Source organism: Sporosarcina sp. Y1004 (assembly GCF_057669665.1).
Map to the genome: position 1 here is coordinate 1 of NZ_JBYHFQ010000017.1, position 83,334 is coordinate 83,334.

Below are 83,334 nucleotides of genomic sequence, written 5' to 3' on the forward strand. Positions count from 1 at the left end.
CGCTGTATCTCATTGATGTTTTGCTGTTCAGTTTTCAAGGTTCATATTAACGAAGATAACGAGTTTCACTCTTCGTTACTCATATCCGTCCTCCAAAAGCGACTTCTCTAATATAACATTTCGTATTTGTGGAGTCAAGTGTTTTTTGAACTTCTTTTAAAACTTCTTTTCAAAAGTTCTTTTCACTTTATCTCCCAAGCGACGTTAACTAGAATAACATGTTCAGCAATCATCTGTCAACTAGAAAAAAGGGGCGAATGTAATTCGCCCCTTTTTCCTGTATCCAGTCAGATTACTTTGTAATCCCTATGATAGATTAATTCATTTTTAGAATCGCTCTGAACCACATGAATGAAGCCTTTATCAATCAAAAATTCGATGAATACCTCTAAATCAACTGAATACATTTTGGTTTCTTCGTGCTCGTGAAGCTGCTGTATTGTCCATATCTCTTGAGCCGCCATTACATCATTAATATGACGGGCTCCATCTGCTGTACGATTATGGATAAAGAACTCACTTGCAAGAAACAATAGTTCCAATCGTTTTTCTAAGGGTTCCTCACTCATGATAAGTTCTTCATATAGTTTATATATTGCCGGATCGATTCTTTTTACTTGGGACCACACTGTTACTTCCGGAAACAATCCATTCTCAATAACAGCTAGCCTTGCGAGGTGATGAAGTGATTTGACTACATGATGGTACGCGTCCATGAAGTTTCCTTCTTCAAAAAACGTCTTACCTTCCATATAACCTCTAACTAACTTTGAAAACTCCAACCCCATTTTCATATTACGGCCCGAATAAGGATATTCCTGTAATTCAATTCTCATTTTTTCTACGAATTCATTTCGATCAAAATAGACTTTTCCATAAAACAACCAGTCTACAACTTTCCTTTTTGTTCCTTGGACTACCCATTTCCGCAATTGCTTTTCACTAATTATATGCATAGCGGCTTTCTCATTTCCATTAGTGTAGTGTTTCGTAAAAATAGGGATTTCATCGTCAGCGGTTATGATGAGGAGAATCACATCGAATGTATCTGTAATCGGATCCCCTTTCCCTCTTTTCTCTACTAGAATGACGCCAAGCGTCTCTTGAAAACTTGCCCGCTCTTGATAAATTGGCCTTAATACCTGTTCCACTGCTACACCTCCCTGCCATTTCATTTCGACGAGAAGGTGCTTATATCCTTTAATCAAGTAGGATTGATACCGCGAAAAACGAAATATATGCTATAGTAATTGAGGATATATTGAGGAGGTATGATTGATGAAACCTTATAAAAATAAGATAAATCGAATTAGATCCTTTGCTCTTGCTCTAATTTTTGCGGGAGTCGTTATTATGTACATCGGAATTTTCTTCAGAAAATACGAGATTGTCATGCTCATCTTCATGTTTCTTGGTGTTCTTGCTATTCTTGCCAGCACAGTTGTTTACGCGTGGATTGGAACACTTTCTACAAGGGCCGTCCAAATTACTTGTCCAAGTTGCGGAAAACAAACAAAAATGCTCGGACGCGTCGACATGTGTGGACACTGTCGTGAGCCCTTGACGCTTGACCCTTCATTAGAAGGTAAAGAGTTCGACGAAACATATAACCGACCAAAGAGTAAAGCAGCCAAAGAAGAGCCTAAAAATTAAAAGACGTCCGATGCCCCTTCATATAGAAGGAGTATCGGACGTTTTTAATTGACCTTTACAACGCTTGAAGCACAAGTCGGGCATGTACCATATACTTCTAGTCGATGGGAATTCACTTTGAATCCCGTTACATGAGAAGCTAAATGTTCCACTTCTTCTAGCCCGGGGTGATGAAAATCAACGATCGTTCCACATTCGTCACAGATTATATGATAGTGATCGTGAGTCACAAAATCAAAACGGCTCGAAGCATCTCCATACGAAAGTTCCTTAATGAGTCCGGCATTCCGGAATACACGAAGATTATTATATACTGTTGCGACACTCATATTAGGAAAATTGTTTTCAAGCGCTTTATATATATCGTCAGCCGTTGGATGTGACTCAGAAGAGATAAGATACTCTAAAATCGCATGCCGTTGAGGAGTAATTCTAACTCCACTACTTTTCAATGTGTCCAGCGCGTCTTTCAATCTCACTTCAGACATCGCTCTGCACCTCTATTCATAAAGATTCTTACTTTATAATTATTATCATTAGTGTACTTAAAATAGAGTACATATGTCAACTAAAGTGCTGTAAAGACCATTTCCTTTTGTCTATATCTATTACGCCTCGGCGTAATTGATTATCAGTAACCAAGCTTTAAATCAATTAAATTCGCTAAATCTCTTTCATTACGCAACCATTTTTCTAAATTTTCTTCAAATATGACCAGTGCTCTTTCAACATACTTGCCAGATAAACTTGATACATGCGGTGATACCGTGCAATTCGGGAGTTCCCATAGTTCATTTTCAACAGAGAGCGGTTCCGTTTCAAATACATCGAGCACAGCATGTCTGATTTCATCATTTTTCAATGCAGCTATCAGATCTGCTTCAGCGAAAAGGTCACCACGACCGAAATTCATGAAGACGGCATTGTTCTTCATTGCCTTGAAATGTTCTGCATTGAGCATCCCTCTTGTGTCGGGCGTGCTAGGTAAAACAGATATGACAAAGTCTACTTCTCCTAATTTATCCATCAATGCTTCATAAGTAATCGTTTCATCCATAGATTCGCTTTTCTTGCCTGATCGGTTACAGCCAATTGTCCGAACCCCAAACGCCTGAAGTAAACGCCCAACTTCAGAACCAATTGCGCCAGGTCCTAGAATTAGCGCGGTTGAACCTTTTAACTCAATTGAACGGACTTTCCGACTCCACTCTTTAGACCGTTGTTGTTCCAGGATAAGCGGTAGTGACCGTTGTAGTGCTAAAATATGAGCAAGAACTGATTCAGCCATTGGCGTCTTATGAATACCCTTAGCGTTAGACATTATGATATTTCGTTCAGCCACTTCAGCAACCGGTATTTTTTCTATGCCTGCGGATGCAACCATAATCCATTCCAACGACTTTGCCCTTTCCAACAAATCACTATCTACGTCAACGCCATATGTCACAATCGCAGTTGCCGTCTGGACTTCTTGATCTGCCGGCTTCTTATTAAAATGCATTGTCACTTGTGGAAATTTTGCAAGAAGCGCTTCTTCCTGGTGTTTCTTAATATCAAATGTGAAGAGTACATCCATTATTAATCACCCCTTCAAGAGTTTATTAGTTGTTCTAGAGTCGCAAGTGCTTCGTCTATATGTCCTTCAACTTTCACTTTACGCCACTCCTTAACGACTGTACCTGTTGGGTCAATCAAAAATGTTGAGCGTTCAATACCCATATATTCTTTACCGAACATTTTTTTCAATTTCCAGACGCCATATTTTTCAGCAACAGAATGCTCTCCATCGACAAGTAATGAAAATGGCAAGCCATGTTTTCCGATGAATTTCCCATGTGAAGCTTCATTATCCGGGCTAACCCCTAGTACAACAGCATTTAGCTTACTAAAATCTTCATATGCATCTCGGAAATTACATGCTTGCGTAGTGCAACCAGGTGTTGAATCTTTTGGATAAAAGTAGAGTACTACATACTTTTCACCAGCATAGTCTTTTAATGAAATCATTTCCCCGTTCTCATTCGGCAATGTAAATTCAGGTGCATGCATTCCTTCAAGTGTTGTCATTTTCCATTCCTCCAATGTATTCTTTCCTTAATCCTACAAGACACGCCCTTCAGTTTCAATTTCTTTGGCTATCTGAGACAATTTGTTTAGAATAGAGAGAGTAAAGAAATGAACGGAGGAATTTATAGTGATAAGAACGAATTCAGAGATTATTTATAATGAAGCATGTGAACATATTGTTGGAGGCGTAAATAGTCCGTCGCGCGGATACCATGCAGTCGGTGGTGGTGCACCTACAGTTATGGAGCGTGCAGAAGGTGCTTATTTTTGGGATGTTGACGGAAACAAGTACATCGATTACCTAGCGGCTTACGGACCAATCATTACGGGGCATGCCCATCCGCATATCACTGAGGCAATTGTCAAAGCAGCGCAGACGGGTCTACTTTACGGAACACCTACTCGTCATGAAGTGAAATTCGCAAAAATGTTGAAAGAAGCAATGCCTGGCATGGATAAGGTTCGGTTTGTAAACTCTGGTACAGAAGCAGTTATGACGACAATTCGTGTGTCCCGCGCATATACTGGCCGGACCAAAATCATGAAATTCGCAGGCTGTTATCATGGTCATTCGGATTTAGTCCTAGTTGCAGCAGGCTCTGGACCAGCAACCCTTGGAACGCCTGATTCTGCAGGTGTCCCGGAGTCTATCGCTAAAGAAGTAATCACCATTCCATTCAATGATCCCGAAGCTTATAAAGAAGCAATGGAAACATGGGGCGACCAAATTGCATGTATTCTCGTCGAACCGATTGTCGGCAACTTTGGAATTGTTGAACCAAAAGAAGGATTTCTACAAATTGTCCATGATATCGCAGCTGAACATGGAGCACTTATCGTTTATGATGAAGTAATCACTGCTTTCCGTTTCCATTACGGTGGCGCTCAAGATATGCTTGGATTAACACCTGACCTTACTGCATTCGGCAAAATCATTGGCGGCGGTCTACCCATTGGTGCTTACGGCGGCAAAAAGGCTATTATGGAACAAGTAGCGCCTCTTGGGCCTGCATATCAAGCGGGAACAATGGCTGGTAATCCGGCTTCCATGTTAGCAGGAATAGCTCTTCTCGAAGTTTTACAAACCCCTGGAATTTATGATGAAATGGACCGATTGGGTGCTATTCTCGAAGAGGGTATTTTGAAGTCTGCAAAGGAACACGGAATTACATTGACAACTAACCGCTTAAAAGGGGCACTCACGTTGTTCTTCACCGATGTAAAAGTAGAAAACTACGAACAGGCTGAAGCAACAGACGGAAAAGTGTTCGCGAAATTCTTTAAACTTATGTTAAAAAACGGCATCAATTTAGCCCCTTCGAAATACGAAGCGTGGTTTTTGACAACAGCTCATACTGAACAAGATATTATGGATACACTTGTTGCGGTTGATAAATCATTCAAAGAACTTGCAACACTCACAAACGGTTGACCTAGCGGAAAATAGCTTTAACTTCATTTTGATGAAGTCTCCCACTTCTATTAGAGTTAGAAATTTGTATAATAGACCTCCAACTTGGAGCGGGTAGAATTCTAGCTAAATGAAGTTACTGTCTCCAACGGATGCCACAGACTTTTTAGAGGAATGTATCGAGCAAGTTCGATAAAAGTCTGGGCGCAAATATGCCAAGGCGTATTTGATTAGAAAGGATAATCCTTATGATACTTGGTGCCCGCATATTTAAAACGGGCATTGCGATTGTGTTCGCATTGTTCCTAGCGGAAGCTTTGCAATTGCCACATCCATTATTTGCAGGAATCGCAGCCATCTTCGCCATTCAGCCATCGATTTACAGATCTTACTTAACGATTATCGAGCAAATCCAAGGTAATATAATTGGTGCGGTCATTGCGATTTCATTGGTTCTATTATTGGGTAACCAGCTTGTTACGATAGGTCTTGCAGCAGTTATTATTATAATAATCATGAATAAATTCGGTCTTGAGAAATCCATTTCATTGGCCCTCGTAGTGATGATTTCTATAATGGAAATTAAAGATGACGAATTCCTATCATTCGCCTTTCTCAGGTTCGTGACAATGATTCTAGGTATTCTAGCTGCTTTCGTTGTGAACTTGTTGTTCATGCCTCCTAAATATGAAACAAAATTATTTGAATCTATCCATCTGGCTCAAGACGAAATTATTCGTTGGACTCGCCTGGCTGGAAGGCAGGCTTCCGAACATATAGCAACAAAAAAGTCACTGAATAAATTGAAGGAACGTCTCACACAAGTCGACCAACTTTATACTTTATTCAAAGAAGAACGTAGCTACTTTAAAAAGAACACAAGGAACAAATCACGAAAGCTCGTCGTGTACAGACAAATGATCGCCACTTCAAGGAGCAGTTACGAGGTTCTAAAAAAACTACATCAGCATGAAAATGAGCTGATTGAATTACCGGAACATTTCCGAATGATGGTGCAGGAGCGGCTTGATGCACTGCTCACATACCACGAACACCTCCATCTGAAATTCGTTGGAAAACTGAAGTCTGATGCGGTAGGCACTAGTCCAAATGAAGAATACATTCAGCGTTACGAAGTAATGGAGATATTTGCAAAAGAGATTGCCCTCACAAAAGAAGAAGAAGAGTTTTCGGCTTATCATCTACTTCATATCTTATCGTCCATCTTTAATTACGAAGAACAACTTGAACACTTTGACAAATTGATTGTTTTATTCCAAAAGTATCACCACAATAAAGTAAATAAGAAAATAACAGAAGAAATCTACTAAAAAAGTCCCACAATCCGATAAATTAATCGGTTTGCGGGACTTTTTTCAACGCCTCAACTCTTCATTTTCGGATCCAGTGCATCACGTAAACCGTCACCCATTAAGTTGAAGCCAAGTACTGTCAGCATAATTGCAATTCCAGGGAAGATCATCGTCCAAGGTGCTGAATGAAGGAAACTTTTAGAATCAGCTAACATCTTTCCCCATTCAGGATCCGGAGCTTGTGCACCCAGACCCAAAAATCCAAGTGCGGCTGCCTCAAGAATTGCTGTAGCAACGGCAAGCGTTCCCTGAACAATTACGGGTGCCATCGAATTCGGCAAGATATGGGACACTAAAATCCGTGCATCTTTCATACCGATTCCTTTTGCTGCTGTAATATATTCATCTTCCTTAATGCTTAACACTTTTGAACGAATTAGCCTCCCAAAGTTCGGTACATTAATAATCGCAATTGCAATAAGGGCATTTCGTAAATTTGGTCCAAGTACAGAAACAATTGCAATTGCCAATAAGATAGAAGGAAACGCGAGCATAATATCGAATATACGTGAAATAATCGTATCAACCCAGCGTCCATAATACCCGGCTATAATCCCTAGTGCACTCCCTACAACGACCGATCCAATAACTGAGAAGAATCCAACCCATAGCGAAATTCGAGCACCGTGAATAATTCGGGAAAAAATATCCCTTCCAAGGTCATCTGTTCCAAACCAATATTCGCTAGAAGGAGGAAGAAGCCGGTCCGTTAGTTTTTGGTCGTTAATGCCTTCTAGTCCAATGTTCGAACCAAGATAACCTTGTTCAGCCGCAAAACCGAATCCCGCTAACAGGATAAAGAATAGAACAATAACCATGCCGACGACTGCAACTTTACTCTTTTTAAAGCCGTTCCAAGCTTCGCCCCATGGTCCTGCCATATATTCAGCTTTGACTTCTGTAACTCCATTTACTTTAGGTGCAAATTCAGACATTTACGCTCCCCCCTTCCTCAATCATATTTAATCCTCGGATCAATGAGACTATAGAGCAAATCGACAACTAGGTTAATTATTACAAAGAAGAGCGCAACTATAAGAATTGCTGACTGGATGACCGGATAATCTCGGAACCCAATTGCATCATATATATAACGACCCACGCCTGGCCAAGCGAAAATTGTCTCTGTTAAGATTGCGCCGCCTAATAACATGCCCATTTGTAAACCGATGATAGTTAAAACTGGGATAATTGCATTTTTAAGCGCATGTTTGTAAACTACCCAAAACATCTTTTGTCCTTTAGCGCGAGCTGTACGAATATAATCAGAACGCATTACTTCTAACATACTCGAGCGGGTCATCCGCGCAATAATCGCCATCGGAATTGTCGCTAGAGCTAAGCCCGGTAAAATTAGATGTCGGAAAACTTGCCACAACTGATCAAAGCGACCTTGAATAATCGTATCAAGTATATAGAGATTTGTTATAGCGTTGACAGGATCTCGCACTTGCTCACGCCCTCCTGTCGGCAACCATGAGTTTTCTACCGCAAAAACCCATTGTCCCATTAGACCAAGCCAGAAGATAGGCATAGATACACCAATTAACGCTAAAATCATCGCTGAATAATCAAACCATGAGTTTTGGAACCATGCTGAAATAATTCCTGCATTGATACCGATAATAACTGCTATAACAATAGCGAAAAGCGCTAATTCAAATGTGGCTGCCAAATAGGGCCAAATTTCATCTGCGACAGGTGCCCGCGTTCTCATTGATTCACCAAGATCGCCTTTGAAAAGATCACCAAGGTATTTAAAATACTGGATATACCAAGGATTATCCAGACCTAACTTTATCGTAAGCGCTTCCACAGATTCTTTAGTTGCCTGCTGTCCCAAAATAATCTGAGCTGGATTACCTGGAATTGCACGGATAATCATGAATACGATAAATGTCATTCCCAGCAAGACAGGAATGAGCTGTAGCAATCTTTTACCAATGTAGCTGAGCATAACTTTTCACCTCTCCAACTCTGCTATCAATTTGTATGTACAGATAATAAGAAAAGAAAAAGGGAGAAATCCGCTAGACCTCTCCCTTTCCTCTATACGCCCAATCTCTTACTTAAATTCTACTTTTGAAAGTAAATCAGATCCCGTTGGATGTGGAAGGAATCCTGTTAAATCTGTAGCTCCACCAAGTAATGGCGTTGAGTGAGCAAGTGGTACCCATGGAGCATCTCCATGAATGATGACCTGTGCTTCTTTATACAATTCATTACGCTTATCTTCATCGACTTCAGTTTGTGCAGCGATTAATATATTATGGAGTTCTTCATTTTTATAGTACGTATAGTTGTTACTGCCAATATTGTCTTCATCTAGCAACACATATAAGAAGTTATCTGCATCTCCGTTATCCCCAGTCCAGCCAAGCATAAACGCATCTGCATCTCCTTTACTTGCAAGTTCCAAGTAAGTTGCCCATTCATGTGAAACGATTTTCGCAGTAATTCCAATATCTGCGAGGTTTTTCTGAATAACTTCGGCTACCTTTTTACCATCTGGCATGTATGGACGTGGTACAGGCATTGCCCAAAGCTCCATTTCAAAACCATCTTCAAGTCCAACTGATTTTAGTAGTTCTTTTGCTTTTTCGGGATTATAGTCATATCCTTCAACATCTTCGTTATAACCTGAAATGGATGGCGGCATCGGATTTTTTGCGATATTCGCACGTCCTTCAAAGAATGAATCAATAATTGATTGTTTGTCAATTGCATGATTAATCGCTTGACGCACTTCCACTTTATCAAATGGTGGGCGCGTAACTGTTAGACCTAAATAGCCTACGTTCATAGAAGGACGTTCAAACAATTGTAGACTTTCGTGGTCTTCAATTGACTTACCGTCAGATGGATTGATGCCATCTGCAAGTTCGATATCCCCTGCCATCAATGCGTTTAAACGCGCCGAGTTGTCAGGGATTGAACGGAAAATAACTTTCTTCAGTTTTGGTAAATCTTCGTCCCAATAATCTTCGAATTTCTCAATTGTAATTGTTTCATTCGGTTTCCATTCAACAAACTTAAATGGACCTGTCCCAACTGGGTTTCTTTCGAAGTCATCGTCACCTTTTTCAAATGCAGTAGGGCTTGCAATAGCAAACATACTCATTGCAATATTTTTAAGGAATGGTGCTTGTGAACGAGTCAGTTTGATAATGACTGTATTATCACCATCTGCCGTTACCGAATCAATAACGTGTCCCTTGTCTCCTTTGAAACCACCAAACATTGAATTATAATACGGGAACTTTTCTGCATCCCCATTTGCCCAACGCTCGAAGTTTTTAACGACAGCTTCCGCATTGAAATCTGTTCCATCGTGGAATTTGACACCTTCACGAAGCTTAAATGTATACGTTAAACCATCTTCGCTTGGCTCCCACTCTGTTGCAAGTCCCGGATTTATCGTTGTATCTTCCTCGCCGAAATTCAAGAGTGTTTCATACAGGTTAACTGTTACTTTGAAGGATTCACCTTCTGTTACTCTCGATGGATCGAGTGAAGTTGAATCTCCACCACGTCCAAATACTAGAGTATCTTTTACATTTTGTACGTCTCCAGTGTTTTCTTCTTCCTTCTTGCCATCGCCCGTATCAGACGAACAAGCTGCAAGAGCAGTCGTAAGAATGAGGAGCAACATCAACGCAAGCGAACCTAGCTTTCCTTTTCTCATAAAGACCCCTCCATCTGTTTTATATCATTGTCTACCTGTTCACTGTAAAGGTGGCAGGCGACAGAATGACCCGAATCATATTCAACAAGCTGTGGTATAAACTTTGTGCAAATATCCATTTTAAAGGGGCAACGCGTATGAAACGTGCAGCCACTTGGAGGATTTGCAGGATTTGGAATATCCCCTTCAAGAAGAACTTGCTCTTTCTGGTAATCAGGATCTGGTACCGGCACTGCAGATAGCAGTGCCTGCGTATATGGATGAAGAGGTTTAGCATAAAGCTGCTCGCTTTTCGCCATTTCAACCATCTTCCCGAGATACATTACTCCAACGCGATCGCTTATATGACGAACGACCCCTAGATCATGCGCGATAAAGATATAAGTGAGATTAAATTCTTTCTGTAAGTCTTGCATTAAATTTAGCACTTGGGCTTGAATCGAAACGTCAAGCGCTGAAACAGGTTCATCTGCAATAATCAGTTTAGGGTTCGTCATCAATGCACGTGCAATACCGATACGCTGCCGCTGCCCTCCGCTAAATTGATGCGGATATCGCTTAGCATGATATCCGCTTAGACCGACTACCTCTAGAAATTCATTCACTTTCTTTTTCCGTTCTTTTGAATTATCAATACCGTGTACAATAAGCGGTTCTTCCAAAATTTTGCCGATTGTATGACGTGGATTCAACGACGCATAGGGATCCTGAAACACCATTTGGATATCCCGCCTAGTTCTCCGCATCTCTTCAGATGATAAAGAGGTCAAATCTTTTCCATCAAATTCAACTTTCCCCTCAGTCGGCTCCAGAAGACGCATTAACATTCGCCCTGTTGTAGACTTTCCACATCCAGATTCACCAACGATGCCGAGCGTCTCACCTTCATTCACGTAAAATGATACATCATCTACGGCCTTTACATAGCCGACTGTTCTGCCAAGAATTCCTTTTTTTACAGGGAAGTACTTTTTTAAACCTTCAACCTTTAATAAGGGCTTTGTCGTCATGCGTTTTCACCCCTTCTCTGTCATATAGGAAGCATCTGGTCTGGTGAAAATCTGAGGTTTCATAGAGTTCGGGGTCTTCAATTTGACAACGGTCAAATGCAAATTCACACCGGGATGCAAATCTGCATCCTTGCCGTATTGAACCTGGTTTCGGTACATTCCCCGGAATGGAGTAAAGCCTGTCCTTTTTATAGCGCATATCAGGAACGGATTGGATTAACCCTTTTGTATAAGGATGCTGTGGATTATCGAAAATTGTCTTAACAGATGCTTCTTCGATAATTTGACCGGCATACATGACAATGACACGTTCACATGTTTCTGCAACGACACCCAAGTCATGGGTGATTAGGAGCACTGCAGTATTCAATCGAGTGTTCAAATCCCTCATCAATTTAAGAATCTGTGCTTGAATCGTTACATCAAGAGCTGTTGTCGGTTCGTCAGCAATGAGTACTTTGGGATCACAGACAAGTGCCATCGCAATCATTACTCGCTGCCGCATTCCTCCTGATAACTGGTGAGGATAGTCTCTCATCATTTCCTTTGCACGAGGCAAGCCCACAAGTTGTAACATTTCTACTGCCCGTTCTGCTGCTCTTTTTTTTGACCAACCTTTTTCATGAATTAATACAGCTTCAATCATCTGATTGCCAATTGAGAATAATGGATTTAATGAGGTCATCGGTTCTTGGAAAATCATTGCAATTTCATTCCCTCGAATATGACGCATCTGCTTTTCTGTCATTCCAAGTAAATCCTTATCTTCAAAAAGTATTTCTCCACCAACAATTTTGCCAGGAGGTTGTGGTACAAGTCCCATTATTGAGAGTGAAGTTACACTTTTTCCGCAGCCAGACTCCCCGACAATTCCAAGGATTTCACCTTCGTTCAAATGAAAGTCAATATGGTCTACGGCAGGTATTTCTCCTGAATCTGTAAAAAAGGTCGTCTGCAAATCTTTCACTTGGAGGACAGTTCGTCTTTCATCCATCAGATCACCTTTTTCTGAATTATCTAGATAGTTATATTATACAATTTTTCTCAACAAAGGCAATACTATCTTCATATATTAAGATACTAAAAAAACCATCTCATTGAAATTTTTCATTTCAATGAGATGGTTTCTATTTGTTAATCTCCAAGCGTTTGTACTTGAAATAGACCATAATATATTCCTTGCAAAGCCATTAATTCTTTATGCGTTCCCATCTCTTTTAGCTGACCTGCATCAATAACGAGAATTTTATCAGCATGGGTAATTGTTGACAATCTATGTGCAACAATTAGCGTTGTTCGTTCATTAGCCAATTTTTCTAGCGATTCTTGAATGAGCGCTTCGCTTTCAAGGTCAAGTGCTGATGTCGCTTCATCCAATATTAAGAGCGGTGGATTTTTCAAAAAGACACGCGCAATCGCAATTCTTTGCTTCTGACCACCTGAAAGTTTCACGCCACGTTCCCCAACTTTTGTATCGTACCCAAGGGGCAGTGTCTCGATGAATTCATGGGCATTTGCAGCCTTCGCAGCTGCAATAACTTCTTCGTCGGTTGCATCCGATTTCCCCATCAATATATTACTTTTCACAGAATCACTAAACAAAATCGTATCTTGCAAAACAATTCCAATCTGTTCGCGTAAAGACTTTATGTTAACGTCACGAAGATCATGTCCATCGACAAAAACAGCACCGCCCGTCACATCGTGAAAACGAGGTATCAAACCGACAATCGTCGATTTCCCTCCACCACTCATGCCTACAAATGCGATTGTTTCGCCTGGTTCAACAACGAAATTAATCCCATTCAGGACAGGTACTCCACCCTCTTCATAAATAAAGCTGACATTATCAAATTCGATTTTCCCGTCGATAGGCGGAAGTTCAATTGCACTAGGCTTGTTTGTAATATCATATTCCTGTTCCATTAAATCAAAAACTCGGTCCATCGACGCAAATGATTGGGTGAGCGATGTCGATGCATTAACCAGTCTCCGAAGTGGGTTATATACCCTGTCGATGTAAGCGATGAAAGCCACCATCGTTCCGATTGACAAATCATTGTTGATGACTTGATAGCCCGCATAGGCAATGACTAGTAGAGGTGCAACATCTGTAATCGTATTTACGACAGCAAACGCTTTCGCATTCCACCTTGTATGATCAAGGGCTTTATCGAGAAAATTGCCATTTGTTTTATTGAAACGCCCTTGTTCTTCTTCCTCAAGTGAAAAACTTTTAATAACGCTTACTCCCGCCACTCGTTCATGTAAGTAACTTTGAACATCCGCAAGCGCTTGAGAACGTTTCCCTGTCAACTCCCGCAGTTTTCCAAAGAAATGCTTGACGCTATATGCGTAGAAAGGGAATGCAAGTAGTGTGACAAGCGTCAGAGGAACGTCCATTGTCAACATGATGGTAACTGCTATGATAATTGTAGCAAGGTCTAGCCAGACATTCATAAGTCCAATCATTACAAAGTTTTTCGTTTGCTCAACGTCATTAATCACCCGTGAAATGATTTCTCCGGCTCGTGTATTTGAGTAGTAGGTTAGACTCAATTTTTGTAGATGCGAATACAATTCTTTACGGATATCATATAAAATTTTATTGCTCACATACTGAGCGTAATATTGCCGGTAATACTCAACTGGCGGCCTGATTATAAAGAACACGAGTACTGTCCCACCAAGCCAATAGAATAACTGTTTTGTCATCTCAGCTGCAGTAAGCGTTTCCGATAAGATGATATTATCGATAACAATCTTCATCAGTAACGGGATGAATAACGGGATTGCAAATTTCACAATTCCGATAAGAATCGTCAAGGCGATTAGCCAGTTGTATGGTTTAACAAACTTCATGTAGCGTTTTATACTGTCACCCATCTTTTTACCTCCTACTAAGAAAAGCGTAAGGCGCCTGGAGTCTTGACACCGACCCGTGTAGAAAAAGCCTGCCGCAAACAATCGCGATCAGGCTTTCACTTATCGTTCTTGACCTGTTTATGAAATTCATACCTCGACGTCCATACTTCAATGAAGTCGGGTGCGAACGGCCCTCTGCGCTGTTTGATCCAACCTAGCAGAGTCTCCAAGTTCTTTTGTAATATCTGATCAATAACATCTGGATAGCCCATCTGTTTCCTATGATCCGCATACTCGTCCTCATCAAGGATCATATAACTCATATCAGGAAAGACTTTTACATCTAAATCATAATCGATATATTTCAGCGATTTATTATCGTAGATGAATGGCGAGCTCATGTTGATATAATAGTAAACGCCATCTTCCCTAAGCATACAAATAATATTAAACCAGTGTTCGGCGTGAAAATAGCAAATCGAAGGTTCACGTGTCAACCATGTACGCCCATCCGATTCCGTAACCAGCGTTCTTTCATTAGCACCAATGACAATGTTACGCGTGCCTTTCAACACTAATGTCTCCTGCCAAACGCGATGGATTTTACCATTATGTTTATAGCTATGTACTTGTATCGTTTCTCCTTCTGTAGCAATCGTCATGAATAACCCACCTTTTGGTTGCCGGAAAATTTCGAAGCCGCTATTATTTCATCATTATACCAACAGAACGGTACTATTTGAAACCATTCAACTCTTTTTTCCTTTCACGACGTTACTTTTAGATACAAAAAACCGACAGAAGCATATAGCTTCTGTCGGCCGGCGGTATCCATCTACTTATTTCGAACCGTTTTCGAACTGATTCGCGCGTTGTCCAGAAGCATTTGTTTTGTTGGCTTCTGATTGTTGGTTTTGTCTCCTAACCTGATTAACATCAGTTTCGGAACCAAACTCCTCAGTCATCGCATTTGTTTGGTTTTGGTATTGCCCTTGTTGCTGTGATTGCTGGTTTTGTCTTCTAACTTGATTTACATCAGTTTCAGAAGCAAACTCCCCAGCCATCGCGTTTGTGTTCTGGTTTTGTTTTCGTTGTTGTGATTGCTGATTTTGTTTCCTTACCTCGTTTACATCAGTTTGGTTCGGGTTGTTTTTAGTCAATGGATTTTCACCTCCGTGCAACTATCATGTGCAAAGAAGCATTTATTATTCATTTGGAATATTTTACAGCAATACTGAACGTCCTCCGTCGACGATTATTGTCTGTCCTCGGATCATATCCGAATCGTCCGAAATGAGGAACATAGCCGTTTTCACCATGTCTCTGATTTCAACCATTCGACCCGCAGGCGTATTAATACGTGCATCTTCAAGCAACTCTTCCCGATTTGGGAAGTGTTTCAACGCTTCCGTGTCAAGCGCACCACCTGAAACTGTATTCACTGCAATTCCCATTGGAGCAAGTTCAACTGCCAAATAGCGGGTAATCGACTCAATTGCCGCTTTTGAAACACCGACTGTGGTGTAATTTTCAAGGTAACGGATAGACCCAAGCGAACTAACACCGATGATTTTCCCGCCTTTATCCATTAGTTTTGCTGCTTCCTGAGCTCCGAACAACATCGCTTTTGCGTTTATATTCATTGTCCAGTCCCAGTGTGTCTCTTCTAGTTCCATGATTGGGCGCAAAACACCTGATGCCGCATTTGATACAAATACATCCAACCGTCCAAATTCCTCTTTCACTTGCTCAAACATCACACGAAGCTTTTTAACGTCACCAACGTTTGCGCGAATCATAATCGCACGCCTACCAAGTGCTTCAATTTCTTTCACTGTTTCTTCTGCCGCGGAACGGCTCCTTGCATAATTTACAACAATATCATAGCCTTCTTTTGCAAGTTCAATCGCTAGGGCTTTTCCTAGTCCCCTTGAGCTTCCAGTCACCATTGCCACTTTATTTTCAGTCATTATTTTATTCCCCCTCGTTTAATTTCTTCCCAAATTTTCAACACTGGAACAGGTTTCGGCAACGCTTCTACCTCTTCTTGTGTGAAAAAGTGGTAACCTTCCAAGATTGTATCCATTTTCTCAATACGGGCGCTATAACTTTTCATTTCCCAAGTCAAATGGGTAAATATATGTTTGAAAGATAATATTTCAACTACATCCATCAGTTCGATAGCAAAATGCTCATGTGCCATTTCTTCTAGTGGTTGATTTTTTGCAGACTCTACCATTGGAAATTCCCATAAACTAGCCAATAGTCCTTTTGAGGGTCGCTTTCTCAGCAGCCACTCACCTTGCCTATTTTGAACCGCAAATGCAGTAACAGGTATGATTTTCTTTTTTATTTTTTTCGTCTTGACAGGCAATTCTTCCTGCCTACCTTCGTGAAACGCTAAACAAAAGTCCCTAACTGGACACAGTAAACATCTGGGTTTAGGTGTACAAATCGTCGCCCCAAGTTCCATAAGTCCTTGGTTGAAGGAAGAAGGATCATCTTTGTCTATTAAATCCATGACCACCGCTTCAAAAATCTTTTTTGTCCGTGGAATTGAAATATCTTCTTCTATTAGAAGTAATCTGGAAATGACACGCATGACATTGCCGTCAATCGCATGCTCTGGAACACCATAGGCAATACTGAGCACAGCTCCTGCAGTGTACGGTCCAACACCTTTTAGCGTAGATATTTCCGTGCGATTTGAAGGCACTTTTCCACCGTAATCTGAAATAACTTCTCTAACACCAGTTTGGAGATTTCTTACCCGGGAATAATAACCGAGACCTTCCCACATTTTCAATAAATCATTTTCTTCGGCATCAGCTAGTGCTTTCATCGTCGGAAAGCTTTCAAGAAACCGTATATAATAAGGTATTACTGTATCGACTCTAGTTTGTTGCAACATTACTTCTGAAACCCAAATATGATATGGATCAGACGTCTTCCGCCAAGGTAAGTCTCTTTTTTCACGTAGATACCACGAAAGAAGAGATTTACGGAATTCATCTTTGTTTATTATTATTTGCATCATTTCCTCCTTATCGCATATGCTTATCTTTGAGCATAAAAGGGTATTGTTATGTATGTGGCTTTTTATAAAGTCTATCCAATGCCGGTCGGAAACGTTTTGGCCAAAGGAGTGATTATTTGGATACTGGAACACATATCGTCATGGGTTTAGCACTTGGTGGACTCGCTCTCGCAGATCCCGTTGTTGCGAATGAGAGTGCTACAATGAGCGCAGTTGTTGCTGGCGTCATTATTGGCTCACTTATCCCAGACGTAGATACCGTTTTAAAACTAAGAAATAATGCTGTCTATATACGGCATCACAGAGGAATAACACATTCAATTCCAGCGGTATTATTATGGCCGCTTGTTATTACGCTACTCATGTCGTTTTTGGTACCTAATGCTAACTTCATACATGTGTGGGCTTGGACATTTCTAGCCGTATTTCTCCACGTATTCGTTGATATTTTTAATTCCTATGGAACGCAGGCTTTAAGGCCATTCTCCAACAAATGGGTCGCTATCGGCGTCATCAACACCTTCGATCCGATTATTTTCGCATTACATGCTATCGCTCTGATTATATGGGCAATGGGTGTAAATCCGGTATTTACGATTTTGACACTATACACCATCATTTTCTTTTATTATTTACTGCGTTTTGCCGTTAAATCTGCAGTTAAAAAAGCTGTCAAAAATACAGTTCCCGATGCAATAGAAATTATAATTGCACCAACGATTCGCTTTTTCCATTGGAAAGTGGCTGTTTCTTCAAAGACGTGTCATTACGTTGGACGTGCTTACGGACGATCTGTTAATATTTACGACCAGTTCGATAGAGAGCCGATGCCTTCATCCCCTGAAATAGAGGTAGCGATGAATGATAAGAACATCAAAGCGTTCACATCTTTTTCTCCCATCTACAGATGGTCAATCACGGATATTGGTGATATTTGCGAAGTCCGCCTTATTGATCTTCGCTACCGCAGCAAAGGTTATTATCCGTTTGTAGCAGTAGTGCATATTGATAAGGAATTGAATGTCCTTAATTCATACACTGGTTGGATTTTTTCTGAGGATAAGCTGAATAAAAAGCTGAACTTCATGCCAAACTCTTAAAAAACTGATTGAATCAAATGAATGTTAATAGATAGAGAAATTATTGCATCCATTTCTCTATCTATTATTTATTACTTACCCTCTTTTACCGATTTCAACATTGCAATTGGTAATGCCTCATCCGCACGTTCTCCACCTAGCCTGTAACCCCATGCAAAACGACCTTTTAGGTAATCAACCTGGAAAAACATACCTTCATCCCCTTCAATACGGTACATTTCGCCAGGCACGATTGTTTTCGGATCAATTAAATAAGACTGTGCCATAACCACTTTTCGCTGATACACCGCAAATTCATTCATAATTCCAAGTTGCTCGGCCTTACGTGCTTTTTCACGAAGCCTTCCGATTTCTGTACGCAGCTCATGTTCCGTCATTTCACTATACTTTTTTTCATTCTCCATCTTCCTCAATCTCCTTCTTTTCGATAAATTGATCGATTTTCTCCATAGGAATACCCTTTTGGTACATTGCCTGTTTCACTTTATCTTTTAAGGTTCGCCCGTTAAACTTTGAACTGTATCGATTCCATGCTTTCTCTCCGACTGTTTCAGCAATCGCTTTCCATTCATCTTCTTCGCGGTCGAAGTCTATATTCGCAAGCGCCTTCTTAATCAGGTCAAATGAATATCCTTTACGTAGCAGTGCATTTTGAATCTTTTGTTTTAATTGGGCGGGTACTGCGGAACGATTAGCATTTGCTGTCTTTTCAGCAAGCCTTGTTGCGGCTTCAAGTTGTTCATCTTCTGAATAAGATTCAAGTACTTTGTCTTGTACTTCCTTTCCGATGCCTTTTTTATGCATTTCCTGTTGAATTGCTCTAGGCCCTTTACTGGACGAGTTTTTTCGGGTTCGAAGCAATGCTTCCGAGAATGATTCATCATTAAGGAATCCAAGGTTTTTCAATTTCACAAGAGCTTCCAGTACAATTGCTTCTCCATACCCTAGGTCCAAAAGCTTCTTCTTTACTTCAAACTCACTGCGCATTCTAAACCCTAAATAATGGAGCGCACGATTAAATGCCTTACGAATTTCATCTTCGTAGACCATCTCGTCAATTGACCACTCTTCAAGCGTCATCCCTTTTGTTAGACCAAATTTAACAAGTACCGATTCATGGACGCTGTAAGCATACTTTTCATCCAAGAAAACATTGTATCTTTCAAGATCTTTTTTCTGTTGTGATATTTTAGTAATTACAGGCACTTTTAACACGCCTCCCCTGCTTTCTATTAGTATACATGTTCCATCCTTGTGCTTCAGCCTAATTTGTCTCAATATGGGGTATATAATACTAACGGGGGTGTAGGTTAATGAAAATCGTCATTGCAGGCGGCTCGGGTTTCGTCGGACAGAAATTGACGGCCACACTATTGAATGAAGGACATGAAATTATAATTTTATCCAGGAAAAAAAGTATGAATGATGGCAATGTGAGGTATGTATCGTGGCTCCATGAAGGTACTCAGCCTGAACTTGAAATTATTTCCGCTGACGTCTTTGTTAACCTAGCTGGCGTGTCCATCAATGAAGGACGTTGGACGGAAAAGCATCGTAAACAAATGTATGAGAGTCGGATGGAAGCGACTGATGAATTGCTGCGAATTATTTCAGCATTGAGTGAAAAGCCGTCAGTACTGCTCAATGCGAGTGCGATTGGTATTTATACAGCATCAGAAAGCACTGTATATACAGAGGAGTCTACTGATTACGCAGAAGACTTTCTTGGTAAGACTGTTACCGACTGGGAAATGAAAGCTAGCTCTGTGAAATCCAATAATACTCGGTCCGTTTTCATGCGATTTGGTGTCATTCTTGGAAAAGATTCTGGTGCCTTACCACTTATGGTAAGGCCGTACAGATTATTTGCTGGGGGAACCGTTGGGTCGGGCAATCAGTGGGTATCATGGGTCCACATTGATGATGTCGTGCGTGCAATCGTATTTGCCATCAATAACGAAGACCTTCACGGTCCTGTAAATGTTACATCGCCTTTCCCTAAGAGAATGAGGTATTTCGGAAAAACGATTGGAGCTGTGCTTCATAGACCTCACTGGATTCCTGTTCCCTCATTCGTAATGAAAGTCGTACTAGGTAAAAAAAGTGCGCTTGTTCTGGAAGGACAGCATGTAATACCTGAAAAGTTATTGAACAACAAGTTTGAATTCCGATTTGCGACACTCGAGTCAGCTTTAAGTGAGTTATATAAGAAAGACGTATAAATTAGTTTCCTTCGCACATCCTATCGCTAAAGGAAAGGTGCGTTTACAATGGTAAAACAACATGTTTTTGGTTTTTTCTTAGCTACTTTAGTCGTTTTGGCAGGTTTTGTTTTCAATCCCTTTTCAGCAATTGCAGAGGAATTTCATTGGGGCTTTAAGAAATCCATCAATGGAGTGCCACCAAGTGCCGGCGCAGCACTTGACTCTATGCTCGACAATCATGGAGCTATTTACAAAGGTAAGCCCGATGAAAAATTCATCTATTTAACGTTTGATAACGGTTACGAAAATGGCTATACAGAAACTATTTTGGATACTTTAAAAAAGGAAGAAGTTCCTGCTACGTTCTTTCTAACAGGTCATTATTTAAAAAGCGCATTGCCACTTGTAAAAAGGATGATTGCGGATGGCCATGGGATTGGCAATCACTCCTATGATCACCCCAACATGGCAAACCTTTCCGAACAACGAATGGAGGAGGAATGGACTAAGTTTGATAAGCTCCTCCAAAAGGAAACGGGCGTTGAGCGCACCTACTACACGCGACCACCTGAAGGCGTTTTCAATGACCGGGTTCTTGCTAAAGGCAATGAACTCGGATACAGGCATATCTTCTGGTCGATCGCATTCATTGATTGGCATGCTGATAAACCAAAAGGCCGTGATTACGCTTATGGCGAATTGATGAAACAACTCCATCCAGGAGCCGTCATTCTAATGCACACGGTTTCTTCTGATAATGCACAAGCTCTTCCTTCATTCATCCAAGATGCTAAGAAAGCGGGCTATTCATTCCTAACGCTCGACGACCTTGTCTTTGAATATGAGAACATAAACTCTATTCTGAGGTGAAAGTAATCAGAAAAAACGTCCTCTTTATTCAGTGGACGTTTTTTCTGATTATATAATGAAATACAGACGAGCATGCCGCCTCCTATGAATGGAAAACTTATCATGTCCCTATGTATACCCCGTAGCATTCAAACCATTCTATGTGTTTGAAAAACATCCTTTTCATATGAATGCCATAAAAATCATAAAGGCCCAGTCCATATCTGATTATCAGAATACGACTGAGCCTTTATGTATGAATTGAACCTTCACTTTCCATTTCCATTTGCATAAGTCGTATTCGTCTCCCGGCATACTGCCAGCGGACCTTTACGAATCCCCTCCCTCTAATTATCTATCACTTCTTCTTTACTCTCACTTCTTCTATTCTACCCCTTTCTACGTAATCCTTAATTCTTGAATTAGTCGTTTTTCAACGTGCTTAGCAATGATTTGGAGCATCGCCTCCGCTAACTATTATTTGGAACAACGAATCTTGCATAGTTAAGCTAATTCTATCTCTAGTAAAGTTATCAGCCTCCTTGTTCTTCGTTCTAATCAACCTAGCTGATACCCTCCCTTTCATTTGATTATTTGAATCATAACACATAGATTTAGTATTGTAAAGATTCTGTTAAGTTTAATTTTCTATAATTTACAAAGGACTATTCTGCTTTATTGATAAATCCGGTTTTTTCGTTTACGATTATACTGAAGAAAAGAGGTGTACGGATTGGATAAACCACAAAATAGCGGCCATGTTGAAGGTTTAAAAACAAGACTTCATCAATTTCTTGAAACACTTGATACGATTGAACCAGAAACAGCAGACCTTAAGGAAATTGATCAGCTGATAGGCTTGTTGGACGACCTGGAAGAACAAATGGAAAAGATAAAATCAGACAAATAACAGTTGCGCTATAAGGGGGAAACGAGAATGTACATAGAACAGTTTGAGAAAAGCATGTATAATCTCATTTGTGAAACATCAACAAATCTACCTAAAGACGTTAGAAGGAAAATCCTCGCGGCGAAAGAAGCCGAAGACGCAGGTACTCGTGCCGCAATGAGCCTTGATACAATTACAAAAAATATCAATATGGCTGACGAGAAAATGTCTCCTATCTGCCAAGACACTGGCATGCCTACATTCAAAATTAAAACACCAGTCGGGGTAAATCAAATCGAGATTAAAGCTGCTATCAAGCGTGCAATCGTCCAAGCTACAAAAGACACTAAACTCCGCCCGAACTCAGTGGACTCATTAACTGGCGACAATAGCGGAGATAACTTAGGTACCGGCGTCCCTGTCATGAAATTTGACCAATGGGAACAAAACCATATCGAAGTGAAACTGATTCTAAAAGGCGGCGGCTGTGAGAATAAAAATATTCAATATAGTCTTCCCGCAGAAATCGAAGGGCTCGGACGCGCTGGACGCGACCTCGACGGAATCCGCAAATGTATTTTACACTCCGTTTATCAAGCCCAAGGGCAGGGTTGCTCTGCAGGTTTCATCGGTGTTGGAATCGGTGGCGACCGCACATCAGGCTATGAACTTGCGAAAGACCAGCTTTTCCGCGCTGTCGATGACTTGAATCCCAATCCGGAACTTTCAGAACTTGAAGATTATGTTTTGGAAAAAGCAAACAAACTTGGTATCGGAACAATGGGATTCGGAGGCGAAGTGACGCTACTCGGTTGCAAAATCGGCGTCATGCACCGTATCCCTGCAAGCTTCTATGTTTCCGTAGCGTATAACTGCTGGGCATACCGTCGCATGGCCGTAGATATCGATGTTGAATCTGGTGAGATTACAAACTGGCATTATGATGAAGGTGAAAAAATAGCTTTCTTGCAAGATGAAGACAGTCAAAAAGACGTTAAACAATCTTCGCGTACCGTCGAACTTACTGCTCCCATCTCTGAAGAACAAATACGCGATTTGAATGTCGGTGATGTCGTCAAAATTAGTGGAATGATGTATACAGGCCGCGATGCTATTCATAAATATTTATCAGAACATGATTCCCCCATTGATCTTAATGGACAAATCATCTACCATTGCGGCCCAGTCGTCATGAAAAACGATGACGGCAGTTATGAAATTAAAGCTGCTGGGCCAACGACTTCTATTCGTGAGGAACCCTATCAAGGTGACATTATGAAGAAGTTTGGTATTCGAGCTGTAATTGGAAAAGGCGGAATGGGACCAAAAACACTAGCTGCCCTAGCTGAACACGGCGGAGTCTATTTGAATGCGATAGGCGGCGCAGCACAATATTATGCCGACTGCATCAAAGCCGTTGAAGGTGTCGACCTTCTTCAGTTTGGTATTCCTGAAGCAATGTGGCATCTGCGCGTCAAAGACTTTACGGCAGTTGTCACGATGGACTCACACGGTAATAGTTTACATGCCGATGTCGACAAGTCTTCTCTTGAAAAACTGAGTCAGTTCAAAGAAAGCGTGTACAACTAACCTATTAAGGCACCTTTTTTCGGAGAAGTTTTCCGAGACAAGGTGCTTTTTTAATGACGAGACGAGCGGAACTGATCGATTTCAAACAACTCCACGCTACCACTTACAATTTTATCCACCCCTCGCCATTCCAAAACTTTCACTGTTGAATCAAAATAGTTTCCCTTACCTCAACATGGTGCTATAATCTTATTAATAATAATTACAATATGATAATGAATGTAATATGATACATAAAGTCGTTCCTAATTCGTAGGGAACGACTTTCATAATTTAATCAGCTATTTGAAATTGAATATCATTCTCAATTAGGAGGTAATTTACATGGTTGTTCTCGATAATAGACAACTTAACAAATCTAAAGATTGGCTTGTTCATCTTGAATTGGTCGCCGCTATTCTTTCAGGCGTAGTCATAATTGCCGCTTGGTCTAGTGGCAAGTATGGTGTAGAAACGATTACCGTCCCTCTATATATCATTGCTTTTTTGATAGGAGGGTTTGCAAAAGCCAAAGAGGGAATCGAAGAAACAATTAAAAACAGAGAATTGAATGTGGAAATGCTAATGGTTTTCGCAGCAATTGGTTCCGCAATAATTGGCTACTGGGCAGAAGGTGCAATCCTAATTTTCATCTTTGCACTCAGTGGAGCACTTGAAACCTACACTATGAATAAAAGCCACAAGGAAATTTCATCACTAATGGAACTCCAACCTGAAGAGGCATGGCTTATTCAAAAAGATGGATCTAACATCAAAGTACCTATCACCTCACTTAAGGTCGGCTCAATTCTTCTTGTAAAACCTGGGGAACGGATTCCCGTCGACGGAATCATCACGCATGGTAGCTCTTCCATCGATATGTCCGCCATTAACGGGGAATCCATTCCTGTTAATAAAAAAGAGGACGACGAACTATTTGCCGGTACTGTCAATTTGAACGGTACCATACAGATGAAAATGATAAAGTCGAGTTCTGAAACTCTTTTCCAAAAAATCATTACACTTGTTCAAAATGCACAAAGCGAGAAATCACCTTCCCAACAATTTATCGAACAGTTCGAAGGTACTTACGTAAAGATTGTATTAATTATGGTTCTAATTATGATGTTCCTACCGCACTATATACTTGGCTGGGATTGGACGACCACGATATACCGAGCGATTGTCTTACTAGTCGTCGCCTCTCCATGTGCGCTGGTTGCCTCAATTATGCCAGCTACGCTTGCAGCTATCTCTAACGGGGCTAGGCTTGGCTTGTTATTCAAGGGTGGTGTCCATCTCGAACATCTAGGGTCGCTAAAAATGATCGCTTTCGACAAAACAGGTACTTTAACGAACGGTAAACCGATTGTTACAGATTTTTTTGTACGAGACGATACAACTAGAATAGAAACACTCAAGCTCCTTGCAAGCATAGAGTCCCAATCTAATCATCCACTAGCAGTCGCGATTACAAATTTCGCTATTGCTGAAGGAAACACTATAGATAGCAATCTACAAATAGAAGACATACCAGGTCATGGTATTCGTGCATTCATTGGAACACGGGAAATACTAATAGGAAACCCCCGTTTTGTCGGGAAAGATTTGGCGGAAGCATTTCATTCAGGGATTGCGGCAACGCTCGCAGATGAAGGCAAAACAGTTATTTTCATGAAAGACGATAATGGCATTGTCGCGGCCGCTGCAATGAGAGACACTTTACGACCTGAGGCCATTGAAGCTATCCAACAGTTAAAGCAAGCAGGTATTGTGACAATCATGCTGACTGGGGATAACGAAAAAACAGCTGCGTTTATCGCGAAAGAAGCTGGTCTCGATTCATATGTCGCAGAATGCTTACCTGAAATGAAAGTTAAACATTTAAAACGACTACTCGCCGAACATAAAAATGTCGGAATGGTCGGCGATGGTATTAATGATGCACCAGCACTTGCTACTGCGACTTCAGGTATTGCAATGGGCGGAGGAACCGATGTCGCGCTAGAAACTGCTGATATTGTCCTAATGCAAAATGACTTGAGACGTATTTCCTTTGCTATTAAACTTTCTCGTAAAATGCAACGGATTGTAAAACAGAATATCTTCTTCTCTATTTCCGTCATAGTGGTACTCATCATTTCAAACTTCCTGCAAGCTGTTGACCTGCCACTCGGCGTCATCGGCCATGAAGGCAGTACAATTCTTGTCATATTAAATGGGTTAAGGATGTTAAATCGAATTGAATGAGCTGACTAGCCACTAAAACCCTTTAGATGAATACCAAAAAAAGCAATGCGTCATTGTTACATGACTGCATTGCTTTTTACTTTTGCACGTTTTGCATTAACTCTCTCTGTCATGACGGCATTAAGCTGTCCGCCAAGCATTAGAATAATTGCTGAGATGTAAAGCCACATCATTAAAACAATAATCGCTCCAATACTTCCATATGTACTCGAGTAATTTGCGAAGTTACTAACGTAGTACGAGAATGCAAGTGATGTTAGAATCCAACCGACCGTTGCAAAGAGTGACCCTGGAAGCACGCTTTTAAAGCGAACCTTCAAGTCAGGAACTAGCCAATAGACTAGGGAAAATACAAAGAATATAAGAATTGGAGGGATTATCCAACGTAAACTTCCCCACAAGATTAGGAAACCTTTCTCAAGACCTAAGTAAGAGAATACGAGCATACCAATCTGCTGACCAAACACGGGCAAAATCAGTGCCACAATGAGTACAGCGATGAGCATAACTGTAAATACGACCGACATTCCGCGTGCCACTATGAATGATCGTGATTCTTCAGTAAAATAAGACCGATTTAATGCTTTTGTAAGGGCGTTCATTCCCTTAGAAGCCGACCATATTGTCGCAAGTACACCAATTGACAATAAACCACCGTTTCTATTTTCTAATATATCGCTGAGTGTATCTTCAATCAGCATGGCAACACTCGCTGGCGCGTAATCTCTAATCATTAAGAATATTTCAGCCTGATCGAGATTTAAAAAAGGAAGCAATGTCATAATAAAAATCAGTAGTGGAAATAAAGACAAAAGGAAAAAGAAGGCGAGTTGCGAGCCTAAACCCGTAACATCGACTTTCTTTATCCGAACAAGCAGTTCCTTAAAAAAACCGTTCGTTGTCGTAACGTCAAATTCCTCAAGGCCCCCACCTTTTACATCCTCAAAGAATTTCATAACCGCGGAGTCCGCCAAAAAGCCATCCGATTTCTTTTTTCTATTCCCGGACTCTGCTAGTGGAATAGGTGCAGGAGTTGAACGCTCATTCCCCTTCACACTTTCGTCACTCCTTTCTATACCAGTTACTTTTTTATTTCATTATTATTTTGCGGCGGAACTTGACTGACAAGCGATTTAATTTCCTCTTTTGACTCAACAAACGCATCTTTTGTATCCATAACGAGATCTTTCACTTGCGGAGTTAGTGTTTTTAACTCTTCGACCTGTTCTTTTATATATGTAGCATCACCTGAAAGTTGTTCGAAGACAGATTGATACTTTTCTTGCTGTTCTTTTAATTTCCATTTTAGCACATCGGTATTTTTTGAATAAAACTTCATTTGCGTCATTAGGTTATTTGAATTTCTGACAACTTGATTTCGCGTACTCCTGTCGAACATACTGATAATCGCACCCGTAAGTGCACCCAATACAATAAATTTCCTAAACTTACTAGTTCCCATTACAAACCCTCCAATTCAAACTCTTTCCATAACTAATTATACCCCGTGAGGAGTAAATACAAACTTTAAATACAATTTATAAAAATAATGCTTGACGAAAGGGAGGAATTTTCGGAATATTAACAATAAGAATGACAAATTGAGATACTGAGAGGATGTGAGAATTAGTAGAAATTGGGGTGTTTACATCACGGGAAACTAAATTTGGGGAGTGGGCAAAATGTTCGATCAAATTGTTAACACAATCGTTAGTTGGCTTTGGAGTCCTGTTTTAATTGCTTTCATCGTTTTTTGTGGCATTTATTTTAGTGTACGAACAAGGTTTTTACAGATTCGACTCATCAAAGAAATGATTAAACTTGTGTCCTCAGGTAAGGGTTCCAGCGCAGGTGTTTCTTCGTTCCAAGCGTTAGTGATGTCACTATCAGGTCGTATTGGGGTAGGGAACATCGCTGGTACAGCAACAGGTATTGCTTTTGGTGGTCCTGGCGCCATTTTATGGATGTGGGTCATTACCTTCATCGGGGCAACATCGGCTTATGTAGAGTCGACACTTGCTCAAATCTATAAAGAAAAGCAAGATGGAGAGTATCGTGGTGGACCCGCATTTTACATTGAAAAAGGACTTGGTTGGAAATGGTTTGCGGTCGTATTCGCGGTGGCTACACTCGTTGCAATGGCTTTCTTGATGCCAAGCATACAGTCAAATGCAATTGCAGACAGTATCCATAATGCTTTTGGTCTTGACAAGACCGTCACAGGTTTAATTGTTGTCGGACTTGTTGGTTTCACTATTTTCGGTGGTGTTAAACGGATTGCAAAAGTAGCAGAATGGGTCGTTCCTTTTATGGCAACTGCTTATGTAATTGTTGCACTTATCGTAATTGGAGCAAACATTGGAGACGTTCCAGCGGTCTTTGCACTCATTTTCAAAAGTGCTTTCGGAGCAGATCAAATGTTTGGTGGTATTATTGGTTCAGCGGTCATGTGGGGCGTAAAACGTGGTCTATATGCGAATGAAGCGGGTCAAGGTACAGGCGCTCACCCAGCGGCAGCAGCGGAAGTTTCCCACCCAGCGAAGCAAGGTCTTGTACAAGCTTTCTCGATTTACCTAGATGTATTCTTAATTGTTACAGCGACCGCCATGATGATATTATTTACAGGACAATACAATGTGATCGATGAAAAAACGGGGCAACCAATCGTTGAAAACATTCCAGGTGTCGAACCAGGAGCTGGTTATACACAAGCAGCAGTTGATACGATCTTCCCAGGATTCGGTGCAGGATTCGTTGCCATCGCCCTATTCTTCTTTGCCTTCACAACCATTTATGCTTATTACTATATCGCAGAGACAAACTTGGCATACCTAGTACGTGGTAAATACAGAGGAATTTGTTTCATCATTTTAAAATTCGTCCTTCTAGGATCCATTTTCCTAGGGTCAATAAAAACAGCTTCAACAGCATGGGCAATGGGTGATATTGGACTCGGAATTATGGTATGGCTGAACTTAATTGCGATTCTATTATTATTTAAACCAGCCAATATCGCTCTAAAAGATTACGAAGAACAACTTAAGCAAGGCAAAAATCCAGTGTTCAATTCAACTAAATATGGAATCAAAAACGCCGATTTTTGGAAAGATGGTTACAAGAGACCAGATGATGTCAAAGACGAAGAACAACTTAAGCAAGGCAAAGGCAAAGATCAAGATCAAGAGCAATTCAACTAAATATGGAATCAAAAACGCCGTTTTTGGAAAGATGGTGACAAGAAACCAGATGATGTCAGAGACAAAGTAAAATCATCAAGGTGAGAGTATTTTAATAACTTGATTTAGAAAAAAGAAAAACCACCGCCTTTACTTATACTTCTTGTCGGAACACGTCTTTTTTTAACGGTATGACTAGGACTTATACAAATACGTATTTTACCTTGTGCTTTAAAACTAGTTTTCTCATGATTTCAGGATAAAACGTCGGAAGGTGATCTCTCCAACTTCCAGGCACTTATGGCTACGATGGCCGCCACAGTTGGTGTCGGTAATATCGTCGGAGTTGCAACAGCAGTTTACTTTGGGGGTCCAGGTGCAGTTTTCTGGATGTGGATGGCTGGATTCTTCGGGATGGCAACAATGTATGGTGAAGCAATCCTTGCTGTTAAATACCGCGTCAAGGATGCCAATGGTCAAATGCCGGGAGAACCGAAGTACTATCTAGAACATTGTCGTTGCAATTGGATTGATATTCTTTGCAACATCAACAATTTTCGGCTGGGCGTATTTCGGAGAGAAATGTTTCCAATACTTGTTCCCGAGTCCGAAGGTTTTAATTTACTACCGTTTCGTATTTATCGCAGTCATCTTTGTAGGTGCAACAGCTACTCTTGATGCCGTTTCGTTATTCTCCGACGTAATGAATGGACTAATGGCAATACCGAACTTAATCGGGCTTCTCGGGTTGTCCGGAGTCATTGTCTTTGAAACAAAACGTTTCAATGCAAAACTCAAAGAAGAAAGAGCAGAAGAAGCGGCAGCAAAGCGAGGTAAATCTTCTGCCATTTGACAGTCTGGGAGAATAATGAAATGATGAGTCCAAAGTATATTGAAAGGTGGACGAAACTATGGATTTATCAAACCCAACTCCAGAAAACGTTTCTTATATGATTGACAAGATTACAGAAAAACTTCGTATGGTCAATGTTGACGCTATGAAAGCTGAAAACTTCAGCACTTCTAAATATGAAGACTTGCACTATATGTACGAAATGGTTATGAAACGTGCTACTATCACACCAAATGAAATGCAAGCAATTGCAGCAGAACTTGGCACATTAAGAGGTTAATTAAAAAAGATTTGCCTGATTTATAGATCAGGCGAATCTTTTTTTAATTTTCATTCAAACGCAGTTCCATCTTTTAAGACCAGCGGCTGTATTAATACTTCAACCCGTCGATTTTTACTTCTTCCCAGCGCTGTTTCATTTGATTCGATTGGTTGGAACTCCCCGTAGCCTTTAGCACTGAATAGCAATGGGTTAATTTCATCGTTATTCACAATACTCTTCAAGAAATTCACCGCACGCATGACGCTTAGTTCCCAATTTGATTCATACTGCGTATTTTGAATCGGTATATTATCAGTATGACCTGTCACAATGATTTGACGCGGTGGATCAAAAACGAGCAAGTTCGCAATATCATCTGCAATTCCAATATACTCTTTTTCTATATCAGCATTTCCCGGTGTGAAAAGGATGCTATCTCTAATCGTTACAAGCAAACCTTCATCAGCCAGTTTTGTTTCAAATTGGTTCTCCAATTCATTCACTGCAATATATTCATCCACTCTATCCTGAATTTCTCCTAGGGATTTCTGGTCTTCTATAAATGATGAGTTCTCTTCATTCTTGCTATTGGAGTCCTTGGGTATTGGAACTGGTGAGGGAGCCGAATTGTCCATCACACCCTGTCCACCGTCAAATACTTGACTGAACACCGCGGACATTTGATTGAGCTTTTCTTCATCAACCGTACTCGATGCAAATAACACAATAAAAAGTGCGAGAAGAAGAGTCATAAGGTCGGAGTATGGCAATAGCCAGGACTCATCTATGTGGGGTTCATCCTTTTTCCTCTTACGTCTCTTCGACAAAGCCACCCGCCTCCTTGTTGTCGTCGTTGTTTTTAACAGCTAATTTCCTGCGCTCTTCTGCAGACAAATAAGAAGATAGTTTCTGCTCGATAACACGTGGAGCTTCCCCTTCAAGAACTGAAAGTACTCCTTCAATCATCATTTTCTTCTGCCTTACCTCTTCATGCGATTTACGTCTCAATTTATTTGCAAATGGATGCCAAAGCACGTAACCCGTAAATATACCCAACAACGTCGCTATGAACGCTGCCGAAATCGCGTGTCCAAGCGCGTCAATATCGTTCAAATTACTAAGGGCAGCAATAAGACCCACCACCGCTCCCAGCACACCAAGCGTAGGTGCGTACGTTCCTGCCTGGGAGAATATTTGCGCTCCCGCAGAATGTCTATCTTCCATCGCTTCTACCTCTTCGCTCAAGACATCACGGATATAATCTGCGTTTTGTCCATCAATTGCAAGACTTAATCCATTTTTTAAAAAAGGATCATTAATGTCGTCAGTTTTTGCTTCAAGTGATAATAACCCTTCACGCCGTGCAATATCTGCCCAGCCTGAAAACATACGGATTATGTCAGAATCAGAGGCCAGTTTCTGTTCCTTAAAAAGGATACCGAACAATTTTGGAACACGCTTTAATTCGTTCATAGGAAATGCAATTACAACTGCTGCCAATGTCCCTACAATGATTATCAATATAGCTGCCATATTAAATAGATTTTCAATCGGAACACCTTTCATCGACATTCCTACAAGTAGTGCTACAAACCCTAGTACAAGCCCAAGTACTGTTGACAAATCCATAGTTGACCCTCCAAATATTCCATTCTTCTTCTTATTTCGGCATCTTTAGTCTATTCTTTAGAAGTGTGCAAGTAATAAATATATGAGATTTATCTTCCTGTAACCTTTTCGTTGCAGGTTCTATCTGCAAATTGATACTATAAAGAAGATAAGGAAAGGAGTCATTACACATGACAACATTTAACAAACAACTATCTCGATACGCCGATCTGGCAGTTCAAGTCGGAGTCAATATTCAGCCTAATCAGTACCTTTATATCAGTGCCTCTACAGAAACAGCGGAATTTGTCCGACTTGTAACTGAAGCCGCTTACGATGCAGGTGCACGTCAAGTATTTGTAGATTGGTCAGATGATATAATCACTCGACTGCGTTATGAAAAAGCACCCACTGATTCTTTTGCGGAATTCCCTGAGTGGAAAGTTTTGGAACGTGAACAACTCGCAGAAAAAGGCGCTGCGTTCATGAGCATCATTTCGCAAAGCCCTGACTTATTAAAAGGTATTGAGTCATCGCGCATAGGCGATTTCCAAAAAGCTACTGGTCAAGCACTCGACAAATATCGTCAATACGTTCAATCCGACAAAATCAGCTGGACTGTAATTGCCGCTCCTTCAAAAGCATGGGCCTCAAAAGTATTCCCCGAACTTTCTGAAGAAGAGCAGGTTCCAGCATTATGGACAGCCATTTTTAAAGCAGTACGTACAGACAAGGAAGATCCGATACAAGAGTGGATTACCCACGATACTAACTTACATGCCAGAGTTGACTATCTGAATGGTAAGCGTTTCCGAAAACTCCATTACAAATCTTCCGGCACGGACTTGTTAGTTGAATTACCTGAAGGGCACTTGTGGTGCGGAGCTGGTAGTGTCAATGAAAAAGGCCATTCTTTCATGGCGAATATGCCAACAGAAGAAGTATTCACTGTTCCTTTAAAAACAGGAGTTAATGGTTATGTATCTAGCACAAAGCCATTAAGCTACGGTGGAAACATTATCGATAACTTCAAAATAACATTTAAAGACGGACGTGTAACAGCTGTTTCAGCTGAGCAAGGTGAAGACGTATTGCAACGCTTGATCGATACCGATGAAGGCGCGAAACATCTAGGTGAGGTGGCACTCGTCCCTCATGCATCACCGATTTCGCAATCAGGTCTACTCTTCTATAATACACTGTTCGACGAAAATGCATCTAATCACTTTGCTCTTGGCAGTGCATATGCATTTTGTATCGAGGGAGGTAAAACGATGTCGCGTGAAGATCTTGAAAAAAATGGTTTAAACCAAAGTATTACTCATGTCGACTTCATGATTGGTTCCAACGAGATGGATATAGATGGGATTTTTGATGACGGAACAAGTGAAGCTGTGTTCCGTAAAGGCAACTGGGCTTTCTAAAAAACGTCACAATTACTAAAAACATTTAATGAACCTCTTAATTTAAATGGGTTTTTACTGTATACTAAAGAAAGTATCAAATTATCAATTTAGAGAGGGGTCATATATATGGGCTTAATGTTCACTACAGTTATCGGTTTTGCAATTGTCATGGCTATAGCATGCTTGTTTACAATGCACTATCTTTCTACGTCTATGATATCCGCTGATTCTACAACAATTGATCCAAAACCAGAAACGAAGTTCTAAGAGTTGCCAGTCGGCAACTCTTTTCTTTTTACATATTTTCATCTATACTAAATAAAACCTAATAGAAAAGGGAGAATACAATGACAATTCTATCGGAAATACTTGACTTCAATGAAACGTTTGTTAATGAAAAGCAATACGAACAATACGCAACAACTAAATTCCCCGACAAACGAATTGTAATATTAACATGCATGGATACAAGATTAACTGAATTGCTGCCTAAAGCAATGAATTTAAAAAATGGCGATGCCAAAGTTATCAAAAGCGCCGGAGCAGTTGTCACCCACCCTTTCGGCGGTATTATGAGGAGCCTCCTTGTAGCCGTTTATAATTTGCAGGCGGATGAGGTTTACATTGTTGGCCATCATGATTGCGGAATGAGTGCAGTCGATACAACTAATCTCATAGAGAAAATGGTAGACCGTGGTATTGATAAAAACATATTTAACACCCTTAGATACTCTGGCGTTGATATGGAAGAGTGGCTACACGGTTTTGGAGATGTGACCGAAAGTGTTAAGATAAGTGTCGATGCTGTTCGGAACCACCCCCTTATGGATAAAAAAGTTGCCATACATGGACTTGTTGTCCATCCTGACACTGGGAAACTTGACATCATTATAGATGGTTATAAATTCAACGCGGAATAATAATAATAATTTCGACCTATTTCCCGGGAAATAGACAAAAGCCGATTCCTATTTCACAGGAATCGGCTTCTTATTTTAGAAGTAAGTTTCCGCAAAGCGGTCTTTCCCTTTCAAAAATCATTTTCAATTATTGCGTAGATATAATGATCTTCCCAGACACCATTGATGTAAAGAAGTTTACGCAGTAAACCTTCCTGATAGTACCCGGACCTCTCTAGCACTTTTATCGATCCGCTATTGCGCGGCGATACATATGCTTCGACCCGATGCAATGCAACTTTTTCGATAGCAAAAGCAGTGACTAGTCGAACAGCCTCTGTGCCTATCCCTCTGCCTGTTGAATATTCATCAATTGAATATCCAACAAAACCACTGGAGAAAGGAAGTCTTTTAATACCATAAAGCGAGATATGTCCAATCAGTTGACTCGTTGTCGAATTAAAGATGCCGAAGTTGTATTCTCTGCGGTCCCTCATCTGATAAATCGCCTCTCTGATTTTATCCCTTTGAACAGCAACAGTAAAATAACTACTTTCGTGCCGCGGTTCAAAAATGGACCAGTATTCTCTATTAGCGCTAAGTAACTCTGTAAATATAAAAGCATCATCTTCAGTCAATATTCGTAAGTAACAGGTTTGCCCTTCAAGCAAAATCAATTCATATTCACCCTTTTACCGAAGTAAGTTCCAAGAACTCCTCAACATCTTTAATACACAATGTTACACCTTTTTCCCAAAACGCTTGTTTTGAAATATCTTCTCCAAGATGTTTCATCGCAAGATCTTCAACACTCATAATTGCAGTATCCTGTAAAAGCGCTATATATTTTTGTTCAAATCCTTCTCCAACTTCCAGAGCTTTTGCATAAATGCTCAAGGAGAACAAATAACCAAACGTATACGGAAAATTGTAGAACTGTACTCCTGTAATATAGAAATGGAGTTTCGAGGCCCAGAAATGTGGGTGTACCGTATCAAGGGCATCTCCATAAGCTTCTTTCTGCGCTTCTGCCATTAACTCATTCAACCTTGCGGCAGGAACATTTCCATTTTTCCGTTCTTCATAGAACCTTGTTTCAAAGAGGAATCTAGAATGGATATTCATAAAGAATGCAACGCTTCGCTGAATTTTATCTTCTAACAAAGCGATCTTTTCATCTTTTGTTTCAGCCGCTTTAACTGCAGCATCCGCAACAATCATTTCCGCAAATGTTGAAGCCGTTTCGGCCACTCCCATTGCATACTGTCGATTCATCCAATGAACAGGACGCAACGCATAAGAATGGAATGCATGACCAAGTTCATGTGCAAGCGTCGCAACATTCGACATTGTTCCACTATAAGTCATAAAGATACGTGATTGCTCTGACATCGGCATACCTGTACAGAATCCACCCGGTCGTTTATTTGGTCGGTCTTCCGCCTCTATCCAACTCTCTTCAAACGCAATTCGTGAGAATGATTCAAGTTCTGGACCGAATTCACCAAAGTGTTTTAATATGAATTCTGCTCCTTCCTGATAGGTCATCTTCTTTGTAGATGTTGTAACCGGTGCATCCATGTCATACCAGTTCATCTTATCAGTACCTAGCATTCTCGCTTTGGCGTTCAAGTATTCCACGAAAGGCGCTTTATTTTCGCCAATTGCTCCCCACATTGCATCGAGCGTCTTTTCACTCATTCGATTGCGGAGCAAGGGTTCTTTCAATACGGAATCCCAGCCGCGTTTCTTGTATACTTCCAGTCTAAATCCTGCGATATGATTTAAGGCAGATGCAAAAAAGTCTTCTTTTCCTTGCCATGCTTCTTCCAATGCTTCAAATGAATGTTTTCGTATGGATGCATCTGCATGTGAACTTAGATTATTCGCCTGCCCTACAGAAAGTTCTTTTTCTTCTCCGTCAAGTTCAATTTTTATCTTAATATCACCGACCAACATATCGTACAATTGTCCCCACCCATGATAACCATCTACACTCAAAGAAGTGATAATACTTTCTTCTTCTTCGGACAATTTCAATTCCACTTCTTTGCGCCATTCATTCAGTACGAATGCAAATTCTTTTAATTCATCTGATACCATAAGCTCATTCCATGTATCTTCATCAGCTTTAGCAAGTGTTTGTTGAATGATAAGCCAGACTGTTGAGAAGCGTGCCCCTAGTGAAGCCGTTTCCCCTTGCAGTTGCAATGCTTTTTTATCAGTCGTGTCAGCCGCTAGAAAACAGCCAATGACAGCGCCTGCCTGCGACATATTAAGTGCTGCGTCAACCAGTGATTCAATAAGATTTGCAACGGCTTGTGAATCGGTTGCAGACTGGGGAACTGGAAATTTTGAAGCTGTTTCTTCTAACGAACTGATTTTCTCCTTTACACCATCTAAGTGTGTCCGCAATTCGTTTGATTCACTTCCACCTTTGAAGAAAACGTCAAGATCCCAGACTTCCGAATATTTTTTAAGCGCCATATTAATTCCCCCTTCACTTCATTCTAAATCTTCTAAAAACACCATCTAATTATAACATGAATCTTCGGTATGCGAAATTATGCAATTGTGACGGAAGGTTCATACTTTCCTTCGCAGGGTCCAGCTTTCCTCTGTATACTATTCAGTAGGGGGATTTAAATATGTTTAGAATACTACTCATGGTACTTTCACTCATTGCAGTTATTGTTGTCAACGCAACTGCAAATATATTACCTATCAATGGAAAAACAACTGGTGAAATCTCAAATAGTTTACCGGTATTATTTACACCAGCTGATTATGTCTTTTCAATATGGGCAGTTATATATATGCTAATGGCTTTCTGGTTATATGGCTTCATACGGAATAAGGCAAACGTTGAACACGCATTGTTCAACCGTAGAGCAGTTTTTTTTGTAATCAGCTGTCTTTTTAATGTTGCTTGGATTCTACTTTGGCATTTCGGTTATTTTGAATGGACGATTGTTATCATATTAGGACTTCTGTTAGCGCTATTGTCCATTTATTTTACCTACTCCAAAAAAGATAATTCCTTTTTCGGTAGGGTTCCAATTGCAGTCTATCTTGGATGGACTTTTGTCGCAGCAATTACAAATATCAGTTATGTCCTCACTTTGCATGAGTGGAGTGGATTGGGATTAAGTACCCCATTATGGACCGTCATTTACTTGACCATTGCTACTGCAATTGCTCTTCATTACCTATACCATTATGCAGATATTTCTCTAGCTCTCGTCTTTGTTTGGGTATTTATCGGTATCGCTGTAAAAAATGGTATAAATGAGTTATTTGTTACTACCGCAGCTCTGTTTCTTGCAGCCACCATTATCGGCTTCATGGTCATCAATAGAAAATCGCTTGCAACCAAATAAGAAACCGCCATTCTTCCATAAGGAAGGACGGCGGTTTCTTATTTAGGCTCAAGTAGCCTGGGTGCTGTAGTAAATAATATGGATGCAACGATTGCCGTCAATATAATTGCAGGGATCATATAGGAAGCGTTATAAACAAGAGAATATAACCAGACAGGCTGTCCTTCAGGCGCATAGGAAGCAAAGAACACAATGCCACCGATGAAGTGAATCAGGTATCGGAGAAGCCCCCCTATGATTGTCCCAATGACGATTGCGGCAACCACTGAACCTTTCTTACCTTTCGTTTTACTACTTAACAGCCAAGCTAGTGTTACGCCTGCCAGACCCACAACGGCATAAGCCACGAAATAATCGAGCGCCGCTTGAACAGGGTTTAATACATAGCCCCCTGTTACCAACTGCAGCAGTCCACTTACAAAACCTGTAAGCATACCCCCTGCAATTCCCCAACGGAATGCCATAACAACTACCGGTAGCATTGACAACGTAACCGATCCGCCTTGAGGCATTGAAAATCCGATTTTATCTAGAACAAAAGAAATTGCTCCTAAAATAGCAACCTCAAGTAATAATTGAAGTCTTTTCCTATCCATCTCAAATTCTCCTCCTACCTAGTTGTAGCGTAGGATGTGGGCATAAAAAAAAGACATCCCGGATAGAATGGGACATCAAATATGTCAGTTTCCATCCACATTCCTACGCAAGAATAATCTTACAGGTTCTAAGGGTCAGAACTTCATGTCCAATCTCAGCCAAAACAGGCACCCCTTGTGGTTAAAGTTATTCAAATGTCTATTTCATTGTATAGGAGGGTAATCCTATAAGCAAGATGATTAACAAACATAGTGATTTTCCTATATAGTAAAAGTTGAACGGAGGAATCTACATGACAAACAGTAAACTATTAGCTGCTCTATGCTATTTTAGTGTCTTCTTCTCCCCTTTGCTTCTTCCCATCATTGTTTATTTTGTTACAGATGATCGAGAAGTGAAATCCCATGCAAAACGTTCTTTAGTTTCACACCTTGTTCCTGTCATCCTCCTTATTGCTACAATTGTCATATTTTCTTTTTCAATGTTTTCCTTTACGGAAAGTATCAATGGAATGCCGAGCACAAACTTCGGATTTTGGCAACTTACGCCATTCTTATTCATGCTTATCTATGGACTACTGCTTATGGCCATTCTAGTATGGAATGTTTTTCAAGGTGTTAAGGTATTGAGATGAATGTTTACTAAACCTCTATTTCGGGAAAATGATAAATATATGCTTTCACTAGGAGTGATTATTTATGAAAATTGGAAAACTTTTAAAAACCGCTATGAAATGGGCGCCCATTATCTACCCGGTTGTGAAAAAAGCCATGTCAAATAAAAAAACATCAGGTACATTAAAACCAAGAAGATAATAAGATGGTCTACAAACATTTTTATGGTTTGTAGACTTTTTTGTTCTGTTTATTATGATATAGTATGATATAGAAAAGAATGCACGGTAGAAAGGACTTGGAAATAATGATTGCAAAAACGGTAGAGGAAATTGAAGCTTTAAAAAAAATCGGCAAAATTGTAGCCGAAATCAGAGACGTGATGAAAGAAGCGACAATCCCCGGTAAAACAACAAAAGAAATTGATGACATAGGCGGACGTCTCTTCAAAGAGAAAGGCGCAATTTCAGGACCGATTGCAGAATATGACTTCCCTGGAAATACATGCATTAGCGTCAACAGTGAAGTTGCGCATGGCATGCCAGGTTCCCGCATTATAGAAGATGGAGATCTCGTTAACATCGATGTCTCCGGTTCATATAATGGATACTTCGCTGATACTGGTATTTCTTTTGTCGTCGGTACGCCTGATGAAAAGAAACAGCAATTATGTGATGTAGCTAAAAGTGCATTTGAGCGTGCAATGACGAAGGTCAAAGCCGGATCCAGTTTAAACCAAATTGGAAAAGCGGTTGAACGCGAAGCAAAAGAACATGGCTTGAAAGTCATCAAGAACTTGACTGGTCATGGCATTGGTAAAGCATTGCACGAAGAACCATCCCATGTGCTCAACTATTACGACGCTTGGGATAAGACACTTCTGAAAGAAGGCATGGTTCTAGCGGTCGAGCCCTTTATCTCTGAAAAAGCAGAGCATATCATCGAGTCTGGGGACGGATGGACCTTCATCACACCTGACAAGTCGCTCGTTGCACAAATCGAGCATACGATTATCGTTACAAAAGGTGAACCAATTATACTGACACAACTCTAATAACAAAAAAGGGCTGTTCCCCGTCAATCCAATGTAGCTGGGTTGACGGGGACAGCCTTTTTTCATTTCTTTTTGGGAAGTCCAATTGTTTTCGAATTGCCTTCTGCAAGATGGCCTTTATACCATACTTTTTGAACCGTTTTAATACCTTTTGTCAGTTTTCGGTAATCGCGTTCTTCAGCATATGATAATAGCGTCAATACTTCTCCATCACCACCTGCACGTCCTGTTCTACCCGAGCGGTGCAAGTACTGTTCAACTGTATGTGGCACGTCTACATGGATAACGTGCGTTAAGCCATCGATATCCAGTCCTCGTGCAGCCAAATCAGTTGCTATTAAAATCTGTAATTCACCTTTACGGAAACTTTCCAATGTTTGCTGTCTTTCAAATTTCGTCATTTCTGAATGCAGGACTGCTATTGGTGCTTCGTTATACTTGAGCTTCATTTCTTTCATGCGAAGCTGATCCACATTGTTAATAAATGCAAGAGCACGAATTCCCTTCAAATAAGAAATCCCACGCAATACATCTGTTTTGTCCCGTGCATCTGTCTTCACAAATGAATGAACGACGGTACCTGACTTCGGCATTTCTTCCGGGCCAACTTGGATACGAATTGGATTTTTCATAAACTTGCTAGCAACAATTTCAATTTCATCTGTTATTGTTGCAGATACGGCAACAACTTGTCTTTCCGGATTTGCCGCCTCAATCATACTTTTCACGATAACGCGATGATCACGCGCTAGCAGCTGATCGCCTTCATCGAGTACGATGTGACGGATATCGTGCATTTTTAATTTTTTCACTTTAATGAGTTCAGCCAAACGACCGGGTGTTCCAACAACGATTGTCGGTTTTTTCTTCAACTGTTCAATCTGACGCTGCATATTAGCCCCGCCAATTAATTGTGTCACAGTAATACCCGTCCCTGTCACCCATTCTCTGATGACGTTGACGATTTGCATCGACAGCTCCTGAGAAGGTGTAATAATCAATGCCTGTGTCTGTTTTTTATCGCCATCGACCAATTGTAGAAGCGGTAGTACAAATGCAAGTGTCTTACCCGAACCAGTCGGTGATTCTGCCACGATATCTTTGCCTGCAATCATTTCTGGAATCATTTTTTCCTGGATGGGCATTTCATATTCAAATTTCCATTTTTCTTTAATCATATCGTCAAAATTCTCTAAGAAGGACATCATTATCCCTACTTTCACTCTAATCTCTTCAGTTTATCATAAGAGGCCCTTGGAGACTCTATTTCTGACAAAACTGTTTAAGGTTTTCGTCTTGCGTTGACTAACTGTTCGAATGCATAAGCAAAACCTATAAGCTCCGGCTCAGTAAATGCTTTACCTGAAAACGTTATACCGAATGGCTCGCCTACTTCTGTATAAGCCGCTGGGACCGTAATGGACGGAAAGCCCGCTGCCGCTCCGAAACTGCATCCATGATCTTGTGGAAAAACCAGCGCTTGAATATCGTGCTCTTCAAACACTTTTCCAAGTGCAATGTCACCCGCTAGATGACGATTCCGAAGAAGCGCCTCGATATAAGCACGTTCCGTTAGTGTCCCGCTTGTCCTCTCAACCTTCTCCAACATTACTTGACCGAATTTCAATGTCTCATCTGCGTGTTCATTGTTGAAACGGATGATGTCTGCCAATGTGCGAATCGAGTTTGTCGCTGGTGTTCCTCCCAGATAAGCGTTCAAAGATGCCTTAAACTCGTAAAGAAGTACGTTGTAGCCAAGGTCATTTTCCATTGTACCCAAGTCGATAGCATCGATAATCACAGCGCCTGCTTCTTCAAGTTTTTTGAGTGCCATGTCAAATAAAGACAAACGTTCTGTCGACGCTTCCCGTTCAAAAATTGAACGGGCAACGCCAAGACGGACACCTTCTAGCGCCCTGGTATCGAGGATAGACATCCAATCGACTTCGTCTAAACTGGACGCGCCAGCAGTTGCAGAGTCTTCCTGGTCTGAACCGATTAGCAGACTAAATGTAATAGCCACGTCTCTTACAGTCCTCGCCATTGGTCCTGGTGTATCTTGCGTATTAGATAGTGGTATCACCCCAGTTCGGCTAATCGCACCAACAGTTGGTTTGAGACCGACAAGCGAGTTCTGGGCTGACGGGTTGAGGATTGACCCTGTTGTCTCCGTGCCGATTGCCACGGCCCCCATATTCGCCGCAATAGCTGCACCTGCACCCGAACTCGATCCCCCGACATCGAATAAACCATAGGGATTATTCACTTGTCCCCCACGCGAGCTCCAACCATTCGTCATCCGGTCAGACATAAAATTCGCCCATTCTGTCATATTCGTCTTTCCTAGAATAACCGCTCCCGCCGCACGTAATTTCTTCACTAAAAATGCATCATCAGCGGCATAGAAATCTTTGAATGCAAGAGATCCACAACTTGTATGCATTCTATCCTTCGTTCCCATATTGTCTTTCAAAAGAACCGGAATGCCGTGGAGGAGTGAGCGCGGTCCTATTTCAAGCCTTTCTACATCAAGTGCCTTTGCAATCTGAACAGCTTCCAAGTTCAATTCCAGTACTGCATTTATATTTCTATTCCTATTTGAAATTGTATCAATATACATGTATGTAAGTTCTTCGGATGACAAATCCCCACTGCTCATCTTTTCCTGCATAGCAGTAATTGTTGCTTCATCTAACCAATCTTTTTGAAGTTTCTTCAATTTATTTTCTAACATCGTATGTCTACCCGCCTATCTTTAGCCTTTAGTCTTAGTTTACCTCAATTACCTAATCATAAAACAATGTCATTTAAAAATGCCGGCTATCGGAGTTGTTCCGGCCGGCAAAAAGTTAATCGTTACGTATGATATATTTTTTACAGCTGCGAAAAGCGGAAGTTTATAGTGGTGTTTACCATGTTGCTTGAAATCACGTTTGTTTCAAACATCCTCCTTACATCCTGTTTTCTAGATTACGTGCAGTGAGACTCTTTTCAACTTCGCTATTCTCTTTAAATGTTCCCAGTGTTTTATCGAATGACCTATGCGTAACGCCGAACCAGTAATTTTCATTTTTAAAGTGATGCAGTAGATGATGTTTTTTAATGTTTTTCCCCATTTTCGTCCGGGGCTGTATGGGTCTATGGGCAACATAATGTTTCCACTCATAAAAAAGGAAATAAGCAACCAATCCAGTCGAAAATGCCATCGTCAAGATGATACTCTTTGTAATCAAGTAAAAAATTAAAGAATAAAAGATAAATCCTGGCACGCTAAACCATAACGGTAAAAACAATAATTTAAGATTATCTGGTTCTACATGATGATCATAATGCAGCCGCTTGATTGTCTTTAGCAAAAATGGATTTTCTGGCGTTTTAATGTGAAACAAAAACCGGTGGACCATATATTCACTCGTCGCATAGGTTAGCAATCCCACACCCATTGCAACCCACGTCCAAATATGGAGTACATTCGGAACCGTAAAAGAGGCACAAATTAACAAAATAACTATCATTACCGCAACATCAGGAAAAGCAACAAATTCCTTGAGGTATTTCCTCATTTTCAAGCATTCTCCTTTTCTCTTGATTATATATTGACTATTCAGATATATCAACAACATAACAAAAATCCCCTATACGCTGGCATAGGGGATTTTTTCACCATGTACTATTTTTATACTTCTGATAGTAATTAACCTGTCTAAGAAATAGGTAAATTTTACGCTTGAAGTGACGATCCTTTTTATAAAACAAGGGATTGCCATATTTACCAGCTCGAAGTAATTTTTTTACGTGTTTAAGTACTTTTGGGTTTTTCACAAACTTCTTAAGTACAATTTTAGGTACTACGGTGAACAGAAAGTTTTCATTGAGTAGTGTTAGTTCTTTCTGTTGCCCATGAATGACATCATCGACTAGATACTTTGCCATATTATGTCCACAAGCAGTGATATAGTAACTTGATCGTCCTTGTCTTATATTCACTTCAAACACTTTGAACTTGCCATCCCGCTCATCATACTTCAAATCGAAGTTCGCATACCCTACGTAGTTCAGTGCTTCGAGGAATCCTTTTAACTTCATCATCATTTCTTCGTTGTATCGTGTGATGAGTGCTGTATAATTCCCGATTGCCGTTACAGTATGCTCTTGCAGTACGACTTGTGCAAAAGTAATCAGTTCGGCTTTACCACGACTGTTCATGTAAAAAACAGAATCCCACATATACGTGTCGTCGCCTGGAATATAGTCCTGGATAATTAAATCTTCCTTGTAGCCACTTGCTTTGATTTTCTCTATTACGACTTGAATTTCATCGTAGGAATCGACTTTGTACACTTTTTCCATACCTGTAAACGGATGCTTATAATACTCAACACCGTTGCTAGGCTTAATAATAATCGGAAACATGACCTTTTCCGTGAATGCCTTGTCGTCTTGGCAAGAATAATAATAAGTTGCCGGTGCATCAATGCCATGTTCAGCACACAACTTATAGAAATTTGATTTGACAAGTACATCGTTCATAAGCGGTTCCGGTATGTAATTAAACACGAAATCACTTTTCAGCTCTTCCGCATTTTCAATAATCATTCGTACGTAAAGATCATTCGTTCCAATAAGGAGCATTCTCTTTCCAGGTTCGGCGTATTTGACTGCAACTTCTTTCAAAAAACTAACAAACACTTTTTTTTCTGGAAGTTTCGGATTGAGTTCTATCTTTTTAATAATTGAACTTAAACTGGTGAATGATAAAGGTTCTTTTCCCACTAAAATCGGTTTAATGCCGTACTCCTCATGGAATGAAATAGCCATGTTGTAAGCATTCATGTCTGTTCCTATAATGATTGGTATGAAAGTATGATTTGTCATTTTGTCCTCCAACTATCTTTTCTACTCATAAGTGTAGGGCTCCTGTTTTTCATTGTCAAGAAAGCCAGATAGGTGTGACAAATAAATAATCCAGTACTCCCTCTTATATAGGTATGTACTGGATTTAAATTCCCATCTTATATTAGTCTTGCACTAAGCGAATTGGCCCTTCAATCGGCCAGATTGAAAAGTCTGTTATTATACCGTCCACATTGTATTGATAGGCTTTGTCCACCCATCTCTGGTTTTTCGTAGACCAAACTAATACTTTTCCACCCTGATTATGTATTTCATTAATCACACGCTTATTGATATATGAGACATTGAAATTAATATATGTTGCAAAAGAAGTCATATCATTTATCTCTTGGAAAGACACATTTTGAATAGATGGCTTCATAAGAATTGCCACTTCTAATTCAGGAAGCAATGTCGTCATTTTCCTCATCGATTCCATATCGAACGATTGTACAATAATGCTGTTCAAATCCTTATATTCATTTAGCAAGGCTACTACTTTCTCTTCCATTCCTGGATACATTAACGGTTTTTTTAACTCTATTAACAAGCCGGCTTGCCCATAAAACTCGTCTAACAATTCATCAAGAGTCATAATTTGTTCACCTGCAAAAGATGCGTGAAATTTCCCTCCTGCATCCAATTCTTTTAATTCGGCAAGTGTAAAATCTTTCACATAGCCCTTCCCATTTGTAGTCCTGTCCACTTTGTCATCATGTATTATTATTAGCTCACCATCCTTCGATAGGTGAACGTCACATTCTAAGAAGTCTGCTCCAAGCTCTATTGCTTTTTGAAAAGCAGCTTGCGAATTCTCCGGCGCAAAATTAGCCGCACCCCTGTGTGCAATACTAATCATTCCTTTCAACTCTGCATGATAGAAAGGCCTAGCCTCGTAACCTACTAGAAGCAACATACATATACATCCAAAAATAAATAGTAATTTCCTTTTCTTTACCTCTCCCATAGTCATAACCCCACAGCAAATGGTGAATACTGATTATTCAGGCCATTCTTTTCATTTATTATATCATATGCGAAAGGTCCTGCAAACGTTATTTTTAGCACAGGATAAAAGATATATATTGAATTATTTAAATATATTACTTAAGTTCAAAATATTAGTGAAAAGAAGCACATCTTACTTACTTATCGCATAGGTTATAATACAAATACATAACGCAATATATCTAGTACTACCAGACTATAGATACGGAAGATACCGTTCCTATTTAACTTTCCATAGATTTATGTATATACATAGTTTAATCTTTTTAAGTAGCTATGTGGTTTTAAAAAGCATGCCAACTCTTTCAGTAGTTGGCATGTGTAAATGTTTTTCTATCATGCAGTCCACCTATATAATGTGCGTTATATTGATGGATGCACTATTCAACTACGTTTTTTTAGTAAGGTGCTACGTCGTGCATGATATATCTACCTTGTTTAATCTTTTCAACGATTTGTTTTTCGATACAACATACTTGTTCCAATACTTTAGCTACAGATTGATCCAGATTTGTTAGATCTCCAACATTTGCGTTGTCTTCAACTGCTGCATCGATTTTGCCTGCTTCAGCAAATATTAGATCTGCAAGAGCGAATTCAGTGACTACAGCCGAAAGAATAACTAGACCTCCGAGAATGTCTTCACCCGTGTTAGCCAAATTCATTGCAGCTTGAACATTTGTAAATGCTTTGTTTTGATTCATTTTGTGCACCTCCTTTTTCATTTTCTATACTTGTACAGGTACATTACTTGCTTATGTCCAACAATTCATCTCGCCTGGACAAATAGACAAGATTTTTCGCATTCCATCACACTTTCATTTTAATCAATTACGTCTCATCGCAATTGCGTCCAGATTTTCTTGAAGGGAGCCGAAAAATATCGCTATACGACCACCTCAATTACAAAAAGGAGATACTGTAGGCATTGTTACGTTAGGAAGTCCATTGGCAGCTAGTAGAATAGACGCCGGAATTGCTACCTTAAAGAGAATGGGGTATAAAGTGCTTGTTGGGGAACATGTCTATTCAGCGTCTGGATTCCTAGCAGCAACGCCTCAAGAAATGGCATCAGATTTGATGCAAATGTTTATGAATCAGGATGTGAAGTGGATTTTACCTTCGAGAGGCGGTGTAGGGGTAGCAAGTATTCTCCCTTTCCTCAACTTTTCTGTAATCTCACAAAACCCAAAAATTGTTTCAGGCTACAGTGACATTACGATATTACTAAATGCATTATATGAATATGCGGACTTAATAACGTTTCAAAGCCTCCTTCTACTTGACTTTAACTCGAATACCCCTTCCTATAATTTCAACCAATTCTTCCAAGTAACTTCAACATTAACCGCCCCTTGGGAAATAAAAAACCCACCAGGTATGACGTTGATTGGTAACGTTCAAGGAAATGTAACGGGTCCAGTTGTTGGAGGTAATTTAACTTCTTTCATCGGAACTTTAGGGACCTCTTTTGAAATCAATACAGCAGGTAAAATTCTCGTACTGGAAGAGACACACGAGCCCATTAACACTGTTTACAGATATCTAAACCACCTGTTCTTAGCGAAGAAGTTTGACGAATGCATTGGAATTATTATGGGGGAATGCACAAATTGTGAGATTGCGTATGGAAAATCATATACAGATCTTATCAATGATTTTCTAGTTCCCTTAGGCAAGCCCCTCATGAGCAACCTGGCAACTGCACATGGCACATATAAAGCAACAATTCCTATCGGTGCTACTTTGAATATGGACACAGTCAACCGGACATTAACTGTCATGGAACCCCCTGTGAGCCCTTAAGGTCTGATTGTTTATTGGATTCCACAAAAAAGACACTTAATACAAAATGAAAAATAGAGAGCAAAGTTCGTGTGAAAATATGTTAAAAGGGATCCTATTCTACTGAATAAGATCCCTTTTTCATATTTTAAATGGTTTAAATCTTATACCGAGCGAATGTAAATAATAACAGTTCTTATACAGGGAACGATTCAGAAATCCTGCTAATACCGCTGCAGCGCTTTGTGGATGCCTCCCGCGATAAGCCAGAAAGAAGATCTCTTTCAGTCTTATCGCTTCGGCTACCACGAAGTTGCGCCTTCGCTGGATGGTCTATGTAAGAAAGCGTTTTTCGTTATTGAGGATAAGACCTGCAATCTATAATGCGTCTTTCTTGAATTAATTTAGTATCAAATAGTAATCACATTACAATCTCATGCTATACATCACCGAATTACAACTCTCTCAATAATGTACACTCCAGCGCAGGCGCGGCAAAGGGGTAGCCGAAGCCGTGAGACTGGATGCGAAGCGTAAATCCAGGCTCATGGCCAGAGGCATCCCCAGAGCGCCAAGCGGTATAAATTCCACATTCCGAATCACAACTCCCTTAATAGTGAACACCCCAGCGCAGGAGCGGCTACCTCGAGGTTCTTTATTTCAACATCAAAGGTCCAGATAAAATTCTTTGCTTTAGCCCTGTGATTCTCTAATCTCACTCATACTCTATTAATAGAAATAGAAGGAGGGATAAAATGTCTTCAAGTATAGATAAGAACGTTGGATACAGCGGGAATGGATCGGGCTTTGCGTTAATTGTTGTTTTATTTATCCTACTAATTATTGTTGGAGCTGCTTTCATAGGAAATGGCTTTGACGATGATGGCTATGGCTATTGCTAAACCGAAAACAAAGGTAGACTAGGGGAGTATCGATTGTTAAATAACTATCTAGACTTAGTAGCTTATTTTGGAATTGGTGGTGCGCATCCTGGTGGATTTTCTTTATCGCAGTCCATACTGATGAACGAGAACATTCAACCTTTTGAATCCGTGTTGGATATCGGTTGTGGTACCGGTCAAACAGCCGAATTCTTAGCCCAAACATTCAAATGTAAAGTTACAGCAGTAGATAATCATCCGGTTATGTTAATAAAGGCTAGAGAACGCTTCGAGAATATTAGTTCATCTGTTTTAGTAATTGAAGGAGACGCTCAAAAACTCGAGCTTCACGACAATTCCTTTGATTTACTAATTGCAGAATCTGTTATCACATTCACTAATATCCCCAGTACATTAAGCGAACTCTCCAGATTATTAAAAAGTGGCGGTCGTATGATTTTGATTGAAATGACTGCCGAACAATCGCTATCGAGAGAATTACAGAAAAAAGCTTGCAGCCTGTACGGTGTTAATGAAATTTTAAATGAATCAGAATGGATAGCGAAAATACAACAAGCTGGGTTTACACAAATAGAAATAATTGACACCCCAGCTGACCTAATCCAAACTGATATTAAAGATATAAATCCGTCTGGAAACATACCTATCGACTTCTATGATTTATGGGATGAGCATAACCTTTTCATTTCTCAATACCATGAATTCATCGGCTTTCGTGTGTTTCGGTGTTATTTACCATAAACTCAAAACAATCTTATTCCTAGATAACTATCTAGGAATAAGATTGTTTTATTACAGGTATCTTTTGAGATTAGTACAACTTACTCTCCGGAAAGATAGAACCTGCAATCAGTTCATCAGAGGACTTTCGGTATAACTCATAATCGTTAAATGGTCCATTCTTTTCTTTGTAGGTATCAATAATTTGAAAACCTATATGATATCCAATCCATTTGGGAAGTCTACTTTTGCCATTGCCGTATAAAAAGGTTTGATGGTTCCCTACCCCCATCAAGTTCAGTTGTGGAATAAAGTGTTCATTCCACACTTTGATAGATCTTTCAAGTGAATACAGATTTGTCCATGGAGCCATCCATTTTTCACCGTATAATTCTTTGACAGCAAACTCCCCTAAACCTTCTATAACTAGCGATTCCTTTAAAGATATTTTGGTAGATTCTAACCCTAAATAGTTTAATCGACAAACATGGTTGTATTCATGTGCAAATAAAGCCTTTATTTCTTCTCTTACGAGTCCTTCAGATAAAAATAAAAACAACCCTCTTTTATATGCTACGCCATTTTTAGATGGTGCTTGCTCTTCCTCTTTAAGTTTCATTTTACTTATCGGAAAAATATAGATGGATATCTCTGGACCTTGCCATAAACCTTTTAAAAACTGATATTCCTCATCAACAATTTGCCAGACGCTTTGTTTCTCCATTTTCCTCACTTGTTTTTCTATGTCAGTCCATTCAATTGGATCAAATAAGCCATGGTTTAGAAGTTCATATTGCAATTCTTCGGGGCTAATTTCAGGAAATGACTTTACAAGTGGCACACAAAGTATTTCACATTGCCAAAAACATGGACTCTTGCTCGATTGTTCTACACATGCTTTAAAAAACTCATAGAGCCATGTATGCGTTTGGATAACCGACGATTTCCTCATCCTTTTATAATTTATTTATCCAGTGGAAATAAAGAATCCCATTGAACGTTGCGGCGCTAGGGGTAGCCTTCGCTCCGTTATAAGCTAGATTCAATACTTCAACTTAACTAATCACAACAATATATATTAGTACGGGACTAGACGTTTATCTATTACAGAATAGTATTTTCACCATATCCTATCAGTACATGCTTGTAAGTAAGTAAATATGTTTGAAAGGAGGATAAAAAATGTCTCAAACTGACTTTTATAATGTTTGCTCCAGATATCAAGGTAAAACTGTGAGAATTACTTGTCGTGATGGCCGCGTTCATACGGGCGAGATTACTAGATTAAATAGAAATATGGTATGGATTCGACCGATTGGTGGTCTTGGTGGATATGGATATGGTTTTGGTGGATATGGTAGAAGGAATTTCGGATTTGGTATTGCACTTGGTGCAATCACGGGGATCGTTCTAGCATCAGCATTCTTTTGGTAAACCAGTTCTTTCATGAAAAAACCTAGTTCTGAAACAATTCCCATTTGCTTCAGAACTAGGTATCCTTTTATTCTATAAAAGTGTTTTTAAAGTGACATTGAATGTCCATGCCTATCCAAATACGCTTCCTTCTCTTTATAATCTGGCATAATGCTTCCAACACGTCTCCAAAACGAACGATCATGATTCATATGAAGTATATGACATAGTTCATGGATTATCACATAATCAATAACTTCAATTGGGGCCATAGCTAGACGATAATTAAATGTTAGTTTTTTATCCGAACTACAACTACCCCACTTCGCCTTAGACTCTATTATTTCAATGATTTTAGGTTTAACTTTCAATTGTTCTTGATAAATTTTTATCCGTTCTCCTATAACAGTCTTGCAGCTATTAATATAAAACTTCTTAAGCTTTCTTTTAAGCACATCTTCATTTAATTCGCTACAATCTACCAACTCTTGGAGAAAACACTCCTTTCCAAGATATAAGAACTTCCCTTGAGCATGATACTCTCTTTTTTTAGGGGTTTCTCGAGCTACTGCAATTTCGTGTATCTTCTCCAATATCTTTTTCGCTCGACTTTCTATAGCACTGATAATAATTTCTTCACTTGTGTCTTTAGGTACTTTAACAGTTATGAAACCAAACGAATCTATATGAATGGTTAGCTTCTCTCTTTTTCCATACTGAACATTAAATTCTATAATTTCATTTTCAATTTCAACTTTCATGTCTGGCATCTTCCTTATACATTTAATTACATCATCTATTTTTTATACTTGCCGATTGTATTATATTAAGACAAAAGCCCGTGAATTCACTATCAATTCTCGGGCACGTCTACTTTTTATTTACGCAAGTTCTAGCAACGCTACGCACTCAACGTGTGAACTATGTGGAAACATATCAACAGGCTGCACTTCCTGTGTACGATAACCGCCATCTTCAAGGATCCGTAAATCCCGCGCAAGCGTTCCTGGGTTACACGATACGTAAACCACGCGCTTCGGTTTAAACTCCAGAATCGTTTTCAACAACTCTTCGTCGCAGCCTTTACGCGGCGGATCGACAACGAGTACATCGAATCGTTTGCCGTCTGCATACCATTTTGGAATAACGACTTCAGCAGAACCTGCTTCGAAATAAGCATTATCAATGCCGTTCAGTTCTGCGTTGCGCTTAGCGTCTTCGATTGCTTCGGGAACGATTTCGACACCGTATACTTCTTTTGCTTTTTGTGCGAGGAACAACGAGATTGTACCAATACCACAATATGCATCGATGACGGATTCGTTTCCTGTCAACTGTGCATATTCAAGTGCTTGCCCGTAAAGGACTTCTGTCTGTTCAGGGTTCACTTGGTAGAATGAACGTGCTGATATTTCAAAGTCGATATTTCCAATTGAATCCATAATAACCGGTTTTCCGTACAGTAAAACGGTTTCTTCACCAAAAATAACGTTTGTTTTCTCCGTGTTAAAGTTTTGCATTATCGAGGTTACACCTGGAATAACTCTTTTAATAAGTTCAATCGCTGCAGTTTTCTGCGTAAATTTCTTTTTGCGCGTCACTAAAACAACCATTACTTCACCTGAAGTACGCCCTTTACGAACAATTAAGTGACGCAACAAACCAAGATGCGTCTTTTCATCATAGGCATCGATGCCGATCGCATGCAGTTCATATTTCAACATAGCCATCAGGTCATCTGCTTCGTGACTTTGGATAAGACAGATATCCGTGTCTACAATATGATGTGTACGGGATCTGTAAAATCCAGAAACGACTTTACCATCTCGCTCACTGAAAGGTATTTGTGATTTATTGCGGTAGCGCCACGGATCGTCCATCCCTTTTACGGGGTGCACCGGCACGTGCGGCAGTTTTCCGATACGGTCCAGTACATCGCGTACCGTTTTACGTTTTTGTACCAGTTGGCCTTCGTAAGACAAATGCTGCATCTGGCATCCACCGCATTCTGAGAACACATGACATGGCGGTTTAACGCGGTCGGGAGATGGTTTAGTGATGTTTAACAGCCTGGCGAAACCGTAATTTTTCAGTGTTTTTCCTACTTGTATGTCAACCTCTTCGCCTGGCAGTGCGCCCGGTATGAAAAGAGGATAGCCTTCCACTTTTGCAACACCCGAGCCATCATGTGTTAAATCTTCTACATGGACGCTAAGGCGATCATTTCTATTCACATTATAAGACATTGTTTTTTCCTCCAAATTTCAGATACATTTAGTTTACCATAGGGTCGGTCCATGGTGTTACCTAGTCAGTCTATGGAGTTACATGGCCGAGTCAGAAAAAAATAAGCTGTGAGGATGTCAGATTTAGCATCCTTACAGCTTATTTTTCCAAATCATTACCTAGGTAATTACTCCTCAGAAGAGTCTGTTAAACCTATAAGATCCTCTTTCCGTAATTCAGCCAAAGGCGCAAACATTTCAATATGCCTGTAAAGGTTTTCGAAAGTCGCTGGCAATACACCGCCGAATTCTCCATCTAGGTTCAAGAGCACCTTGTCAGTTGATGTCACTTTAATTGTTTCCGCTTTGGTTGAAATGACTAGCGGATCACCAAGATGCTCTCCTCTAAGTGCGAGTGTAACGACCCGGATGAATTCTGCAATATTACATTTCTTCAGAATAAGCAACGTAAATTTACCGTCATTGATGCTTGAACCCGGAGCAAGCTTTTCAAAGCCACCGACAGAATTCGTCAAGCCTACAAGAAACATCATCGCTTCTTCATCAAACACTTCTCCATCATATTCTATCTTGAGATGAGTGGAGTGAAAAGACGGTAACATTTCAATACCCTTTAAATAATAAGCAAGTTGCCCTAGTACCGTTTTCAATTTACTCGGCACATCATATGTTAATTCCGTCAATCTGCCACCGCCTGCGATATTAATGAAATGGCGATTGTTCATCATACCGACATCGACAGGTATCGTTTCCCCTCGAACAATAATATCCACTGCTTCATTAATATCGCGTGGAATACGCAGTGCACGTGCAAAGTCATTCGTTGTCCCTGTTGGAATAAGTCCAATTTTAGGACGCTGCTCGAAAGGACTGACACCCGCGATAACTTCGTTCAGCGTACCATCTCCACCTGAAGCAATGATAAGGTCAAAACCGGATTCCACAGCGTGTTTAGCCGCTTCTGTCGCGTCCCCTTCGCGTGTTGTCGCATGACAAGATGTTTCATATCCGGCTTTCTCAAGTTTCTCTAAAACTTCACTGAGATGTTTGCGGAATGCTTCACGTCCCGATGTCGGATTGTAAATGATTCGTGCTCGTTTCATCCGAATTTCCCTCTATTCGTACATATGTTATTTTTTCAATATTATTCCGATAGACGACACAATTTCAGCCGGGCTGGTTGCATTTACTATTCGGAACTTAGATATTTGGTACTTATGATTGTTTCTGCAATACAGGAAGGAATGTTTTGCGGATGTCATCGTAGACCGTCAGCCAAAGTTCCGGCTTGGAAGTGTACTCTGCACTAATCCGTTCAATGAATTCCTGTTGTTTTGCTTTGAACTCCGGTGAATCCGCTGCTGGAATATCTTTTCGCAGTTCCAAAACGTATTCTTGGATCGAAGCTGCCCGCGGTCCCCATTTCGCTTCAACTTCCCCGTTTTCGTCAAGCAACAAGTAAACCGGGATCGACCTTCCACCGTTCGTCAAATGTTTATCGATCAAATCCGTATCCGTATCTCGAAATGCAGTACGTACGTCTAAATCCGCCGCCTCCGCGATTCTTCGTAGAACCGGATTGTTCATCATTGCGTCCCCGCACCAATCTTCTGTAATGACTAGGATATTCGGTTTCTTTTCCTTCAACAGTCCGATGAATTCGTCATCCGCCGGTACTTCAAATTGTTCATAAATGCGGAAGCTTTCTTCCTTATGTTTGTCCATCTTATTCATATACTGTTCGAGTGAAATGGCTTCATTAAAATAGTCTTTTTCAGTTTTCAAAATCATCCACACTCCTTTTCTATAATTGTACGTCGTCCCTTCCCGCGAATCAAACTACGAGACTAAAAAAAAGACGCTCTGCCGTGAGACTTGTTATTGTCCTTGACAGAGCGTTCCTTTTAAATGGTGTCTAATCGCCAAGCGCTTAGATCATAAGAAAGTAGCGTCTAAACGGTGCCTTGCGCTTTTCTTTTTACCTTTTCACGATTTCTTCGAGAAGGATTTTATTGACCAGTGGCGGATTTGCTTGCCCTTTTGTCGCTTTCATAATTTGACCAACGAGGAAGCCGACTGCACGCTCTTTCCCGTTTTTATAGTCTTCGATTGATTGTTCATTTGCATCTAGTGTTTCTGTGACGATTGTACGGAGTGTGCCTTCGTCAGAAATTTGGACAAGTCCTTTTTCTTTGACGATGACTGCAGCGTCTCCACCGTTTTCAATCAATTCCTTGAATACCTTTTTCGCGATTTTGGATGAAATCGTTCCATCTGAAATCAGTTTGATCATACTTGCAAGTCCTTCAGGCGTTAATGCAGTAGCATCAAGTTCTTTCGCCTCTGCGTTCAAATAACCTGAAACCTCACCCATGAGCCAGTTGGATGCAAGTTTCGCATCCGCTCCAGCCGCAACCGTTGCTTCGAAAAAATCAGACATATCCTTCGTCAATGTTAAAACCATTGCATCGTATGCAGGCAAATCTAGTTCATTGATATAGCGTTCCTTCCGTGCGTCCGGAAGTTCAGGGATTTCCGCGCGGACACGTTCAATCCATGCTTCATCGATGTGAATATCCGTCAAGTCAGGTTCAGGAATAAAACGATAATCGTTCGCGGGACCTTTTACACGCATTAGAAGTGTTTTACCTGTTGCTTCATCATAACGGCGTGTTTCCTGATCAATTTTCCCACCGGATAGTAAAACTTTTTCTTGGCGTTCCACTTCATATGCGATTCCTCTGCGAACGAAGTTGAACGAGTTCAAGTTCTTCAATTCCGTTTTCGTGCCGAATTCCTCTTGTCCAAACGGACGGATAGAAATATTCGCATCACAACGAAGGGACCCTTCTTCCATGCGGACGTCGGAAACCCCTGTATATTGAATGATTGCTTTTAGCTTTTCAAGGAATGCATACGCTTCTTCTGGAGACCGGACATCCGCTTCTGTCACAATTTCAATAAGTGGAGTCCCTTGTCTGTTCAAGTCGACAAGTGAATGACCTTCATCGGTATGTGTCAATTTCCCCGCATCTTCCTCAAGGTGGACACGTTCAATTCGAATTTTTTTCTTCTTGCCTTCGACTTCAATTTCGACCCAGCCGTTTGCACCGATTGGATGTTCATCCTGAGAGATTTGGTACGCTTTCGGATTATCGGGATAGAAGTAATGCTTGCGATCGAAATTAGTGACTGGCGCAACTTCACAATTAAGTGCCAATGCCGCTTTCATACCGAAGTCAACCGCACGTTCATTCATCACCGGCAACACACCAGGATAAGCTAAGTCAATCACGTGGATGTTCATATTCGGTTCCGCACCGAAATGGGCGTGGGCAGGTGACATGATTTTTGAATCGGTTTTAAGTTCTACGTGGACTTCAAGTCCGACTACTGTTTCGAAATTCATAATTATTTCCCCTCCCATGTGACTGGAGTCTGTTTATGGAAATCAGTCGCTTGTTCATAAGCATGCGCCACTTTATACAATGTCGCTTCATCATAATGTTTCCCGATAATTTGAAGACCAAGCGGCAGTCCGTTTGAAAATCCGCATGGAACCGAAATCGCTGGCACACCCGCAAGGTTAATTGGAACCGTTAATACATCGTTTGCATACAACGCCAATGGATCGTGAATTTTTTCGCCGATTTTATAAGCTGTTGTTGCGGATGAAGGCCCGATAATCACATCGTATTTTTCGAAAAGAGTTGCAAAATCTTGTGCAATTAATGTCCTCACTTTTTGTGATTTTACGTATACATCTTCGTGATGAGCTGCTCCCAGCGCATACATACCAAACAAAATACGTTTTTTCACTTCATCTCCGAAAGCTTCGGAACGGGAACGTGAATACAATTCCTCGAGATCTTTGACACCTTCAGCACGGTAACCGTAGCGGATGCCGTCGAAACGTGCGAGGTTTGATGATGCTTCGGATGAAGAAATCGCATAGTACACAGGTGAAGCGTACTTCAAGTGTGGCAGTGAAACTTCTTCCCATTCAGCACCAAGTGATTCAAGAACTTTCAGTGCTTCCATTACCGCATTTTTCGCTTCCGGAGATATACCTTCACCTAGATATTCAGCCGGTACACCAATTTTCAGGCCTTTGATGTCGCCAGTGAGAGCGGCTCTGAAATCAGGCACGTCTAGTGGCGATGTCGATGAGTCTCTTGGGTCTAAGCCTGAAATTACGCTAAGCAACAACGCATTGTCTTCAACATTGCGTGTAATCGGACCGATTGTATCCAACGATGACGCGAATGCAACCAAACCTGATCGTGACACGCGACCGTATGTGGGCTTCATGCCGACGACGCCACAAAAAGCTGCTGGTTGACGAACAGATCCACCTGTATCCGAACCTAGGGCGAATGCCACTTCGCCAGCTGCTACTGCTGCCGCTGAACCGCCTGACGAGCCGCCTGGAACGAAGTCGAGATTCCATGGATTATGCGTAGTTTGGAACGCAGATCTCTCTGTTGTCGATCCCATTCCAAATTCATCCATATTCAATTTCCCGATTGTTACAAGTCCAGCTTCGTTGATTTTTTCAACAACTGTAGCATCATAGACAGGAACGAAATCTTCGAGCATCTTACTTGCAGCAGTCGTAACGATTCCTTTTGTGACGATGTTATCCTTCAATCCGATTGGTAATCCGAATAGAGGTCCGCGCCCTTCCAATGGTTGCTTGTCCAACTCTTCCGCTTGTGCAAGAGCCTGTTCTCCGTTTGTAAGGAGGAAAGCTTTTACTTTTCCATCCATTTTCGCAATACGGGAAACTGACTCCTCCGTCAGTTCTTTGACAGACACTTCCCGATTATGTAATAGCGACTGAAGCTCTGTTGCCGTCTTTTTAAATAACGTCATTTTTCTTCCTCCTTAAATCCGTTCATCAAATGATAGTCGGCACTTTAATTTGTCCTGCTTCGTGTTCTTTCACACTCTTCAACATCTCTTCCCGGTCCAGTGCATCTGTAGGGATATCCTGACGGAGAACATTGTATAGAGGCAACGGATGAGTCATAGGAGCTATATGGTCCGTATCCACTTCTTTCAGTTTATCGGCAAACCCGATAATTTCATCAAGTCGTCCGACAAACACTTCCGCCTCAGCATCCGTCATAGCAAGCCTAGCCAGTCCTGCATGGCGTTGTACTTCACTTATCGTTAATTTCGTCATTTTTTCTCCTCCTCATCTTTGAATTGTACGATTAATCATATCATCTTCCCAGAATGTTGAATAGTTATGATGTTTAATAGCCGTAAATATGCACAAAAGGTTTTTCATCACCCGGCTCTTTTACGATTAATGCTTCCGGACCATTTGTGGACGTTATTGTTACTTCAGTATACAAATTTGGAAAGTACTGATTCACAAGCTCTGTCATAAATTGTGTGAAACCAATTATTTCACTTGAACCGAAAAATTGGATAGGCATTTCTATTCTTAAAGACTTTAAGTCATCGTCTTTATAAAACCCTGTTCCGATTACGTTAACAAAACTAGGGAAATACGCATCAATGTCTTGTTTAAAGTTCTCAAATGTCGTATTCATATCCCTGTATGCGCCTGTCTTTGAAGACGCTGGGAACACCACATATTTCTCATTAACAACTTTCCAGCCAGTCGGAACTGCTTGACCTTTTCCAGCTACAGCTTTCGCAAAGTATGTACCTGGAACAATGGAGTTACGACTTTCTTGTTTAAATAACCCAACAACAATTGGGATATCTGAGAGCCCTTCCTGTGTTCGAAGGCGTTTCACAATTTCTTCAGCCATTTTCATACCTTGCTGTTCGATTACCTTATCCGGTATAGTGGTTTCCTTTCCACTTCTCGAATAGCTAACCGAATTAAGTGCAAGGCCTACTGAAATACCGGCAAGGCGGACTTTTTTTTCATCCGTCATAACGAGGTAATTCTGCTCAATGATATGAGCCAAATAAATCGGCGCTTCTTCGGATGCCTTATCTTCATTCATATCTTTTGGGATGGGGGGATTCAAACCAGCTTCATCAGTGGAACTTCTAGACAACCAAGACCGCGCTGTTTCCTTATCAATATGCTGACCTTCCTGAAAAAAGTGGTTTTCGGGTGAATATTGCTCGTTCGAAATACGTAAAAGCCCTTCTTCCGCTTCCTGCATGTCGTATTTTGTATAGATATTGCTAACAATTAGACCGCGGCTTGCACTTTTTTTGAAAGGTAGCAGTGTTTTGTAGAACTCATCTTTCAACTGAACATCGGGAATCACAACTATTTCCTCGACGCTCTCTTCGTTTTCCTGAATAACTTCCTCTTTTTCTGTACCAAATTGAGGTAAACATCCCGAAAGGAAAAGAATAGCTGCCATTGTGGGTAATATCAATAATCTTTTCATTTCAACTTACTCCTTCTCGCCAAGCGCTTCAATCAACTCCGCTTCATTCCACACTGTAATTTCAAGCTCCTCGGCTTTTGCCAATTTAGAGCCGGCATCGTCCCCCGCGATAACGAGATCTGTCTTTTTACTAACACTGCCGCTCACTTTTCCACCAAGCGCTTCAATTTTCTCTTTCGCCTCGCCGCGCGTCAAAATAGTCAATTTCCCAGTTAGCACGACAGTCTTTCCTGAGAAAACCCCGTCTGTCGGAACGTCTTGCCTGTTTCGCCCAATGTATGCCATATTCAATCCGTATGATTCCAGCTTTCGAAGTACTTCAAGCACTTCTTCTTTGCTGAAATAAGTAGTAATTGAATCAGCAACCTTGTCACCGATTTCATGGATTGTTATGAGTCGCTCCACATCAGCTGTCATTAATGCAGAAAGTGTACCAAATTCCGCCGCAAGGATAGTCGCCGCTTTTACACCTACATGACGTATGCCAAGCCCGAAGAGCATTTTTTCCAAAGAGTTTACTTTCGATGCTTCGATTGCTGTTAACAAATTGGAAACGGATTTTTCACCCATCCGCTCAAGCTCCAGCAACTGTTCTTTTGTCAGCGTATATAGATCTGAGACATCGTGAACCAGATTCGCGTTATACAATTGGTCGACTACCCGTTCGCCGATGCCTTCAATATTCATTGCGTTGCGGGACACAAAATGAATGATTGCTTCTTTCATTTGTGCAGGACACTGTGGATTAACACATCGGAGTGCTACTTCTCCTTCAAACCGAATCAATTCGGATTCGCAGACTGGACAGTTTTCCGGCATATCAAAAGGCACTTCAACACCAGTCCGTTTTTCTATAATTGGCGCAACGACCTCAGGAATGATGTCCCCTGCCTTACGGATAATTACTGTATCTCCGATTCGAATATCTTTCTCTTTTATGAGGTCTTCATTGTGCAGAGAAGCACGACCCACTGTCGATCCTGCGACCTGAACCGGTTCCAGTATCGCTGTAGGAGTAATAACACCTGTCCTCCCGACACTAAGCTCGATATCTAGCAATAATGTGACTACTTCTTCTGCAGGGAATTTATATGCAGTCGCCCATTTAGGACTTCTTGCCGTGAAACCAAGCTGTTCCTGATCTTCAAAATTATCAACCTTTACAACAATCCCATCGATTTCATATGCTAAATTTAAGCGGTTTCCCACCCATTTATCGATATAATCGATTACCTCATCTATAGTGTTGCAATGCTGCCGTTCCTTATTCGTTTCAAACCCTAGACTATCAAGGTAATTGAGTGAATCTGAATGGCTGTCCTGTCCATATGCACTGCCATCGCCGCCGATTCCATAGATGAATATCGCCAAGTTACGACTGGCCGCTATTTTCGGGTCGAGCTGACGAAGTGAACCTGCAGCTGCATTGCGCGGATTAGCGAACGGTTCCTCACCAGATTCGTCACGCTTTGCATTTAAGTTCACAAATGACTTCTTGGGCATATAGGCCTCGCCACGGACTTCAATAGAAACAGTTTCTTTCAATCGCAGTGGAATTGTCCGGATTGTCTTTAGACTTGCCGTTATATCTTCTCCAACAGTCCCGTCTCCACGTGTCGATCCTTGGACAAACTTGCCGTCGACATATCTAAGCGAGATGGCAAGCCCATCTATCTTTAATTCACAAATATATGAAACATCCCGCCCGGCCGCACTTTTCACCCGCTTGTCAAATTCTCTTAACTCTTCATCATTGAATGCATTGGATAGACTGAGCATCGGAAACTCGTGGACGACTTTCCCGAATCCTTTTAATATCTCGCCTCCAACGCGTTGCGACGGCGAATCCGGATAAATAAGGTCAGGGTTTTCTGCTTCAATGGCTAGTAGTTCTTGCATATAACGGTCATAATCCGCGTCAGAAGTGAGTGGTTTATCGAGCACATAATAAGCATGGCCATACTTATGAAGAAGGTCATTCAATTCTTCCACCCTTTTTTCAAGTCCCACTCGATCCATCGATTTACTCTCTCCTTCTCTATTAAGCTTTTTCAATTGGTGCAAACTTTGCCAGTAATCGCTTGAGACCGACCGGTTGTGGGAATGCGATATCCAGTTCGACTTCTTCGCCCATCCCTTTCACGCTAACAACCATACCTGTCCCCCACTTTTTGTGAACTGCTTTGTCGCCCGGGTTCCATCCCATTTTGTCTCCACCACTCGTTTTATATACAGGTTTTTTAACAGCTGATCGAGTAGGTATAGCCTTGCTTCCACCACCGATGGAGAAACCGGAGTTTGCAGAGAGCATTTCCGTGATGTCTTCTGAAATCTCTGCTATGAACCTTGACGGGCTATTATAGCTTGCACGTCCATAAAGTGTTCGATAAGAAGCAGAGGATAAATATAGTTTTTGTTCCGCACGTGTAATACCTACATAAGCGAGACGTCTCTCTTCTTCCATCTCCTCGTCATCACCCATCGAACGAGAGTGAGGGAAGACGTTTTCTTCCATCCCAATTATGAATACAACAGGGAACTCCAATCCTTTTGCTGCATGCATTGTCATTAAGACGATTTTTTCCGAGGATTTGTTCTCTTCTTTATCTAGTGAATCAATATCAGCGATGAGTGCAAGATCTGTCAGGAAAGCGAGTAATGATTTATCGCCAGTATCTTCTTCTGCACGTTTCTCAAAAGACTCTGTCACGGATAGGAACTCTTCGATGTTTTCCAGACGACTTTCTGACTCAATTGTTTTTTCGCGGTGAAGCATTTCACGGTAGCCAGATTTATCGAGGACTTGCTCAACAAGTTCAGTTACTGATAAATATTCCTTCATTTGAGTGAAGCCTGCAATAAGTTCACGGAACTTGGCAACTTCATTTGCAGCTCTTGACGTGATTCCCATAAAGTCGACTTCCTGTAATGCGTCAAAAACGGAGCGGTCGTGTTCAATTGCGAAGCGCGCCATTTTATCGAATGAAGTAGCACCAATACTACGCTTCGGCTCATTAATGATTCGGGCTAACGCAAGGTCATCATCATTGTTGGAAATAAGTTTTAAATAAGCAAGTAAGTCCTTAATCTCTTTTCGTTCATAGAACTTCGTGCCGCCGACGATTGTGTAATCGAGATTTGATTTTACAAGGTATTCCTCAATAACACGCGATTGTGCATTCGTACGATATAGGACTGCAAATTGATCGAGCTTTAGTTTCTCCTGCTCTTGCAATTCAATAACTTTACCTACGACAAACTGCGATTCATCTTTTTCATCGCTCGCTTTGTACACATAGATTGATTCACCTTCGTCATTATCCGTGCGTAGCTTTTTATCGTAACGGCTCTTGTTATTTGTTATGACGTCGTTGGCCGCTTGCAAGATTCGTTTCGTCGATCGATAGTTTTGCTCAAGCATGATCATTTCAGCATTATTATAGTCTTTTTCAAAGGACAGGATATTGCCGATATCCGCACCGCGCCATCTGTAGATGGACTGATCAGAGTCTCCGACAACACATAGGTTTTTGAATTTTTCGGCTAGCATATTAACAAGTCTGTACTGTGCGTTATTGGTGTCCTGATACTCATCGACATGAATATACTGAAATTTGTTTTGATAAAATTCTAGGACATCCGGTACACGTTCGAATAATACGAGTGTCATCATTATTAAATCATCAAAATCGAGCGATTGGTTTTGACGCAGCCTTTTTGCATAGCCATCGTATACATCCGCAATTGTCTTTTCATAAGGGTTGTGGGAATTGATTTGCGAACGGTACATTTCTGCATCAATGCACTCGTTTTTTGCGGAACTAATCGCATTTAGCATTGTTCTTGGCTCGTATTGTTTCGCATCAAGGTTCAACGATTTCAAAACACTTTTAATAACCGATAATTGATCGGCTGAATCTAGAATCGAGAAGGATTTAGAAATACCAATCCTGTCACTATTCCTACGCAGTATCCGTACACACATCGAGTGGAAAGTAGAAACCCACATTCGTTCACCCGTACCTGCACCTAGCAAGCCGTCGATACGGTCGCGCATTTCACGAGCCGCTTTGTTCGTAAATGTAATCGCGAGTATATTGGATGGATATATATTTTTTTCTACAACTAAATAGGCTATACGATGTGTCAGGACACGTGTTTTACCAGAACCTGCACCCGCCATAATGAGAAGAGCACCTTCCGTCTTCTTCACTGCTCTTGCTTGTTCGGGATTCATGCCTATTAGTAAATCTTCAGCTATTTTGTTCATTTACATCGCCCTCTCGGAACATTTGTTCTTTATTATACACCGTATTGTCTTAGCGGGAAACCGATTTCACTGCATCGACTGTTGACAATGCTGCATTTAGATCTTCATAAATGATGTTGCCAACGATAACTGTATCCGCAATTTCTGCCATCTCTATGGCTTTTGCGGCGTTGTTAATCCCACCGCCATATACAAGACGTGTGTTTTCTAGTACACGTGATGCTGCTTCCACAATTTTAGGATCACCGTACTTGCCACTGTATTCCAGATAAAATACCGGTAGTTTGAAAAGATGTTCTGCCATGCGAGCATAAGCGATTACATCTTCTTCGTCAGGCACATCCGTCACGCCGGTCAATTTCGCCGCTTTGCAGTCAGGATTCATAATACAATACCCTTCCGTTTGAATTTCATTCCAGTTCATCATATGACCGTATTCACGGAGAGCGGAATGATGAATTCCATTAATCCACTCCACTTTTGTTGAGTTAAGCACTGTCGGTATCAAAAAATAATCGAATCCAGGCGTAACGGAGTCAACTGTCGATATCTCAAGTGCAACTGGAACGGAATACCTTCTTATTCGAACGAGTAAGTCAAGTATATTATCGAGTGTAACCCCATCTGTTCCGCCAACGATAATACCATCTGTTCCTGACTCGGCAAGCAGTTCTAACTGTTCGTCGGTCACTGTTTTTTCGGGATCTAATTTGAAGGCATGACGCCATATAGTGAAATCCATGTCTTACCACCCAATCTTTTAATGTTCGTTGTTTTAGTATACCAAAAAAACCGGTCAGATTCTTTCTCTGTCCGGTTAAACTTGAAAGTATAAAGTGTTCAAAGTCTAGATTAAAGCTTATTTCGTTTCTTTTGCTGTTTCAGCTTCTTCATTCACCTGGGGATATAATCGTCCAAGCACTTTTCCGTATCCTCCTGAACCATAGTCAACACAGCGTCGAATCCTAGAAATCGTCGCTGTACTGGCACCTGTCTCACTTTGAATCGTATCGTACGTCTTTTTCATCATAAGCATTTGTGCCACTTCGAGCCGCTGCGCGAGTGACTGTAATTCACTTATGGTGCTGATATCGTCGAAAAACGCATAACATTCATCGAGGTCTTTTAATTCAAGCATCGCTTTAAAAAGCTGATCCGTTTGATGACCACGGATTTTATCAATTTGCATATGTCTCCCTCTCTCTGAATGAATTCTTTAAGGGGTATAAGTAACACTCGTTGCCATTCCAGGTTGGGTAGAAACAATATGAATCCATGTCTTTCCTGGAACAAGTTGAGCCGGAACACCATTTTCCATTGGCGTTAGGATCCCATCAATATTTTCCCACTCAATTTCTTTTGCAATACCAGCATGGAACAACATTCCTTTGCCGCCTGACTCGATGTCAACCGACTGTCTTCCGACGTTATCGATTGTACGAAATGCGGTTTCCAACACAATAACATTGGCAAGCGCAACCGGTTTTTCCTCGAATTTATCAACAGTCAATATTCCATTTACCATCCTATTGTATGTCCCTAGTTCTCCATCATAGGCGTAGGTGCTCGTAAAGTCCGGATCGGTACCCGTTCTAACGACGAGCATAGATGCAATATCTCCTATTTTAGCACTTTCAATTGACTCATGGAAAGAAAATACTGGGATTAATGACATTTCTATTGGTGAATTTGTTTTTTCCATAGCAGCGAGCACATTATCTCCTGATATATAGGAGTTATGTGGCGATATCCTTTCTCTCGATCGATGGAAAAGCGTTCCGTCATATTGCATACCATTTACATTATCAACAAAGCGGCTTTGCAACAGCTGTTTAGCATCTGGACTATAACCGTGGGCAACATAAAAAGCATCAAGCCCTTTCGCGATATGAATGAAGTAATCTCTCGCACTGCGGATGGGACCTATTTCTTCAGGCAACTCACTTTGGAATAACGCCAAAAGTCTTGTTATGTTCCCCTCTGCTGCAAGTTCATAAACAATATCCGCATCACTTATACCAGACTGAGGCCTTGCTAAAGGATGATTATTAATTGTCGCAAGAACCGGGCGACGGGTATTCTCCTCTTCTGTGAATACTCCGGTGAACGGTGACTTATACAATAGATCCGGCTCTTCTTCAACGATAACTGGATTTTCATCCTCTTTTACGACGGGTATCGTATCTTCCGCCTTCTCTTTTGTTGAACAAGCCGACAGCAGCAACATTGCGATTACTATGGAGACTAGCAATCCCCTCATTTTTTTCTCCATTCTTGTCCCCTATCTTCCGGTAGCCGGAATGATTATTTCTTTTTTCATAACATCATACAGTCCCATCTGTGTGATGCGGATATAGGGCAGATGTGTAGATTGGAGGAACAGGAATGTATAGACAGCATCACCTTTCGTGTATCCTCGATCTGCAAGTGCCTTTTTCAATTCTAGTTCCTGTCCAATCAATATAGGGAGCGGTTCTGCCGACAATCCCCCGCCTATCGGTAGTGGGATTGTCGCGATTGCCACTCCGTTTTCGGACAGCACCATGCCGCCCCCAATCCGCTTAATTTCTTTAAAGGCGTTGTGCATTTCTCTTTTATCTTTTCCAATTAAAATTATATCTCCTGTATTCGAATAAGAGGTTGCAAAACCTTGAATATTTGTAGCAAACCCTTTAATAATTGTATTAATATGCCATTCCCCATTTCGATCAATAAGCATGAGGAAACTTTCATCATGATCACTCGCCAATGTTTCAACCGTTGTGTCGATTGTCACATTATATGGCTTCGTTATTACATCATTAACCATTTCAATTCCAATCGAGTCTTCAAATATGAAATCATTTTCGTTAAGATCAAAGTCAGGAAAGAACGGTTCTACAAATGACCAATCGATAGCCGGGAATGGTTCTGCAGATTTGTTTTCACGTTTCAACCACTTTCCTTTCGATAAAACATCCGTTGGCACAGGACTAAATTCATCTTCAAGGAGATTTAGCGTCGCATAACGGCCAGTGGCAATGACTCCGTGTAAATCAGTCATATCATAGTAGCGCGCTACATTATAAGAAGCCATCTGATAAGCATCAATTGGTGGAACACCTGCTTCAAGCGCGACACGAATACATTTGTCCATAACCCCATCAATGTGAAACGAAGGTGTCGACCCATCCGTTGTCATCATCAGATGATCAAACACATTGAGTTCTTTGTCAACAATGTCTTTTAATAAATGCGGAAGATCAGGTCGAATGGACGAATGCCGAAGCGTCACTCCGTAACCGTGTAACAACCGGGCTTCCACTTCTTCAATAGTCATCGATTCATGATCCCCATCCGTTCCAAGCAAACGCATACGTGCAAGTGTGCGCTCAGAGGCACCGGGTAAATGACCTTCTATTTTCTTACCACCAACTTTTGCAGCATGCACGGATGCGACCATATTTGGCTCCCCAGCTATCAGCCGCGGCCAACCTGTCAGTTCTCCCCCTAGCAATACTTCAGGGCGTTCAATCCATTCTTTAATTGATTCCAAATTAAATAATTCCATTTCATTTTGTAGAAAGGTCTGCGAGTCAAATCGAGCCCACCAGTAAAATGAAAATGGCAATTCATTCATCTTATCAAGAAGCGCAAATGATGTTTCGTTTTTTAGTGACATAAATAATATTAGATTATCAGAAATGAATGTTGTCGTTCCAAGCTGCGCCGCATATTCTGCGAATGTCCCTGGGTTGTACAATTGAAACGGGTGAACATGTGGTTCAATATAGCCGGGAACAATTTTCTTTCCCGATGCATCGACGATTTCTGCCCCCTCCAGCATTACTGGCATTTCCTTCCCAGCATACACAATGCGATCGCCAGCAATCCAAATGTTTCCCTTCATCCATTTCTTATAGATTGAATGTAAATACTCTGCATTGGTGATAATGATGTCCGGTGCTTTCTTGCCGTCAATCATATGTAGTTGTTCTTTTATTTCACTGGATTCCCACATAATACTCTCTCCCTTTTACTGAACTATTCATACTATTTATCGTAGCATAGCATTGCTGAAATAAATAGGAGCTAGAAGACTCTGACGGGCTTACCTAAATAAAGGATTTAACCCTTTTTTGACGAAATAGATATTACTACAGATGATTGGATTTGATTTGATGACGGACAAAATGGAATTCAATGAAGAAATGGCAACAGAGTATGACAAAGGGGTGCGGAGAACATTACCGACGTATGACTCCATGTTTAGACTCGTCCAAACGTATTTACGAGCAAATACAACTGCGCGGCCAAACATCCTTGTGGTTGGAGCTGGCGGTGGCACCGAACTCGCTACGTTTGGACCTGCTAATCCAACATGGACATTCACCGCTGTCGATCCCGCCGCACCTATGCTCGAACTTGCTAGAATGAAAGCAAATCAGTTAAATATGGCAGAACGCGTCGAATTCATTGAAGGCACAATCGATAAAGTTGGAAGAAGCCATCTTCATGATGCAGCGACATGCATGCTTGTCCTACATTTCATAGCAGATGTTGATGATAAACTGCGGCAATTGAAGAGTATCCGACAACGTCTAAAACCGGGAGCACCTTTCGTCATCGCGACGATGTTCGGCAATTCCAATGATCCAGCATTCGATGCGTTATTCTCACTATGGAAAGCATACTGGCTAGACACAACAAATATGACTACAACCGAAGTGGATGAAATGGAAAAAACCGTTCGGAAGCTTTCCTTCATTCCCGAAGAGGAGATTGTCCGTTTACTTCAGGAAGCTGGTTTTGGGGAGATTGCTAAGTTTTTCACGACGAATATGTTTGGCGGGTGGATTTGTAAAGCTGAATAAACAGGACAATCCCTTTGCTTTTATCAATAAACAAAGAGGTTTTTCACCCTTCAGTTCTAATGTTCTTGCTAGTATAGATTACTAAATGACTCCTATAACCGTGTTCTTTCCATCAGATAAATTCAAGTGTTCTCTAACTTGAAATAGACACAGGCTCTTCCGATATTCGGAAAAGCCTGTGTCTATTATTCTTTAAGAGCCCATCGAATCCTTAGGTGTTGTAAAAACCACTGACAGCATGGACAATATGCAAAATGCTGCACAAATTCCTAATCCAATCATCGCTGCAAAATCTGCACTGTCGCTGATTGATAATGCGCCGAAGACACTTGCACAGACCGCGATTCCGGTCGATCCGCCAAGCGTACTCGACATTTTGTAAATACCTATTGCAACCCCCGCCTTCTCAGCCGGCGAATTTGAAACAGCCGTATCTGTTGAAGGCGTCGCGTAGAGGCCGAGTCCTGTTCCAAAAAAAATGAAACCAACGATGACTGCAATGGTATAAGCTAGATCCCCCAAAAAAGTGAGCGTCATGAGCGCAATGCCGATACTTGTAATCAACGGACCAATCATCATTGGCTTCCTTGCACCGACTTTTTTTATCATTTTTTCCCCTATTCGAATTGTTATCATAATACAAATAAGATAACCGATTGACAGTAGCCCCGACTGGAATGAAGTGAACCCTCTCGCTAATTGAAGGTATGTGTTGATGATGATTAAAGAACCAGCTACCATGTTCAATAAAAAATTCGACAACGTCGCACCCGAATAAGCCCGGTTTTTGAAGATGGAGAAATCGATAAAACTATCGTCCCCTTTTTTGAATCCGTTTATAAAGAACATAATCACTGACAATACAAAGAGTATAATCAATGACATAGTAATCCAACTCATCCACCCGAACGAGCTCCCCCGAGTAATAACGAGGTTCAAACTGATCATTGCGACAATAAAAGGCACAAGACCTACATAATCAAATTTCTTGCTAGATGCCACCGTCTTCGTCTCCGGTGTACCTTTCAGCAACACGAGTGAAATGACAGCTACAACGATGGAAAAAACAAATATCCATCTCCATCCCATCGATGTCGCAATTGCACCTCCGGCCAACGAACAAATGCCTGTGCCTCCCCAAGATCCAATCGCCCAGAAACTTAACGCACGTTGACGGGCTTCCCCGTCATAATAAGCTTTTACAATTGAAAGAGTCGCAGGCATGATACACGCCGCCGAAAATCCTTGTATGACCCGTGCGCCAATGAAGAGGGGCGTACTGTGTGCCATAATTAGTAACGCGGAGCCCGCAATACTGAGAACCAGTCCGATGACCGTCAGTTTCATTGCTCCGAAACGATCGACAAAACCGCCTGCAACGACAACAAATACACCTGAAAATAGTGCGGTAGTGCTAATTCCTATCCCAATCGTACTGACATCCACACCCAAATCTTTTTGAATGTCCGGGACCGTATTCAATAACGCCTGGGCGAACAGCCAATATGTAATAATCCCTAGTACGAGACCTAGAATTAATTTATCGTTACCTTTGTATGTGCTATCCATAAGTGCACCTCATCCGGTTTGACTTATTTTCCATCTATACAGCTGAAGTAAAACATACGCTTTATAAACTGAGCTTAGGCGCCTTCCAAGGGCTAACAGGAAAAGTTGAAAGCGCTCGGGTAGGTGCGACTAGCATAAGAAAGGTTGACGACGTGCACTTTTTAATTGGAAAAGATACATGTCAATTCTTCCTAGAGAAAGATACAGTCAATCATTCCTAGTTAGGTTTGCTTGCGACCACGAGCATCTAGCATCTAGCGCTAGAAATCTAGGTCACCTAAGCTATGAGACTAGGAGTCTAGTAGGTAAGCCTACGACGTAAGTCATCTTCTAACACCTAAGTAGATTAGAAGGGACTCTTTATTAACTTAAAAAATCCGAACCCCAGACCAATTTGTGTATGTCCGGGATTCAGATTAGTGTCCTGCCATCTTATATGTTTAACTCATTCAAACGTGCGCCAGCCAATATCTGTTCTATAAAAGAATCCGTTCCATTCTAATTGAGACAAGCCTTTGTAGACGTTCTCCTGCGCTACTTTTAATGTATCTGCTTTTGCTGTAATCAAGAGTACTCGACCGCCATTGCCAGCGAATCCAGTGCCATTTGATTTTGTACCTGCATGGAAGACTTCTAATTCTTGTGCTGACAAAATATCAAGGTCAGGCAAAGCCGCACCCTTCACGACATCTCCCGGATATCTATCCGCCGCAATGACAACGCCTAACATCGCTTTGTCATCCCACTTCAAGTCAAAAGGTTTGCCGGACATCAGTGCAGTCATGAATTCTCCAAAGTCCGATTCCATCCGTGGTAGGACGACTTGTGTTTCAGGATCGCCGAAGCGGGCATTGAATTCAATCACTTTCGGTCCATCTTCTGTGAGAATAAGTCCCGCATACAAAATACCTGTAAAGGGGGTTCCTTCTGCAGCCATTGCTTCAACAGTCGGAACAACGACTTTATCGTACGCCTCTTTCACAATTGCATCCGAAATTTGTGGAACCGGTGAGTATGCACCCATACCGCCCGTGTTCGGTCCTCTATCACCGTCATACGCCCGCTTATGATCTTGTGCGACTACCATCGGGTAAATCTGACCGTCATGGACGAACGACATGTAAGAGAACTCCTCGCCGTCCAGAAACTCTTCGATAACGACACGTGACGATGATTCGCCGAACTTCTGGTTGCCAATCATATCATCGACCGCTTCAAGCGCCTCTTCGAGTGTCATCGCAACGATAACGCCTTTCCCAGCCGCAAGTCCGTCTGCTTTAACGACAATTGGTGCACCATTTTCTCGGATAAATGCTTTTGCTTCTTCTGCATCGGTAAATGTTCCGTACGCAGCAGTTGGAATAGCATACTTCGTCATAATCTCTTTCGCAAATGACTTACTTCCTTCAATTAGCGCCGCCGCTTTCGTTGGACCGAACGCTGTTAATCCACGTTCAGCAAAGTAATCAACAATACCTTCCGCTAGCGGTTGTTCAGGACCGACAAATGTCAGGTTTACATCATTCTCTTTGGCAAATGAAGCTAGTGCCTCAAAATCCAACGCATCGATTTGCACACATTCAGCGTCCTTTTTCATACCATCATTGCCTGGCGCTACAAATACTTTTGAAACTGAAGGGGAGACATTGAACTGTCTGGCAATCGCATGCTCGCGGCCACCGCTCCCGATAACGAGTATATTCAATGTACTTCGCTCCTTAGTGTTTGAAATGACGTACGCCCGTGAACACCATCGTGATGCCGTAGTCGTTCGCTTTTTTAATCGAATCTTCATCTTTCACTGAGCCACCGGGTTGGATAATTGCCGTAATGCCCGCTTTCGCAGCAGCTTCGACAGTATCGTCCATCGGGAAGAATGCATCAGATGCAAGTGCTGCACCTTTCGCGCGTTCGCCAGCTTGTGTTAGCGCGATATTCGCGGCTCCAACACGGTTCATCTGCCCAGCTCCAACACCTAACGTCATACGATCATCTGTTACGACGATTGCATTGGACTTCACGTGTTTAACAACTGCCCAACCAAGTTTCATCGCTTCCCACTCAGCTTCCGTCGGCTGACGGTCTGTTGCAACACGAATGTCTGCATCCGCAAACCCGTATGTATCCGGCTCTTGTATGAGCAGTCCGCCTTCAACAGATACTGTATTCCATTTGTCTTTTTTGTTTTGATCAAACGAAATCGTCATCAAGCGAATATTTTTCTTCTTCGTTAAGATTTCAACTGCTTCACTTGTGAATGCAGGCGCAATAATAATTTCGAGGAAAATTCCTGATAATTTTTCAGCAGTTGCAGCATCTACTTCGCGGTTTAATGCAATTATGCCACCGAAGATAGACATTGGATCTGCTTCATATGCTTTGTTGAACGCGTCGAAAATTGTTTCTCCTGTTCCAACTCCACATGGATTCATATGTTTTACTGCTACTGCAGCCGCTTTATCAAATTCTTTGATGATTTGAATAGCCGCGTTCGCGTCTTGAATATTGTTGTATGAAAGCTCTTTGCCGTGTAATTGTTCCGCATATGCAATCGAGAAATCTGAACCAAGTGGTCGGCTATAGAAAGCTGCTTTTTGGTGTGGATTTTCTCCGTAACGAAGCGGTTGTTTTAGTTCATATGTATACGTAACCTGCTCCGGGAATTCTTCGCCTGTAAGGTCAGTCAAGAAACCGGCAATAAGTGCATCGTATGCCGCTGTATGACGGAAGACTTTAGCTGCTAAACGTCTGCGCGTTTCAAGTGTCGTTTTACCGTCTGCTTTTATTTCGGAAAGTACTTGATCGTAATCTGCTGCATCGACGATAACTGTAACGTAGGCATGGTTTTTCGCAGAAGCACGAAGCATTGCCGGTCCACCGATATCGATATTTTCGATTGCATCTTCGTTGGTTACATCCGGTTTTGAAATTGTTTCTTTAAACGGATACAAGTTTACACAAACGACGTCAATCGGCTGGATGCCATGCTCTTCCATTTGTGATATATGAGAAGGGTCGTCCTGTTTTGCAAGAAGTCCTCCATGAATCAATGGGTTAAGCGTCTTCACGCGGCCTTCCATAATTTCCGGGAATCCTGTTACTGCATCTACTGCCGTTACTGCGACACCATTGTCCGCAAGATGTTTCATCGTACCGCCTGTAGATAACAGTTCATAGCCAAGACTTTCCAATGCTTTCGCAAACTCCAAAATACCACTTTTGTCCGACACGCTGAGCAATGCACGTTTTTTCACGAATAAAACCCTCCAATTAGTTTGAATATGACCTGTAAAAAAGTTAATGGCTAAAAAGTTCGTTTAATGTATCTTTGTATAAATTGTGTTCAACAGCGTGAATCGCTTCAGTCGTTTTGACAGCATCGCCATCGACGACATCGACAGCACACTGTGCGAGAATTCGTCCCGTATCCATTCCCTCGTCGACAAGGTGAACTGTGACACCTGTTACTTTCACGCCATGTGCAATGGCTTGCCCAATTGCATCTTTCCCTGGAAACGAGGGGAGCAGTGACGGATGAATATTAACGATGCGTGATGGATAAGCCGTCAATAGTACTGGACCCACAAGTCGCATATACCCCGCAAGAATAAGCCACTCTGCCCCCGATTCTTGAAGTGCATGTAAGATTGCTTCTTCGTAAGCATCTTTCGTTTCGAAATCTTTCGGTCGAAATGCTGCGACTGGAATACTACCTTTTTCAGCACGTTCAACAACAAACGCTTCCGGCTTGTTGGTAACCATAAGTACAATTTCAGCGTTCAACTCACCTTTACGGCATGCTTCTTCAATAACTGCAAAATTACTACCGCTTCCAGATGCGAAAACGGCAATCTTTATTTTTGAATTCATTTGGCAAGACTTCCGTCATGTGTTCCTATAAACGTGACGCCTTCACCTTCAATAACACGTCCGATAATGAACGCTTCTTCCCCGTGCTCGGCTGCAATTTTCAGGGCAGCATTCGCTTGTTCTTCAGGAAGTGCAATCACAAATCCGATACCCATATTGAATACGCTGTATAGATCTTTATCTTGTAGTTCGCCTTTTTCTTTTAGCATGTTGAAAACGGGAAGTACTGGCCATGAACCTAAGTCGATTTCTGCTCCGAATCCTTCAACTAGCATACGCGGTAGGTTTTCATAGAAGCCACCGCCTGTAATATGACCCATTGAATGAACATCGAGTTCGTTATGCATTTGAAGAACGGGCTTTGCGTAAATTTTTGTTGGTTCAAGAAGTGCGTTGCCAACTGTTCCAAGCTCTTCATATCCAGCAATAAGACCATCAATTTCGTAGCCTTGATCTTCAATTACGATTTTACGGACAAGTGAATAGCCATTCGAATGAATACCACTTGAAGCAATTCCGACAAGAACGTCGCCAGCTCCAACTTTTTCGCCAGTAACCACTTTACTCTTTTCACAAGCACCAACAGCAAAACCAGCTAGATCATACTCGTCGATTTCATATAGACCTGGCATTTCTGCCGTTTCTCCGCCTATCAAAGCCGCTCCTGATTGAACACAGCCATCTGCGATTCCTTTAACAATTGCTTCAACTTTTTCGGGTACAGCTTTTCCAAGCGCAATATAGTCAAGGAAGTATAGAGGTTCCGCACCTTGCGCCACAATATCATTTACACACATAGCGACACAGTCAATACCAATCGTGTCATGCTTATCAGCCATGAACGCTAGTTTCAACTTTGTTCCAACACCATCAGTACCAGAAATAAGAACCGGCTCTTTATATTCGAGTGCAGAAAGATCGAACATGCCACCAAAACCGCCGAAAGTTCCCGTTACACCCTTACGAGCAGTACGAGCAACATGCGATTTCATCCGTTCAACTGACTCGTAGCCAGCCTCGATATTTACCCCTGCATTTTCATAAGCTTTTGACATGTGAAATTCACTCCTATCTAACATTTTCTTTTTCGTGTGGCATTACAGTATCTGAATAGATTTCAGTCGGATACTCTCCAGTGAAACAAGCAAGGCATTGTCCGCAGTTTTTTGTATTATCCGGCCGGCCAATTGCTTCAAGCATTCCTTCAGGAGATAGAAACGTCAGTGAATCTGCACCGATGATTTCACGGATTTCATCAATTGACCGATTCGTCGCAATCAATTCTGAATCTGTACTTATATCAACGCCATAAAAACACGGGCTGACAAGCGGTGGTGATGCAATCACAACGTGAACTTCCGTCGCACCTGCTTCTTTCAACAAATTGACAATCCTTTTCGACGTTGTACCGCGAACAATTGAATCATCCACCATAACAACCCTTTTACCGTTCACAACTTGACGAACTGGAGAAAGTTTCATCTTCACGCCCTTTTCACGTAACTCCTGTGATGGCTGGATGAACGTCCGTCCTACATACCGGTTTTTAATGAGTCCCAGTTCATAGGGAATTCCACTTTCTTCAGAAAATCCAATAGCCGCTGAAATACTTGAATCAGGGACACCTGTGACGACGTCCGCTTCGATATGTACTTCGCGTGCAAGTCGTTTACCACAACGTTTTCGTGCCGAGTGAATATTTATACCGTCTATATCCGAATCAGGACGTGCAAAATAAACATATTCCATCGAGCACATGGCAGAATCTGCAGCTGGTGCAAAACGTTCAGACTGAAGACCACTATCATTAATCATGATTAGTTCTCCCGGCTCTACGGAGCGAATCCATTCCGCACCAATAATATCGAACGCACATGTTTCTGATGCAACAACCCATGCATCCCCCACTTTCCCAAGAGAAAGTGGACGGAGCCCATTTGGATCCTGTGCAATCATTAACCCGTCATCTGTTAAAATGACAAATGCAAATGCACCTTTTAACATAGACAGCGCCTTTTTCACACGGTCGCGCTGAGTTAAAGCTCCAGCGCTTTTCTTGATTAAATGAGCCAGTACTTCTGTATCTGAATTTGTTTGAAAAATGCTGCCTTGGCGCTCAAGATGTTCACGCAGCTCGACTGCATTTACAATATTACCGTTATGTGCGATAGAAAGACTTCCCGTCGTTGAACGGAAAACTAGTGGCTGGACGTTCTCAGCTCCGCGGCCATCTTCCGATGAATAACGGACTTGTGCAATCGCAGAATTCCCTTTTAAATCATTTATTTTATCGCCAGCGAATACTTCATTGACAAGACCTTCGCCTTTTAAGACTCGAAGCTTTTTGCCTTCCTTTGTTACAATTCCGGCTCCTTCTTGCCCTCGGTGTTGCAGTGCGTGCAGACCATAATAACTCATCTGCGCGGCTTCTTCATGTCCCCATATACCAAACACGCCGCACTCTTCATTTAAGCCTCTGAGTTCAGCAAGCATTGAATAGCCCCTCTCCAAGCGGATCGTAATTCATCAACCATACCATCGATTAACGTACTTCCATCGCTACCATCGATAATGATGCGGTTGTTATCCGTTACTGCACCAATTTTAATCGCATCTTTTACAGCTTCTTCAAAAGCTACTGCATTTTCTTCTTTAACGGAAACCAAGAAGCGTGATTGTGTTTCACTGAATAAAGCCGTTACTGCTGATCCTGAAACTGTAACGCCAGCTCCAAGGCCTTCTGCTCCAAAAGCTTTCTCACAAAGCGCTACCGCGAAACCGCCTTCTGACAAATCCGTTGCAGATTGTACAAGCCCTGCTTGGATTGCTGTAAGAAGTTCTTTCTGGCGTGCCGCTTCAACATCAAGTTCAATTGACGGTACTTGGCCGAAAATCTTACCTTCCGTCATTTGTTGCAATTCACTGCCACCAAAATCAAGTGCTGCTTCGCCGATAACATAGATAACATCGCCTGCGCGTTTGAATTCAGTAGTTGTTACATGTGTTAAATCGTGAATAATACCAACCATACCAATTGTAGGTGTTGGATAGATTGGAACGCCGTTCACTTCATTTGATAAGGAAACGTTCCCACTAATTACAGGTGCATTCAGCTTGCGACATGCTTCTGAGATTCCTTCTGCAGATTTCTCAAGTTGCCAAAATACTTCTGGCTTGTCTGCACTACCAAAGTTTAAACAATCTGTTATTGCAATCGGCTCTGCACCTGAACAAATTATGTTACGTGCTGCTTCCGCGACTGCGATTTTACCACCCGTTTCCGGATCTAGGTACACAAACCGAGAGTTACAATCAGAAGTCATTGCGAGTCCTTTATTCGTTCCACTTACACGAATGACACCTGCGGAAGAGCCTGGTGCAACGATTGTATTTGAACGTGCTTGCGTATCAAATTGGTTATAAACCCATTCTTTCGATGCAATCGTCGGACGTTGTAGCAAATCCATTAACGTTTCATGCACATTATTCACTACAGGCTCTGTCATTTCCATAGCTTGAAATTCTCTAAAGTAAGCTGGTTCCTCAGATTTCTTATGGTAAACAGGTGCATCTTCTGCTAAAGTATCCGCTAAAATTTCCGCAACCACTTCACCTTTATGGAAAAGACGTAGCATTTTATCGTCTGTTACTTCACCTATCGAAACTGCTTCAATCTCATATTTCGCGCATAGGTCGGTCACTTCTTGTTCACGGCCTTTTTTCACAACAACAAGCATCCGCTCCTGTGATTCCGAGAGCATCATTTCGTATGCTGTCATTCCCTCTTCACGCTGCGGTACTAAATCTAAGTTCAGTTCTACGCCATATCCAGCTTTAGATGCCATTTCAGCAGCAGAAGATGTTAGCCCAGCAGCACCCATATCTTGAATACCAATAAGTGCATCCGATTTCACAAGCTCCAAGCATGCTTCCATTAGAAGTTTCTCTAGGAAAGGATTTCCCGCCTGCATAACCGGTAGTTCCGCTTCTTCTTCTTCAACAGCTACTTCCACTGAAGACATCGTTGCACCATGTATGCCATCGCGCCCCGTTGTTGCACCTACATACATAACTGTATTGCCAACGCCTGCAGCGACACCTTTTTGAATATCTTCATGGTTCAATAGGCCAACAGCCATTGCATTAACTAAAGGACGTTTTGAATAACAATTGTCAAACTGCACTTCACCAGCAATTGTAGGAATTCCAATTGCATTACCGTAACTTGCCATACCTGCTACAGCTTGTTCGAATAAATAACGATCACGTGCATTCGATAATTCCCCAATACGTAAGGAGTTGACGAGTGCTACTGGGCGTGCCCCCATTGAGAATACATCACGTAGAACCCCGCCGGCACCTGTTGCCGCACCGATAAATGGTTCGATGGCAGATGGAGAGTTATGTGATTCCATTTTGAACACAACTGCCTGGTTATCACCGATATCAACAATTCCAGCACCCTCGCCTGGCCCTTGAAGAACACGCGCACCTTCAGTCGGGAATTTACGAAGTACCGGTTTTGAGCTTTTATATGAACAATGTTCAGACCATAGTGCCGAGAACAGGCCTGTTTCCGTATAGTTTGGAAGGCGTCCTAACATCTCTTCTGCACGTTCAAATTCTGCGTCAGACATTCCCATTTGTAAATATAATTTTCCATCTTTAATTTGTTGTGCGTTCGGTTCATGCTTGGCTGACATTATTTTCACTCCACCTTTTCAAGATTGAATTAAATAGAAGCAATCCGTCTGTTCCTCCGATGATTTCCTCTACTGCACGTTCAGGAAGTGGCATCATGCCGAGTACATTGCCCGTTTCGTTCAATACGCCTGCGATATCTGCTGTGCTGCCATCTGCATTCCCGTCCGCATATGTAAATACGATTCGGTTATTATTTTTCAAATCTTCTACTGTCTTTTCGTCAACATAGTAGTTGCCATATTCATGAGCAAATGGAATTGTAATTTCTTGCCCTTTTTCGTAGCCTGCTGTAAATAGAGAATCTACATTTCCGACAGTCAATTTCGTCTTACCTGATCTGAACTTCAATCCTTTATTGCGCAAGAAAGCTCCTGGTAAAAGGCCTGCCTCGGCAAGAATTTGGAATCCGTTACCCACGCCAAGCACAGGTTTCCCTGTTGCAGCAAATGCCTTCAAACTAGCAATTGCAGGTGAACTTTGTGCTAATGCACCCGGTCGCAGATAATCTCCATATGATGCTCCGCTCGGAATGAGTACTGCGTCAAATCCATCTAGAATCGCTTCTGTATGCCAGACATACTCTACTTTATAGCCTAAAACATTATTTACCGCGTGGTGCATGTCGATGTCACAGCCCGATCCTGGGAAAACAAGAATAGCGAACTTCATTTGACCGCGACCTCCCCAATTTCGTACCGGTAATCTTCAATGACCTCGTTGACTAAAAGCTTTTCGCACATTTCTTTGACACGTGCATCGATATCTGTAGCTGACCCGTCTACTTCTAGCTCGATTAATCTGCCAATACGTACGCTATCGACTTCTTTAAAGCCCAATGTTTGAAGTGCATCTTTCGTTGTGATTCCCTGTGGATCAACAACACTTTCACGGAGTGTTACGTATACGTTTACTTTTGTCATGTTTTTTTCCTCCCAAATAAAATTAGTTTAATTTGTTCCTGGAAATGGACTTCTTTCAAAATCTATGGCTCCAGCAAGTTGCATCTGTTTTGACTAGACCACTCTCGTAACCGGATGGATATATCATCAATACCATCCTCGAATTATGACCAGATGCTTGTAGCTTCAATCTCTTCCAGCGTTTTTTCAATGCTGTTGGTCATGATAGTAACATGCCCCATTTTACGCTTTTCCTTTGCCTCTGCCTTACCGTATAAATGGATGGACCAATCAGGATGCTCTTTAACCACTTTTGTTAGTGGCGCGACATGTTCACCAAGTACATTCACCATAATTGAAGGTGCCCACAAAATTGGTTTGCGTAGAGGCCACCCACAAACAGCTCTGACGTGCTGATGAAACTGAGAAATATTACATGCCTCAATGGAATAATGTCCCGAGTTATGTGGACGTGGTGCCAATTCATTTATAACAATTTCGCCGTTTTCTAAAACGAACATTTCGACGGCTAGTGTTCCGACTAAGTTGAGATGATCTGCAATTCTTGTTGCTGCTTCTTCAGCTCGTACCAAAACGCTTTCGAGAACTCTAGCTGGCACGATTGATTCATGCAATATATGGTGTTTATGAATATTTTCAGCAATTGGAAGACAATAGGACTGTCCTTCTGCATTGCGCTGAATGATAGCGGATATTTCTTTTGTGAACGGGACAAATGCTTCCGCAATACATGCCGAATGCGTAAAGAGTGACTCAGCCAAGTGAAGATCTTGTTCTTTATCAATTTTCACTTGGCCTTTACCGTCATAACCGCCGAATGCTGTTTTGACGATACATGGGAAGCCAATGTCACCAATTTTCATCGTTAGTTCTTCGAATGTCTGTGCCGTAACATATTTCGCAACAGGTACACCTGATGCAGTGATTTCAGATTTTTCGATTATTCGGTTCTGCGTAATCCGGACAAGTTCAGCTCCCTGAGGTACATGTGCAATTTCAGAAAGTCGTTTGAGTCCTTCGTAATCAATATTTTCGAATTCATATGTGATGACATCGCTCACTTCACCAAGTTCTTGAAGCGCCGCTTCATCATTGTAAGGCGCAACGATACGGATATCAGCAATCTGTCCACAGGGTGAATCCATAACTGGATCCAACACAGCAATCTTGAAACCCGCTTCTTTTGCTGCAAGTCCCATCATTCTGCCAAGCTGACCACCGCCAATAATCCCTATCGTTTGTCCAGGTAAAATTGTTTTCAAAGTAAGTCACCACTGCTTTCTAATGCCGCGTCACGCATGTTGTCGCGGCGTTCTTCAATACGTTTCATTAAAGCTGAATCATGCACTCCGAGCATCTGCGCCGCAAGCAAACCTGCATTTACAGCACCCGCTTTCCCAATCGCCATAGTAGCAACCGGAACACCGCCTGGCATCTGGACAATCGATAGCAGAGAATCCATCCCATTTAGCGCTTTTGATTGAACAGGAATACCGATAACAGGTAGTAATGTTTTTGCTGCAACCATCCCCGGCAAATGTGCCGCGCCGCCTGCTCCTGCGATAATAACTTCCAGACCTTTATCTTGCGCTTGTTCAGCATATTCAAACATGAAATCAGGAGTACGATGCGCGGAGACAACTTTCTTCTCATACGGGACTTCAAGTTCGTCCAAAATATCACACGTATGCTTCATCGTTTCCCAATCACTTTTACTTCCCATAATAACACCGATTTTCGGTTCCAAATTTAATCCGCTCCTTTATTGGAAAAGCGCAATGCGCCGTCTTTGATGTAGCAGGCGCGAGATAAGCGCACGAAGTGAAGTTCTTTGTTACAAATCAGGATCGGCATATGATACGACCATATAGTCCAATCCACTATTTTTTTAGATAACTGTTAAATTCCAAATACAAATGTGTCGAGGTTCAATCACAAATAATCCATGTTTGATGTTGCCAACAATACGAGTTTCCCCAATTTCTCAAGTAATTAAAAAACCTCGAATAGACTGCTTTTCAAATGCATGAAAAGCCGGCCATTCGAGGACGTTGAAATATGCGTTAAGATGAATGTACCCATTGGTACCCACACACCTTTCGCTAACATTCTTGAAAGTCGCTTTCCCGCATAGTCCGGACATTACGGTGTCCTGGTAGAAACACTGTGGCCAATTCCACAGCATATATGGGGATTCGTATTTACTACTTGTATTTTAGCAAGTTCTAGCGCATTCGTCAACGATAAAAGACGAACAATAATATATTATACTTTTAAATCGTTCGTCTTTAAGCTGCTTTATTCTTCTGTTCGTATCCCTTTGAATTTGATAACCTGCCTGATAGGTATAAATTCACCATTTACCTCTTCAAACAGCGGCTCTTCCTTTCGAGCAGCAACTGTATACCCGTCATCAGTCATTCTCTTCAAGCACTCTTCAATCGTCTCATCCGTTTTAACTTCATACCACATCGTCTTATTTTTACTCACTTAAATAACTTTCCTTTCCTTACGCTCTTCACCCAGAACCCGCCATGTATGGTTTTCGCTTCATAGGCAATAATAAAAGCTTTTGGGTCTATTTCTTTTATTGTAACGTATAGCTTCAATTCATATTTACGCGGAGTTAGAATCTGCATGGATGTTCGATCACCATCTAGGCCATTTGCTGACCAATCTGTAACTCCGTATCCTTTTTCTCTTAATATACTCGGTAATTTCAAATTTTCCTTTGAGGTGATTACGTTCACCGTAATATAACCCAGCGCCATTTTCTCTTCAATTTTCGTACCTATAATTACACCACAACCATAACCGATTGCATATGCAATTAAATTCTGAATTTCATCTAAATTATCCAGTACTAAACCAAGACCGATAACATAAACGACAACTTCCACCATACTCACTACCGCAGCGATATACCTATACCCTTTTAAAGTCATAATCATGCGTACCGTGAAAAATGTTACGTACACGATATTGATGGCAAAGATAATGAGCACCATTTGCAAAATAACCATCCCTTTCTTTTGCGTAACTTCATCCTATCGTTGATAGACTCCGATTTCAAGACATTAAGAATAGGTCCATATATCTTCGAGTGATTGAATTACAAGTGCCGATGATATTCCGATAGAGTTTAAATAGAGGTGTTGCATACCGGCTGAAATTTCTGAAAAAAGTGTATATAAACCGAGCGATAATGCGATTAACTAATTTCCTATTATATGGAACGAACCGGAAATCCTACTAATACCGCTTCGACGCTATGTGGATGCCTCCCGCGATAAGCCTGAAAGAAGACCACTTTCAGTCTTATCGCTCCGGCTACCACGAAGACGCGCCTGCGCTGGATAGTCCGTGTAAGAAAGCACATTTCGTTATCAGGGATTAGACCTGCAATCTGTAATGCATCTTTCTTGAATAAAATTTGTATCAAATAGGAATCACATTATAATCTCAGTCCATACATCTGAAAATCACAACTCTCTCAATTATGAACACCCTAGCGAAGGCGCGGCAACGGGGTAGCCGAAGCCGTAAGACTGGATGCGAAGCGCTAATCCAGGCTTAGGGCCAGAGGCATCCCCAGAGCGCCAAGCGATCTTCAATCCACACTCCGAATCAACAACTCTCTCGATAGTAAACACACCAACCCATTCATCAAAATTCCGTAAGCCATGCCTTAAAGACGTTAGCTTATTGGATTTACTTATTTAAATAACGGTTGAAATTGTACAGAACAGAAAAATTATCTAGAGTTAGATATAGAAAAAGACGACATTTCATTCTAAATTGAACGAAATGTCGTCTTTTAAAATTAGATTCATTCTCAGGATTTAAAAACATACGTTTTACAGTAGCCAACAATAAGGCAAGAAGCTAAAAATAACCAAAGAAAAAAGCCATTACCTATTGGCAACGACCTTGGGCCTGGCGACGTCCTACTCTCACAGGGGGAAACCCCCAACTACCATC

General features: G+C 41.3%; 80 protein-coding genes, 1 pseudogene and 2 riboswitches. Of the genes and pseudogenes, 24 read left to right on the plus strand and 57 right to left on the minus strand.

The window, feature by feature from the left end; all coding sequences use genetic code 11:
• Window positions 1-287: 287 nt before the first annotated feature.
• Entirely contained in the window at window positions 288-1,151 is an 864-nt protein-coding gene (locus tag AC25Y6_RS12265) for a nucleotidyltransferase-like protein (protein ID WP_488143238.1), read from the minus strand.
• Between the two features lie 127 nt (window positions 1,152-1,278).
• On the opposite strand from AC25Y6_RS12265, the gene AC25Y6_RS12270 reads away from it, so the two are divergent.
• Complete coding sequence (locus AC25Y6_RS12270; protein WP_488143239.1) at window positions 1,279-1,653, plus strand: YgzB family protein; 375 nt, start codon at window positions 1,279-1,281, stop codon at window positions 1,651-1,653.
• 44 nt (window positions 1,654-1,697) lie between these two features.
• Here AC25Y6_RS12270 and perR read toward each other — a convergent pair whose 3' ends face one another.
• The 3 genes from perR to bcp form a co-directional block, all read right to left on the minus strand.
• Window positions 1,698-2,141 (minus strand): peroxide-responsive transcriptional repressor PerR, encoded by a 444-nt coding sequence (perR, locus tag AC25Y6_RS12275; RefSeq protein ID WP_482102972.1) that lies wholly within the window; start codon window positions 2,139-2,141, stop codon window positions 1,698-1,700.
• Between the two features lie 143 nt (window positions 2,142-2,284).
• Window positions 2,285-3,229 carry a D-2-hydroxyacid dehydrogenase gene (locus AC25Y6_RS12280; protein WP_488143240.1) on the minus strand — a complete coding sequence of 315 codons (945 nt, stop codon included), beginning with the start codon at window positions 3,227-3,229 and terminating at the stop codon, window positions 2,285-2,287.
• Between the two features lie 14 nt (window positions 3,230-3,243).
• Window positions 3,244-3,720 (minus strand): thioredoxin-dependent thiol peroxidase, encoded by a 477-nt coding sequence (gene bcp / locus AC25Y6_RS12285; RefSeq protein ID WP_482102974.1) that lies wholly within the window; start codon window positions 3,718-3,720, stop codon window positions 3,244-3,246.
• A 127-nt stretch (window positions 3,721-3,847) separates the two neighbouring features.
• Between bcp and AC25Y6_RS12290 the strand changes: the two genes are divergently transcribed.
• Together AC25Y6_RS12290 and AC25Y6_RS12295 are read left to right on the plus strand one after the other, a co-directional pair.
• Window positions 3,848-5,152 carry a glutamate-1-semialdehyde 2,1-aminomutase gene (locus AC25Y6_RS12290; protein ID WP_488143241.1) on the plus strand — a complete coding sequence of 435 codons (1,305 nt, stop codon included), beginning with the start codon at window positions 3,848-3,850 and terminating at the stop codon, window positions 5,150-5,152.
• 227 nt (window positions 5,153-5,379) lie between these two features.
• Window positions 5,380-6,462 (plus strand): FUSC family protein, encoded by a 1,083-nt coding sequence (locus AC25Y6_RS12295; RefSeq protein WP_488143242.1) that lies wholly within the window; start codon window positions 5,380-5,382, stop codon window positions 6,460-6,462.
• Window positions 6,463-6,515: 53 nt separating this feature from the next.
• On the opposite strand, the gene AC25Y6_RS12300 is transcribed toward AC25Y6_RS12295, so the two are convergent.
• From AC25Y6_RS12300 to mutY, 10 genes are all read right to left on the minus strand, one after another.
• Window positions 6,516-7,439: an ABC transporter permease gene (locus AC25Y6_RS12300; protein WP_488143243.1), complete on the minus strand. Its 924-nt coding sequence runs from the start codon at window positions 7,437-7,439 to the stop codon at window positions 6,516-6,518.
• A gap of 17 nt (window positions 7,440-7,456) precedes the next feature.
• Complete coding sequence (locus AC25Y6_RS12305) at window positions 7,457-8,461, minus strand: ABC transporter permease (protein ID WP_482102978.1); 1,005 nt, start codon at window positions 8,459-8,461, stop codon at window positions 7,457-7,459.
• Between the two features lie 108 nt (window positions 8,462-8,569).
• Window positions 8,570-10,189 carry an ABC transporter substrate-binding protein gene (locus tag AC25Y6_RS12310; protein ID WP_488143244.1) on the minus strand — a complete coding sequence of 540 codons (1,620 nt, stop codon included), beginning with the start codon at window positions 10,187-10,189 and terminating at the stop codon, window positions 8,570-8,572.
• Window positions 10,186-11,199 (minus strand): ABC transporter ATP-binding protein, encoded by a 1,014-nt coding sequence (locus tag AC25Y6_RS12315; protein ID WP_482105759.1) that lies wholly within the window; start codon window positions 11,197-11,199, stop codon window positions 10,186-10,188. Before AC25Y6_RS12315 ends, AC25Y6_RS12310 begins: the two co-directional genes overlap by 4 nt.
• A complete protein-coding gene (locus AC25Y6_RS12320; RefSeq protein ID WP_482102981.1) occupies window positions 11,171-12,193 on the minus strand; it encodes an ABC transporter ATP-binding protein in 1,023 nt (340 codons plus the stop codon). The genes AC25Y6_RS12315 and AC25Y6_RS12320 overlap by 29 nt, the downstream gene beginning before the upstream one ends.
• 140 nt (window positions 12,194-12,333) lie before the next feature.
• Complete coding sequence (locus tag AC25Y6_RS12325) at window positions 12,334-14,085, minus strand: ABC transporter ATP-binding protein (protein WP_482102982.1); 1,752 nt, start codon at window positions 14,083-14,085, stop codon at window positions 12,334-12,336.
• A 95-nt stretch (window positions 14,086-14,180) separates the two neighbouring features.
• Entirely contained in the window at window positions 14,181-14,726 is a 546-nt protein-coding gene (ntdP, locus tag AC25Y6_RS12330; protein WP_482102983.1) for a nucleoside tri-diphosphate phosphatase, read from the minus strand.
• Between the two features lie 177 nt (window positions 14,727-14,903).
• A complete protein-coding gene (locus tag AC25Y6_RS12335; RefSeq protein WP_482102984.1) occupies window positions 14,904-15,224 on the minus strand; it encodes a gamma-type small acid-soluble spore protein in 321 nt (106 codons plus the stop codon).
• A 63-nt stretch (window positions 15,225-15,287) separates the two neighbouring features.
• Window positions 15,288-16,034, minus strand: a complete 747-nt coding sequence (gene fabL / locus AC25Y6_RS12340) for an enoyl-[acyl-carrier-protein] reductase FabL (protein WP_482102985.1) — start codon at window positions 16,032-16,034, stop codon at window positions 15,288-15,290.
• Window positions 16,034-17,098, minus strand: coding sequence for an A/G-specific adenine glycosylase (mutY, locus tag AC25Y6_RS12345; protein WP_488143245.1), 1,065 nt, complete (start codon window positions 17,096-17,098; stop codon window positions 16,034-16,036). Before mutY ends, fabL begins: the two co-directional genes overlap by 1 nt.
• A gap of 119 nt (window positions 17,099-17,217) precedes the next feature.
• Here mutY and AC25Y6_RS12350 point away from each other — a divergent pair, with 119 nt between their 5' ends.
• On the plus strand, window positions 17,218-18,201 hold the full coding sequence (locus AC25Y6_RS12350; protein WP_488143246.1) for a metal-dependent hydrolase: 984 nt from the start codon (window positions 17,218-17,220) through the stop codon (window positions 18,199-18,201).
• A 71-nt stretch (window positions 18,202-18,272) separates the two neighbouring features.
• Here the strand turns inward: AC25Y6_RS12350 and AC25Y6_RS12355 are convergent, their stop codons facing one another.
• Together AC25Y6_RS12355 and recX are read right to left on the minus strand one after the other, a co-directional pair.
• Window positions 18,273-18,605 (minus strand): YfhH family protein, encoded by a 333-nt coding sequence (locus AC25Y6_RS12355; RefSeq protein ID WP_482105753.1) that lies wholly within the window; start codon window positions 18,603-18,605, stop codon window positions 18,273-18,275.
• Window positions 18,595-19,407 (minus strand): recombination regulator RecX, encoded by an 813-nt coding sequence (recX, locus tag AC25Y6_RS12360; protein WP_488143247.1) that lies wholly within the window; start codon window positions 19,405-19,407, stop codon window positions 18,595-18,597. Before recX ends, AC25Y6_RS12355 begins: the two co-directional genes overlap by 11 nt.
• 107 nt (window positions 19,408-19,514) lie before the next feature.
• Here recX and AC25Y6_RS12365 point away from each other — a divergent pair, with 107 nt between their 5' ends.
• The 5 genes from AC25Y6_RS12365 to AC25Y6_RS12385 all read left to right on the plus strand — a co-directional run bounded on the left by AC25Y6_RS12365 (window position 19,515) and on the right by AC25Y6_RS12385 (window position 25,962).
• A complete protein-coding gene (locus tag AC25Y6_RS12365) occupies window positions 19,515-20,423 on the plus strand; it encodes a TIGR01777 family oxidoreductase (protein WP_488143248.1) in 909 nt (302 codons plus the stop codon).
• A gap of 48 nt (window positions 20,424-20,471) precedes the next feature.
• Window positions 20,472-21,275, plus strand: coding sequence for a polysaccharide deacetylase family protein (locus AC25Y6_RS12370; protein ID WP_482105750.1), 804 nt, complete (start codon window positions 20,472-20,474; stop codon window positions 21,273-21,275).
• 712 nt (window positions 21,276-21,987) lie between these two features.
• Window positions 21,988-22,164, plus strand: coding sequence for an SE1561 family protein (locus tag AC25Y6_RS12375; protein WP_482102992.1), 177 nt, complete (start codon window positions 21,988-21,990; stop codon window positions 22,162-22,164).
• A gap of 27 nt (window positions 22,165-22,191) precedes the next feature.
• Window positions 22,192-23,733 carry a fumarate hydratase gene (locus AC25Y6_RS12380; protein WP_488143249.1) on the plus strand — a complete coding sequence of 514 codons (1,542 nt, stop codon included), beginning with the start codon at window positions 22,192-22,194 and terminating at the stop codon, window positions 23,731-23,733.
• Between the two features lie 324 nt (window positions 23,734-24,057).
• On the plus strand, window positions 24,058-25,962 hold the full coding sequence (locus tag AC25Y6_RS12385) for a heavy metal translocating P-type ATPase (RefSeq protein ID WP_482105748.1): 1,905 nt from the start codon (window positions 24,058-24,060) through the stop codon (window positions 25,960-25,962).
• A 56-nt stretch (window positions 25,963-26,018) separates the two neighbouring features.
• On the opposite strand, the gene AC25Y6_RS12390 is transcribed toward AC25Y6_RS12385, so the two are convergent.
• Together AC25Y6_RS12390 and AC25Y6_RS12395 are read right to left on the minus strand one after the other, a co-directional pair.
• A complete protein-coding gene (locus AC25Y6_RS12390; protein ID WP_482105747.1) occupies window positions 26,019-27,017 on the minus strand; it encodes a YihY/virulence factor BrkB family protein in 999 nt (332 codons plus the stop codon).
• A 26-nt stretch (window positions 27,018-27,043) separates the two neighbouring features.
• The gene (locus AC25Y6_RS12395; RefSeq protein ID WP_482105746.1) at window positions 27,044-27,424 is read right to left on the minus strand and encodes a YtxH domain-containing protein; all 381 of its coding nucleotides are present in this window, start codon (window positions 27,422-27,424) and stop codon (window positions 27,044-27,046) included.
• A 220-nt stretch (window positions 27,425-27,644) separates the two neighbouring features.
• Between AC25Y6_RS12395 and AC25Y6_RS12400 the strand changes: the two genes are divergently transcribed.
• From AC25Y6_RS12400 to AC25Y6_RS12410, 3 genes and pseudogenes are all read left to right on the plus strand, one after another.
• The gene (locus AC25Y6_RS12400; protein WP_482105745.1) at window positions 27,645-29,159 is read left to right on the plus strand and encodes an alanine/glycine:cation symporter family protein; all 1,515 of its coding nucleotides are present in this window, start codon (window positions 27,645-27,647) and stop codon (window positions 29,157-29,159) included.
• 135 nt (window positions 29,160-29,294) lie between these two features.
• Window positions 29,295-29,991: pseudogene (locus AC25Y6_RS12405) on the plus strand (alanine:cation symporter family protein).
• 58 nt (window positions 29,992-30,049) lie between these two features.
• Window positions 30,050-30,271, plus strand: a complete 222-nt coding sequence (locus AC25Y6_RS12410) for a DUF1128 domain-containing protein (protein WP_482102998.1) — start codon at window positions 30,050-30,052, stop codon at window positions 30,269-30,271.
• Between the two features lie 50 nt (window positions 30,272-30,321).
• Here AC25Y6_RS12410 and motB read toward each other — a convergent pair whose 3' ends face one another.
• Both motB and motA read right to left on the minus strand, forming a co-directional pair.
• The gene (gene motB, locus AC25Y6_RS12415; RefSeq protein WP_488143250.1) at window positions 30,322-31,080 is read right to left on the minus strand and encodes a flagellar motor protein MotB; all 759 of its coding nucleotides are present in this window, start codon (window positions 31,078-31,080) and stop codon (window positions 30,322-30,324) included.
• Window positions 31,064-31,882, minus strand: coding sequence for a flagellar motor stator protein MotA (gene motA / locus AC25Y6_RS12420; RefSeq protein WP_482103000.1), 819 nt, complete (start codon window positions 31,880-31,882; stop codon window positions 31,064-31,066). The genes motB and motA overlap by 17 nt, the downstream gene beginning before the upstream one ends.
• 170 nt (window positions 31,883-32,052) lie before the next feature.
• Between motA and AC25Y6_RS12425 the strand changes: the two genes are divergently transcribed.
• The 3 genes from AC25Y6_RS12425 (at window position 32,053) to AC25Y6_RS12435 (ending at window position 34,187) form a co-directional block, all read left to right on the plus strand.
• A complete protein-coding gene (locus AC25Y6_RS12425) occupies window positions 32,053-33,285 on the plus strand; it encodes an aminopeptidase (RefSeq protein WP_482105742.1) in 1,233 nt (410 codons plus the stop codon).
• A 108-nt stretch (window positions 33,286-33,393) separates the two neighbouring features.
• Complete coding sequence (locus AC25Y6_RS12430; RefSeq protein WP_482105741.1) at window positions 33,394-33,534, plus strand: hypothetical protein; 141 nt, start codon at window positions 33,394-33,396, stop codon at window positions 33,532-33,534.
• Between the two features lie 80 nt (window positions 33,535-33,614).
• Window positions 33,615-34,187, plus strand: a complete 573-nt coding sequence (locus AC25Y6_RS12435) for a beta-class carbonic anhydrase (protein ID WP_482105740.1) — start codon at window positions 33,615-33,617, stop codon at window positions 34,185-34,187.
• Window positions 34,188-34,297: 110 nt separating this feature from the next.
• On the opposite strand, the gene AC25Y6_RS12440 is transcribed toward AC25Y6_RS12435, so the two are convergent.
• Together AC25Y6_RS12440 and AC25Y6_RS12445 are read right to left on the minus strand one after the other, a co-directional pair.
• A complete protein-coding gene (locus AC25Y6_RS12440) occupies window positions 34,298-34,843 on the minus strand; it encodes a GNAT family N-acetyltransferase (RefSeq protein ID WP_482105739.1) in 546 nt (181 codons plus the stop codon).
• A 7-nt stretch (window positions 34,844-34,850) separates the two neighbouring features.
• Complete coding sequence (locus tag AC25Y6_RS12445; protein ID WP_488143251.1) at window positions 34,851-36,653, minus strand: M3 family oligoendopeptidase; 1,803 nt, start codon at window positions 36,651-36,653, stop codon at window positions 34,851-34,853.
• Between the two features lie 161 nt (window positions 36,654-36,814).
• On the opposite strand from AC25Y6_RS12445, the gene AC25Y6_RS12450 reads away from it, so the two are divergent.
• Window positions 36,815-37,546 (plus strand): tryptophan-rich sensory protein, encoded by a 732-nt coding sequence (locus tag AC25Y6_RS12450; RefSeq protein ID WP_482105737.1) that lies wholly within the window; start codon window positions 36,815-36,817, stop codon window positions 37,544-37,546.
• 38 nt (window positions 37,547-37,584) lie between these two features.
• On the opposite strand, the gene thiT is transcribed toward AC25Y6_RS12450, so the two are convergent.
• Complete coding sequence (thiT, locus tag AC25Y6_RS12455; RefSeq protein ID WP_482105736.1) at window positions 37,585-38,142, minus strand: energy-coupled thiamine transporter ThiT; 558 nt, start codon at window positions 38,140-38,142, stop codon at window positions 37,585-37,587.
• 83 nt (window positions 38,143-38,225) lie between these two features.
• Window positions 38,226-38,328: riboswitch (TPP riboswitch) on the minus strand.
• Between the two features lie 107 nt (window positions 38,329-38,435).
• On the opposite strand from thiT, the gene AC25Y6_RS12460 reads away from it, so the two are divergent.
• The 3 genes from AC25Y6_RS12460 to map all read left to right on the plus strand — a co-directional run bounded on the left by AC25Y6_RS12460 (window position 38,436) and on the right by map (window position 39,811).
• Window positions 38,436-38,777 carry a magnetosome magnetite crystal formation protein family gene (locus AC25Y6_RS12460; RefSeq protein ID WP_482105735.1) on the plus strand — a complete coding sequence of 114 codons (342 nt, stop codon included), beginning with the start codon at window positions 38,436-38,438 and terminating at the stop codon, window positions 38,775-38,777.
• A 64-nt stretch (window positions 38,778-38,841) separates the two neighbouring features.
• On the plus strand, window positions 38,842-38,958 hold the full coding sequence (locus AC25Y6_RS12465) for a hypothetical protein (RefSeq protein ID WP_482105734.1): 117 nt from the start codon (window positions 38,842-38,844) through the stop codon (window positions 38,956-38,958).
• A 106-nt stretch (window positions 38,959-39,064) separates the two neighbouring features.
• Window positions 39,065-39,811 (plus strand): type I methionyl aminopeptidase, encoded by a 747-nt coding sequence (gene map / locus AC25Y6_RS12470; RefSeq protein WP_482105733.1) that lies wholly within the window; start codon window positions 39,065-39,067, stop codon window positions 39,809-39,811.
• A gap of 62 nt (window positions 39,812-39,873) precedes the next feature.
• On the opposite strand, the gene AC25Y6_RS12475 is transcribed toward map, so the two are convergent.
• From AC25Y6_RS12475 to AC25Y6_RS12500, 6 genes are all read right to left on the minus strand, one after another.
• On the minus strand, window positions 39,874-41,016 hold the full coding sequence (locus AC25Y6_RS12475) for a DEAD/DEAH box helicase (RefSeq protein ID WP_488143252.1): 1,143 nt from the start codon (window positions 41,014-41,016) through the stop codon (window positions 39,874-39,876).
• A gap of 77 nt (window positions 41,017-41,093) precedes the next feature.
• On the minus strand, window positions 41,094-42,545 hold the full coding sequence (locus AC25Y6_RS12480) for an amidase family protein (RefSeq protein WP_488143253.1): 1,452 nt from the start codon (window positions 42,543-42,545) through the stop codon (window positions 41,094-41,096).
• 217 nt (window positions 42,546-42,762) lie between these two features.
• Window positions 42,763-43,374 carry a sterol desaturase family protein gene (locus AC25Y6_RS12485; protein ID WP_482105731.1) on the minus strand — a complete coding sequence of 204 codons (612 nt, stop codon included), beginning with the start codon at window positions 43,372-43,374 and terminating at the stop codon, window positions 42,763-42,765.
• 97 nt (window positions 43,375-43,471) lie between these two features.
• On the minus strand, window positions 43,472-44,686 hold the full coding sequence (locus AC25Y6_RS12490) for a carboxylate--amine ligase (protein WP_482103013.1): 1,215 nt from the start codon (window positions 44,684-44,686) through the stop codon (window positions 43,472-43,474).
• A 142-nt stretch (window positions 44,687-44,828) separates the two neighbouring features.
• Window positions 44,829-45,671: a glycerophosphodiester phosphodiesterase gene (locus tag AC25Y6_RS12495; RefSeq protein WP_482105730.1), complete on the minus strand. Its 843-nt coding sequence runs from the start codon at window positions 45,669-45,671 to the stop codon at window positions 44,829-44,831.
• A 439-nt stretch (window positions 45,672-46,110) separates the two neighbouring features.
• Window positions 46,111-46,416, minus strand: coding sequence for an alpha-helical endospore appendage domain-containing protein (locus AC25Y6_RS12500; protein ID WP_488143254.1), 306 nt, complete (start codon window positions 46,414-46,416; stop codon window positions 46,111-46,113).
• A 178-nt stretch (window positions 46,417-46,594) separates the two neighbouring features.
• Between AC25Y6_RS12500 and AC25Y6_RS12505 the strand changes: the two genes are divergently transcribed.
• The 3 genes from AC25Y6_RS12505 to AC25Y6_RS12515 all read left to right on the plus strand — a co-directional run bounded on the left by AC25Y6_RS12505 (window position 46,595) and on the right by AC25Y6_RS12515 (window position 49,140).
• Complete coding sequence (locus AC25Y6_RS12505) at window positions 46,595-47,518, plus strand: S66 peptidase family protein (RefSeq protein WP_488143274.1); 924 nt, start codon at window positions 46,595-46,597, stop codon at window positions 47,516-47,518.
• A 734-nt stretch (window positions 47,519-48,252) separates the two neighbouring features.
• A complete protein-coding gene (locus AC25Y6_RS12510) occupies window positions 48,253-48,399 on the plus strand; it encodes a YjcZ family sporulation protein (RefSeq protein ID WP_488143255.1) in 147 nt (48 codons plus the stop codon).
• A 33-nt stretch (window positions 48,400-48,432) separates the two neighbouring features.
• Entirely contained in the window at window positions 48,433-49,140 is a 708-nt protein-coding gene (locus tag AC25Y6_RS12515) for a methyltransferase domain-containing protein (RefSeq protein ID WP_488143256.1), read from the plus strand.
• Between the two features lie 70 nt (window positions 49,141-49,210).
• Here the strand turns inward: AC25Y6_RS12515 and AC25Y6_RS12520 are convergent, their stop codons facing one another.
• Window positions 49,211-49,918 carry a DUF2268 domain-containing putative Zn-dependent protease gene (locus AC25Y6_RS12520; protein ID WP_488143257.1) on the minus strand — a complete coding sequence of 236 codons (708 nt, stop codon included), beginning with the start codon at window positions 49,916-49,918 and terminating at the stop codon, window positions 49,211-49,213.
• 383 nt (window positions 49,919-50,301) lie between these two features.
• On the opposite strand from AC25Y6_RS12520, the gene AC25Y6_RS12525 reads away from it, so the two are divergent.
• Window positions 50,302-50,553, plus strand: a complete 252-nt coding sequence (locus tag AC25Y6_RS12525; RefSeq protein ID WP_482105725.1) for a hypothetical protein — start codon at window positions 50,302-50,304, stop codon at window positions 50,551-50,553.
• Between the two features lie 86 nt (window positions 50,554-50,639).
• Here AC25Y6_RS12525 and AC25Y6_RS12530 read toward each other — a convergent pair whose 3' ends face one another.
• From AC25Y6_RS12530 to AC25Y6_RS12595, 14 genes are all read right to left on the minus strand, one after another.
• A complete protein-coding gene (locus AC25Y6_RS12530; RefSeq protein ID WP_482105724.1) occupies window positions 50,640-51,293 on the minus strand; it encodes a M48 family metallopeptidase in 654 nt (217 codons plus the stop codon).
• Between the two features lie 120 nt (window positions 51,294-51,413).
• The gene (gene rlmD, locus AC25Y6_RS12535) at window positions 51,414-52,778 is read right to left on the minus strand and encodes a 23S rRNA (uracil(1939)-C(5))-methyltransferase RlmD (RefSeq protein WP_488143258.1); all 1,365 of its coding nucleotides are present in this window, start codon (window positions 52,776-52,778) and stop codon (window positions 51,414-51,416) included.
• 167 nt (window positions 52,779-52,945) lie between these two features.
• Window positions 52,946-53,881, minus strand: coding sequence for a diacylglycerol kinase (locus tag AC25Y6_RS12540; protein WP_482105722.1), 936 nt, complete (start codon window positions 53,879-53,881; stop codon window positions 52,946-52,948).
• 112 nt (window positions 53,882-53,993) lie between these two features.
• On the minus strand, window positions 53,994-54,563 hold the full coding sequence (locus AC25Y6_RS12545) for a thioredoxin family protein (RefSeq protein ID WP_488143259.1): 570 nt from the start codon (window positions 54,561-54,563) through the stop codon (window positions 53,994-53,996).
• A 193-nt stretch (window positions 54,564-54,756) separates the two neighbouring features.
• Window positions 54,757-56,187 (minus strand): Asp-tRNA(Asn)/Glu-tRNA(Gln) amidotransferase subunit GatB, encoded by a 1,431-nt coding sequence (gatB, locus tag AC25Y6_RS12550; protein ID WP_482105720.1) that lies wholly within the window; start codon window positions 56,185-56,187, stop codon window positions 54,757-54,759.
• A 2-nt stretch (window positions 56,188-56,189) separates the two neighbouring features.
• A complete protein-coding gene (gene gatA / locus AC25Y6_RS12555) occupies window positions 56,190-57,653 on the minus strand; it encodes an Asp-tRNA(Asn)/Glu-tRNA(Gln) amidotransferase subunit GatA (RefSeq protein WP_488143260.1) in 1,464 nt (487 codons plus the stop codon).
• 25 nt (window positions 57,654-57,678) lie between these two features.
• Window positions 57,679-57,966, minus strand: coding sequence for an Asp-tRNA(Asn)/Glu-tRNA(Gln) amidotransferase subunit GatC (gatC, locus tag AC25Y6_RS12560; protein ID WP_482105718.1), 288 nt, complete (start codon window positions 57,964-57,966; stop codon window positions 57,679-57,681).
• A gap of 73 nt (window positions 57,967-58,039) precedes the next feature.
• Window positions 58,040-59,167: a CamS family sex pheromone protein gene (locus AC25Y6_RS12565; RefSeq protein ID WP_488143261.1), complete on the minus strand. Its 1,128-nt coding sequence runs from the start codon at window positions 59,165-59,167 to the stop codon at window positions 58,040-58,042.
• A gap of 6 nt (window positions 59,168-59,173) precedes the next feature.
• Window positions 59,174-61,186 (minus strand): NAD-dependent DNA ligase LigA, encoded by a 2,013-nt coding sequence (gene ligA, locus AC25Y6_RS12570; protein ID WP_488143262.1) that lies wholly within the window; start codon window positions 61,184-61,186, stop codon window positions 59,174-59,176.
• A gap of 22 nt (window positions 61,187-61,208) precedes the next feature.
• Window positions 61,209-63,437: a DNA helicase PcrA gene (gene pcrA / locus AC25Y6_RS12575; RefSeq protein WP_488143263.1), complete on the minus strand. Its 2,229-nt coding sequence runs from the start codon at window positions 63,435-63,437 to the stop codon at window positions 61,209-61,211.
• Between the two features lie 49 nt (window positions 63,438-63,486).
• A complete protein-coding gene (gene pcrB, locus AC25Y6_RS12580; RefSeq protein WP_482105714.1) occupies window positions 63,487-64,179 on the minus strand; it encodes a heptaprenylglyceryl phosphate synthase in 693 nt (230 codons plus the stop codon).
• Window positions 64,180-64,296: 117 nt separating this feature from the next.
• Window positions 64,297-64,626: a YerC/YecD family TrpR-related protein gene (locus AC25Y6_RS12585; RefSeq protein WP_482103031.1), complete on the minus strand. Its 330-nt coding sequence runs from the start codon at window positions 64,624-64,626 to the stop codon at window positions 64,297-64,299.
• Between the two features lie 27 nt (window positions 64,627-64,653).
• The gene (locus AC25Y6_RS12590) at window positions 64,654-65,709 is read right to left on the minus strand and encodes a DUF3048 domain-containing protein (protein WP_488143264.1); all 1,056 of its coding nucleotides are present in this window, start codon (window positions 65,707-65,709) and stop codon (window positions 64,654-64,656) included.
• Window positions 65,710-65,718: 9 nt separating this feature from the next.
• Window positions 65,719-67,437, minus strand: coding sequence for an adenine deaminase C-terminal domain-containing protein (locus tag AC25Y6_RS12595; protein WP_488143265.1), 1,719 nt, complete (start codon window positions 67,435-67,437; stop codon window positions 65,719-65,721).
• 142 nt (window positions 67,438-67,579) lie between these two features.
• Here AC25Y6_RS12595 and AC25Y6_RS12600 point away from each other — a divergent pair, with 142 nt between their 5' ends.
• Window positions 67,580-68,290: a class I SAM-dependent methyltransferase gene (locus AC25Y6_RS12600; protein WP_488143266.1), complete on the plus strand. Its 711-nt coding sequence runs from the start codon at window positions 67,580-67,582 to the stop codon at window positions 68,288-68,290.
• A 192-nt stretch (window positions 68,291-68,482) separates the two neighbouring features.
• On the opposite strand, the gene AC25Y6_RS12605 is transcribed toward AC25Y6_RS12600, so the two are convergent.
• From AC25Y6_RS12605 to AC25Y6_RS12665, 13 genes are all read right to left on the minus strand, one after another.
• Window positions 68,483-69,859 carry an MFS transporter gene (locus AC25Y6_RS12605; RefSeq protein WP_488143267.1) on the minus strand — a complete coding sequence of 459 codons (1,377 nt, stop codon included), beginning with the start codon at window positions 69,857-69,859 and terminating at the stop codon, window positions 68,483-68,485.
• A 445-nt stretch (window positions 69,860-70,304) separates the two neighbouring features.
• Complete coding sequence (gene purD, locus AC25Y6_RS12610) at window positions 70,305-71,564, minus strand: phosphoribosylamine--glycine ligase (RefSeq protein ID WP_488143268.1); 1,260 nt, start codon at window positions 71,562-71,564, stop codon at window positions 70,305-70,307.
• A 13-nt stretch (window positions 71,565-71,577) separates the two neighbouring features.
• Window positions 71,578-73,113: a bifunctional phosphoribosylaminoimidazolecarboxamide formyltransferase/IMP cyclohydrolase gene (gene purH / locus AC25Y6_RS12615; protein WP_488143269.1), complete on the minus strand. Its 1,536-nt coding sequence runs from the start codon at window positions 73,111-73,113 to the stop codon at window positions 71,578-71,580.
• A gap of 43 nt (window positions 73,114-73,156) precedes the next feature.
• Complete coding sequence (gene purN, locus AC25Y6_RS12620) at window positions 73,157-73,729, minus strand: phosphoribosylglycinamide formyltransferase (RefSeq protein WP_482103038.1); 573 nt, start codon at window positions 73,727-73,729, stop codon at window positions 73,157-73,159.
• Complete coding sequence (purM, locus tag AC25Y6_RS12625; protein ID WP_488143270.1) at window positions 73,726-74,784, minus strand: phosphoribosylformylglycinamidine cyclo-ligase; 1,059 nt, start codon at window positions 74,782-74,784, stop codon at window positions 73,726-73,728. The genes purN and purM overlap by 4 nt, the downstream gene beginning before the upstream one ends.
• Before the next feature lie 13 nt (window positions 74,785-74,797).
• Window positions 74,798-76,222, minus strand: coding sequence for an amidophosphoribosyltransferase (purF, locus tag AC25Y6_RS12630; RefSeq protein ID WP_482103040.1), 1,425 nt, complete (start codon window positions 76,220-76,222; stop codon window positions 74,798-74,800).
• Window positions 76,198-78,432: a phosphoribosylformylglycinamidine synthase subunit PurL gene (gene purL / locus AC25Y6_RS12635; RefSeq protein WP_488143271.1), complete on the minus strand. Its 2,235-nt coding sequence runs from the start codon at window positions 78,430-78,432 to the stop codon at window positions 76,198-76,200. Before purL ends, purF begins: the two co-directional genes overlap by 25 nt.
• On the minus strand, window positions 78,416-79,102 hold the full coding sequence (gene purQ / locus AC25Y6_RS12640) for a phosphoribosylformylglycinamidine synthase subunit PurQ (protein WP_488143272.1): 687 nt from the start codon (window positions 79,100-79,102) through the stop codon (window positions 78,416-78,418). The genes purL and purQ overlap by 17 nt, the downstream gene beginning before the upstream one ends.
• Window positions 79,099-79,353: a phosphoribosylformylglycinamidine synthase subunit PurS gene (gene purS / locus AC25Y6_RS12645; RefSeq protein WP_488143273.1), complete on the minus strand. Its 255-nt coding sequence runs from the start codon at window positions 79,351-79,353 to the stop codon at window positions 79,099-79,101. Before purS ends, purQ begins: the two co-directional genes overlap by 4 nt.
• A 143-nt stretch (window positions 79,354-79,496) precedes the next feature.
• Window positions 79,497-80,615, minus strand: coding sequence for a 5-(carboxyamino)imidazole ribonucleotide synthase (purK, locus tag AC25Y6_RS12650; RefSeq protein ID WP_482105703.1), 1,119 nt, complete (start codon window positions 80,613-80,615; stop codon window positions 79,497-79,499).
• On the minus strand, window positions 80,612-81,100 hold the full coding sequence (gene purE / locus AC25Y6_RS12655) for a 5-(carboxyamino)imidazole ribonucleotide mutase (protein WP_482105702.1): 489 nt from the start codon (window positions 81,098-81,100) through the stop codon (window positions 80,612-80,614). Before purE ends, purK begins: the two co-directional genes overlap by 4 nt.
• A gap of 364 nt (window positions 81,101-81,464) precedes the next feature.
• Window positions 81,465-81,564: riboswitch (purine riboswitch) on the minus strand.
• Window positions 81,565-81,651: 87 nt separating this feature from the next.
• Window positions 81,652-81,843: an NETI motif-containing protein gene (locus tag AC25Y6_RS12660; protein ID WP_482105701.1), complete on the minus strand. Its 192-nt coding sequence runs from the start codon at window positions 81,841-81,843 to the stop codon at window positions 81,652-81,654.
• Window positions 81,840-82,361 carry a DUF2179 domain-containing protein gene (locus tag AC25Y6_RS12665; protein ID WP_482103048.1) on the minus strand — a complete coding sequence of 174 codons (522 nt, stop codon included), beginning with the start codon at window positions 82,359-82,361 and terminating at the stop codon, window positions 81,840-81,842. Before AC25Y6_RS12665 ends, AC25Y6_RS12660 begins: the two co-directional genes overlap by 4 nt.
• Between the last annotated feature and the right edge of the window lie 973 nt (window positions 82,362-83,334).

Bases quoted from the DNA above. Each gene is read 5' to 3' on its own strand.
- AC25Y6_RS12270 (WP_488143239.1), top strand. From the start codon at position 1,279: ATGAAACCTTATAAAAATAAGATAAATCGAATTAGATCCTTTGCTCTT.
- perR (WP_482102972.1), bottom strand. From the start codon at position 2,141: ATGTCTGAAGTGAGATTGAAAGACGCGCTGGACACATTGAAAAGTAGT.
- AC25Y6_RS12280 (WP_488143240.1), bottom strand. From the start codon at position 3,229: ATGGATGTACTCTTCACATTTGATATTAAGAAACACCAGGAAGAAGCG.
- bcp (WP_482102974.1), bottom strand. From the start codon at position 3,720: ATGACAACACTTGAAGGAATGCATGCACCTGAATTTACATTGCCGAAT.
- AC25Y6_RS12295 (WP_488143242.1), top strand. From the start codon at position 5,380: ATGATACTTGGTGCCCGCATATTTAAAACGGGCATTGCGATTGTGTTC.
- AC25Y6_RS12300 (WP_488143243.1), bottom strand. From the start codon at position 7,439: ATGTCTGAATTTGCACCTAAAGTAAATGGAGTTACAGAAGTCAAAGCT.
- AC25Y6_RS12305 (WP_482102978.1), bottom strand. From the start codon at position 8,461: ATGCTCAGCTACATTGGTAAAAGATTGCTACAGCTCATTCCTGTCTTG.
- AC25Y6_RS12310 (WP_488143244.1), bottom strand. From the start codon at position 10,189: ATGAGAAAAGGAAAGCTAGGTTCGCTTGCGTTGATGTTGCTCCTCATT.
- AC25Y6_RS12315 (WP_482105759.1), bottom strand. From the start codon at position 11,199: ATGACGACAAAGCCCTTATTAAAGGTTGAAGGTTTAAAAAAGTACTTC.
- AC25Y6_RS12320 (WP_482102981.1), bottom strand. From the start codon at position 12,193: ATGGATGAAAGACGAACTGTCCTCCAAGTGAAAGATTTGCAGACGACC.
- AC25Y6_RS12325 (WP_482102982.1), bottom strand. From the start codon at position 14,085: ATGGGTGACAGTATAAAACGCTACATGAAGTTTGTTAAACCATACAAC.
- ntdP (WP_482102983.1), bottom strand. From the start codon at position 14,726: ATGACGATTGCTACAGAAGGAGAAACGATACAAGTACATAGCTATAAA.
- fabL (WP_482102985.1), bottom strand. From the start codon at position 16,034: ATGACTGAAAATAAAGTGGCAATGGTGACTGGAAGCTCAAGGGGACTA.
- mutY (WP_488143245.1), bottom strand. From the start codon at position 17,098: ATGCAAATAATAATAAACAAAGATGAATTCCGTAAATCTCTTCTTTCG.
- AC25Y6_RS12355 (WP_482105753.1), bottom strand. From the start codon at position 18,605: ATGGAGAATGAAAAAAAGTATAGTGAAATGACGGAACATGAGCTGCGT.
- AC25Y6_RS12365 (WP_488143248.1), top strand. From the start codon at position 19,515: ATGAAAATCGTCATTGCAGGCGGCTCGGGTTTCGTCGGACAGAAATTG.
- AC25Y6_RS12370 (WP_482105750.1), top strand. From the start codon at position 20,472: ATGGTAAAACAACATGTTTTTGGTTTTTTCTTAGCTACTTTAGTCGTT.
- AC25Y6_RS12380 (WP_488143249.1), top strand. From the start codon at position 22,192: ATGTACATAGAACAGTTTGAGAAAAGCATGTATAATCTCATTTGTGAA.
- AC25Y6_RS12385 (WP_482105748.1), top strand. From the start codon at position 24,058: ATGGTTGTTCTCGATAATAGACAACTTAACAAATCTAAAGATTGGCTT.
- AC25Y6_RS12395 (WP_482105746.1), bottom strand. From the start codon at position 27,424: ATGGGAACTAGTAAGTTTAGGAAATTTATTGTATTGGGTGCACTTACG.
- AC25Y6_RS12400 (WP_482105745.1), top strand. From the start codon at position 27,645: ATGTTCGATCAAATTGTTAACACAATCGTTAGTTGGCTTTGGAGTCCT.
- AC25Y6_RS12410 (WP_482102998.1), top strand. From the start codon at position 30,050: ATGGATTTATCAAACCCAACTCCAGAAAACGTTTCTTATATGATTGAC.
- motA (WP_482103000.1), bottom strand. From the start codon at position 31,882: ATGGATTTGTCAACAGTACTTGGGCTTGTACTAGGGTTTGTAGCACTA.
- AC25Y6_RS12425 (WP_482105742.1), top strand. From the start codon at position 32,053: ATGACAACATTTAACAAACAACTATCTCGATACGCCGATCTGGCAGTT.
- AC25Y6_RS12430 (WP_482105741.1), top strand. From the start codon at position 33,394: ATGGGCTTAATGTTCACTACAGTTATCGGTTTTGCAATTGTCATGGCT.
- AC25Y6_RS12435 (WP_482105740.1), top strand. From the start codon at position 33,615: ATGACAATTCTATCGGAAATACTTGACTTCAATGAAACGTTTGTTAAT.
- AC25Y6_RS12445 (WP_488143251.1), bottom strand. From the start codon at position 36,653: ATGGCGCTTAAAAAATATTCGGAAGTCTGGGATCTTGACGTTTTCTTC.
- AC25Y6_RS12450 (WP_482105737.1), top strand. From the start codon at position 36,815: ATGTTTAGAATACTACTCATGGTACTTTCACTCATTGCAGTTATTGTT.
- thiT (WP_482105736.1), bottom strand. From the start codon at position 38,142: ATGGATAGGAAAAGACTTCAATTATTACTTGAGGTTGCTATTTTAGGA.
- AC25Y6_RS12460 (WP_482105735.1), top strand. From the start codon at position 38,436: ATGACAAACAGTAAACTATTAGCTGCTCTATGCTATTTTAGTGTCTTC.
- AC25Y6_RS12465 (WP_482105734.1), top strand. From the start codon at position 38,842: ATGAAAATTGGAAAACTTTTAAAAACCGCTATGAAATGGGCGCCCATT.
- map (WP_482105733.1), top strand. From the start codon at position 39,065: ATGATTGCAAAAACGGTAGAGGAAATTGAAGCTTTAAAAAAAATCGGC.
- AC25Y6_RS12475 (WP_488143252.1), bottom strand. From the start codon at position 41,016: ATGTCCTTCTTAGAGAATTTTGACGATATGATTAAAGAAAAATGGAAA.
- AC25Y6_RS12480 (WP_488143253.1), bottom strand. From the start codon at position 42,545: ATGTTAGAAAATAAATTGAAGAAACTTCAAAAAGATTGGTTAGATGAA.
- AC25Y6_RS12485 (WP_482105731.1), bottom strand. From the start codon at position 43,374: ATGAGGAAATACCTCAAGGAATTTGTTGCTTTTCCTGATGTTGCGGTA.
- AC25Y6_RS12490 (WP_482103013.1), bottom strand. From the start codon at position 44,686: ATGACAAATCATACTTTCATACCAATCATTATAGGAACAGACATGAAT.
- AC25Y6_RS12495 (WP_482105730.1), bottom strand. From the start codon at position 45,671: ATGGGAGAGGTAAAGAAAAGGAAATTACTATTTATTTTTGGATGTATA.
- AC25Y6_RS12500 (WP_488143254.1), bottom strand. From the start codon at position 46,416: ATGAATCAAAACAAAGCATTTACAAATGTTCAAGCTGCAATGAATTTG.
- AC25Y6_RS12510 (WP_488143255.1), top strand. From the start codon at position 48,253: ATGTCTTCAAGTATAGATAAGAACGTTGGATACAGCGGGAATGGATCG.
- AC25Y6_RS12525 (WP_482105725.1), top strand. From the start codon at position 50,302: ATGTCTCAAACTGACTTTTATAATGTTTGCTCCAGATATCAAGGTAAA.
- AC25Y6_RS12530 (WP_482105724.1), bottom strand. From the start codon at position 51,293: ATGAAAGTTGAAATTGAAAATGAAATTATAGAATTTAATGTTCAGTAT.
- rlmD (WP_488143258.1), bottom strand. From the start codon at position 52,778: ATGTCTTATAATGTGAATAGAAATGATCGCCTTAGCGTCCATGTAGAA.
- AC25Y6_RS12540 (WP_482105722.1), bottom strand. From the start codon at position 53,881: ATGAAACGAGCACGAATCATTTACAATCCGACATCGGGACGTGAAGCA.
- gatB (WP_482105720.1), bottom strand. From the start codon at position 56,187: ATGAATTTCGAAACAGTAGTCGGACTTGAAGTCCACGTAGAACTTAAA.
- gatA (WP_488143260.1), bottom strand. From the start codon at position 57,653: ATGACGTTATTTAAAAAGACGGCAACAGAGCTTCAGTCGCTATTACAT.
- gatC (WP_482105718.1), bottom strand. From the start codon at position 57,966: ATGACGAAATTAACGATAAGTGAAGTACAACGCCATGCAGGACTGGCT.
- AC25Y6_RS12565 (WP_488143261.1), bottom strand. From the start codon at position 59,167: ATGAAAAGATTATTGATATTACCCACAATGGCAGCTATTCTTTTCCTT.
- ligA (WP_488143262.1), bottom strand. From the start codon at position 61,186: ATGGATCGAGTGGGACTTGAAAAAAGGGTGGAAGAATTGAATGACCTT.
- pcrA (WP_488143263.1), bottom strand. From the start codon at position 63,437: ATGAACAAAATAGCTGAAGATTTACTAATAGGCATGAATCCCGAACAA.
- pcrB (WP_482105714.1), bottom strand. From the start codon at position 64,179: ATGGATTTCACTATATGGCGTCATGCCTTCAAATTAGATCCCGAAAAA.
- AC25Y6_RS12585 (WP_482103031.1), bottom strand. From the start codon at position 64,626: ATGCAAATTGATAAAATCCGTGGTCATCAAACGGATCAGCTTTTTAAA.
- AC25Y6_RS12590 (WP_488143264.1), bottom strand. From the start codon at position 65,709: ATGGAGAAAAAAATGAGGGGATTGCTAGTCTCCATAGTAATCGCAATG.
- AC25Y6_RS12595 (WP_488143265.1), bottom strand. From the start codon at position 67,437: ATGTGGGAATCCAGTGAAATAAAAGAACAACTACATATGATTGACGGC.
- AC25Y6_RS12600 (WP_488143266.1), top strand. From the start codon at position 67,580: ATGATTGGATTTGATTTGATGACGGACAAAATGGAATTCAATGAAGAA.
- AC25Y6_RS12605 (WP_488143267.1), bottom strand. From the start codon at position 69,859: ATGGATAGCACATACAAAGGTAACGATAAATTAATTCTAGGTCTCGTA.
- purN (WP_482103038.1), bottom strand. From the start codon at position 73,729: ATGAATTCAAAAATAAAGATTGCCGTTTTCGCATCTGGAAGCGGTAGT.
- purM (WP_488143270.1), bottom strand. From the start codon at position 74,784: ATGTCAAAAGCTTATGAAAATGCAGGGGTAAATATCGAGGCTGGCTAC.
- purF (WP_482103040.1), bottom strand. From the start codon at position 76,222: ATGCTTGCTGAACTCAGAGGCTTAAATGAAGAGTGCGGCGTGTTTGGT.
- purL (WP_488143271.1), bottom strand. From the start codon at position 78,432: ATGTCAGCCAAGCATGAACCGAACGCACAACAAATTAAAGATGGAAAA.
- purQ (WP_488143272.1), bottom strand. From the start codon at position 79,102: ATGAAGTTCGCTATTCTTGTTTTCCCAGGATCGGGCTGTGACATCGAC.
- purS (WP_488143273.1), bottom strand. From the start codon at position 79,353: ATGACAAAAGTAAACGTATACGTAACACTCCGTGAAAGTGTTGTTGAT.
- AC25Y6_RS12665 (WP_482103048.1), bottom strand. From the start codon at position 82,361: ATGGTGCTCATTATCTTTGCCATCAATATCGTGTACGTAACATTTTTC.